Consider the following 115,343-nt stretch of genomic DNA (forward strand, 5'->3'; position numbering starts at 1 on the left):
TTTTCCAACTACTTCTCCTACCAACGCGAAATGCTCCTGGATTGCTCATTCCCATATCGATCATGTGAATCGTGCCGTTAATCAATGCACCGAGATTGTATTTAAAAATGGCAAACGGATTCTTGTCGATACATCCTATGGTTCCGTGATGAATCAAATTCATCGTACGGCACAATTTAGGTATTTGTTGGATAATCGTATTAAGCATTTGCAGCAGCAAAAGATTGGTATTGCTCCAAAGCTTTCAACATAATTTCCTGTACAATTTCCCTTACCTTTTTTCGAATAACTGGGTTAAAGTAGTTTCGCTTTTCTTCTTTTCCTCTACATAAGAATAGATAGGAAGAAAAGGAATCGTTTTTATTGATTAGTATAACCTGAAGCTTTTTCTTTTCCATCGTTGCACGTAATTGTCTGCGTTCTGTTAGTGCGATAGAATTCATCTTCTCCAAAAGGTCGATATAGGTTTCTTTTATTTTAAAGGGACCCTTTTGGAAGATTTCCATATCCTGCCGAATCACAACAATTGCCATTGATAGAAAAAGAAAGCGAGTGGTCGTTGCTAATTCTTCATCTGTAAGATAGCGCATTAGTTACTCCTCCAAGTAAGAACGTTTGTTCTATTATACGTCAAAACGCTGGAAAAATACACAAAAAAAATCTGGAAAAATGAAAGGGTAGAGGCTAATTTTTCCAGACGAAATGGACAAGAGAGTCGAAGCACTTTGCTAAAACTTTTCATAATGTTTGATTTCCATTAAAATGAAATTAATATATAAATGAATTGGGTTTCTATTGGATGGGGAGATTTACTAAATGTACTTATTAAACATCATAACAGAATGGAAAACAGCCGTTGCGAATGACGAACTAGATCAATATATTATGGAATTATTGCAGGACTATGAGAGCTTAGGTCCGTTGCCAGGAATATTGCTCCCGTTTATTGAAGCATTTCTCCCCTTTCTGCCATTAGTTGTATTCGTATTAGGAAATGCTGCAGCATATGGCTTATTAGAAGGGTTTCTGTTATCGTGGGCAGGTTCTAGTTTAGGGGCAGTACTAGTGTTTCTAATTGTAAGAAACCTAGGCGACAAAAAAGTATTTGTTATCATTCGGAAAAATAACCAAGTACGAAAAGTTACTGGCTGGTTAGAACGGCATGGATTTGGGCCATTGTTTTTATTAATGTGCTTTCCATTTTCACCATCGGCCGTCATTAACGTTGTAGCGGGATTGTCCAATATTAATACCTATCAATTTATCTTAGCGGCAATACTTGGGAAATCTGTGATGATTTTTTCGATAGCTTATGTAGGATCAAGTATTGTATCATTCGCACAAAATCCGACTAGAACAATAGTTGTTGGTATTTGTATTGTATTGTTTTGGGCGATTGGTAAATTTGTTGAAAAGAAGCTTCAGCAAAAATCCAAACAGAAAGATGCTTCAGATTCAGAGGAAGTATAAGGAACTGGTTAGACAAGTGAAAACACAAAACTTCTGTCTTGTACAAGCATTGGTCAGAAGTTTTTTTCATTCTATTGTAGTGGAGAATCGCGTTAGGGAGGGGATACATAATGGGACTTCGATTTATCGTAGGAAGAGCAGGAACAGAGAAAAGCAATTATGCTTTTAACGAAATAAAAGAAAGTTCAACAACAAACCCACGAGGTGCCTCAATATTTTATATTGTTCCAGATCAAATGACATTCGAACAAGAATATACGCTTTTCCAGGATGAGGCGTTCCAAGGAAGTATTCGAACACAGGTAACGAGCTTCTCAAGGCTCGCTTGGTTGATTTTACAAGAAACTGGTGGAGCTACGAGACAATTTATTAGCTCTGTTGGTATTCAAATGATGCTGCGGAAAATAATTGAAGAAAAGGAAGACGACTGGCATGTTTTTCAAAAAGCGGTAGAAAAACAGGGCTTTTTAAGTGAGCTTGAAAAAATTATTACGGAGTTTAAACGATATGACGTAACACCTGAAGCATTGTTAATGCAAAAGTATCAGATCAATCAATATGCACATAAAGAGCCTGGCGAAGGAGCTCTAGTAAATAAATTAACAGACCTCCACTATCTATATGAAAAATTAGGTCAATCACTAGCGGATACCTATATTGATAGTGAGGATCAACTAACCCTTTTAGCTGAAAAAATAAAAGAAGCGGATTCCTTGAACGGTGCGGAAATTTATTTTGACGGGTTTCATCGCTTCACCCCGAAGGAATTAATCGTCGTTGAAACGTTGTTAAAGAAATGTGCACGTGTAACGATTACACTTACGCTGGATGAGATGGAAACAGGAGTGCTATCTGATTTGGATTTGTTTTATCAAACCAAGGAGACCTATCAGGTCCTGCGTGCGCTTGCTGAGGAAAATCAGATTTCAATAGAGGACACAGTAGTGCTAGACCCAGAAACGGGTGTATTTAACAATAAACCGTATTTTGCCCATCTTGAACGCTATTTTGATGTTCGACCAGCCCAAGTTTATGAGGGACAAGCACCGATACAGCTAGCAGAAGCGGTTCATCCTCGTGCAGAGATAGAAGGAGTAGCACAGGAAATATTACGTCTCGTTCGGGAAGAAAATTATCGGTATCGTGATATGGCTGTGTTAATTCGACAAACAGAAACATACCAGGATTTAATTTCAACGATATTTGAGGATTATCAAATTCCAGTATTTATTGATGAAAAACGGACGATGCTTAATCATGCCTTAATTGAATTTATCCGTTCGGCATTAGAAGTAGTGGACACAAATTGGCGCTATGATGCAGTATTTCGGATGCTTAAAACTGGATTTGTTCCAGTATCCGATGAAGAATATCCATTAACAAATGATGCGATTGATGAACTTGAAAATTACGTGATTGAATATGGAATTCGTTCGAAAAAGCAATGGATGGCAGAGTCCGATTGGATTTTCCAACGATTTCGGGGATTTGACCAATCTGTGCAAACCGACACGGAGAAGGAAATGCAAATACGTATTAATCATTACCGTAGACAAGTTGTTGCTGCACTTGCTACCTTTGATGAGCAAATTAGAGCGGCTTCGACTATTCAAGCGCTTTGTGAGATTACCTATACCCTACTAGAGCATATTCACGCTCCTGCGCGACTGGAACAGATGCGAGCCATTTTTGATGAAAATGGTCAATTATCAAAAGGGAGAGAGCAGGAACAAGTTTGGAACGGTATCATCAATTTATTTGATGAAATGGTAGAAATAGCTGGTGAGGAGGAAATGATGTTACCAGCATTTCGTGCGACGCTTGATGCTGGACTAGAGACATTGAAATTCTCCCATGTACCACCAAGTATTGATCATGTTATCGTCGGGACCATTGATCGTTCACGTATTAGTGGAATTAAATGCTCCTTTTTAGTTGGGGTAAATGATGGTGTGTGGCCGTTAAAACCGCCAGCAGACGGAATGATTAATGAAACGGAACGAGAGCTGTTAGCAACCCATGGAATGAAGCTTGCTGATACGAGTAAGCGTCAATTGCTAGATGATTGGTTTTATATGTATTTAGCCTTTTCGGCGGCGTCTGATTATATGTGGATTAGTTATCCGTTAAGTGATGAGGAAGGCAAGGCAAAAATGCCGTCACAGCTCATTAAACGAGTTCAAGAAATGTTCCCAGCATGTAAAGAGCGGATGTTGTTACAGGATCCGGATGAATTATATGAAGCAGATCGCTTTATCACATCACCTATTAAAACGAGATCCGCTTTAACGGCACAGCTTGCAAGAAGTAGAAAAGGGTATCCAGTTAAACCAATCTGGTGGAATGTATTGAATTGGTATATGGAAAATCATAAAAAATACGGCACCACCTATACGATATTACAAAGTCTGTTCTATAAAAACACACCTTCTGCTATTGAAGCGGATACGGTAGAAAAGTTATATCCAAAGCAGGTTTTAGCAAGTGTCTCCCGATTGGAAACCTATTATCGCTGTTCCTACCAGCATTTTGCGAAATATAGTCTCGGCTTAGATGAACGAAAAACATATAAGCTAGATGCACCGGATATTGGAAATCTGTTCCATGAAGCATTACGGATTATGACGGAATGGATTCAAGCAGAAGGGAAGGACTTTGCCCACTTAACGAGGCAGGAAACGGATGCTTATGCAGAACGGGCGGTAACAACGCTCGCTCCAATTTTACAACACCAGATTTTGCATAGTTCCAATCGCTATCAATACATTCAGCATAAGCTACAAAAAGTTATTGCTCGTGCGGCTTATGTCCTAAGTGAACAAGCGAGATTAAGTCAGTTTTCACCTGTTGGATTAGAGCTAGGGTTTGGCTCGAAGCGAGACAAGCTTGAGCCGGTGACCTTACAGCTGCCAAATGGGTATGAAATTATGCTTCGCGGTCGAATTGACCGAGTCGATAAAGCAATCAATGAAGAGGATCTCTATTTACGAATAATTGATTATAAATCAAGTGCAAGAGGTCTGGACATGGTAGAGGTCTATTATGGGCTTGCCTTACAAATGCTCACGTATTTGGATGTAGTTCTATCCCAATCAGAGCGCTGGTTAGGAAAAAAAGCAACCCCAGCGGGTGTGTTGTATTTCCATGTCCATAATCCGATGATTTCCGGTACGCAAAATATGACTGATGAACAACTAGAAGAAGAAATTTTTAAAAGCTATAAGATGCAGGGATTATTAATAAATCAAGAGCAAGTCATACAGTTAATGGACACGTCGCTAGAATCTGGAACGAGTCAAATCATCCCTGCAGGAATTAAAAAAGATGGTGACTTTAGTAAAAATTCAAAGATAGCTAGTGAAGAAACCTTCACTAGTCTTCAACAACATATTCACCAGCTTATGATGAATGCTGGGATAGATATGACAGAAGGTGCTGTTCACTTAAATCCATATCAACGAAAGCAACAAGTCGCTTGTACGCACTGTCCATTTCTTTCGGTATGTCAATTTGATACATCACTTGATTCAAATAGTTTTCGTAAATTACCAGAACTGAAAGAGGAAGAAGTGCTTATGAAAATCAGAGAGAAGGGAGGAGATAGCATTGGTTAAATGGACGAGGGAGCAGGAAGCGGCCATCTATACAGAAGGTAGTGATATTTTAGTTGCTGCAGCGGCTGGGTCAGGAAAGACTGCAGTTCTAGTTGAACGAATCATTCAAAAGCTGCTCAAGCAAGAGAATCCAGTTGATATTGACTCACTTCTTGTCGTTACCTTTACAAATGCAGCCGCACAGGAAATGCGTAATCGTGTAGGACAAGCATTGGAGAAAGCATTACAGCAAGATCCGTCTTCCGTGCATTTAAAGAAACAGCTATCGTTATTGCAACGGGCATCGATTTCCACCTTGCACTCCTTTTGCTTAGATGTGGTGAAGCAGTATGCATACTTACTTGATATTGATCCAGGGTTCCGAATCGCCAATGATATGGAAGCCGATTTGATGCAGCAGGATGTATTAGATGAATTATTTGAGGACTGGTATGGTAGAGAAGGAGAGGAACAAGAAAGGTTTTTCCAAGTGGTTGACCGATTTTCAGGTGACAGAAATGATGTCGACGTGGAAAAACTCGTGCTATCTCTTTATACTTTTGCCATGCAAAACCCTTGGCCAAGTGCTTGGCTAGATAAGCTAGCAGAAGTTTACGTAGTACCAGATGATTGGCAAGAGGAAGATTTGTCCTGGTTAGCGATTATTAAACGAGAGGTTCAGGACAATTTCAAAGCCATTGAACAGGAAATTAAGCTTGCCTTAACAGTAACACGTGAGAATGATGGCCCATATGGGTATACAGAAACAATCGAGGCAGATGCGGAAATACTTCGTGGAGCAGGGGCAGTACTTGACGATTGGGAAGAACTCCAACAATATATGAGCAGTCAAACTTTCCCTAGATTGGCTTCTAAAAAGCAAGAGTGTAATGAGGATAAGAAGACGAAAGTAAAGACGCTTCGAGATGGCTATAAAAAACGATGGGAAAAAATGAGAAATAACTGGTTTAACCGAAACCTTTCATCACATGTGGAGGATATGCGGGAAATAGCCCCTATTGTTAAATCTTTGACAGAAATTGTGAAGGATTTCATGCAACGATTTACTGAAGCTAAGCGTGAAAAAGCAGTTGTGGACTTTTCTGATTTAGAGCATTTATGTTTGCAAATTTTAATGGATGAATCGTCTACACTCATAGAACCACAGCCTTCAACAATCGCTAAAAATTTGCGCAAGCAATTTAGTGAATTATTAGTGGATGAGTACCAGGATACGAACCTGGTGCAGGAAACCATTCTTACCCTAATTAGTGATCGAACTGGACCAGGTAATATGTTTATGGTTGGGGATGTAAAGCAAAGCATCTATCGCTTTAGGCATGCTGAGCCTTCCCTATTTATTGAAAAATATAAGCGGTTTGCCAAAGAAGACCATGTGGCAACGCGTATAGACTTAGCAAGTAATTTTCGAAGCAGGGAGCTAGTGTTAATCGGAGCTAATTATATATTTAGGCAAATTTTAGATGAAGCCTTAGGTGATATCGATTATGATCGCGATGCAGAATTACGGTATGCCAATAAAATGTATGATTCATTAGCCTTACAAGAACCAAATCCAGAATTACTACTAATTGATCGAGAACAACCGGAAGCCCAGAAGGAGTCAGAAGAGGATACGGAAGAAAATTATCAGGATCTGGAGAATGCCCAACTTGAAGCAAGGGCATATGCGAAGCGGATAAAGCAGTGGATTGGTCACGGGGAAGCAACACCACTTCAGGTTGTTGATAAAGCAACCGAAACACAGCGTGATGTACAATACCGTGATATTGTCATTTTGCTTCGTTCTATGACCTGGGCACCAACTATTGTGGAGGAATTGAAGAAGCAGGGTATACCGGTATATGCGGAATTATCGACGGGGTATTTTGAAGCGATTGAAGTACAAATTATGTTGAATTTACTGAAGGTCATCGATAACCCGAGACAGGATATTCCGCTAGCCTCGGTATTAAAATCACCAATCGTTGGCTTAAATGAGAATGAGCTGGCAACGGTGCGATTAGCGGACCGCAAGAATACGTACTTTGATGCAGTCCAACAATATATTGCCAGAAACGAAGATACCATAACGCAAAAATTGAACCGATTCATCGAAAAATTAGAGCGTTTTAGGCTATCCTCTAGACAAGGGGCACTGTCAGAGTTAATTTGGCAAATATTTCGTGAGACTGGATATTTTGATTTTGTTGGTGGTATGCCAGGTGGTCGTCAACGGCAGGCAAACCTACGCGCACTATACGACCGTGCTAGGGGGTATGAGACAACTTCTTTCCGTGGTCTATTCCGTTTCTTGCGATTCATTGAACGAATGGAAGAACGTGGGGATGATCTCGGTGCTGCTCGTGCTTTGAGCGAACAAGAGGATGTCGTCCGAATTATGACGATTCATAAAAGTAAAGGGCTTGAATTTCCTGTAGTTATCGTCGGTGCCATGGATAAACAATTTAATATGCAGGACTTACGGCAAAATTACTTACTGCATAAGGATTTGGGTTTTGCTAGTAAATATATTGATCCTGTAAAGCGGATTACTTATTCCACGTTATTTTATCATGCCATCAAGGAAGAAAAGCAACGAGAACTATTGGCAGAAGAGATGCGTGTCTTGTATGTAGCACTTACGCGAGCTAGAGAGAAGCTAGTGATGGTTGGAAATGTTGCATCCTTCCAGAAAAAACAGGAGAAATGGCAATCCATTCTTGATCATTCAGAATGGATTTTACCAGCGCATTTCCGCATTCAATCGAAATCTTACTTAGATTGGGTAGGACCAGCTTTATTGCGTCACCATCAGACAGATGCACTTCGTTCTGAAGTATTACAGGATGTCGTATTAGAGGAGATTCGGATCGACCCATCTAAATGGGATGTAACGATTTTACATGGTAGTGAATTAACGAATATTGATGAAGCTACAGAAAGTGAAGACGTTAATTTACAAGAGACTGTTTCATACTGGCAACCAGTTGAAGGCGTAAATCCGGAGCTGGATGCTTTTGTTGAGGCACGTCTTTCCTATCACTATCCATATGAACAGGCAACACAGTCAAGAGCAAAACAGAGTGTAACGGAGATTAAGAGGCAACGAGAGATGAAGGATGAATACAGTGCAACTCAGCTTGTACAGCCTAACCATGCGCCAATTGTTAAAAAACCTATTTTTATGCAGAAGGAAAAGTCGTTATCAGCAGCAGAGAAGGGAACAGCAATGCACACGGTTATGCAGCATCTACCATTTGATCGACGATTAGACTATCACGAGCTTGTGGAGTTTGTGGAAAGTCTTGTGGAGCGTGAAATATTACGTAGACAAGAAGCGGATTCAATAGATATTGCTTCCATCGAAATATTTTTAGATACTGAGATTGCAGCACACATGATGCATGCCGAAAAACTTTATCGTGAGGTCCCATTTAGTATTACATTACCAGCGAAAGATGTGTATGCGAATTGGGAAAGTGAAACAAATGAACAGGTATTAATCCAAGGGGTTTTTGATGCAGTAATCCCGGCAGATGATGGCTGGATAATTCTAGATTATAAAACAGATCATATAGCCGGTGAGGTTACCGATTATGTTATCGATAAGCTTATTAATCGCTATAAGGTACAGCTATCCTTGTATCGACATGCATTAGAAACCATTTGGCAGGCGCCTGTACAGGAAACGTATCTCTATTTCTTTTCCAAGCAATTGCTAGTTAAGGTTCCAAAACTGTAAAATGACCAGGACAAAAGTGTAGTTAGCAAGTTTACTTTTGTCCTGGCTTTTCTTTATGCATTAGCAGTTTGGTTTTGGTCACTTATATCTGGGTCGTATGGATTGGAAGAACTGATTCCGGTATTGGTGTTGATAAAGTCACCTGTATTTAATGAGCCTGATCCGGCATTGGTTTTGGAGGTGCTTTTTGGAGACAAGTAAAAGGCATCACCAAAATTAACAACGCCGCCTCCAACACTATTAATCTTTATTGGTCCAACAATGGATGGCATGCAAATACACCTACTAGTCTAAAGAATTTACTTTACCATATGATACGAAGAAGGAAATGGTGTTTTTAATTCAAGTCATCATCTTCATCCTGTAGCATTCGAATATGCTTTAGCCTTGATTCAGAGTCAATGGACTCAATTCCTCCAAATTGTACGATTGATGATTCACCAACCCCGATAATCGATACATTTCCAACAACGATATGGGGATTATGATGGATAGTATTAGTGGTTACTGGAAGCTCATGCTCAAGCCAATGGGCAGGAAGCTGGAACAAGGAGAAATCGCTAAACTGTAAATCATGTGCCGTGTTCCAAACATTTCCTTCGCGTTGAATGGCTATCCCATTAGAACGGGGACGACAAATACTTGCATCACCAATTTGGAAGATAGAGCTAAAGGCAATAGAAGTAATTTCGCTTTCTGTTACGTGCACATAACGTTTTGGCATGATGATAACACCTCGATCAAACTGGTGATAGGGGAACAATATTCCCAACTACATACGATTCAGGAGGGGTGTCATAAAAGGAAGAAAGCTTAATTTCCTCCGTATCACCAATTAAGAAAAGGGAGGAAGCAGCAATTGCTTCAATGGAGACATTACCGACCGTTAATCCCCAATTATGCACTTCAAAATACATTAGGATTCTCCTTTTTGACTATCATTACCTTGCATATATTTTTGTAAGGAATGATAGATTTCTTTTTTGATATGATCTGAAATAAAAGCTTCTAATTGCTGTGGGGTTGTTAGTTGGTGTTTTTCTCTTGCTTGATTTTCATAGAAAGCAATTCGCTTTGGTAATTGTTTGATGATGTCCTCAACCATAGCATTTTCAGCATGCTGATCGATTGGTTTACTAGTCGGATTGGAAAAACTGCGTATCATTTCTGGTCCCTGCTCTTTTACAAACGCATTTAACGAGGGTAGTAGCTTCTGATTCAATGTGTTTGTAGGTAGTATTTTATTGGTATTTGGAATCCCTAAATCATCAATATTGGCTAGTTCATTCGGGGACAAACCTATGTGAAGCGTGCCATCTAATCGCTCGATTTTTAGCTGGTCAAAATGATATTCGATTTTATCAATCGAAGGTCCGCTGTTTTCTTGTAACTGCTTTTCGAGTTGGTTTATTTTTTCTTCTAGTTTTTTCATCTGTTCCTGTTGGCGATAGGTGATTTGTTGAAGCTCGGCGATATATTGATTCCACTCATACATATTCATACAGCGCTCCCCTTTTACTAAATCAAAAAAAGTTCCTACCACTGATCACAAAGACTGGCTAGAGTGGTCGTTACTTTTTTTATAGGCAGATACCTATGATTAGCTTATGCGTCTATGAAAAAAATGTGCTACTGAACGGGACTAAACAGTGGGACCAGTGGTAATTCCTCCTGACCAACGGGCTCTGCTTCCTCTGCAAGCTCGGTATGTCCCCCTGTATTGTAAATGTCAGATTGGGCCTGAATACTACCAGCACTACCAATTTGAAGCACAGATGAATTGGCAAGCGAGCCAATTTTTAAAAAATGTATATGAATGGATTGGTGAACGGTTATCCTCATGTGAATCACTCCAGTTCCTGTTAAGCAGTTGGTTGATCAATTTGGTCTTTGTCATAGACATACGTATTAGAATGGTTTAAATTAATTCGTAGTCCATCCCCCGTATTAAAAGACCCACCACCAGCATAGGTTTTGGCGGAGCTAGTAGGGCTCATCGAATAGACATCACCAATATTAAAAATACTAGATGAAGAGATGCTATTTACTTTAACAGCTCCAACTTTTGCTGGCATATGAATCCTCCTTATCAATAGTTTATGTATGGGCTAAAATTTGTTGAAAGCAATAAAAAGCGGTATGCTAATTTTTAGAGAGGGGTGGTCCCATGAATAAAAATAAGTTGAAACAAGAAGGAGAAAAATGGGTTAGGGAAGGAATTATCACAGACGATCAGCTAGGATCTATCTTATCGAGATATTCCAAAAAGGACCCAAATTTTTTATTACTATTGTTTGCGACGATTTTAACAGCACTAGGATTTATAACCTTCATAACATCCGATTGGGCACAAATTCCACATTATTCACGTGTAGTTTTAATTAGTATTGTTTTTATTAGCTTATATTTAGTTGGTCATTATTTGTACCTGAAAAAATCGACCTTACAAGGGATTAGTTTTATCATATTAGGATATATTTTATTTGGGATTGGTATGCTCTTGACTATCAACATATATGACATCATATTGACGAGTGCATGGCCATACATCATATGGAGCTTAGTTGGATTATTACTTTACTTTGTTTACGAGCACCGGTTCATGCTAAGTGTTGGATTGATAATCACAACAATTGGGCAGATAGCTAGTGGAATTGAGTTTGATTCCTTTAATGTTATCTTATTTTTAATCTTTCTTTTTGGTTATTTACACTTCGTATACCACCGGGCAAATTATTTATTCGGCTATATCTATGCCGTGAGTTTTTCCATTCAAATGCTTGTGCTTACATTAGTAAGTGAACAAGAATTTTATTGGCTAGTTATATATTTTCTGCTGCTTTATTTGGCTGGAGAGGTATTTCCGAAAAAACAAATCCATATCAGTTTTAAATATAGTAGTTTAATTAGTGTATTCCTTCTAGGTATGTTTCAAAGCATTGTACTAGAGGATAGTTTTTTTATGGCTGAATTGAGACTGCAGTATATGTTCTTACCCGTCTGGTCTGTACTGCTAATAGCAGGGATTATTATGAAAACGATACGAAGTAAGCCACTGGAAATAATAGATTTTATCTTGTTCTTACCAGTCGCTTTCATTCCTTTTTCAGACATTGTTGGTCTTATCAGTCTATTTGTGTTTTCTGTTTTGTGGCTCATAATTGGGTACCGAAAAGAAGTTCCGGAGCGGATATTGCTGGCGACCATTGCATTCCTGTTAAGTACTTTTACTGCATATATTCAATTTGCTTGGGACGCTCTTAATAAATCCTTGTTCTTTATCATAGGAGGAATTCTCCTGTTTGTCTTAAGCTTTTTACTGGAAAGATCTCGTCGGCAACGATTAGAAGATAAGTAAGGGATTTGAAATAAAATCAGGTAAGTATAAATAAAATAGCACCCTTTTTAAATACTAAGTAAAAAAAGGGTTGATTAGATGTATCAGTTCTCGCTGGTGGATGAAGAGAAAATGAAGGAAGTCGGTGAAATTTACGAGCGGGTTTCCAACGCAAATAAAGATTATTTGAATCTCTGGTTAGAGGACACGTTTCTTCATTGGGATTTTTGGCTATCGGTGGGGTTTACAGTAATTCCTTGGATACTATTTATTTTATTTCGTAAAAAAGATAGCACACATCGACTTCTGTATGCGGGACTTTGCGCAATATTTATTACCTCTTGGTTTGATTTTATTGGGGTGATGTATGGCTTATGGTATTACGTGGGTAAGGTGTTTCCGTCAACCCCATCCTATATGCCGTGGGATTTTTCAATTCTACCGGTAGCGATTATGTTGATTATACAATTTAAGCCTGCTATTAATCCGTTTTGGAAGGCGCTTTTCTTTGCGGCTTTCAGCAGCTTTGTCGGAGAGCCTTTTTTTAAGTGGATTGGTTTTTATGTTTCCATACACTGGAATAAATTTTATTCACTACCGATTTATTTCTTGATTTATTTAGCTTGTCATCGGTTAAGTAAAGTGAATAAGTTTGAACAGATATAAAGGTTTAAGGAAGGAGGATGTCACGTAAGGTATTTCCCTTGTGACATCCTCTTCTTTAATGCTAGTACTATTTTGGCTTAACCTTGTAATACTTCCTTAATATGTCCAATTGCCCAATCTAAATCTTGTTTATCGATGATTAGTGGTGGGGCAAAGCGAATGACATTCTCATGTGTTTCTTTACATAGTAGGCCCTTTTCTTTTAATGCTTCACAATACGGGCGAGCTGATTCGGTCAACTCTACGCCAACAAATAATCCTTTGCCACGTACTTCTTTAATTTTAGGATTATTGATCATTCTAAGTTCTTCCATCATGTAGTTCCCAAGTTCCAGTGAGCGCTCTGCAAGTTTTTCATCTTCCAACACTTCTAATGAAGCAACGGAAACGGCACAAGCTAGTGGGTTTCCACCAAATGTAGAACCATGAGATCCTGGGTTGAATACACCTAGAATGTCTTCATTGGCAACGACACAAGAAATCGGCATAACACCGCCACCTAATGCTTTTCCAAGAATAAGCATATCTGGTTCAACGTTTTCCCAATCACAGGCAAACATTTTTCCAGTACGAGCTAGACCAGCTTGAATTTCATCGGCAATGTATAGAACATTATTTTCTTTACATACGTCATATGCGTCTTTTAAGAATCCTTCTGGTGGGATGACAATACCAGCCTCCCCTTGAATTGGTTCAAACAAGAATCCAGCAGTATTCTCATTAATTGCTGCTTTTAAGGCATCAATATCACCATAAGGAATTAGCTTTATCCCTGGTAGCATTGGTCCGAATCCACGCTTATATTCTTCTTCAGACGATAGTGACACGGCAAGCATCGTACGCCCGTGGAAGTTGCCTTCACATGCAATAATTTCTGCTTTATTCTCTGCGACACCTTTGACCTCATATGCCCATCGGCGTGCTGCCTTAACGGCTGTTTCCACAGCTTCAGCACCGGTATTCATTGGTAATGCCATATCTTTATTTGTAAGCTTGCATATTTTTTCATACCATGGACCTAATTGATCATTATGAAAAGCACGTGAAGTTAACGTTACTTTCCCAGCTTGCTTAACTAATGCATCAATAATCTTTGGATGACGATGCCCTTGGTTAACGGCAGAATATGCACTAAGCATATCCATATAGCGGTTTCCTTCAGGATCTTCTACCCAAACACCCTCGGCCTTTGCCACAACGACTGGTAGTGGATGATAGTTTTTCGCACCATATGCTTCTGTTTGGCTAATAATCGCTTCACTTATCTGTACCATAAAATCCCTCCTATATTAGCAAATGTAACATAACTTATGAAATTATCAAATAGATACTTATGTGTATAAATATACATTTTTATTTATTATAATAGATTTTATTGAGAAAGAGAATAAAGAGGTGGGATATTGTCAAAAATTTTTCATATGTTATTTGTCCATTATACTGGTAAGATAGGTTAGAAATGGTATAGACTGAAGTTAGACTATGGATTTTCAGGAGGGAAACTATGAACACGCATTTACATGTTACGGCATGGGCATTGGCATTTATATTGTTTATCATCGCAGTAATATTACATAAGCAAGGTAAGGAAAAGGCTGCAAAAATTGTGCAAATGATACTACGAGTTGATTATTTGTTAGTTTTATATTCAGGTGGAGACCTGATTATGAATTATCTCAACGGGAATAGTCCTTACCTAGTAGAAGCAATTATTAAAGGGTTAGCTGGTATTTGGGTAATTGCTGCTATGGAAATGACATTAGGAAAAGTAAAGGATAACGATTCAGCAAAGGCTGGTTGGATTCAACTTATTGTTGCATTCGTGATTACATTAACACTTGGATTTTTCCGATTGCCAGGCGGTTTTATGTAAGGTTAGGGGAGCTATTCCATCATGGTGGGATAGCTTTTCAATTTGGTAACGACCCGAACTAATTGAACGAGGACGAATACTGTTTCTGGAGGCAAACGGATGAAGAAAATCGCATTACTTTTTTTAGCAATTTTATTAAGCATATCTACATTTCCGAGCGTAAGTCTTGCTGAAGAGAACCCAATTCAACAAGAAATTATTTATGATATTATGGTTGACCGTTTTAATAATGGTGATCAGGCATTTAGTGAGCAAGTAAGGCTAGAGGATCCATATGCGTATCATGGCGGCGATTTAAAGGGAATAGAAGTAAAACTGGATGAATTAAAAGATTTAGGGTTTACTAGTATATCGCTATCTCCAATTATGGCAAATGCTAGTGATGGCTATCACGGTTACTGGATTGAAGACTTTTATACAGTGGAAGAGCAATTTGGTACGATGGAGGATCTACAACATTTAGTAGAAGAAGCTCATAAACGGGATATGAAGGTGATGCTAGAGCTTGTCACCAATTATGTTGCATCTAGTCATCCAATTGTATCAGATCCAGCAAAAGCAGATTGGATAGTTGAGGATGCTGATGTGGATACAGAACAAGTACAATGGTTAGACAATGTGAAAGTCTTGAATCAGGAGAATCCAGAGGTCCAAGAAATGCTTGTTGATGTAGCACAATTCTGGTTAGAAGAAGCGAATGTGGATGGATTCATCTTGCACGCAGCAGACGAGGCTTCAAGTGATTTTATTGGAACATTAACAAAGGAATTAAAAGCAATCAAACCCAACCTTTATATTATCGCTGATTTATTAGGTGAGGAACCACAAGAAGCACTACTTGCAATACCTGGAATTGATGTGGTGGAAAATCCTGCATTCTCTGAGGCAGTTGCCAATGTATTTTCCCAGATAAACAATCCAGTGTTAGACATTTATAACACGTGGGAAACTTTAGACAACCAGGGTGGATTAATTTATGTTGATAATAAATCAATGGAACGATTTACTCAAAAGGCAGCAGAGAACGGAAGAAGTGCAGTTAATACTTGGCAGCTTGCTTTAACCTATCTATTGACTAGCCCAGGGGTTCCTTCTGTTTTTCAAGGTTCTGATGTTCCGATGTATGGTTCTAAGGTAGAAGAAGTTCAGCGGTTGGTTGACTTTAATAGTGGTGAAGCAGAATTAGAGGAAGTATATTCCAAGGTGCTTGCTCTACGGAAAGAGTTTCCGGTCTTACAATACGGGGACTATAAGCTTGTTGGATCAGATGGAGCAATGAGTGTATTTAAGCGATCGTATCAGGATGAAACGATGTATATTGCAATCAATAATGACAGTGTCACAAAATCAGTATCGCTTACGGATTTAGATGACGGACTTCAATTACATGGTTTACTAGGTGATGATATTGTTCGTCAATTGGATAATGGCGAATACAAAATAGGTCTGGCACGAGAGACTGCGGATGTCTTTATTATAGAAGAAGATTCTGGAATCAACTGGGTGTTTATTTCACCTATCATCATTGTCATGTTGTTATTTATAAGTGGTATTGTGTATTTAACTAGAAAACAGAAGAAACGTGATTCCAATTAATTGGTTCAGGAGCCAGGGAAATAAGTAAAATGAAACGATAAAATTACGAACAGTGCATGAATTCAGCGGAGTATATTCCCGAAGCGGGTATTACGCACAAATTTTATCTTGTCAAAAGTGCTTATGTCCCTGGCTCTTTTCTTGTTGTAACTGTTTTGAAAATTAGCTACAATTAGTGTGGATGGAAGTAAAATGGAAACAGATAGTCAATTACATAAAAGGAGTAACAATATGAATGCAAACATTGGCGTCAGAATCCTATTATTTTTATTAGTGAGTGGAGTTATTGCTATTTTTGCTTTTATTGCTTGTATTATTATAGTGCTGTTTGGAAGTTATAAGTTTTATATTCCTTTTATTATATTCATTACCATTGGAATATTATTTGCTATTTTTAATGGTTTCTTTAAAGTGATGAACAGAAAATTACAACATAAAGTCGTCATTATTTATCTTGTAATTGCCATTCTTTCTATCGTAATCCATGAAGGAATAAATCTTTATGAAAAAGGTTTACCAACTTTAAGTAATACTGAAGTTGACTTGTCGGAATATCAACCTTTTGCAAAGGATTCTAATGCAGTTAAGCTAGATGAAACTGCTAGCTTTAAAATAGAGGGAAATCCTCCTATAATGGATGGGGCAACGGCGTTATACCCAGTGTATGCTGCCTTTGCGCAAGCGACTTATCCAGAAAAGGAATATGATGCCTATGACAGTGAAGTAAAGTCGAGTAAAACACCGTATGCTTATGATAATTTAATAAATGGTAAGGTGGATATGATTTTTGCAGCTGCACCGTCCCCGAACCAACTACAGAAAGCGGAGGACAAAGGGATAGAATTAAAGCTAACACCAATCGGAAAAGAGGCGTTTGTGTTTTTTGTGAATGCGCGAAATCCTATCGAGGAATTGCAACTTGATGAGATCAAAGGAATCTATTCAGGTGAAATTACTAACTGGCGTGAGGTGGGTGGTAAGAATGATTCGATACGAGCATTTCAACGACCTGCTGACAGTGGGAGCCAGACGACCCTGGAACAGTTAATGGGAAATACACCTATTATGGAGGCTCCGCATGAAGATGTTGTCAACTTGATGGAAGGTATCATTGAGGAAACGGCTGCGTACAAAAATTATAAGAACGCAATTGGTTATACGTTCCGATTTTTCTCCAATGAAATGCTCCGAAATAATTTGATTCGCCATTTAGCGATTGATGGAGTCCAACCTACTGTTGAAACAATCAGAAGTGGAGAATATCCGTTAACATCTGAATTCTATGTTGTCACTGCAGGTAGTGATAATCCGAATGTGGAGCCATTTATTGATTGGATACTCTCTGATGAGGGGCAATCTATTATTGAGGATACAGGATATGTACCGATTTCTGAAAGTGGTAGATAAGTAAAGGGGGTAAACAGATGGTCAGTATAGAAGCAGTGTTTCTTGATCGAGATGGAACAATTGGTGGGGATGGTCATTTTAAACATCCGCGGGATTTTGAACTTTACCCTTATAGTGCGGAGGCATTTAGGATTTTGCGTGAGAAAGGGTTGAAGTTATTCTCTTTTACGAATCAACACAGAATTGGTAGAGGGGAAGTATCTATCAATGACTTTAAAAAAGAGTTTAATTCTTATGGATTTGATGATGTGTTTATTTGTCCTCATCGAATGGAAGAAAATTGTGATTGTAGAAAGCCAAAACCTGGGATGTTACGAAATGCTGCTCAAAGTTATGATTTGAAATTGGAAAACTGTATTGTCATTGGTGATGTAGGATCAACAGATATGCTTGCGGCAGAAGCTGTAGGTGCAATAAAAATATTAGTGAGAACCGGATGGGGTAATGGTTCACTACACGAATATCGGCATACATGGAGTGAAGTAGATCCAGATTATATAGCAGAAGATTTGTTAGATGCAGTAAAATGGATAACGGAAAAGCTAATCTAATAAATGGAGAGATACTTATGTACGAATTAAAAACAAAAGAAAATGATCATAGTGTAATAGAGTTTATCGAATCAGTTGAGTCACCAAAGAAAAAAGAAGATGCATACCGCTTACTAGATATTTTTACCGAAACAACAGGCTATCCAGCAAAGATGTGGGGGCCAAGCATTATAGGGTTTGGTTCCTATCATTATAAATATGCATCTGGCCATGAAGGGGACGCTCCATTAGTTGGTTTCTCTCCACGTAAAGCTAAAATAAGCCTTTATTTTGCTACAGGCGATTTAGAGCGAGAAGCACTTCTGAAGAATTTTGGAAAGCATACAACAGGTAAAGCTTGTGTCTATATCAACAAAGTTGCCGATGTTGACGTAGCTGTTTTAGTAGATTTAATTAACCAATCGGTTGAATTTTTGCAAGCGACTTATCCGGATAAAAAGGAATAGGAGAGTAGGTGCATATCATATGGACGGAGGCTATTATGTAGGCTGGGGAACGTTAGCGTTAATCAATGCAGGGTTAGCCCAGGGGAAAAACCGAACTGGTCTAAATTGGTTTTTGCTATCCTTGTTGTTAGGCCCGATTGCAACATTAATCTTGTTATTTGTAGAGAAAAGATAACAGATGCTAGCAATAACACTCTAGCATCTGTTTACTTTATCCATTAATAATCGTTCCACCATTTATATGGATTATTTCTCCTGAGACATAGCTGGAATCTTCACTAGCTAAATAAACATAAGCTGGTGCAAGTTCCTTGGGTTGGCCCATTCGTTTCATCGGGGTATTCGCTCCGAAATTGTCTACTTGTTTCGCATTAAAGGTGGATGGAATTAATGGTGTCCAAATTGGTCCTGGTGCCACAGCATTTACGCGAATTCCTTTTCCGACTAGTGATTCCGATAAGGAGCGCGTAAACGACGTTACAGCGCCTTTGGTTGCACTATAATCGATGAGACTCTTATTACCTTGATAGGCAGTAATGGATGTTGTATTGATGATGGTACCACCTTTTTTAAGATGAGGGAGCACAGCTTGCGTCATATAGAACATACCAAAAACATTGGTCTTAAATGTTCGCTCCAGTTGTTGCTTCGAAATATTTAGCACATCATTTTGTGGATGTTGTTCGGCAGCGTTATTAACTAAACAATCGATTTGACTAAAGCTGTCCATCGATTGTTCTACGGCTTTCTTACAAAATTCAGGGTCTCCGATATCACCAGAGATAAGCAGGCACTTTTGTCCAGCTTCTTCCACCAATCGTTTCGTCTCCTCGGCATCAGTATCTTCATTTAGGTAAACAATCACAACATCTGCCGCTTCTTTGGCAAAGTGAATGCTGATACTTCGTCCAATTCCACTATCGCCACCAGTAATAATGGCGACTTTTCCTTTTAGTTTGTCACTTCCTTTATAGTCTTTTCGAATGTATTCCGGTTCAGGATTCATATTAGATTCTATCCCTGGTTGTTGCTGTTGCTCCTGGGGTGGTGGTGTTTTTGGTTCCTTATTAACGGTCACTTGTTCAACCTCCTTGGTGAGATTACGTTATCCATTTTGCCCATTATTAACAATTCCATGAGATATTTTCCAAAAGAAAAAGCCCTGTAAAAGGACTTATAATAGTTTATCTTTATACATATTCATGTGCAGAGGTTGCTCCTTGTTGGTGCAAAAAGTTGAACACTTCCCGGTAGGATCTGATATCAATTTCGCCAGCAATATATTTTTTTTGGTAATAGTCTAATAAATCGTTTAGTGTTTTTGGTGCTTCCTTACGCTCTGATTCATAATCAGAAATTAATTCGTTTATTAGCATGTTCATCCTCCTTATCCCCAATAAATGCCATGTACAACTGTATAAAAAATATATGTAACAATAACGACAAACATGCAAAAAAGAATTAGTAGCAATAGAGTTGGAATTTTATGTTAAAATATTTAAAAAGATATGACTAATTGCTATATAGTGAGAAGTAGGGATATGTTGATGCTAGATAAACTTTCGGTAATGGAGACGATTTTTGCTGAACGAGATGATGACATCCCCTTAGTAGTTATGATGTGTGGCATAGCTGGATCGGGAAAAACTACGTTCGCACAGCAATTAGAAAAAGAGGGATTTGTACGTCTTTCTATTGACGAAGAGGTGTGGGCTACTAATGGTCGATATGGAATTGATTATCCGGTAGAAAAATATAGGGAGTATTCAGATGAAGCTCATGTCAGATTACGCAAAAGGTTAGTAAAGTTAATTCATGATAAAAAGCAGGTTGTGGTTGACTCTAGTTTTTGGCAAAGGAAAGAAAGAGATGATTTTAAACAGCTTATTGAAAGGGCAGGAGGGAAATGGATGCTACTATATCTAAAAGTACATCCGGATGAATTGCGAAAGCGACTTAACATACGAAGTCAACGTTTTGATGCAAATGCAGCCTTTCCCATAACCGAAGAAATTTTAACTTCCTTTCTTAATAGTTTTGAACCACCAAAAGGTGAGAGAGAAGTTGTGATTGAACATTAGAGATTGTTTAAAGTTGTGAGAGAAAATTTGAACCGAAAAGAGAGGTTGGATTACATGAATAAAAGTAAAGGTCTATTTTTTATATTCTTCATTTTTCTATTATTTATCAGTTCATATATTTACGGTTTAATTTATATTAAGTTCATCCCTTGGAATTATGATTTTACAGATATCATTTATGTTTTACTATATTTCATAGCTGTTATTCCACTAACGGCATTTGTAGCAGAAAAACTAGTGAAATATTCCCTTCGTAAAGGATTGGATAAGGATAAAACCGTAAAAATTTTTATTCCTATAATGATTGCAGTTCCGATTATCCTAATATCAATCTATCTGGTTGATGATTATAGAGAAAAAGGTTTAGAGGATGTTATTAGCTTTAATTCAAGTAACATCGATTACATCCTTGTTAATGATAATTTGCAAACGGATAGTAAAGAACAAGCAGATTCGTTACAAGAGTTTTTGAGTCAATACCAAGTTAAGAAGATGAAAAATGATGAGTGGAATAGCGATGTTTCAAATGAAAAAGGTTTCCGTATTACAATCCATTCAAATGATAAACCAATAGGGGCTTCCATTTATGAAAATCGCTTAGTTTCTTATAATAGCGGGGACTATTATAAGGTTGTCAATGGTCCAATCGATATGGATTGGGTTGAAGAAATGATGGAGGAAATAGATGGAACAATTAGTAACAATCGATAGTAAGAAAGGAATTTTATAATGCAACTACTTTTAAAAAAAGGATTGATTAGGGGCGTAATGCCGTTTGTTATTCTTCTAATAATTTCACTGTTGTACAGGTTGTAAGGGGTGATAGATACTTCAAGTATTTTCTTTTTTTATGGATTAATAGCTTTTTTCTTAGGGTTGACAAGTGTAATCTATCAAATTGAACAATGGAGTTTTTTAAAACAAATTATTGCTCATTATTTGGTAATGCTGAAAATTTTATTTAATTAAAGGGGGAAATCGACATGAGATACCTGATATTGTTAACTCCATCAATAAATTGGAGAGATGGTGTAGTCCTACATAATCAACCGTTTATGCCTGAACATGCTGTGTATGTTCAAACCGAATATAATAATGGAAATATAGTTTTAGCTGGACCATTTGGAGGTTCAACTGGAGGAGCAATAGTTATTGATGCTGCCACGGAAGAGGATGTTATTAAATTCGTTGAAAATGACCCTACTGTTAAAAATGGTATCTTCAGTTATGAAATAAAACAATGGGATTATAAAATGAGCAAAATTGAAAATAAAAATCCAGGATTTGACCAAGGATATATTGATTACAAACATAAGATTCAAAAAGAATTAGGGATTATTTAGGATGTTTCCAGTTCAAGTAACTGGTGCAATACTGAAGTTCTACTAAAGGAGGGATTCGATGGAAAAGGTAATTCAACAGAACAAAGACGAAATCACATTAAAATATATTGTCGTTACTCTTCTCTCAATGTTGACATTCAAAAGGTTAAAAAGAGTGGAGAAACTAAGAAAGGAATTAAAGGAAAAGCAAGAGCAAGAAAATGATATCTATAAAATCTAAGGAATTTTTTACTTCACTAACTGGTACTTTAGTTTAAGAAGATTATAATACGATATAGAACTTCCAGATAATTTAAAGTTCCAATTTTTTTATAATATAAACATTAAACTTTAACACGCCAAAAACGCAGGGAAGATTAGCAGCGCCAATACCAGGCGTTTTTTGGCGTGTTAAATTGGTTGTATTTCTATGGTATCTGAACTAAGTCCTACTATTGGAAACTTAACTCAGGTAATTCAACTTCTCCGACCACTTTTTTACCAGCTAAGTCATAAACCTTCATCTTATCCAATGAAAACGTGTAGAGAGTATCATCCACTGAAACCATTCTTTTAACTTCGGAGGTCCATTCTGGATAGTCCTTCATTTCACCTTGATGTGTTATGGTATCCCGAAGTTCGATTCCATCCTCAGCGGATATCTCGTATAATAATGCCCCTTCAAAGATATACTTGTATTCTTCATAGCTGATATCACCCTTATTCACTAACTTTGTTTCTGATAAAACTGCTGGGAAACCAAATACGTTTTTAGTTGGATGTTTAAACAATGCTTTATGATTATACAATATCTCTGAATACGAACCTCCTTGACCAATGACTTCACTATACTTCTCAACTGGATTAGTTGGATCACTAACATCAAATACGGATATTTTAAGTCCCTCTGTGCGAACTATTGGCTCTTCAATACCTTCTTCTTCAACCAACTTGGTATCCTGGCCAAAGCCAATGACATGGTTCTCATCTAATGGATGTAAGTAATTACTAAATCCCGGTATTTTTAGTTCTCCTAGTACCGTTGGGTTTTCTGGATCTTTTAAGTCAATGACAAATAATGGGTCAACCTGTTCAAATGTAACCATGTACGCCACATTTTCCATAAAACGCACACTAAAGATTCGCTCTCCTTCCGCAAGTCCTTCAACTGAGCCGAGTGGTTTAAGATTTAAATCAAACGTGTATAGATTGTTCGTTGATGCTTGTTCCTCATCTTCCCAATTATCTTTTGTTGTGGCGACGCGGAAGGTGTCACTTCGTTCATCTATCGCAAATTGATTGATAAGCGTTCCGTTTACAACTGTTGACGCATTATAGGTTAACGATCCATTATCTATTTTAAACTGTGTTATCTCGGTATCAACGTTTTGTGGTTGCCAGATCATGATATCTGCTTCTCCGCTAGACCTTGACTCAGATCCATCGAGTTCCTTGTACTTGTTCACCGCTACATATAAGTTATTTTTAGACATGTAAATTTGATCAGATGCGCCGAGATATGTTTCGATGTTTGCTTCTTTTTCCATGTCTGCTAGATCAATAGAAGTCAGTATGAGGAATTGCTCTTCATTGCTTTCCGGAAAGAAGTACATATCCTCGAAATCAACTGGCTTACTAGCATCACTTACTGCCGTATCCTTGATGTATGGTCTGACTTCTGCATCCTCCTGTTCTAAAATTCGAAATGGTGGATGTTCATTTGCAATTAGGTATAGGTAGCCATCTAAAATTCTTGCCGTACTATAATAGCCCTCATGACTGACTTCTCGAATTTGCTTCGGTTCTCTCGGATTTGCTACATCATAAATATATATTGTTGTTTGGCTAGAATACATCGGTTCATAAATTCGGTTTTCTAAATCGGTTGTTTCGCCATTATTCTTTTTAGGTTCTTTTATTTCGCGAATTGGCTCTTGTTTTGTTCCAATCGTAATTAATAAATTATCCTGTAAAAATATTTCGCTTGGATAATAATCTGTTAGCTTAATTTGACTCAATACTTCACTGTTTTCTTTCATGGCAGACGTAATGACGATATCCCCATCACGGACAAAATAGATTGCATCACCATCTGATTTGATGATATCTGCCTCATCGATACCTGCTACTTGAACATTAGTGGTTGATGAATCATTGTTTGAAAAAATCTCATTTGATGTTGCCGTATCTTCTGCGCCAGCATCTGATGATTCTGCTACTTCTGTCCGAATGGCAACTTCATCTCCAGCAGTTTCCATTCGCTCTTTTAGCAATGTTACCAGTTGGTCTTGGTCTTCGATATTTTGTAGCTTTGCCACCGCGGTAAAATTGTGTGAAAGCTCTCGTGATAGGTTTTTTCCAGAAGCAGTTTCGACGGTATTAGAGATGGTTATTGTATAGGCTTCATTGATGGTATAGCCTTCTTCAGGAGCTTTCAATGTTAATACTGTGAATGTACTGTTCCATTCCAATACAGCTGAAACAGGTTCACCCCGAGTGTTCTCTACAACAACATTTTCTGCTGTGAATGTGTCGGGATTCATCGGTTCTGAAAAGTGCACTGTCCAGTCTTTGAATGTAGGGACATAACTTGATGCTGCAGGAATTTCTGCCGTGATACGATTGGTAAACATGAAAAAGACGACTAACCCAATTCCAAGGATGCCAACCAAACTAATTAACCCAATCCTTTTTTTCATTTTTTTCACCCCGTTTACGTTAGGAAAAATATACCTTTGGCAATAAGACGCACAGAATTAATAATATGTTTCAATTTTAAGTGGAAAGGGAGTTTGGTTAATTAAAAATTGAAAAATTACCATTCTTTATGGAAGTGACCTATGATAAACTTAGAAAATGGAATAATTAAAATCTTTTGCAACTAAACTTCTAAAGCAGATGTATTAGGAACGAAAGATAAATGTGGAAGCAAGGGATGGTTATAGATGAATAAAGTACAACAATTTTGGAATGAGTTTTGCGATGCAACTAATTTAGAGGGGAAAGAATATAAAGATGCTTTTCAATTTGGAGTTTCTGCAGATTGGTTGGCCGATTTAGTAGTTGAAGGGAAGAAGACAGCGACATCCTCTGGGTTTGTGTTTTATGAAATTGAAAATGAGGCATTACCACAACCAGAGGAGTATAGTATTGTGTTGAATGGCAAGGACGAGCCTGTAGCAGTCATTCAAATCCAATCTGTTGAGGTCCTTCCAATGAATGAAGTGACCGAGGAATTCGCATTAGCAGAAGGTGAAGGAGATTATAACTATTGGTGGGAAGCCCATGAAGAATTCTTTACTAAATCATTAAAAGAGTATGATCTAGAATTCTCACCAGATATGTTGGTTGTTTGTGAACGGTTTAGAAAGGTATATCCGAGGTAGTTAAAGCTTATATAGAAATAAGGTAGATATTCAATACAGACTATAGTAACAAATGACTGTTTGTAAATCATAGAGCTTGAAAAGGTGAACGGAAAAGCAGGGATAAGATGACAATAGATATCCAACCTTCAGAAGAACAGGTTGACAAGCTAATTGTTCTCAAACAGGAATTTTTTCAGTTATGAGTATTGGAATATATCGAATAAAAAACACATCTGAATAGAAAACAAAAACGCTTGGATTTGAACTGCACCTCCAATTATTAGATGGTGTCTAACAATTGGGGTGCAGTTCAAATATATCCAAGCGTTTTTACGTGTACCGTTATTAAAAAGCTTTATTCAAGAAAAATAATGCCAATGTTCCTGGTCCTGAGTGTGCGCCAATGGCCGACCCGACCATTTCAATAACAACTTCTTTCACACCGAACTTTTCTTTAATCATTTCCGCTAATTTCTCTGCGCGTTCGAGATCATCACCATGGCTAATACCAATGGTTTGATTTTCGAAGTTTCCGCCACGTTCTTCCATAATTTCAAGCATACGACCTAATAGTTTTTTCGTCCCACGCATTTTTTCAAGAGGGATTAGTTTCCCATCTTCAACATGAAGAATCGGCTTAATATTAAGTAGTGTACCGACGAAAGCAGCAGCTTTACTAACACGTCCACCGCGTTGTAAGTATTCTAAATCGTCTACGGTGAAGATATGCTCCATGTTTAGTGCGCGTTTCTCGGCATCAGCAATAATTTCTTCAGCGCTTTTTCCTTCTTTCGCTAGTCTACCAGCCTGTAGAACTACAAGTCCGTAACCAATAGACGCACATTTGGTGTCAATGACATGGATGTCAGCGTCAGGGTATTCTTCCTTCACTTCTTGCTCCATCATTTTGGCTGTTTGATATGTACCGGAAAGCTCTGAAGAAAACGCCAAATATAGTAATGTTTGTTTAGACTCTGCATAGGAGGTAAAAATAGATTTAAATGTTTGTGGTGAAACCTGGGATGTTTTTGGTGCTTTTCCTTGTCTCATTGCATCGAATACGTTCTTTGGTGTGATGGTTTTGCCATCGACATAATCCTTGTCATCCAAATGAACCGTCAAGGATACCATTTCCATGTCATATTCAGTGAAGTAATCTTGTGTTAAGTCACTTGCTGAATCTGCCATAATTTTAATACTCATCTCGAATCACCTATTCCTATTAAAAATATTATATTAAGTTTAGTTTATAGTTATAATGGGATATAGTCAAAATAATTGATAGTTGAAGGAGAATGTTATGTTTTTAGTCGAGGCAAAGCGTATTGCAGTTGTAATCATCGGATCTCTTTTAAATGCAATTGCGTTAAATTTCTTTTTGATTAGTGCCAACGTATATGCTAGTGGATTCACTGGTGCTGCACAATTAATATCAAGTGTATTTAATGATTTTATAGGAATTGGTATATCTACAGGTATTTTGCTATTACTATTAAACATTCCTGTATTTATTTTAGGTTGGTTTAAGGTAGGGAAAGGGTTTACCATCTATAGTATTGTTTCCGTATTATTCTCATCCTTATTTTTAGAAATCTTGCCAGTTGTACAATTATCAGAGGATATTATCTTGAATGCAGTGTTTGGTGGGCTTGTCACTGGTATTGGAGTAGGGTTCACCTTGAAAATCGGTGCCTCTACTGGGGGGATGGATATTGTAGCTATGGTATTGTCCCGTCTCAATGATAAACCTATTGGAATCTATTTCTTGTCCTTAAATGCTGTTATTATTGCATTTGCTGGAATTCTTTATGAGCCTGAAAATGCATTATACACATTAGTGACACTCTATGTAACAACACGAGTAATTGATACCATTCATACCCGCCATGAGAAGCTTACTGCGATGATTGTGACTCGAAAAGCTAAGGAATTACAACAAGCGATTCATGGAAAAATGGTACGGGGAATAACTATCTTGCCTGCGGTTGGTGCATATACGAATGAAGATAAGCACATGCTGTATCTCGTTATCACACGCTACGAATTATATGATTTGGAAAAAATCATTAAAGAAATCGATCCAAATGCCTTTGCAAATATCGTAGAGACAGCTGGTATATACGGTTTCTTTCGAAAAGAGTAATACAACTTATACAAAAAAATGCCGAGGGCTTCCACCCTTGGCATTTTTTTGTATAGTGACCAACGATAATGTGGTCGTTAAAAAGAGACTATGTATCAGTAGCCGTGCTTTTCGAAAACGTCAGTTACTTTTGGTGTAATGTCTTCCCATTGGGCATCAAAGCTTTTATTAACAGTAATAAAGTTTTGATAGCCGAACACATTATCGACGCCATCAAGTTGAAGTAAATCATTCATAATTTCATAATCACTCGTGTCACCAGGCATTACAGAAACACTTTTCGTTCCTTCAAAAATTAGCTTGTCTGTTGTAAATTTTATCGCATTAGGATTTGGTGTTGCTTCAGCTCTAATTCCCATTCCGATTACCTCCCTAATAAACTTCCTTAACTCTATATTAGCAGAAAAGCCGGTAAGAAAAAAGCAAAAATAGTGGAGGGTGCTTCACCCGTAAATGGATGGAACACCCTCCTTGTGCTTACATTTTGTAATCCCATTTAATCCAGAGGAATGAACTGGCAATTACAGTAAGCTTGTTACAAATAGTGTCAGAAGTGGGGGAAATAAACTAACGAACACTATTTATGCGGAGGTTAGCTAAGTTTATGCTGCTCCAGCTGCTGCTGCAATTGTTGTAACTGCTGCTTTTCTTCTGGAGTTGCATCTGTGATAGCGGCTTGGATAGCGTTGTGTGCGGCTTGTTTATCTTGTTCAGATGCCCCGTTCATGTTCGTTAGACGAGACACAGCATCCATTGCTTGCTGAAAAAGATTGTTTTGCATTTAAAACCCTCCTACCGTATGATTATCTGCTTCATCCTGTTTTCGTTCAGCATCGGTAAAACTAGAACGATAAGGAAATTTCTCATCATGCTTTTTAATAGCATCCGCGCTTTGTTGGCTAAATCTCTTTGATTTACTCCCTTTGGCCAAGACGATTCCTCCCAACAAAAAAGTGAACGTTTTGATACGTTCACCTTTAGTATGGAAATAGTTGCTTTATTTTATTGTAGGAAAATTACGGTATCACGATTTAAGGTTTGTTGTCTTTAGTTGTAAGTATTCCTCTAAGAAGACACCAATACCATCTAACTCATTTGTTGCAGTAATATGGTTGGCTAATGATTTTAAAGGATCAATTGCATTTCCCATAGCAACCCCAACTCCAGCATAGTCAATCATTTCAAAGTCATTATCCTCATCGCCAAAGGCAATAATTCTATCTTGTGGAATTTGGTAATAATGGGCAATCTTCTGTAGTCCCACCGCTTTATTAATTCCTTTTTTCACAATTTCAATGATATTCCACGGAGCACCCCATTTTCGATGCTCAATAACCTCAGCATGAAAATCATCGAGATGATTACGTAATGTATCAATGTGATCTTCTTTTGGATGAATTAATAAGGATGTTGGATCTTCCGTAAGCTTACTTTTTAAACTGCCAATTGTAAACGGGGCATCATGTTCAGTTTGATGAAAAATATCAATTATTTTTTGGTCGAATTTATCGAGGTAAACATTATCCTTCACCTCAGCCAAAACATTGTATACATCAACGTTATAGCAAGTTTCAATAATTGCTAATGCTGTTCTTTTTGGCATTGGATTATGCAATACGTCCCATTTCTTGTCCGTTGGATGGTGAATTAAGGCTCCGTTAAAGTTTACCATTGGTGTCACCAACCCTAATTCCTTATAGTATTGAATACTAGCCCGATGTGGTCTCCCAGTTGCAATGACAACGATATGACCGGCTTCCATCGCTGTAGCAATTACTTGCTTATTCTTTTCACTAATTACTTTGTCATCGGAAAGTAGTGTTCCATCAAGATCTAATGCAATTAAATGTTGTTTTGTCATAATTTCACCTCGCATGAGACTAGTTTATTCGTGTTTCATTTAGATGTAAAGGGTTTAGGCAAAAACTTCTGAAAAATAACGGTTAAATTAGTTTCACTATTTTCCAAAAAATACTATTATGGTAGAGAGAAGAAAGTTTTCAGATGGAGGGGGCTGTTTACATGATAGGCATAACCAAACAAGAGATAGGTGGCGTGCCGAGTTTAGTCGTTGTTGATTCACAAAAGGAATCGGATGCTTTACCACTTATTACATATTTTCACGGATTTACAAGTGCAAAGGAACATAACCTACCGTTAGCATTTTTACTGGCGGAAAAAGGGTATCGTGTCGTTCTGCCAGATAGTCAGCATCATGGAGAGCGGGGAGAACATGAAGTTTCACCTGTAAAAAGACAATTAGCTTTCTTCCATATTGTAATGCAAAATATTAAAGAACTCGAACTCATAAAGAACCACTTCCAGGAAGCGGGGCTTATTTTAGACGGGAGAATCGGGTTAGCGGGAACAAGTATGGGTGGTATCACCACAGCAGCTGCCCTAACCCAATACCCATGGATTAAGACAGCGGCAGTATTAATGGGATCGCCAAAGCTCACTAGTTTTGCTAAATTTCTCATCGCTAGCTACCGGGAGAAATTAGGTGACTTGCCAATCACAGAGGAAGAAATTGAACAATTATATGACACGTTAACACGATATGATTTATCCATGCAGGTAGAAAGATTAAACGACAGACCATTATTGTTCTGGCATGGCGATCAAGATCCCACAGTGCCATTTGATGATTCGTACAGCTTTTATCAACAGGCGAAAATGATTTATAACAACGTGGCAAACATTCATTTTTTACGTGAAAAAAATCGTGGTCATAAAGTAAGTCGATATGCCATTGTAGAAACAGCTAAATGGTTTACGTCTCATCTTTAAGTAAAATCTTTTAAAAAACAAAGTAAGTATGGTTAAATGAAGTTATGAATAGAGAAGGAGGGGATACCATGGATGAAGCATTAAAAGAAAATCTCATGGGAGCTCTTGAGAATGTTATCGATCCAGAGCTAGGAATTGACATCGTTAACCTTGGCTTAGTATATGATGTGGAATTAGATGATGATGGTGTGGCGATTGTTACCATGACATTGACAGCAATGGGATGTCCATTATCAGCCCACATTGAAGCAGATGTGCAGCGTGCACTTTATGATTTACCAGAAGTAAAGGAAACAAGAGTAAATATCGTTTGGGATCCACCATGGGGCAAAGAAAGAATGTCACGTTACGCGAAAATCGCGTTAGGAATTCCAGATTAATACAAAAGAAAGCTGATTCGTCCACGTATAATGGTGCGAATCAGCTTTTTTTGATGGTTAATTAGATAATCAGAAATCCAAAGCCATAAATACGCAACTCTCTCTATGCAAGAACTGGGTTATTCTGTCACCACCACTTACATACATGAATAGGCTAACATGTGAGGAGGTCGATACGATGGCTCAAAACAAAAAACATATGTATGATTTATGCAAAAGTCATGTGCATGCCTATGTGCTTGCACAGTTAGAAGATGGCACGAGCTTTGACGGTATTATTACTGGAGTGGATGATGAGTATGTCTATTTTGCCGTGCCGATAGAAGGAGAGTCCTATCAACAGCCAATGCCGTATACACCAGATCAACGTCAATTTGGCTATGGTGGTTGGTATGGGGGGTATCCAGGAGGATATGGCTATCCAGGCTACGGATATTATGGTCCAGGAAATAGATTCAGACGCCTAGTGTTACCATTAGCAGCATTAACAGCGCTTAGTATTTTGCCATGGTACTAGTCTTGCTTCGCTAAAAGTAAAACCCTTGCCACATTACATATCGGCAAGGGTTTTCGTTTCACCTATTATTGCTCGTTTCGTTGACGTAGCAAGCCGTCACCTAATAGGAAGATAACAATTGAAAAAATTGCTGCTACGACTAGTGTTGCAACAAGATCTAATGATTCACCAGCCATACTCGATAGAACATAAGAAAGTACAAAGCTAATTAATACTGCCCAAAAAATTGTAGCGATATAACGCATATGTAACACCTCATTTTTCATAGCTTAATGTGTAACTCTAACGTATTTTATTCCGTCTCTAGTTTACCAAATCGGCGCCTAAATTGAAAGCGTTTCTTCACAGGTAATGATAAAATCTCGTTAACTCATTAACTAACTAGTGCTAATTAACCAGATAAGGAAAATTTTACATAGAAGGGGGAATTAAAAAGTGAAGGTATTAATCACAAACTGTTTTCACTGGATTGGGTATCATTATGTTAATCATTTCCTAGAAAAGGGAATGGAAGTAGGGGGAATAGATACAATTGACACAGAGAAAAAAGAACACCTTTCTTTGTTTTTAGGACGTAATAGTTCTTTCACGTTGCTGGAAAGAGAAGAGAATACTTATGATATTGTTATTCAAATTGATGATGGTAGTTTATGTAGCAACAAAACACCAAAAACATTTATGATTTGCACAAAGCCACCGAAACATGTTAAAAATACTAATTGTGTACTGTTATATTCACCAATGTTATTCGGAGAATGGATGGACATGACAGAGGATGGGGTCATTTGGAATGAAAAACTGATTCCATTTAATTCAAAAGAATTTCAAAAAAAAGCAGTTTACATTGAAGATTTTCTTGATGCTACCTATCCAATCATGACTGGAACAACAATTCTTCGTGATTTAACGCTCATTTCTAAGAAAAATTTCCAAGACCGAGCAGTAAAACTTGAAAATTCGATCTATATTCGTGACAATGTACCTATAGAGGTTAACGTGGAGAATGTAAAGGCGCATTTTCAACGTTTCAAGAATTTATATTAAGTGTCTACTCAATTTGAATGGAGTTGCCTACCTTGAAGAATAAATACTGTATTTTTATTCTAGCTATTATAGGGATAATGTTTATAAGTGGTTGTGCGCAGAATGAAAATCTAGGTGATTTGTATCGAGCTGGCATGCTTATGGAGGGTACGATAAAGGATCAACCATGGAATGAAAAGGGCTATGCTGGGTTGAAGGCAATTGGAGAAGAATACGGTGTTGAGGTAGAGGCGATTGAGAATGTTTCAACAGAAGCAGAAGTTTCCAAAGCAGTCAGCAAACTTGTCGAAGACGGTGCAAACCTTATATTTGGACACAGTAGCACATACGGCGAATATTTTTATCAGCTTTCACAGCATTATCCAGAGGTTCATTTTGTATATTTTAATGGCAATTATTATCGTGAAAATTTAACTAGTATGACATTTAATTCGCATGCGATGGGATTCTTTGCGGGGATGCTAGCTAGTCAGATGTCATCTACTAAACAAGTTGGTATAATTGCTGCATATCAATGGCAACCAGAAATAGAAGGATTTTATGAAGGTGTAAAATATCAAGATTCGAGTACGAATGTACAGATGGAATTTATATATGACTGGAATGACAAAGCAGTAGCTATAGAAGCTTACAACCGGATGAAGGCAAATGGAGTAGACGTGTTTTATCCAGCAGGAGATGTTTTCAGTGAGGAGATCATCACTACTGCTAGCCAGGATAATCTATATGCACTTGGATTTGTTTCAGATCAGTTGGAAATTGAACCAGAAACAGTTTTAACAAGTACTGTACAACATGTTGACGAATTGTATACTCTCGCGGCTGAGGAATTTAATAACGGCAAATTAGATGGTGAAATACTTTCATTTGATTTTAAAGATGATTTTATTACTCTAGGGGAATTCAGCTCAAAGGTTCCAAGATACTATCAAGCAGAAATTAATAAAGCGATTGAAGAATATAAGAAAACAGGCTTACTACCTAATCAATACTAAGTCTTAATGGCGTTTGCTAGTAAGCCGCAAGAAGTTCTGTCTTGCAAGTCTTTCTTTTTTGCATTAAAATTAGTACCAAGTCATAATATTTGATAATAACTCAAAGAATGTAAGGGGATGTAAATATGGGTGTTGGCGTTTTAGGTGTTGGTCATTACGCTCCATCAAAGGTTGTTACGAATAAGGATTTAGAAAAAACGGTCGATACAAGTGATGAATGGATCCGTACACGGACTGGTATAGAAGAAAGAAGAATCGCAGAAGATGATATGGATACTTCTGACATGGCATATCATGCGTCATTAAGTGCCCTGGAAGATGCTAATATAAAGCCTGAGGATATTGATTTAATTCTAGTTGCTACGGTTACACCTGATACACCGTTTCCGTCTGTTTCCTGTATGCTTCAAGAAAAACTAGGAGCTTGGAATGCAGCTGCAATGGATATTAGTGCTGCATGTGCTGGATTTATGTATGGAATGGTTACTGCGAAGCAATTTATTGATTCAAATGTCTACAAGCATATTTTAGTTGTAGGTGCGGAAAAATTATCTAAGATTACTGACTGGTCTGATCGTAATACTTGTGTGCTATTTGGTGATGGTGCAGGCGCAGCGGTAATGGGAGAAGTAGCGGATGGAAAAGGTATTCTATCCTTTGAGCTAGGAGCAAATGGTGCTGGTGGGCCACATCTGTATCAAAAGGATGACGGCTACCTTTATATGAATGGGCGAGAGGTATTTAAGTTTGCAGTAAGACAAATGCCAGACTCATCTGTCAATGTGATTGAAAAAATTGGATTAGGCAAAGAAGATGTGGATTATCTAATCCCACACCAAGCGAATATTCGTATTATGGAAGCGGCAAGAGAGAAGCTAGGGATTTCTGAGGATCGCATGGCGACGACAATTAAGAAATACGGAAATAACTCTTCGGCGTCCATACCTATGGCTTTATCCGAAAGTGTAAAAGATGGTAAAATTAAGGAAAATGATTTAATCGTGTTAGTTGGTTTTGGTGCTGGCTTAACATGGGGAGCAATCGCTTTACGTTGGGGACGTTAACCATTAAACGTATTAGCATTGTAAAAAAACAATAGTAGGAGGAGTACCAATCATGGCGGAAAGAAGAGTAGTTGTGACAGGTCTTGGAGCAGTTACCCCAATTGGTAATGACGTGGAATCAATGTGGGAAAATCTCCTTGCAGGTAACTCTGGTATAGATTTTGTAACTCGAGTCAATAAAGATGAGTTTCCAGCAAAAGTTGCAGCTGAAGTAAAAGATTTTGACCCAACTGTATATATCGATAAAAAAGATGCACGTAAGATGGATCCATTTACGCAATTTGCCGTTGCTGCATCTAAGATGGCATTAAAGGATGCAAATTTGGAAATTACGGATGAGAATGCACATCGTATTGGCGTATGGATTGGTTCTGGTATTGGCGGCATGCAAACCTATGAAGATCAAATTAGAAAGTTTATGGAAAAAGGATATAAGCGAGTTAGTCCATTTTTTGTACCGATGATGATTCCAGATATGGCTGCTGGCCAAGTATCAATTCAAACAGGTGCAAAAGGAATTAACTCTTGTACCGTTACAGCATGTGCATCAGGAGCAAACTCTATTGGAGATGCGTTTAAATCAATTGCGCGCGGTGATGCGGATTACATGATTGCTGGTGGAGCAGAGGCACCGATTACCAATATGTCATTTGCTGGTTTTTCATCGGCAAAAGCATTATCTACAAATGATGATCCGAAAACAGCAAGTCGTCCATTCGATAGTAACCGTGATGGTTTTGTAATGGGTGAGGGATCTGGAATCGTTATCCTAGAAACACTAGAAAGTGCACTAGAGCGTGGGGCTCACATTTATGCAGAGATTGTTGGCTATGGTGCAACTGGAGATGCTTATCATATCACTGCTCCAGCTGAAAATGGAGAAGGGGCAGCAAGAGCGATGCAACATGCATTACGCGATGCAGGTCTGAAGCCAGAGGAAGTCGATTATATTAATGCACATGGAACAAGTACCGATTTAAATGATAAATTTGAAACAGAAGCAATCAAAACTGTATTCGGTGAGCATGCGTATAAACTGGCAGTATCATCAACCAAGTCAATGACTGGTCACTTACTAGGAGCTGCAGGCGGTGTTGAAGCTGTTATCGCTGTAAAATCGATTGTAAATGGCATGATTCCACCAACAACAAATTACGAAACTCCAGATCCAGCATGTGATTTGGATTACGTACCGAACAAAGCAAGAAAACAAGAAGTGAATGTTGTCTTAAGTAATTCATTAGGGTTTGGCGGGCATAATGTATCTCTTATTTTTAAAAAATATCAATAATAAAGTTAAGGGCTGACTGTTGAAGTCGGCCCTTTTTCTATTGGAGAGGAGGAAAACCGAATTTCGTTCGGGTTGTCCTGAGCTTGGGGGAATCCTGAACCTTGCGTGTAACTCCGAACTGAATCCCGAACTAGAGCGAGGGAGTCCCGGAGCTAATACATGAAGTCCCGAACCCTAACACCAATCCCGAACCAAATCAAATAAATGCCGAAGTGCTAGTCAGAAACCCCGAATTTCCACCGAGAAATCCCGAACCTACCGAACCAACCCAATCCCAGTCTCACCCCACCCCAACCCACAAATCCATCCCCCCACAATAATAACAATCACTATCATGTATCCCGCATAACACGCATAAAATGAAATAAAAAAGCTTTTGGACAAGCGTGGGTGGTTGAATATAATGGGGTATGCCATTTTATTTTTAGTAGGATTTGGACTAGCTGTTACGGGTGGGGTCACCATGATTGCTTATATGAATTTTTTGCCTGCTGGTGTGTCGTGGGTGGAGTATTTCCTCTATATTAGCGGCAGAATAGAATGTTATTTTTTCCCGGTTGGTTTTATCATAATGGCTTTTGTTATCTATGCGTATCCGAACAGACCGTGACCCGATAATTTGCGCTCTCTCGAATAATTTTTTAAATGATGGTCATAATGTATTTTAAGCGTATGTTCAAAAAGAACTGGAATAGATGGTAAATTTTTGAACAACCTCAGTAGATACATTCGGGAAGTGAGGGGTGTTGATGTTATATTTACACGATGTTTGGGTGAACTGGTTTGAAGGAGAAGAAAACGGCTATAATGTATGTTATTTTCATGAATGGCGTAAAGATGATGGTATTGAATTATTAGACCAAGTCCCATTAGTATACATAACTGAACGGTTGTATCAATACATTGAAAATGATATGCATGACCTGCCGCAAATGCTCCTTGATGCCATTTATAAACGTGCCTATACGCGTAAAGGACAGGATCGCTCAGTGGTTGAATATGCCTGTGTGGTAACGGATGGTAATGATATTATGGCGTTTGATACGATCGGCTATCGGATTCCTATTCGGAAAAGTCGTCTGATTCCAAGACAAGAACAGCTTGTGTATGAAATGATCGAAAAGTCAAAGCCTCAGAGCTTTGGATTTGATGACGAGCATTATCAGAAGGAGTATCATATGTTATCCATGTCTCCAGATTTAGTATTTGGATTGACAAGGCGAGAACGCCAGTTGAAGCAATTATTAATGATGGGATTAGATCAACTAAGAACCTCCAATAATTTAGAAGAACTACGTTACTGGTTAACCGAATGGAATCCAAAAAAATATCCTTTCATTCGATTTATGGATGAAGATGAAGTATGGCAGGCGCTGTATGATGGGGTGAAATTTGGTTGGAGTGATGCTCATGAGGAGCTTTGTGAGAAGCTTATAAAGGGTCAACCATTTCTGGAAAAAATGTGGGAGATGGAAAGCCAGTACGGTGAAGGTACATCCAAACAAAAATCAAAAAATCAGTAATAATAGAACTGCCCCTAAAGGTTTGTTTTTTGAGCACAATCCTTCAGGGGCAATTTCTTGTTTTCATTTGTTTACTTTTTCACACGCCCAAGACCCATTGCTTTTTTGGCCTTTGCTAGTGTTTTATTTGCGATTAGGGAAGCTTTCTCGGCACCCTCATCCAGAATTTCGTCTAATAAATCGGATTCGAGAATTTCATAATAGCGATCTTGAATCGGTTTTAAAACGCTGATAACCGCATCGGCAACGCCTTGTTTGAAGTCTCCATAACCTTTTCCTTCATATTTACTTACTAGGTCTTCAATGGTTTCACCAGAAAATACCGAATGGATGTCTAATAGGTTTGATACGCCAGGCTTATTTTCCCTATCATACTTCACAACACCTTCTGAATCAGTAACGGCACTTTTTATCTTCTTCTCAATTTTCTTCGGATCATCCAACATGAAGATGGAAGCTTTCACATTCTCGTCGGATTTACTCATTTTCTTGGTCGGTTCTTGCAGTGACATAATACGTGCACCAACCTTTGGAATGCTGATTTCTGGAATGGTAAATACTTCTAAAAATCGATTGTTGAAGCGTTGTGCTAAATCTCTCGTTAATTCTAAGTGTTGTTTTTGGTCATCCCCAACAGGAACTAAATCAGCATTGTATAATAGAATATCAGCTGCCATCAAGGATGGGTAAGTAAATAGGGCAGACGATACGGCATCTTTTCCTTCTGATTTATCCTTGAATTGGGTCATGCGTTCTAATTCTCCCATGTAACTAATCGACTGCATCATCCAGCCTAGCTGTGTATGTGCTGGTACTTCCGATTGGATAAATAATGTAGATTTATTGGGATCAATTCCACATGCAAGATAAATTGCTGCTAATGAACGAATGTTTTCTTTAAGTTTCAGCCGATCTTGAGGAACAGTAATTGCATGCTCATCAACAATACAGAAGAAGCAATGATGATCATGTTGAAGCTCTGTGAATTGACGAATTGCGCCAACATAATTTCCGATGGTTAATGTTCCGCTTGGTTGGATTCCTGAAAAAATGGTACTCATGTCTTTCTCTCCTTTTCATATTTTATTTATTTTAGGGAACAAAAAAAGCCCATTCATTCCCTTAAAACAAGGGACGAATGAACCCCCGTGTGCCACCGTACCACTAAACTTTGGGTATGCCCATTCCTCATTCGTCCCGTTAAATTCCTCTAAAGCCTCAATTATAAACTTTATTATACTAGCCTCATCTTTCCCAATTTTATTAGGATCTTTATCCCACAAGGTAGATAATAGGCTAAATAGGACTATTTGATTTTGTTCTTTTACTTTCTTTTTACTTACTCTGCCTTTTTCAGTTTTGAGTTCTTCTTTTAATTGATTAAATTTTTCGGTAGGTACGGTGGTGATGCTCATTGCCTTTTTAGCAAACTTTAAATTAATTACCATTTCCTTATTTGGCTTATACTCAATTGATTCTATCACATGTTTTAAATAATTTCTTACTTGCTTAGTTGTTTGATTTTTATAAAATGTTTCAGGCTGAAGTAATAACCCTACAACTTCCTGCAATTCAACTTTTTTCATACTTTGTTCTTCTTGTTCTTCGTTTAATTGGTTTTTTTGCTTTCTTAATGTCCTAATCTCTTTAGTTAATTCCTCACCTTGTTTTATTAAATCCATTTTAAACTCCGGATCAGTTACTTGACCAATACTAGAGATAATTCCTTGCTTAGACTCTTCAGCTTTTTTAATTTTATTATCTAAGCCATTTATCTTCTCAAGGTAGGCAGTATTATTTTCTAAAGCATCCTTTTGATAACTATATAAAGTTTTCAGTACATTGAGCAATACAGTTGCATTACCAAATATGTCAAGAACTATATTATCAACCTTTTCACAACGCACCAATTTCTTATTACGACAGTTTTGACCTTTACTTTTTATTGCTACATCACATTTGTAATAATAAAATTTAGAACGTGTCCCATCTTTTTTTACTTTTCCCAATGTATATGTGCCATTCATAGCTCTACCACATTCATTACATTTCAACATACTAGAAAGTAAATAGGGACTATTTTCTCTTTGAGGGTCATAGTGCTCTTGTTTAGGCTTTCTTTCCTGTAGTTTTTGTTGAACTTTCTCCCATGTTTCAAACGGAACAATTGGAGTGAAATCAGGTTCTTTCCCTTCCCTGAAGTTTTTACTCCAATACCATTCCTCAACGGGGTTATCTGATCTTCTTTTCTTAGTAATTCTTTTTCTTCTATTCTTAACCATATAACCAGTATAAGATGGATTTCTAAGAATTCTCCAGATTTTTTTGCTGTTGAAGTAGATCCCTTTGTAATTTTCTTCTGTTCCTTTTTTACGGTATTTTTTTAACTCATTTTCATTTAAAATATCAGTATACTCTTCGTCTGCCAAGCGTACAATTTCACTCTGGCTTTTATCATCTTCTAAATACCATTTAAAGATATTTTTAACCAATTGAATTTCTTTTCTATCACCTAAACAGTATTTTTTCCTTTTCTTCCCACCAATTTCAACATCTTCTACTGAGAGCCCTATTGGAATCGTACCACCAACATAGCAACCCATATCAACGAGTTCATTCATGTTTGCAGATACTTTCTTTCTAACGTCTTCACGCATATTCTGATCAAATATAGACTGGATTAAATCCATCATTGTATTACTGTTCCAATCAAGAAGGTTTACTTCCTTACCACTATTCGCAAAGAATATACTAACACCCTTTTCCTGCAAGCTAGTAGTCATATTTATAAAGTCCTTAACTACCCGTGTGTATCTGCTGCTGTCATAGCAAATTAAATATGTAATATTGTAAGTGTCAATATCCTTTAGTAATTGTTGAAAAGCAGGACGGTCTTCAAAATTCTCGCTAGAAACATCTTCATCATAATAACCTTCATTGACAAGAGTAATGGAGTTATTGTCAGCAAAACTTTTAATAGCATTATACTGCTGTTGTGGACTAATTTTGTTTCCTGTTTTATCTACACTTGTTCTTATATAAGCAGCACCTAATTTCAACAAATCTCCTCCTTTTCCACCAAGAATTAGGGCTAATATCCTTCTGTAATCAGAGTTATCACCTTAAGTATATAATCACCTATGTATAAAAATAAGTAGGATTACAGGTATATCTTTGCTTCTTTTATAATACTTTGTCCTTGTCTTTTGCGCAAAAGTTTAGCATAAAGGGGACAACACTTCAGATAAAACAATTATACTACTACATTGCTAATTAGATAAATAAAGAATTAGAAGTAATCACGATTATGAAAATAATTGAAGTTTTGAATTAAAACTTTTGATTGCTGGTACTTATCCGTCTATTTTAGGTCAGTTAATCAACTCAAAATGCAAGGCCTTTACCTCTATTATGTTATTGCGGAGAAATTAAAGAAAGCGCGTTAGAATAGTTTTAAATTAAATGGAGGTGAATGACCGTGGGGAAAGTGATTGATTCACTGTGGCACAAATTGGCTTTGTTGGCTATAATGATTTACTATTCAGGAATTTTTACAACCATATGCTTACCGATGATGTGGTTGCATTACAGAATACCAGCCATAAATTATTATATTTTTTCTCTAGGGATATTGTTTTTGGGTGGGGTGATTTTCAATTTAGTTTTAAATATATATCCTATCAAAGAAAAGGAATTAAAGGAGGAAATCCCAAAGTATTTTGTTATCAGCACTTTTACTGGTAAATTCATTACCTACAGTTTACTTAGTCTTACGATTTTTATTTTAACAGATAATTTTATTGTTAGTATATATTACCTATTGTTTCTAATGAGTGGGGGATTTTTTTGGTTCTGTATTCTTAGAGGATATATTTTGGCTAAAAGAAATTATAAGGAAAGTGAAATTAAAAAAGGTATTCCTTGGCAAGGAAAGGTATTGGTGTTTAGTATCCCAATTTCTTTAATACTAGGATATTTTATGTTTTATTAAAATAATTTGTTTGCTATATTTACAGCTGTAGGGTGAATGTGCTGATTATAAAATATCAGCTCATCATTTAACCTACAGCTATTTTAATATAAAAACAAATGTGGATTTTTAAAATGGTAGATCTTCGCTTGTAATCACAATATCTCCCTCATATAAGTAGTTGACAAGTCGTGCAAATTCAGGATTACTCTTGTCTTGTTCAGATACTTTGATTATGAAACTCTCTACTTCGTTTAATGTACATTCTTTAATAGATTCTTCTTTATTTCTAACCTCATCATGAATGAAAAAGATAAACTCAATAATGCCATTGAAATATTCATATGAACCATTTTCTAAATGCTTTAGTCTATAACAATTTTCTTGATAGTTCCACTCTATGATGTAGTTAGAATTAAAATTGAATTTATACTTATGGGTATATTTACATTTAATCTTCCTAATTGAAAATGGCTCCTTAATTTCACCATTTATTACGGATTCAACCACATCATAAACATCAGAAATTGCTATTTGTTCGTACCAATCATAGTATGGATTTAGGTGGAAAATATCTATATATTTTTCTAAATCGTTTTGTTTAAGGTGAGCACTATCTTTTCCAAAATGGTTAAAAATATCTTTGATTTTAACAGGTGAGTCCATTTCGGCCCATACTGTTTTTCTATTAAAATGGACTTCTTTGCCTATCAGTGCAAGTTCATGAAAAGAAGTATAGAGACGACTATGATATTTTGATTTTGTTTTTTTGTAGAAATACTTTTGTAGGTTTCTTATTTCCTCACAAAAATTAAAGAAAACCCTTTTGTCTTTTATATTTATTGATTCCTCTTCTATTAGGTATTTCATTAGCCCGTCATAATCTGTATATCCTAATATCGAATTGTTATAAAGAATTTTAAAATCGAATGAACTATTCCATGAAATATAGTAGTTGAATGAATAGTCCTCCTCAACTAATTTAAAATGGTAGGTCTCTTTTAAAGTCTCAAGTTTATTTTCGTTAAGGATGTTCAGTATTTTTGTTTCCAACTGTTTATGAACAAACTCTAAAAATTCCCCATAAGAACGTAGATAACCTTCACAGTAGATGTCGTAAAGATGAAATATTCTAAGGATATTAAAAATAACATTATCCACATTAATATTACCAATAGATTTTAAACACTCAGAATCCAGATGGAATATAGGAACTTCCTCACTATCTTTAGTATGTATATCATAATTTTCTTTTGTGAAAAACCATTCGCCACTAGGCAAAAAGTAAACACTTCCACTATCACAATTTCTTAGTAACTCTTTTAATAATTCTTCTTGCTTTAGGGTTTTTACCCAAAAACTTTCTTCGAAAATGGACTTTTCCATGATATCAACCTCCTTAAGATTTACGTGGTAGGCTGATTGTTATTTGTACTCTGAGGTAATGCTTTAATTGTTTTTGTGTTATCCTACAACTTATTTATAAAACAAATCCAAGCACGAATCAAATTTATAGAGTCTTATTTAATATTATTTTTCCGTCATAATCGATTTGTGAATCATCACTTATCCGCGTATAATTACGACAATAATAAGAGGTGAATGAAGGGCGGAATGTTAATGAATTGTGAAATATCAAAAATAAAAATAGGAAATCAACTACAGCATCTGTTGGAAGTTAATGGCTTTAATATCTCTGACAATGTATTATTTGAGAACTTAGGTCTTAACCAGTTAAACTTACAAAGATATTTAAACAATGAACAAACTCCAACGTTAGAAGATACCATTCGACAAGCAAATTTCTTTAATACTTCAGTAGATTTTATCACAGGAAATTCGAAGTACGTTTTGGATACATGGGACTATAATTTCTTAGAAGAATTTTTTCTATACTCATCTGAAAAAATAAAAGATCATTTTGATAATCGACATAATATGGACATAGCTAGTGAGGATAGTATAGAAACAATACTGATTGGACTTTTAACTTATATGACACTATCAAGAACTGGAAAATCATTTGAAGACCTGACTGAAGAAGAAATTGCGAATAAGAAAGATGCATTTAGAGAAATAATTTCACTATTTCATAGTTGTATAACGATGAGTAATCAAGATTGTTTTGATATAAAAGAGTTGAGGGCATTAAATAGAAGTATTGTAGATTATTTGTTTGGGGATTATAGTTTTGCCAATGAGAGAATCTTTAATGGATTAGAGGATAACACTGTGGAATCACAAAATGACAGAGTTCAATTACTAAAGGCGTGTATTAATCAAAATATCGACCGCAGCCATAGGGTAGTAAAAATGTTAAATGAATTAACTGAGTAGTATGTCGTCGTGAATTAGATTTGTTAAAAATTTTTATTACCTGTAGGAAAAACACAGGGGTTTCTCCACAAGCAAAGGGCTGTAAAGTAATACAGCCCTTTGTAATAAAAATTATTCGGCAAGGGAAAATTCATCTTCTGTAACCCATTTGTGATTCGTTACTTATTCTCCACCAGTTGTAAGAACGGAATCAACCATATAAACTGTTGTTCCTGTGCTGAATCTATAACCGCAGTAGCACCTTCCATTCCCTGCATGCCTCGACTGTAATTTCGACCCCTGGCTCCAAAGATGATAAATTCCTCTTCTGTACTTGCCATAAATAACATTGTTAATAAATCGTAATCATTCCTATTTACAAACCGTAATCATTACGATATGATAAAAAAGTTAAATAGCATTTAAAAGAATAGGAGGCATTGAGAAATGAAAACTTTTAAGGGAGTTGTAATAGCTTTAATACTTATAATCATTACAATTGGTTGTTCGCCATCCAATCAAGCAACTACAGAAGAAAGTTCGGATTTTACTATCTATACGACGATCTATCCAATTGAATATGCTATTGAAAGGATTGCCAGAGACACAGTTTCAGTTGAAACAGTTTACCCACCTGGGGTAGATGCTCATTCGTATGAACCTACATCAAAAGATATGATTACAATAGCAAAAGGTGATGCATTTATTTATTTAGGTGCTGGATTAGAGGCAATTGCAGAAACAGCTGCAGATTCACTTTCCTCTCAAAGTGTTAAATTAATTGAGATTGGACAGCATGATGAATTATTCATGGCGGACGTGGATGAACTTGCGGATGATTCACATGAGAATGAAGAAGAATCTGATGAGGGTCATAATCATGGTACACAAGATCCTCATATTTGGTTAGATCCACTCAGAATGATTGAACTATCAAAACTAATAAAGGATGAACTTATTACATTAAACCCAGATGAAGAAGCTACTTACAATGAAAATTTTGAAGCATTAGAAGCAGAGTTAATTACATTAGATGAAAGATTTACGGAAGTGTTAGAAGCAAAAGAAAATAAACATATTCTTGTAGCACATGCCGCTTTTGGATATTGGGAAGAACGCTATGGTATAGAACAAATACCTATTAGTGGGTTATCATCAAGTAATGAACCGTCACAAAAAGAGTTAACCAAAATAATTGATCAGGCCGAAGAATTCAATTTAAATCATATTCTTTATGAACAAAACAGTACAAATCGTGTTTCAGAAATAATCCAAGAGAAAATTGGCGCAGAGGCTTTAACCATTCACAACTTGTCTGTTTTAACTGGGGAAGATATTGAAAATAACGAGGATTATATTTCCCTAATGAATTACAATTTGGATATTCTTGATATAGCCACCAAATAATATTAAAAGCAACTACCTATTGTATGTCAGGTATAGACATACAATAGGTAGTTGCTATTTTCATTTAACACTCTGATACATTTATAAAAATGGGAAGCATTGCTTTCATTAACCTTGCCCGTAGAGTGAAGAACCGCTTCAATAGTTATTATTTAATATTATCCCTACAGTTCTTTTTCACATTTTCCTTTTAAAAATATAGCAAGTAAAATAGTGCTTTTGTTATAGTTACAGGATAGATTATGCTTATTTTGAATTAAGGCATTATACTAATTCCATTGGGAATCTCTCCAACTTCAATAGTATTAATAACTTCATTTAACTCTGTGTCAATTACATTTACTGTATTGTCATACATATTTGTTACATATGCGAGTTTACTATCAGGGCTTGTAACAACCCCGTGGGAACCATTACCTACTTCAATTGTTGAAACCACTTCTTTTGTTGTAATGTCGACTTTGGATACTGAATGAGAAGGAGCATCTTCTGTACCTTGATTCGCTACATATGCAAATTTGTCATTATGATCAATATAAACTTGTGCTGGCCCTTGCCCAACGGATACTTTTTCAACTGTATCTGTTTCCAAATCAATAATGGAAAGTGCATTTTCCGTATTCAATGTAGCAACTAATGTTTTACCATCTGAAGTTATACCAACGGTTACAGGAGCTGCTCCTACTTTAATTCTCTTTTCTTCTTTCATAGTCTCTAAATTTATAACACTTACACTATCTTCACCCATGTTTGCAATATAAGCTAATCTACTATCTTTGGATATACGGAACCCATGTGGTCCTTTACCGGTATCAATTGTTTGCACCACAGAGTAATTTGAAGTATCAATGATGGAGACATTATTGTCTTCATTATTTGCAACAAGTACAAACTCTCCATTATTAGTGAATACAACATGTGCAGGATGATTACCAACTTCCACTTTACTTATTAACTCATCTGATTCCGTATTATAAAAGAGAACTGACCCTTTCATAGACATCGTTCCATGATCCCCATGGTTCATTTGAGGAACTAGTGTTGCGGCAAGAACTTTACCATCTGGTGAAACTTGAACATTGTGTACGGAACCTTCTAGTTTGATGGATGATACAACTTGATCTGTTTCTGCATTTATTTTAGTAATACTACCACCTTCGTCAGCTGTAAATATAAAATTCCCTAATGTGTCATCCGCTGTTGCTTGTTCATTTGTATCGGAAACCTCTTTTTCTGTAGTAGTAGTCTCCTTTGAAACAGATTCGGTCGGTGTAGTTTCCCCACAACCCGCTAGTATTAATACAAAAGCTAATAAAGTTAATATGCTAATTGATATTTTTCGCATATAAAATTTCCTCCTTTTTATAAATCTATAGTCATAATAAGGAGATTAGGTGACCCTAAATGTGATAAATATCACTCGTTAAAAAAAAGTGACCAAAATGGTTACAACTTATTGAAATTCATAGTTTCTGCAAAATTAGTGTTTATACTTTAATATTTTTAGTTATTTGTCGATATATCAAATCTCCTCTCCGATTATTTGATGGGAAAATCATGATTTACTAATTACTAATTGGGCATAGTTTATTAACCCTATGAAATGTCTAATTTAGTGCTTTTAATAAACAAAAAAGAGCCGTTAGTTTAACAGCCCTTAGTGATATAAATCTATTCAACTGGTGATAATTCACTCTCTGTAACCCATTTGTGATTCGTTACTTTTTCTCCACCTGTTGTAGGAACGAAATCAACCATATAAACTGTAGTTTCTTCTGCGGAATCTATCATCGCAGTAGAACTTTCCATTCCCTCCATATGAGTTGCCTCGATAGTAACTTCGGTCCCTGGCTCCAATGGTTCTTGACCAGCATCCTGAATTTCTTCATGAATGACCCATTTGTGATTTTCTACCCGCTCTCCACCGTTTGATGGGGTATATGAGATAGAATAGACTGTTGTATTGTATGCACCAACAATAGTTGCTTCGGCGCCTTTCATACCATTCATATGGTCTGATTCAATAATAGCATTACTCCCAACCTCATATGTAGGGTTTTCCGCTACTTGAAGATTTTCGGGTACTTTTCCAGAACCTGAGTGTTCCATATTAGCATGCGGATCTGTTTCTGTTTCGTTTTCTCCGGTTGTACCAGAATCCATATCCATTTCCGCTCCTTTATCTTGATTTGTTTCGTTATTACTGTCTGCACATGCGGTTAATACGAATATGCAGGCTAGTGTGAAAATACCTATTAATATTTTGTTAATCATATGATAGTTACTCCTTTCATTTTAAGGTTCTTTATTACGATTCCCTAAAAATATGCAAAATATATGCAGATAATGTTACAACTACATTAAAATCATACCTTTCAAAATAAATTATTATCATGTTTTGCATATTTTCTTGATAATTTAATTGTATACTTATTGAAGATACCTAATATAAGAAGGTGGAAATAATGAATTTTATGCATGGATCTAATTTGCCCATGTTAGTTATGATGACCTTTTGGATAGTTTTAATTATTATTGGTTTTTACCTCATATCAAATTATCTTAAAGGAGGAGAAAAAAGAGATTCGATTGATATTTTAAAAGAAAGATTAGCAAAAGGAGAAATAGATGAAGCTGAATATCAACGGTTAAAATCAATTGTAGAAAATAAAATGTAGAATTATATATTTGTCTTTAAATTTTCCTTTGTATAAAATATTAATGATTTATGTAAGTCTAGTAAATGTAATATGAAAGTGGAGGACATTGATAAAGTGATAAGAAAAGCAACGATTATACTAACCATAATAATAGGATTACTAATAGCCGGTTGTACTAATAGCGATAATAAGGAATTTGAAGCTTCCTTTAAAGGTACTGTAGATCATGTACATGGTATGGGATATGCCGGTGATGACAATGGATTATATTTTGCTACTCATACTGGTTTAAAAATATACCGTGATGGTGCTTGGTTTGAAACTACGAAAAATTTTAATGATTACATGGGATTTAATGCTGTTGATAAAGGTTTTTATACATCAGGACATCCAGGTAAAGATTCCGATTTACCTAATCCAATTGGAATACAGAGAAGTTTTAATGGTGGAAGAACACTAGAGAGCTTAAAGTTTGAGGGTGAAACGGATTTCCATGCAATGGCGGTTGGATATAAGAGTCATGATATTTTCCTAATGAATCCATCTAAAAACTCTGAGTTGGAAGTTGGACTTTATCTAAGCACAGATGATACAAAATCATGGGAGAGTGTAGAAGCTTCTGGTCTTGAAGGAGATATCCTTTCATTGGCGATTCATCCTACTGATTCAACCTATGCTGCAGCAGCGACTTCAGCTGGTGTTTATATCTCAAAAGACGCTGGAACAAGTTTTGAAGTAATAACAGATTCTGCCCAAGGTACAGCAGTATTTTTTAACGAAGAAAACTTATATTATGCAAGTTATGGCACTGTTCCATCATTGGTCAAACACAATCTAGCAAATGGGGAAGAAGAAAAAATTAATTTGCCAGATTTAACGGAGGATGGTCCTGTGTATATTGCTCAAAACCCTCAAAGTGCCGAAGAAATTGCCATTTATACAGTAAAGGGGCAAGCGTATCTATCAAATGATGGTGGAGAAACTTGGAATCAACTATTAGAAAATGGAAAAGTAAAGTAAGAGAGTTGAAGCGCAATGTTTGATCTATTTAATCAAATTAGTGGCATGTTAAGTGGACCGATTCATGGGCTTGCGTATGGTTTTGAGCATATTCCAATATTATTTGCCTTTTTTCTGGGGGTTGTAGGAGCTGTTGCACCATGCCAGTTAACGAGTAATGTGAGTGCTATTACTATTTATGGAAATAAATCTTTAATAGATAAGGTTCCTTGGTTACATGTGTTTTTATTTATTCTGGGTAAGATTCTAGTTTTTTCTGCACTCGGAATTATGATTTGGTTACTAGGGAAAGAAGCAAATAGTTCATTAACACAATTATTTCCTGTTGTTAGAAAAGCTATGGGGCCTTTACTTATCCTTATTGGATTATTTATGATTGGTTTATTTCGATTTAAAAGAGGAATAGGGGTAATTAAGTTACCAAAGGGGTTAAAAGATAGCTATTTGGGGAGTTTTTTAATGGGTGTAAGTTTTACCTTAGCATTTTGTCCAACAATGTTTATTCTGTTTATTTTAACACTAATGCCAGTTGTCCTGACTACATCATATGGAGTCATATTACCATCTATTTTTGCGATAGGTACATCATTACCTCTGATACTAGTAATATTTCTGATTTGGTATTTTGGGGCAAGTGGTGTAATTCTCAAAAAAAGCAGGAAAATAGGTGCTGTAACTCAAAAGGTTGCTGGTGTAATACTACTGGTTATAGGTATTTTTGATACTTTAACCTATTGGGTATAAATATAGCAAGTAAAATAAATCGAGACAAATGTTTGTTAGAAATATCTATTTTACAATTGGTACTACAAAGAAAACCTACTGAAAAGTCTTCAGTAGGTTTTTCTAGTTAGATTCATCCATAATATTACTTAATTTTATATTAATTATCTAAATAATTCACCCTGGCTAACAAGTTTTATTACATGTAAGTAACAATAATTAAATAAATATTTCACACCGTCTTTTTCACATTTTCTGCACAAATAAGTTATAAAATTACAAAGAATACTTGGCCTAAAGAATTAAAATACTACAACAATCGGGTGATAACATGAAAAAGATGGGTTTTATTTTAACAAATTTAATTGTATTGAACTTACTTTTACCAATAGTGACTTTTGGGCATTCTAATACATCTCCTCCAAGCCTAAACAGTGAAGCAGCAATTATAATTGAAGCAAAATCTGGTGCAGTTATATATGAGGAAAATTCGAACGCAAAAATGTATCCTGCAAGTTTAACTAAAATTGCAACAGCTATTTATGCCATAGAAAATGGCAACCTAGATGAAGTTGTAACTGTTAGTGAAAACGCCAGAGGTACAGTTGGATCTAGTGTTTATTTGGAAGAGGGGGAAAAAATAACCTTATTACAGCTTGTACAGGGGTTATTAGTTAATTCGGGGAATGATGCAGGTGTAGCGATAGCAGAACATCTGAGTGGTAGTACTGAGCGATTTTCCCATGATATTAATGAATATTTAGAAAACAAGATTGGGGTTCAAAATACAAACTTTGTAAATCCGCATGGATTATTTAATACAGATCATTTAACAACTGCAGAAGATTTGGCTAAAATCACACAGTACGCCATTGAAAATGAAACATTTAAAGAAATTTTTGCGTTAAAAGAAGTAAATTGGGATGGCGAGACATGGGATACCACCCTTTATACGCATCACAAGCTAATGAGGGAAATACCATATGAGGGTATCACAGGGGGGAAGACAGGTTTTGTAGAAGAATCAGGTTATACATTAGCTACAACTGCCGAAAGAGATAATCTTAGCTTAATCATCATTACCTTGAATAGTGAACACGAAATGGAGGCATATACAGACACAACAAATCTATTAAACTATGCATTTGAAAACTATAAAACTTCGAAAGTCTCCGCTGGGACTACATTTAAAGTTGAAAATAAAGAATATCAATTGTCAAAGGATTACTATTATACTCATTTGATTAATGAGCAGGTAAAATTTGAGGCAAATAATAGCGGTGTGTTAAATATTATTACTGAGGAAAATGAAATTTTGGCCTCGACACAGTTAAGCAGTACTCAAGTAGAAGAATTAGCAAATAATACAACTCAGGGAAAAAATGATATTGTTAAGGGTAACAATAAAGAAAGTAGTATATTTTTATTTAGTAAATATATGAATGAGTTGATTTATATTGTATTAATGTTATCTTTTGGGATATTGGGCCTAGTGTATTATCAAAATCGAAAAGTATTATAATAATAACTCTCTCAAATAAAATGCATTTAAGTATCCAGATAGATACATATTTTTTTAAGTAAAAATGAAAAATCTACTGCCACAAAATTGGAATAATTATCATTTATTATGGGTTTATTTGGTGAAGAAACATCCAAATTACAACTCTTATTACACTAGCCCGTCATTATACTGTAAAAGAGGTCTTTTATGTTTAACAAACTATCGCTTAAAATTGGTATGTTGTTTTTTGTTTTTATACTAATCATCGAGATTCTTGTTTATTTTATTCTCTATACAACTATCGCAAACGAACGAATAGAAGAGGTAATGGACAGTTTATTAGCAAGGGCAAACACCCATAGTGCTATTTTAGAGAATAACTTTAATAGTTCTACAATGGAACATGTAGCTATCATGGAGTCAGAATCTGAATATGCAGTAATTATTACAGACGAGGATGGTAATGTCTTAATAAACTCAGATCCTATAGAAAAAGAAATGTTAGATATTATTGAACATACCGATTACGAAGAAATACCTAGTGGTGGAAAAGTTTTAGAGCAACGATGGACGGAAAGACAATATATTGCTGCAGATAGTCCAATTAATATTAATGGAGAACACCATGGCCATGTAATTATGTTCGCCAATACTAATATAGTTAAAAACATGGTTAATCATTTAAGTGATCAATTTGTCTGGATAGGAATAACTACAGTAATTCTTACAATTATTACGGTATTCTTCCTGTCTCGATTTATTACAATACCGTTAATGAAAATGAAACAAGCGACGGAGCAGCTAAGCAAGGGGAAAACTAAAGTATCGTTACATACAGACCGAAAAGATGAGTTAGGTGAACTAGCTAGTACCATAATGAAGTTATCCAATGATTTAGAACGATTAAAAAAGGATAGAAACGAATTTTTAGCAAGTGTCTCTCATGAACTAAGAACCCCGCTAACTTATATTAAAGGGTATGCAGACATCATTAATAAACAGGATATATCTATTCATGAAAGAAAGGAATATCTTGATATTATACGCGAAGAGACGAATCAATTGACAGTTTTAATAAGAAATTTGTTTGAATTAGCTAAAATGGACGAAAATAGATTCATTATAAATAGAAGAAAGGTAGAACTTAGAAAACTAATCCAAACTGTTGAAGAACTAATCAGACCTGGCTTAGAAGAAAGAAATATTAGGTTTTCAGTTATTTGTCCCGAAAATATAATTGCTAATATTGACCCGGAAAGAATACAGCAGGTCTTATTAAATATTCTAGATAACGCAATTAAACATACGAGTCCGGGGAAAACCATCTCAATTAGGGTTATACAAAATGAAATGGAAATAAAAATAACTATTGAGGATGAAGGGGAAGGGATTCCAAAGGAGGACCTACCTTATTTATTTGACCGTTTATATCGTGTTGAAAAGTCTCGCTCTAGAGAAAGTGGAGGTACAGGGTTAGGTTTGGCAATAGCAAAGGAAATTATAGAATCCCATGAAGGAAGAATTGAAATTCAAAGTAAGATTGGAAAAGGAACCAGTGTTAATATATTTCTTAAGAGGTGATTGGGTTGGTGAAAGTATTATTAGTTGACGATGAAAAGCGAATGTTAGATTTGCTAGAATTATATTTAAGAGCACATAAGTATAAATCAAAAAAAGCTTTAAGTGCCAAAGAAGCATTATCGTACTTAGAAGAAGAGACTTTTGACATTGTATTAATTGATATTATGATGCCTGAGATGAATGGTTGGGATTTATGCCGTACAATTAGAAAAAATTCCGACGTTCCAATTATTATGGTTACCGCCCGTGAACAGAAAGAGGATATCGTTAAAGGGCTGAAATTAGGTGCGGATGATTATATTACCAAACCATTTGATGAAGAGGAATTATTGGCCAGAATAGAAGCTTTATTACGTAGAAGTAGCACAGCAAACAAAATAGAGGTAAATGGATTATTATGGAATGAGGATGAGTTCGAGTTATCTTATAATAATAAACTGATTAAATTAACACCTAAAGAATTTACCATGTTGGGGTATTTGATGAAAAAACCAAATCAAGTATACACAAGAGAGCAATTAATCGAGTTAATTTGGGGATATGAATCACAGACCGATGGAAGAACGGTTGATTCTCATGTCCGTAATATTCGCGATAAAATTCGCCAGGTGGGTTTTCCAATTGAAGATTATTTCCTAACTGTTTGGGGACTTGGATATAAGTGGGTTAATAAAATTTAGTAATTGAAATTAGTCACTGGAACAAAGTCTATGTTCATGATTTTATCACAAATCCACACAAAAGTAGTAACAAACAATCAATTTTATTGTATACCATACAGGGGTATGGTAATATGTGAATAGGGATAGAAAATAAAGTAGATGTTAACAGTAGAATATCTTAAAAAGGAGAGTGGTAATAATGGATAAGCACCATCATGAAAATCATAACCACCACAAACATAGTGGACATGATCACCATAATCATAAAGAACATATGGGACATGAACATCACAATGGTAGTGAAAATCATGAGCATCACGAACACCATAATCAACATGAACACATGGAACATGGACATCACAATCATGAACAACACGAGCACCATAGAGACCATAACCAACAACATAACGGTCATGAACATCATAATCATAGCCATGCTCACCATGGACATGGAGGACATGGAGGACACCACGAGCATATGGTAGAAGACTTTAAGAAGCGTTTTTGGATTTCATTAGTCCTAGCAATACCAGTTTCTTATTTGTCACCTATGATTCAAATGCTTATTGGCTATGAAGTGAACTTTACGGGGGATACCCTTGTACTTTTCATACTTTCTACTATTGTATTTTTCTATGGTGGAAAGCCGTTCTTGCTTGGTGCATGGGATGAACTTAAAGGTAAATCTCCTGGCATGATGATGTTAATTACACTAGCTATAGTGGCTGCTTATGTATACAGTACCTTAACAGCATTTTTTATCGAGGGTAGTGATTTCTTCTTTGAACTAGCTACACTTATTGTCATTATGCTACTAGGACATTGGATAGAAATGAAATCCCTTATGGGTGCTTCCAAGGCATTGGAGGAGTTAATTAAATTAATGCCCAAAGAAGCTCACAAATTAGATGAGTCAGGCAATATTATTGAAGTAACAGTAGAGGATTTACAGCCAGGGGACCGAATCTTAGTTAAGTCGGGTGAAAAGATTCCTATTGATGGTGAAATATACGAAGGTGAGTCTACAGTGGACGAGTCCATGCTTACTGGTGAATCGGTACCGGTCGAAAAGGGTCCTGGAATGGAAGCGATTGGTGGAGCTGTCAATGGTGACGGTGTTTTAAAGATAAAGGTAAGTAAAACAGGAAATGATACGTACCTATCTCAAGTAATAAAATTAGTGAGTGACGCTGAAAAGACCAAATCAAAAGCTCAAGGATTTGCCGACATTGCAGCCAAATGGTTATTCTATGTTGCTGTTGTTGTAGGGATTATAACTTTCGCCGTCTGGTGGACTACTGGGGATGTAGATTTTGCCCTAGAACGAATGGTTACCGTTTTAATTATTGCTTGTCCACACGCACTTGGTTTAGCAACACCTCTAGTAACATCTAGATCTACTGCCATTGCAGCTAAAAATGGTTTGTTAATTCGAAATAGAATAGCGTTTGAAAGTGCATTTAAATTGGATCGAGTGGTGTTTGATAAAACAGGTACCCTTACGGAAGGTAATTTTGGTGTTACGGATGTTCATCCAATTGAGGGTATTAGTGAAGAAGAGTTATTAAAACTAGCTTATTCTGTTGAAACACAATCAGACCATCCCATAGCTAAAGGAATTGTCAAAGAAGGAAAAGAACGTAATTTACAACCCTATGATGTTAGGGATTATCAAAATCTAACTGGTAAGGGATTAGTAGCAAAAATAGGAGAAGATGAAATAGCTGTTATAAGTCCCGGCGCTATGAGAGCCAATAAAATTTCTTTCGATGAAAAAACCTATGATCAATTAGCTTTACAAGGAAAAACAGTTGTATTTGTCCTTAAAAATAATATTTTGCAAGGAATGATAGCACTCGCTGATATTATCCGTGAATCTTCTTACAAGGTTATAAAAGAGTTGAGTGATCTCGGAATTGAGACTGTTATGATGACTGGGGACAATAGCCGTGTTGCAAATTATGTGGGTGAAAAACTAGGAATTTCTAAAGTTATTGCCGAAGTGCTTCCCCATGAGAAATCAAACAATGTAAAGTATTTAAAACAAGACGGGAAAAAGGTTGCTATGATCGGTGATGGAATTAACGATGCACCTGCTTTAGCGGAAGCCGATTTGGGAATTGCTATTGGGGCAGGTACAGACGTTGCAATTGAGACCGCTGATGTTGTATTAGTTAACAGCAATCCGGTAGACATTTTAAGTATCCTTAAACTGTCGAAAGCAAGTCGTAGAAAAATGGTTCAAAACTTGGGCTGGGCTGCTGGATATAATATCCTTGCGATTCCACTAGCTGCTGGTGTACTTTATAGTATCGGGATTGTGATAACACCTGCTGTTGGCGCAGCAATAATGTCACTTAGTACTATAATATGTGCCATCAATGCTCAATTATTAAAGATTGACTAACCGAATAATATATCGTGGCTAAGCAAGAATATCTTGTTTAGCCATTTTTTTTATTCTGGCAATTGCTTATGTCATAAAGATTTCATTAAATCTTGACAGTTTATGCATATATTTTTCCTACACTTAAACGGATTGTACTTATGAATACTTTTCAATTAAAAGCGCTTAGGAGTTGACGTATATGAGCTTAGAGGAAGCTAAGAGGAAAAAGAAAGATAAAAAAAGAAATCGCTTTATTTTCAGAACATCTATTTTGGTGCTATTGGCAGGGGCCATAATATTTGCATTAGTTTCTAATTTGCAAGGAGATACAACTATTTATCGGGTTGGGGATACAGCCCCGGATTTCCAATTAAATCAGATTAATAATTATAACGAATTAGAAACAGTGCGCTTAAGCGATTATAGTGGAAAAGGAGTTATGTTAAATTTTTGGGGAACTTGGTGTAAACCATGTGAGGAAGAAATGCCATATATGCAAGCACTCTACCCTGAATATCAAGAAAAGGGTGTAGAGATTATTGCGATAAATCTTGATGCAACAGAATTCGTAGTTGATAAATTTATCGATAAATATGACTTAACTTTCCCTGTACCACACGATACAAGAGATCAAGTTCGTGACTTGTATAAAGTAGGTCCTCTTCCAAGTACCTTTTTTATAAGTCCTGAGGGAGAAATAGTTGAAGTTGTAGAAGGTGGACTTTCACTTGAACGATTAGAAGGATACCTTAAACAAATTCAACCTACGGAATCATAAGCCAGAGAGGGATGTAAATGAAGCATATAAAATGTGAATGTGGTCATGTCAATCCAGAGGGTACTGTCCTTTGTGAAGCATGTGGTAAACCAATAGAAGGAAATCAGCATATTGATGGAAACGATAAAAAGAAACTATTAAATATGCGCTATGAAGGAAGTGCGAGAAGGTCTACTACATTTAACAAATCAATAGTTGACAAAGTATGGAGTTTTTTCTCCTCGGTTAAGGTTGGTGTATGGTTAATTGTTATTGCATTAATTGCATCCGGAATTGGTACTATATTACCACTTGAACAATACATTCCAGCAAATGCAATATCACGAGATCCAGCAATATTTTATCCGGAAACTTACGGATTATTTGGGAAAGTATATTATCAATTGGGTTTTCACAACTTATATAGTTCCTGGTGGTATCTCATTATATTAGCATCCATTGGGGTATCCTTAGTAATTTGTAGTATTGATCGATTCGTCCCACTATATCGAGCATTAAAGCGTCAAAAGGCTAAGCGACATGAATCCTTTATTAATAGACAGCGTTTTTATAGTCAAACTGAAGTAGTTTCTCAGAAAGAATTTAATACAGTCAAGGAACGTCTGCAAAGGCAACGCTATCGAATTAAAGAAGAAAATGGACATATAGTCGCGGAGAAAGGCAGATTTTCTAGATGGGGTCCTTATGTCAATCATATTGGTCTTATTATCATTCTCATTGCAGCATTATTGAGAACAACTTCCTTTTTCTATTTAAGTGAGTATGTTTGGGTAAGAGACGGGGAACTTACAGTCATTCCCGGCACAGACAGCGAGTATTATATCGAGAATAAGAAATTCATATTAGATACATATGATATAAATGATAAACGTTTTAAAGATGCTCTTGCAAAAGAGGGGAGAATAATTCCTAGTAATTTCCAGACAAATGTTACGATTTTTAAGGCTGAGGAACCCGGAGTAATCGGTGTGGAAGGGGATCTAGTAAAGATTAATGATTTTGAAATAAGAATGAATGAACCAGCAAAATTTGGTGGTTATACTCTATATCAACAAGGCTATCAAATAAATGAATTCTCGAAGATGACTTTTAAAATCTATCAATTGAATGATCCAGAGGCTGAAGCATTAGGGGAATTTACAGTTGATTTATTTGACCCCAAAACAGAGTACGAGATTGATAGTGAATTCAGAGTAGAAGTGGTTGAATACTATCCAGATTATACATTAACCGAAGATCAGGTAAGGTCTAAGACAAAAGATTCCAATAATCCTGCATTCGTGTTTAACTTATTTCCTCCTGGTAGTGAAGATGCTGAGATTAGTTTTGTAGGTGACGTTATCGGTTCTGCAGAGGATTTAGGGATAGACACTTCCGCTGTTGACCTACAGCCTATGGGTAATGTTATCGGGGCATTCGCACCTTCAATTGACCCTACTGGTGAAAATCAATATCGTATTTTAATTGATTCCATAGAATTTGACCGTAAGAGTGGCTTAAGTATTAAAAGGGATTATACTATTCCATTTTTTGTAATAGGCACACTAATCTTTATGATAGGTGTCATCCAAGGTATGTATTGGCAACATAGAAGAATTTGGATACATCCAAAAAATGAAGGTATTCTTTTAGCAGCTCATACCAATAAGAACTGGTTTGGACTTAAAAAGGATATTGAAAAAGTAATAGACGGGACTTCCATTCAAATGGTGGAAGAACAAAAAGAGGATGATTAGGGAGGACAATCATGGAGGGCTTATTAAATACGAGTAGTACAATGCTTTTTACTGCGTTCATATTGTACTTAATCGCAACATTATTTTTCGGTGCAACTATTAAAGAGAAAAATGGTGAACAAAAAAAATCTGGTTTTGCCGGAAGACTAGCAATAACACTAACCATACTTGGGTTGGTTGCGCAGCTAATCTACTTTATTACAAGATGGATGGCCTCAGGACATGCTCCAGTTAGTAACATGTTCGAATTCGTGACTTTCCTTGGTATGTGTTTAGTGTTAGCGTTTGTCATTATTTATTTTATTTATAAATTAAACATTTTAGGTTTATTTGCATTACCGATTGCTATGATTTTCATTGCATATGCGAGTGTGTTTCCAACAGAAATTGCACCACTAGTTCCATCATTAAAAAGTTACTGGTTATATATTCATGTAACTACCGTTGCTTTAGGATCAGGCATTTTATTTATCAGCTTTGTTGCAGGATTAATGTACTTAATTCGCCAAGTTGATCAACGTAAACGTGATGCTCGAGTTGTTTCGTTAGAAGTAGTTTTATATTTCATATTCCTATTATTAGGTTTCATCCTTATTTCTTCCGTATTTAGTGCTATGAATTATAGTGCAATATTTGAATACGATTTAAATGGTAAGAGGGTAATGACAGAATATGAGTTACCAGCGATTGCTGCACCAAATGAAAGCACTCTAGTAACTGAAGGTGTAATGAAACCGTGGTTTGAAACCCCTTCATGGATGCAGGGTTCTCATGCCGGAAGAAAATTTAACAGTGTTATTTGGTCAATGGTTGTAGGGTCAGCTCTCTATGGATTGACTCGGTTGCTGTTACGGAAGCGTGTAGGTGCGGCAATTAGTCCGCTACTTAAAAAAGTAAACCCCGAGTTATTGGATGAGATCAATTATCGTGCAGTAGCAATTGGGTTTCCAATCTTCACATTGGGCGGGTTAATTTTTGCCTCTATTTGGGCTCAAGAAGCATGGGGACGCTTTTGGGGGTGGGATCCAAAAGAAGTTTGGGCGCTTATTACCTGGTTCTTCTATGCTGCATACTTGCATTTAAGACTTTCACGCGGTTGGCATGGAGAAAAGTCAGCGTGGCTAGCTATAATAGGTTTTGGGATAATTTTATTTAACCTAATTGTTGTAAATTTAGTGATAGCAGGGCTTCACTCTTATGCATAATGCAATTAATTGATGTTACTTTAAACTGTTTTAAATATAACCCTAATATAAGCATTTTTAAAACTATCACCGGGAAAATGGTGATAGTTTTTTAATAGAAGTTGAATATACAATGATATAACTTCTATTTTAGCCCGACAAATCATAGATTAAATAGAGGTGATATTTTGATGAATGCTAATAATAGGGTAAGAATATTTTCAATAATATTAATCAGTTTATTTGTTCCAATGACAATTATTATAACTATGGTAATAAATAATTCAAATATGAAAAACAATATGCTTGCACAACTTATTAACTCAGATGAATTTTCGAAGGTTTTTTTATCTATAATGGGAGAAGAAATTCCCAATTTTAAAGAGTATATAGACAATGAATATAATACTCCTTCCATTGGTAACTTGTTATTAGAATCAATAACCGGAATTAATACTGATAACCTCAATATGTTACTAATCAGTGAAATTCCAGGATTCAGTCATAATAATGTGATTTATGTGGCTGGCCAGGGTTCAGATTATTCAAATCTCCCTCAAGAGTCTCCACCGCCAGACTTTGATGAACTACTCAAGACAGAAGGTCCTGATAATGATAATCATCATGTTCCAAATCTAACTACAGATAAACCAAATAATCCAACAGTTTTTATCTATCAATCTCATAGTTGGGAAGGATATCTACCTTTAATGGCAGAGCATGAGAGGACTAGTGACTCTTCAAGTATTAATAATAATGAAAATGTAGTTCTAGTTGGTTCCATGCTAACAAAAAAATTGAAAGAATATGGTGTTTATGCGGTACAGGACGAAACTAACATTGCTAAGGCCTTAAAGGATAGGGGATGGAATTATAGCCATTCTTATCAACTGTCTCGTGAACTTATCGAAACTACAGTTTCTAAAAATGAAGATATAACGTATTTAATTGATATACATCGAGATTCAGCGACGAGAGATATAACAACTATCACCATTAATGGAAAAAGTTATGCAAGGCTATATTTTGTAGTTGGGAAAGAATATGCTAATTATGAGGAGAATTTATTATTCGCTAAAGAGCTTCATGAGAAACTTGAAGAGAAGTATCCTGGACTTAGTAGAGGTGTTTATTTAAAAACAAGTTCTGAGGGAAATGGTGTCTATAATCAGGATATATCAAATAGATCTCTATTAATAGAAATGGGTGGGATTGAAAACAATAAAAAAGAACTATCCAATACAATTGACGCATTTTCCGATGTTTTTATGGAAAAGTATGAGGGAGTTATTGAGGTTATTGCTCCAAATCAAGGTTAAAGATTCCAAATTCAACTAAGAATCAGGGCGGGTTTGATATTAACTTTAAAAGGTATGCAAGGAACTTATCCTTGCATACCTTAATATTTTAAATTTACTTATTCAGGCTGATTATCTACTTTACCTGTATCTGTATAAAATGGTTCAAAATTATTGTATTCAACTGTTGTAACCATTCCACTAGATGCGTGATGTAAATCATGGCAGTGGAATAACCAGTTACCAGGATTATCCGCAACGAATGCTACTTCATAAGTTTCCCCATACTTAACGTTCAATGTATCTTTGATAATAGGGGAACCTTGAAGTTCCTCTCCATTTTTACTTAGAATTTGGAAGAAGTGACCATGAAGATGCATAGGATGATCAGCTTTATCCATACTGTTATTGGTAAGTGTAACTTTCACTTTGTCTCCTTTATCTACCTCAATAGGAGGTACGTCTGGATAGGTTGCTCCATTTATAGTCCATACCATGCCCATTTCTTCTTCAGAACTCATTGCAGTATTAAGCTCCATCTCGTACTCTACATCAAAATTATCATTTAAATTAAATTGAGATTCTGTTTTCTCTCCAAGCTTCGTGATATCTACTGTATCCGGTGTTAGAAAATGTTCAGCCTTTTGGCCATTTCCATCTTCATATACGATATCCATTTTCATGTCCTGAGCAGCTTCCATTTCTCCATGACAATCGATGGTAAAGTCACCACTGCCATCCGCAACAAATTCAACGTCAACACGTTCCCCAGGTGCAACTTCAATAACTGAGCCAGCTATTATTTGTGGATTATTCACTTTTTGTCCATCAACATGTGTCACTTTATAATCAACCGGAATATGAATCTGATGTGCCATATAGCCTGCATTTACAAATCGTAACTTTACAGTTTCGCCTTCCTTTACGAACAACGGCTCATTATTTTCGTAAGTCTTTCCATTCATGGTGAAAATATCATAAGATGACATATCATGAGCCATCATATCGCTCATGTCCGATGATTCCATATCCATACCGCCATGATCCATGCCTTCCATATCATCCATGTCACCCATATCACCATGGTCCATACCATCCATATTCATATCATTTTCCTCATGACTACCTGATTCCCATTCATCTAGAACTAAAGTATAGTCTCTATCGACGTCAGCATCATCCTCAGATTCAACAATAATCGTTCCATATAACCCCTTATCTAATTGCTCAACACCATTTTGATGGGAATGATACCAATATGTTCCTGGATCATTTGCTAGAAATTCATAGGTGTATGTTTCCCCTGGAAGGACAGCATCCTGTGTAACACCCGGAATCCCGTCTTGAGTATTAGGAACAGGAATACCATGCCAATGAATGGATACAGGTTCTTCTAATTCATTGGTTAGGTTAACCTTTACTACTTCACCTTGTTTTACACGTATTTGTTCACCCGGAACAGTACCATTGTAGGTCCAAGCAGTTATAGTTTTTTCTGAACTTAATTCCCATTCTGTTTCTTGGGCAGTGAGATTAAATTCATTAATTTTCTTGCCATCTAAATTTTCTGCTTTAACTTGTACTACCTCAGAAACAGTTTCCTCTGAATTGGATGTATCATCTTTCTCATTATTAGATCCATTAGATTGGTCCGTACATGCCGCTAAAATCGCAATAATAGTAATTAAGAGAGATGTTATTATAAATTTTTTCATGTCTTGTTTCCTCCTTTTCCAAATTGAGTGTACTAAAGAAATGTGAAGAAAATATGCATTTTTAATAACTGAAATGTGACAAAACTGATTTACCATCTAATTTTCTTGGTTTATTATATTGTAATTGTTATTGCTAAGGGTTAAAATGTTTCCATAAGGAAACTTTTTGTTACGTGGGCATATCATGATAGAAATCCTACTAGAAGGAGAGGAAAGTATGATTGATGTTTTTATAGGATTTCCCCCAGTAATTCAAGCAATGATAGCAACACTTTTCACTTGGGGAATGACGGCACTAGGAGCCGCTTTGGTATTCACTACAAAATCATTTAACCAAAGATTATTAGACAGTATGTTGGGGTTTGCCGGTGGAGTAATGATTGCAGCCAGTTTTTGGTCATTATTATCTCCTGCTCTAGATATGGCAGAGGGAGGTAGAGTACCTGTTTGGATTCCTGCTGCAGTTGGTTTTATGTTAGGTGGAGGAGTCTTATGGGCGGTAGATAAAATAATTCCGCATCTTCATCCTAATTCTTCAATAGGTCAGGCAGAGGGGCTGCATTCCAAAAAAGTTAAGAGAAGTACACTATTGGTGCTTGCTATAACCTTACACAATATTCCAGAAGGTTTAGCGATAGGCGTTGCTTTTGGAGCGCTAGCTACGGATTCTGCATCTGCTTCAATAGCTGGAGCAATTGCTTTAGCCATTGGTATTGGAATTCAGAACTTTCCTGAAGGGGTAGCTGTATCTATGCCGTTACGAAGGGATGGAATGTCTAGAAGAAAGAGTTTTTATTATGGTCAATTCTCTGGTATGGTTGAACCTATTTCAGCTGTTGTAGGTGTATTAGCAGTGTCGATGGTTGAGCCACTTTTACCATACGCTCTAAGTTTTGCTGCAGGAGCAATGATATTTGTTGTGGCAGAAGAAGTAATCCCGGGTTCTCAAGAGAAGGGGAATAAGGATCTTGCCTCTATGAGTTTAATGATTGGATTTACCGTGATGATGATTTTAGATGTTGCTCTTGGTTAGAGTTCAAGGGATTCAATTTGAAGTTAACAGATGAATTGCAATTTCCAAAGAACAGTTTGAAATCAATACGGTTAATGATAGTTCAAATGAATTTTATTTGATTGTAAACTCAAAAAAAGTTAAAGTAAATAAAATGCCTTCCATACTCAAATGGGAGGCATTTTATTTCAAAATAGTTAGTTTAGAGTACGAACAATATATAATGCTAAATTAAAATCCTTCACTAATGTGAAATTAACATTTTATTAAACTATAAATCTTAAAAGGATGATTATTCAATAAGGGCTTTTCTTATAAATAGATCGTTAACGTATAAAACTGTATCAGTATCAAAATAAGTAGGTAATTTAAAACTTTGCTTGTACTGCTCATGACCCTTACCAGTAATAACAATCCAGTCACCTTTTTGACTATGTTCAATAGCCCATTTTATAGCCATTGTTCGATCTCCGATAATCATACCTTTTTCATTTCCATATGAATGGTTTAAATAACTGAGAGTTCTTATCATCTCATTCTTGGAAACAGAATTTAAATCATCTAATGTCAAAATATATCGGGTACTTAGTTCGGAGGTAACAGATAACATTCCTTGCCTTTTACTCAAATCCCTACCACCACGAAAGCCAAATACATGTGTTATTCTTTTTGCACCTTTCAGGTTTGCGGTTCTTAAACAATGAAAAATTGCATCAGCAGTATGAGCATAGTCGACAACAGCTGTTGCTCCATTGGACAGTTTATAAATTTCAAATCTCCCTCTGACACCCTTAAAATTAATAATTGTTTCAAGAATGGATTCACTCTCTAATCCCATTATCCTTGAAGTTCCATATGCCATAACACTATTGTACATATTATGAATTCCTTCCATAGGAGAAAAAATATCACTTTCGATTTTATTATCCATAATCGTTACGATAGAGTTCTTTGAGTTGAAATTTATTATATTAAACTTACACTTAGGTTTTTGTCCAATTGAGTAAACAATTTTTCCTTGGCCATCTAATATCTTTGCTAATTCGTCACCCCAATAATTATCTATGTTAATAATTGCTTGTCCATCTTCTTTTAGATAGTCAAACAATAACATTTTGGTTCTAAAGTATTCTTCCATCGTTTTGTGGTAGTCCAAGTGTTCATGTTCTAGATTTGTAAACAAGCATAAATCAAAAGCTAAACCTTCAACCCGATGTTGGGTTAAGCCATGGGAAGAGATTTCAATAATAATCACCTCATCCTTGCTCTCAGCTATAAGTTTGTGTAAATCTAATGAGCTTGGTGTGGTGTTTGTACTGTTTTTTATCTCACCATTGATTATGTTTTGTATGGTGCCAATTAAAGAACAAGTTTTACCGTTACTTTCTAAAATGTGTTTTAAAAGGTGACTGGTTGTTGTTTTTCCGTTCGTCCCAGTAATTCCAATCATAATTTTATTTTTCGAGGGATCGCGATAAAAGTTTCTCGATAGGATCCCCAATGTTTTTCTACTATCGTCAACCTGTACATATGGTATGGGTAAATCATCAATTTCTTTTTCACCTACTACAAGACATGCACCATTATTAATAGCATCTTTTATGTAATCATGACCATCGGCGTTATGCCCCTTAATGGCTACAAAAACATAATTGATATTTATGTCAGATGAACTGTAAGCAATACCATCAATAATTAGTTCTTCCGTTTCTTGCTTTATATTATTTAGAATTTCAATTCCATCCAATAATTGTTCGATTTTCATATATAAAATAGACTCCTTAGATAGAAATAAGATTAACTACTTAATTTTAAATTTAAAATATGGAGTTATTGTGCAGATTTATAACTGTAATAATCACTTAATGTTTTTAACAATATTTGTAAATGAAATGTGTTCTATTAGCAAAATAGAAATAATATAACTTCACCTAATCTTCATGATGTACAGATATAGGGTAGTATGCAGTATAGAAATAAACTATATGCTGAAAATAATAAATGAAAATACCAAGAAAGGATGGTGACCGGGACCAATTATGACCACTCACAGTGAAGATGATAAAATTAAATTAGCTGATACAGATATGAAAAAGATTAAAGTAATCTTATTGTTAGCATTTCCGGCTATAATAGAGAACCTTTTCCAGACGATTTTAGGATTTGTTGATACATATTTTGTGTCAAAGCTCGGATTAGTAGAGGTTTCCGCTGTTGGTGTTACGAATGCGGTATTAGCTATTTACTTCGCACTATTTATGGCCATAGGTGTAGCAGCAAATGTATATATTGCTAACTTCTTAGGTGCAAATAAAGTAGAAAAGGCAAGACATATAGCACAACAATCCCTTATTTTAGCCTCAGTATTTGGTGTTATAACCGGTATTATTACGCTACTTTTTGCGGAGGAACTTTTGCAATTAATGGGCATTGAGGCCAATGTGTTAGCGGCAGGTACTATGTACTTTAAAATAGTAGCCATACCCTCGATTTTTATGTCTCTTATGTTTGTAGCAAGCGCAATCTTGCGTGGGGCAGGGGATACGAAATCTCCAATGAAAATAAGTATTATCGTAAATATCATTAATGCTGTACTAGATTATATTTTTATCTTTGGATTCTGGGTTATTCCTGGTATGGGGATTGTAGGGGCTGCAATTGCTACCGTGATAGCTCGTGTAATTGGTGCTATAGGATTACTACTATATATTCAACGGTCAGAATTAATAAAATTTAAAAAGGAATACTGGAAGTTAGACAAAACACATATGAAAGAATTAATGGTTCTTGGTAGTCCAGCAGCTGGGGAAAGGTTAATTATGAGAGCTGGGCAAGTTGTATACTTTAGCTTTGTGGTGGCACTAGGAACCAATGTATTTGCGGCTCATCAAATAGCAGGAAATATAGAAGTTTTTTCCTATATGATTGGGTATGGTTTTGCTACTGCAGTGACTATTTTGGTAGGGCAGCAATTGGGTGCAGGAAATCAACAAGAAGCTACAAAATACGCTAAACTATCCGCTTTTTTAGCCGTAGGATTTATGACTATTTTTGGTGCATTGCTGTTTTTCTTTGGAGAATGGGCTGGTGGATTCTTCTCACAGGATCCACAGGTTAAAGAAGACATAGGGACCGCCTTAAAAGTTTCGGGAGTTTTTCAACCTTTTCTAGCAGTTGTACTGACATTAACTGGTGCCTTTCAAGGCGCAAATAATACGAAATTTCCAATGTATTTAACTGGAGTTGGAATGTGGGCAGTGCGTACACTATTTGTATATGTGTTAGGCATTAAACTTGGATGGGGGTTGTTAGGGGTTTGGATAGCTATTGGCTTAGATACTGGACTAAGAGCCTTAGTGCTTATCATACAATTTAAACGCAACAGATGGATTGTTGAAAAGACTGATCAAAGAGAAGATCCAGAGTCTCATTGTCATCCTCAAACAACAAAAGAGAATATGTCTTCGTGTGTTAACAACTACTAGGTCGAAAAAATATATTTAAGCATGTTAGACATGAAAAGAAAGGTAAATAAAGAGTTGTCCACCATGAACAACTCTTTATTACTTGATTATTTAACTATTAATGTTGATTTCATTTCACTATGACCTTCGCCACACGGAATGCTACAATAGATTATGTATTCCCCAGGTTGATCAGGTGTAAATGATGCTTTACCATCACCCTCAATATTTACATCAAATTCATCAATTGCAATCCCATGCATACCCTCATTATTTGTTAGGGAGATAGAGACTTCCTCACCAGCATTTACGCTGTATTCAGCTTGGTCAAACTCCCAATTGGTTGCTTTGATCTCAACCACATTGTTCGAGGTAGCTTCCCCAGTATGTGAAGAATTACTGTTATCCGTGTCACTACTATTAGTTTGCCCACATGCTGCTAATACCAAAACTAGCCCTATTGTAATCAATGCCAATAATCCTTTATTCATAGAAATTCCTCCTTAACAATTTTGATATTCTTACTAATGATAACTCTAGAATACAATTGTCTACTTTCTGTGCAGAAAGAAGGACTTCTTTGTGAACAAATTATAAATTAGCTATTGGGTATGAAAGTATTACTTGAGAATTGAAAAGAGCATTGATTCAACAAAAAATCTGTTTTTATTATTATATTCTGTAATTCTCACGAAACCTCCATTGTTCCTATCATTCCCGACTCTTTATGACCAGGTATTGTGCAAACAAACTTATATACCCCAGGTTCAGTAGGAGTAAAAGAAATGGATTGTTCTTCTCCAGGGGCAGCATGGAGATGAATAGTATTTGCGGTATTCTCATGATGATGGTTAGAGTTTTGCTGCACATTCGATGGAGTAAAACCGATAATTTCAAGATCATGTTCTATCTTACCAGTATTCATTATGGATAAAGTTATCGTTTCACCGGCCTTGACGTTAACATTATTAGGTAGAAAATCATATTCGTTTGCTTTGATTATCAAGCTATTTTTGCTATCTTTATGTTCAGAGTGATTATGCTCTGCTGAACCTGTTTCTATAAAGACGGGGCCAGTTTGATTGAAAACAAAAAATAAAAAGCCAAATAGGAACACAGGTATTAACGGATTGTATAAAAGAGATAATTCTTTTCCGATATTCTCTTTTTGCATCATATAAACTAGAATCAGCATGGTTGCGAGGAATAAAAAAAACATAATTTTAACAATGGCTTCATGATATTCCATTGCAATCATCGCTCCTAGCATAGCACCCATCATTCCACCCATCAAACCTGATAACAGACCATCTAGAACGGCCATGACACTGACGGGGATTCCCGCTAAAAATCCGACAGTCATCCCTGCAGCCATTCCTAATAAGGTAGCTATAAAAAAGTTTTCTAATAATAGTATTCCAAAGATAATACCGAGAAGTAATCCAACACTCATTCCTAGTGTCATTGCAATCATCATACCAGTCATACAGGGTACTTTTCTTCTATTGTAAAATGTTTTTCCAATAATAATAGTTGATAATAGAAAAGTGATTAAAAATATCAAATACAAAGTTGTTCCCATTTTGTTCAAACCCCTCTCTTTACTTGTCCAATTTTGAAGTTAATTAATTATATGTCTGTCCATACTAAAAATATTCTTTTTATGAGAAAAGGCAGGGAGGAGGAGTCATCATTTGAATTAGAGTATTCATAAGAGGACGCAGATAAATGATCCTAACTATTTTCAAAATGATAACATTGATTAATTAGTGGCTAATTGTGGCAATTTTGTGAGGTTTAGTAAACCTGCACAATTTCTGCATTATTTGAGTCTATATTTGGAAGTAATGTTTAAATTTATGATTGGAATTGCTTAATTGTAAATTTACATGATAAAAGTGAAATGTAGTTTTATATAATTTGAACTATATAATTGTCAAAAGGAGTTTCTAGAGATTCTATTATGACAATCAGAGGGGGGATTGAATTGGACGAAATTAATATTTTTCTTGCTTTTGGTGCGGGCTTTCTATCTTTTATTTCACCATGTTGCTTACCGCTTTATCCTGCTTTTATATCATATATTACTGGAATGAGCGTTAGTGAAGTAAAAGAAGAGAATAAAAAAATGAATAAACGAGCGATTTTACATACCATTTTCTTTTTAATTGGTTTTTCCAGCATTTTTATCATGATAGGATTTACGACATCCTTTATCTCTGAATTCTTATTAATATATCAAGATATCATTAGACAAATTGGTGCTATATTAATTATTTTCTTTGGATTAGTTATTGTAGGAGTTCTTAATTTTAAGTTTCTTATGAAGGATAGGAGAATATCGTTTAAAAACCGTCCAGGTGGATTTTTTGGATCATTTTTAATTGGGATGGCATTCTCATTAGGGTGGACACCTTGTACAGGACCAATATTAGCCATTGTATTGTCGCTGGCTGCTACCAATCCAGATGTTGGCATGGTGATGATGATAGCTTATGTATTAGGATTTTCAATTCCATTCTTTGTACTATCCTTCTTTGTAGGACGAATAAAATGGATTAAAAAACATAGTGTCAAAATTATAAAAGTTGGCGGATATATTATGATTCTCATGGGAGTTGCGCTATTCTTCGATTGGCTAACTAAACTGACTTCCTTTTTAGCAGGTTGGTTTGGATTTTATGGATTCTAGTTATTATAGTTAATGTTGGAAAATGACGATGCAGCTAATTTGACTGCAAATATGAGTAGAAACATAGGAAAATAGAGAAAAACCACTGTTTAAATTGAGTGGTTTTTCTTGCTTAATAAATATATTGAGCTATTATTCTATACTGATTTATGATTGTGATTTACATTCTAGTACCACAAACTGGTTATCAATAGATTTATATACTTGAAACATGTCCCCCTTTTCTAAACACAGATTCTTTTTTAATTCTACTGGAATCCGGATAGCCCCTTTTCTAGTAATAATCATTATGTTTTCTAATGTTTCATTGGTTAACTTCTGAATAATCAATCCTCTTGAAGTGCTTGTCATACTGACTGTTACTTCATCTCCAGCAAGTAATGCTAGTGCTTTTCTTACAGTTTTTGGAATTGTGATACTTTGATGTTTATTAAGGATACAATACAATCCTGTATCAATAAGTTGAATTTGTATATCTTGAAAAATAACTATGTTAAACATAAATAAACACCCTCAAAATTTATTTGTTAAATTATAGCTATAAAGTATCAAAAATGTATGCAGAAAATATAGAAAATGCATTTGAAAATATAACTACTACTATCCAAAATAAACTTATATACATTAGAACGATACGAAAGAACTAATATTATTATTATTATTTATATGAAAGGAATTAAAACGTTCATTAACTAGACACTTAGATGGTGGAGATATGTTCAAACCCACTATGTAATTTACTATCTACTAAAAAATTCATTGTAGAAATGTCCATATCTGCCCAATATTACTATTACTAGGTATTGAACCATACGAGGACCTAGTATCTATCATATAGTAAATGTGTAAAAGGTAAGGGGGTGTTGTCATGAGTGAAGCTGTTGCAGGAGTAGGTTATGGTGGAGGTTTTGCCTTACTAGTTGTTTTGTTTATATTATTAATCATTGTTGGAGCTGCCTATGTTGGTTATTAATAATTATATGAAAGGAGTATTTTTATGGGCTTTGGTGTAAGACCTTATGGTGGTTATGGTTTTGGTGGTGGCCTAGGCTATGGTTATGGTTCCGGATTTGGCGGAGGATACGGTGCAGGCGGTGGCTTTGCACTTATCGTTGTGTTGTTTATCCTTCTAATCATAGTAGGTGCTGCTTGGTTATAGATTCGGCTTAAATATTGGAACGATACAATAGGCTTTCAGGCTTACTGATAGCCTATTTTTGTTCTAAATTAAGGAAAACGCCTAATCCCTAGGACAAATATCCCTACATACAATGACATGGAAAATAACCGAGAAATCTAAAGGAGGAAAAATTTATGCATTATACCCACGATGTATCCCATCACCACTATTCTTACACTAATATAACTCCCCATCATTTATTGAAAACAATACAACATTGTGAGGAAACTTGTGAAGGCATGGTTAGTATGTTAGTTAATAAGGTAGATAGGTCCCACTCCAGGGAAAAACAAATACAATTATTACGTGATTGTGCGGATATTTGTACATTAATGGCTAAATATTTGGCTAGAAATTCACAACTATCTAAATCACTTGCTCAATATTGTGCTTATGTCTGTGAGGTATGTGGGAATACATGTTTACAATTTCCTGATCACGAATCACAACAATGTGGGCAAATATGTTTAAATTGCGCACAAGAATGTAAATCATATTCTGTGTGATTGTGATATTTTATTTTTGATAATTTAGAACTATGGGGCAACCTAAACGGAATAGAAAAAGTGGACGTATTTAGGTAAGTAGTTCGATTGAAAAGTAGAAAAAGTAATTTCACAAGGTAAATAACGGGTAAATCACATGCTATTAACTTCTATATCGCATAGAAAATCGTAGAGGTTTTAACACTAACAGGTTCTGTTTTGGAGTATAAAATATTGATCATTTAAGCAGTCCAATTAACATAAAAATTGGATTGCTTAATTTATTTATTTATTTAATAATATTTTTACACGGAATGATAGCGAATATACACCTTAGTAATCACTTGGTTTAGCAAGTTAACATAAACTCTTGTCAACTGCATATTTTGGTTACTAAAACGCCCTCCATTTTCTGTACTAATTTTCAATACAATATAAAAGCCATTGGATTTTTATGTTAAAATAATATGAATGTGAATAAATGTACTTAAAGCTATAGGGGCAAGATAGTGGAAGAAGTGATGAAAAAATCTAGGTAAAGAATATGAAGAAAATAAAAGCTAATGATTTACAGTCAAGACCAATACAGCTGAATAGGGATTTACATATTGCCCTTCTATGGTACCAAGATGAAGAAGTCTTATACTATTCAGAGGGTGAAGGGACTTCTCCTTACAATATAACAATAATCGAAAGAATGTATAATTTACTAACAAAAATTGGTGAAGTTTATATTATTGAAGTAAATATTGATGATAAATGGATTTCAATTGGTGATGTCACGTTATCCAAGGATATGATTCCAATTGTAATAGGTGATTTAGACGATTTAGAGGGAGAGGTATAGGAAAACAAGTTATACAACTTTTAATCGAAAGAGCTAATGAACTAAAATGGGAGCAAATGAATGTTAATAAGATTTATTCTTATAATATTACTTCAAGAAAAATGTTTGAGGGCTTAGTCTTTAAAGAGATAGGGACTAAATTTGATGCTAAAGGGAGAGAATACAGCAGCTATAAACTTATATTAAATTGATTCTGTGTATTAGTGTACTTAATGAAACTGGTGCAATAATTGAATAAGACAATGAAAAGAAATACTCAGATCAAACTACTGAGTGTTTTTCCTATGCTTGACCTTTCCACTGAGAAAGGAACAACAACCATTAAAACCGGAAGTGGTTCTCATGGCATCGTTTCAAGCCCGGATAATAAATATGTGTATGTAACCAACATGTTTGAAGATACTGTGAGTGTAATTGATGTGGAACAAGAAAGAGTACTTAAAACTATCAAAGTGCCAAGTGTACCTAATGGAATTAGTATAACAGGATAATAAAATTGGGAAAACTATAATTAATTCTATAGACAGACTGTCGAGAAGGTTTCGACAGACTGTCTTTCACTTAGACAACGTTTTTCTCCTTCGTGTGACTTTATGAAGCCATTTGTCTACATGCATTTGCACACGCACGGCATATATCCGCACATTCCTTGCAATGTGCATCTTGGAATTTATCACATTCCGTAGCACAGCCTTCACACATTGAAGCACAAAGTTCACAAAAGCTTTTAGCCATATGACTGTTTCGAGCCATTAGAGCCGCAGCCTGTAAACAAATTTCAGCACAGTCATTTAGATGCTGAATACATGTAATTCTTGCTTGAATGTCTGGTTCTTGTAAACATGCTGTATGACATTCCTCACAGGCACGTGCACACTTTAAACATTCCTCAATACAATGATCCATGTTAGTTGGTGAATTGGTTAGTACTCCCATCTATAAACACTCCTTTTTAATAAAATTTGACACCTTTAGCATTCTCTGAGAATTTAAATTTATACCCAAGGCTAGTGTAAGGTTTCCATCACTTCAAAAACATATGGAAAGGTAATAATTTCTTGTCCAATTTTAAATTCAGCCCAGAGTTTATACTTTCCTGCTGTATCAAAATGCGTTTCAAAAATTGTTTTATTATTTGATACTGGATGTACATGAATAAACCTTTCCGCTAGTTCATCAAGAATGACAACGTGACCCAATGCCCCTAAATATGGATCGGGTTTTGCATTTTTTAAATTGAATTTTAATTCAACCTTTTCATTGGTGGTAAAATGCCCATGTTCCAATATAATTTGATATCCTTTTATTTCTTTTTCATTTTCGGACTCAGGCTCTAATCGCATTATTGATTCATTTGCGTGATTGCTACCTATTGAAATAGGTTCTATAACATAATCTTTTCCTTCAACAATAATATCTACAAAACCCTTATAGCTTCCTCTATCACTTAATTTAACTTTTGCTTCAAAATGGTTATCTTTTATTTTTTTTGGATGTAGATGATAGTATTCCTCCAGATCGTTACTAACTATAATCAGATGCATATATTTTTCATGATTTTCAACTAATTCAATTGGATTATTGATATCATCATTATTTTCCAAATGAATTTCTACGATATTATCCCTATATGTTAAGGAAACGTTAATTTCATTAAGGACATTTTGGTTTGGTATAGTGCTTTCATGATGCTGTTGATGTTGTTCCATATTATCTCACCTCGTATTATTGAACTAACAAGAAATTAGGTTAGGATTGACATCTAAGTAAAAATGTCCCAAAAAAAGGGACATTTACTATCAGGAGGGTATTATATCATTTTACCATTAATGGTGTAACTGGTTTGGTTGGTTAGTGTTAACGTTTTGGTTTTGATAAATTGGCATATGGTTATGATTATTATTCGCTTGTAATGGATTTTGGGCCTCAACTTGCTCTGTTGTAGATGCGTTAGGGTGGCTCATCCATCCATTCTGTTGTGCTAACATACCAATTTGTTCAGCTATCTGTGACTGTTGTAAAGCCATTTCAACATGTATTTTTTTAACCTGTGGGTTTTTCATATTAAGTGCTGAAGTGAAATTATTGTTTGCCATTGCCATTGCTGTAATTTGAGCATCTGTCGCAATATCTTTATCCTCTAAACCAAGTGAAGAATAAGTATTGTGGTTATGACTTGTAACGTGTGGAATTGGTGGTAAAGACACCTGGTTCAAGTTGTCTGGATTTAATAAGTTATTCATTACAATTACATGATTTTTCATTAAGCCTACATGTTGTTCCAACAACATTATTAACTGCTGATTTTTAGTACCAGAAGCATATAGCTCCAACTTTTTGATAAGTGCACTATGGACTGACAGGTGATTTGCCATAAGCCCTACATCTATAGTTTTTAACATTTAAAACGCTCCCTTTATAGGTTTAATACCTAGTGATTAATATTATTATTATTAACAGTCTCATTCGAACTATTCATCCCTTAAAACTCTTACGGTATATTTTTAATTTATTTATCATTCGATAAATGTTCTGCCACTAAGCCTATGTCAGCAGCTGGTAAACCTTCCATGTAATCACCTTCCGTAATAACAAATTCACTATATGGAATTTAATGAAATGTGTTAATGCCTATTAAAATTGAGTTAATATTAAGTAATTGCAAGAAACTGTTAACTACACTTAACTTAAGTGATAGGTATTAAATTAACTTCACAAAGATGCATAAAATACTGTATACTATACAGGGGTATACTATGATAAATTAGGAATCGAAAAGGGGATTGACATATAATGTTTGTAAAAAAAGGGTATATACAGTTAGCAGTTAATGGTGGGATTGGATTTGGAGCAAAACTTAATCCGAGACAGTTAGTTGTATTAGGTGAGTATTTAGTGGAAGATTCCGAGATTGAGTTGACTACTTTACAACAGCTGATTGTTCAAATTCCTGAAGAAGAGGTAGAGAGTGTAAAAAGAAAATTTGAGGAAGTTGGATTAGCCTGTTATAAGGTAGGAAACTATGTAAAAAGTTTACGCACTTGTAACTTTTGTAAAGGGGAAGAAGCAGAGGGGATGCCTGTTGCAAAAGAATTAAATCGTCGAATAGCTGGTCAGGAAGTACCCTTTACATTGAAGCCTGCATATACTGGTTGTCCAATCGGTTGTGGAGAACCCTTGATAAATGATATAGGTGTAATGAAGGATCAAGATACGTATGAGCTATATATTGGAGGATATTCAAAAGGAAGAGATATAAAATCGGGAAAATTGATTAAGGCGAATCTAGAACCAGACGAATTATATGATCTTGCTGATAAAATTCTAGTTATCTATCGAGAAAACGGAAAAAAGAGAGAAAAGTTTTATAGATTTGTTGATCGATTTGGGATTGAACAAATTAAGGAAGAACTTAATTTAGTTTAAAAGAATAGATGAACGTGGAGAAAATAGAAAAAGTAATCTATATACAATTATATAAATGAACCGGGAAAAGTCGTGTATTCTTACTAAGTGTGCACGACTTTTTTAGTGGATTTCTGAAGACAAAATATTATTTTTGCAAACTTTCTTGATAAAGATTCGTTATATTGATTGGTAAGCGGTAATCAAACCCATATTGTATATCATCAGGCGATGCATCAATTTCTTTATTAATTAGAGTTGTTTAAAAATGTTATTTTTGTTTATTTCATTAATTGATGGTTTCAGGGGTGGAGACGATGAATGGAAAAAAAGTAGTAAAAAAGTTGATATTAAGGAACTCAACTATCATTTTTTTACTATCTTCTCTAATTATTTTAATAAGCACACATGGTAATAAACTTTACGATACAATTTATGAATTACTTGATAAAGATCAAGGTAAATTAAAGATTTTTAGCGTGGATGCAAAAAAGGGATTCCCGATTAAAGACACTGAATTTAGAATAATAGATTTAGAAACAGGTAATATTGTCGAAGTCTTAAATACAGACTCTAGTGGTATGGCGATATCCAATTTACTATATTTTGATAAAACATATAAAATAACCCAAACTAATGTAATGGAGCCCTATGTATTAAATAAGGAACAATATGTAGTGGAATTTAGTGAGAAAAATGATCGGGTAACAATAAATAATGATGTCCCAACCTATATTAAAGATTATGAACGAACAGAAGATAAAGAAATAATCATTACTAATCTTCAATTGTCTTTAGATACGATATTGCAGTATCCAGAATTACCTAATGGGTGTGAAGTTACAGCTTTAGCTTCTGTACTTGATTATTATGGCTATAAGACAACTAAAATGGAGCTTGCAGAAAAATATTTACCTAAAGTCCCTTTTTCACAAAAAAAAAATAAATTGTTTGGTGTAAATCCATACGATGCATATGCTGGTGACCCGAGTAGTAAAAGTGGATTCTTTAGTTATGCACCTCCGATTGTTCGAACTGCAAATGAATTCATCCAGAGCAACGATGGAAAAAACAATTCAAAAGATATTAGTGGAAGCACACGCAATGAGATTTTGAAGTATCTTAAAGAAGGCACGCCAGTAATAGTATGGACGACAAGAGACTTATCGGAACCAAATAAAAATTTTTCTTGGTATATAAAAGGAACCAATGAAATACTTCAAGTGCCTACTAATTCACACACAGTTGTTCTAACTGGATTCAGTGAGGAGATTGTCTATGCAATGGATCCATTAAGAGGACAAGTAGTATATGATTCAGATCAATTTTTTGAAATTTATGGGAAGGCAGGTAGCCATGCAATGGTAATACTTTAATAAACTCTAAAATTCACTTATCTACAAAATGCCTACATATTAATTTAACTTTGATCAAAACCATAAAAAATATTACGCTTTTCATTTGACAACTATACGATAGGGGGGTATAGTATAACTATAAAATATAAGGAAGTGATTCATTTGGATAAATTCTTACATGAACATCCTACAACACCAAGAACGAAAATTGAAAAGCAAGCTGTCATCAATCGTTTGAAGCGAATTGAAGGGCAAGTTCGCGGGATACAAAAAATGGTGGAGGAAGATCGTTATTGTGTAGATATATTAGTACAAATTAGTGCTATTCAATCTGCTTTGAAAAATGTGGGGTTTGCTGTCACAGAACGCCATATCAATCATTGTGTCAGTGATGCGGTTAGACAAGGTGAAGGTAAGGAAACTATTGAGGAATTAATGGAAGTTTTAAAACAATTTTCCAAGTAAGGAGGGAACTACTGTGAGCGAGAAAAATCATGCAACACTTGGAATAACAGGTATGACTTGTGCTGCTTGTTCCAATCGTATTGAAAAAACATTAAATAAAATAGATGGCGTGGAAGCACAAGTTAATTTAACTACAGAAAAGGCATCTGTTAATTACAATTCAGAAAAAACTTCTCTTAATGATATTACAAAGAAAATTGAGAATATCGGTTATGGAGTTTTAAAGGAGAAAGTTGATCTAGATGTGTTTGGAATGACCTGTGCAGCTTGTTCTACTCGTATAGAAAAGGTTCTGAACAAACAAGAAGGCGTTTCGAAGGCATCCGTAAATTTAACAACTGAAAGTGCAGCGATTGAATATAATCCTGGATTAGTCGATGTAGAAGCCTTGATTAAGAAAATCAAAAATATTGGCTATGATGCAAAGCCGAAAGCAGAAAACAAAGAAAAGCAGTCACATAAGGAAAAGGAGTTAAAACGGCAAAAAAATAAGCTAATTATTTCTGCCATCCTTTCTTTCCCATTATTATTAACCATGTTTGTTCATTTCTTCGGTTGGGGTTTACCCGACATATTCATGAATCCATGGTTCCAATTTGCTTTAGCAACACCCGTTCAATTTATTATTGGATGGCAATTTTATGTAGGAGCCTATAAGAATCTACGTAATGGTGGAGCGAACATGGATGTGCTTGTTGCATTAGGTACAAGCGCTGCTTATTTCTATAGTCTATATGAAGCATTTAAGACCATAGGCAATACAGAATATATGCCACATTTATATTTTGAAACAAGTGCTGTATTAATCACGCTGATTGTATTTGGTAAATATTTAGAAATGAGAGCAAAAAGCCAGACGACGAATGCATTATCCTCTTTACTTAATTTACAGGCAAAAGAAGCTCGTGTAATTAGAAATGACGAAGAAATTATGATTCCTGCCAGCGAAGTTGTCGTTGGTGATCGATTAGTTGTAAAACCGGGAGAGAAGATACCTGTAGACGGTATCGTTGTAAAGGGAAGAACATCTGTCGATGAATCGATGATTACTGGTGAATCTATTCCAATTGAAAAGGAAGTAAACGCTAGCCTAATCGGCTCTACAATCAACAAAAATGGTTCTATTGAAATGGAAGCAACAAAAGTAGGGAAAGATACCGCCCTAGCATCGATTGTTAAAGTTGTGGAAGAAGCACAAGGATCGAAAGCACCAATCCAACGTTTGGCTGATATTATTTCTGGCTATTTCGTACCGATTGTAGTAGTGATTGCTATTCTAACATTTATTGTATGGATAGCGTTTGTCCAACCCGGCCAAATTGAACCTGCCTTAGTTTCAGCAATTGCTGTGCTTGTTATTGCATGTCCTTGTGCGTTAGGACTCGCAACACCAACATCGATTATGGTTGGGACAGGTAAAGCCGCAGAGAGCGGAATACTTTTTAAAGGTGGAGAACATCTAGAGAGAACGCATCAGTTAGAGGCAATTGTTCTTGATAAAACAGGAACCATCACTAAAGGTAAACCAGAGGTAACGGATTTTACTGGTGATGATGAAACATTACAATTATTAGCTAGTGCTGAAAAAGGCTCTGAACATCCACTTGCAGGAGCAATTGTTGCACACGCAACAGAAAAAGATATTGATTTTGTTGAAGTGGATGAATTTGATGCAATACCTGGGCATGGTATTGAAGCTAGACTCGCTGGAAAACAAGTTCTTGTTGGGAATCGAAAGTTAATGCAAGATCACCAAGTCGATGTTGGTGGTGCTGAACTAGAACTGGTCAATTACGAAGTCGAAGGAAAAACAGCGATGTTAATTGCTATTGATGGAAAATATCGCGGAATTGTTGCGGTAGCAGATACTATCAAGGAGACTGCACCTGAAGCAATTAGGCAGCTAAAGGAACAGGGCTTAGAAGTTATCATGTTAACAGGGGATAACGAAAGAACGGCTCAAGCAATAGCAAAACAAGTAGGAATCGACAAAGTAATTGCCGGGGTGTTACCTGAAGAAAAAGCTGATAAAATCAAAGAAATTCAAAGTAATGGTAAAAAGGTAGCAATGGTTGGTGATGGTGTAAACGATGCACCAGCATTAGTAACTGCAGATATAGGAATTGCCATTGGAACTGGTACAGAAGTGGCAATTGAAGCTGCTGACCTTACGATTCTTGGTGGAGAGCTGTTGCTCATACCGAAAGCAATCAAAATCAGCCATGCAACGATTAAAAATATCCGACAAAACCTTTTCTGGGCTTTCGGATACAATACGGCAGGAATTCCAGTTGCAGCAGTAGGTTTACTAGCACCATGGGTTGCTGGAGCTGCAATGGCATTGAGTTCAGTAAGTGTAGTTTCTAACTCGCTTCGATTAAAGAGAGTTAAGTTGTAATCAAAAACTTAAAAGGAGGTGAAAAACATGCAAACATTGACGTTAGATGTAAGAGGTATGACATGCGGGCATTGCAAAATGTCTGTAGAAGGTGCCCTTAATGAAGTAGAAGGAGTATCTAATGTTGAGGTAGATTTAACTACTGGTAATGTTACAGTATCTTATGATGAATCTAAAGTGACATTAGAATCCTTGCGGAATGCAATTGAGGATCAAGGCTATGATGTTGTAGCCTAACATGAAGAGATTAAAGCTGATTTCCTCTTGTGAAATCAGCTTTTTTTATAAAGTTATTGTATACATAAAAAATTTTAAAGTTTAACTAGTTAAGAGGTATTTTCTGAACTTCTAACAAATAAGATTGTCCAAGAAAAGGGACAGGAATAGGAGTGAGTATATGAATTATGATGCATCTACACTTGATCGTGTCTTTCTACAAGTTGGGACATTTACAATCTATTGGTATGGGGTAATTATTGCAATCGGGGCGTTCCTAGGTCTCTATATTGCCATGAAAGAATCTGACCGATTAGGACTTAAAAAGGATATATTTGTTGATTTAGTAGTTTTCGCAATTCCAATTTCGATTTTATTTGCGAGGATTTATTATGTAACCTTTGAATGGGATCGTTACGCAGGTGGACCATGGTGGAAAGTGTTTGCTGTTTGGGAAGGTGGCATTGCCATCCATGGGGCACTTATTGGAGCTGTATTAACAGCAGTTGTATTTGCCCGTGTGAAAAAGATTCCATTCTGGAAATTAGCCGATGTTGCTGCTCCAAGTTTGATACTTGGGCAAGCAATTGGTCGCTGGGGTAACTTCATGAACCAAGAGGCACATGGTGGTCCAATAATGGATCAAGGCATACTTGAGATGCATTATGCCGTTCTACCTGATTTTATAATGGATCAAATGTGGATTGATGGAACTGTATATTTTCCAACATTTCTATATGAATCAATTTGGAATATCCTCGTCCTTATACTATTACTATGGTTACGTCGAAAAAATCCAATTCGTGGTACAGTATTTTTAACATACCTAGCCACATATTCTGTCGGACGATTCTTCATAGAAGGTATGCGTACAGATAGCTTATATATTGTTGGTAACCTTCGTACCGCACAGTTATTTCTATATTACTTATTGTGGGTTCCATTATTCTTATTATCTATCGCTATAAAACTATTTCAAAGCGATATGAGGATGTAGAAACGAAGAAGAAAAATAATGGAAAGAACAAGAATACAAAAAGAAAAAAGTAGCAGATAAATTGTGGCTTTAAAGGAAGGTAAGCAATTGTTGTCCGAAAACACATTCTTTTCAGTTCAAATAGTTGAAACGGATTAATCGTATATTATACTTGACCGTGTACCTTAGTACGCGGTTTATTCTTATTATGGGGTGAATAAATTGAGTTATAAAATTAGCGAATTTGCAGAAAAGTGCGGTGTTAATAAAGAAACTATTAGATATTATGAGGGAAAGAACTTATTACAGGAACCATCTAGAACGAGTGCTGGTTATCGGATATATTCAAGTGATGATGTTAAAAGGGTGAGGTTCATTAAGCGTACACAAGAGCTTGGATTCTCTTTAGGTGAAATATATAAATTGCTAGGGGTTATAGATCAAGATAATATTCGCTGCCAAGGTATGTATGATTTTGTTTCTAAAAAAGAAGAGGAAATTCAAAAACTAATAGAGGATCTAAAAAGAGTTGAAACTATGTTAAAAGATTTAAAACAACGATGTCCAGATGTAAAGCAATTACATGAGTGTCCAATAATTGAAATGTTAATTGTGGATTAAAGAAAGGAGAATTATAATGAGGAAATTCAAACTAGAGATTCAGGGAATGACTTGTACGGGTTGTGAAAAACATGTTATATCATCACTTGAAAATATAGGTGCTAAAAACATTGAAGCCAGTTTTCGTAAAGGTGAAGTAATATTTGAATTACCCCTTAATATCGGAGTTAATAGTGCTAAAAATGCAATTAAGGAAGCTAATTATCTGCCTGGAGAAGTCGAAGAAGTATTGATACAGGAAAAGGTAGTTTTAGATATTGACAGGGACTACGATTTACTTATTATTGGTTCCGGTAGCGCTGCTTTTTCTGCCGCAATTAAAGCCGTGGAATACGGTGCAAAGGTTGGAATGATTGAACGTGGAATTATTGGGGGAACGTGTGTAAATATTGGCTGTATTCCATCCAAAACCCTTCTAAGAGCTGGGGATATTAATCAGTTTGCAAAGACAAATCCTTTTGCTGGTTTAAATACTAATGCCGGAGAAGTAGAATTGGCAACTTTAGTGGAGCAAAAGGATGAGTTAGTTAATGAACTACGCAAACAGAAATACTTAGATTTAATTGATGAATATGGATTTGATTTAATAAAGGGGGAGGCAAAGTTTATAGATGAAAATACAGTTGAAGTAAATGGAGAGATACTTACTGCAAAACGCTTTTTAATTGCAACTGGTGCGGCTCCATCTATACCGTCAATTTCGGGACTTAAAGAAATTGATTATTTAACAAGTACGACAATTCTTGAATTAAAGAAAGTGCCCAAACACTTAACTGTAATAGGCTCGGGGTATATTGGATTGGAATTAGGCCAACTTTTTCATAATTTAGGCTCTGAAGTTACTATATTACAAAGAAGTGAGCGCCTCTTAAAAGATTATGACCCAGAGATTTCAGAAGTAGTGGAAAAAGCGTTACTTGAACAGGGCATAAACCTTGAAAAAGGGGTAACTTTTGAGCGTGTTGAACAAGTTGAAGAAATCAAAAAGGTACATGTAACGGTAAACGGAAAGAAAAAAGTTGTTGAATCTGATCAGTTATTAGTTGCAACAGGAAGAAAACCAAATACAGATTCTTTAAATTTAAGTGCAGCAGGGGTTGAAGTCGGAAAACGAAAAGAAATCCTTATAAATGATTATGCGATGACAAGTAACGAAAAGATTTATGCCGCAGGTGACATAACACTAGGACCGCAGTTTGTATATGTTGCAGCATACGAAGGTGGAATTGTCGCTGATAATGCTATTGGAAGGTTAAACAAAAAAGTTGATTTATCAGTTGTACCTGGTGTAACGTTTACTAATCCTTCGATTGCAACAGTTGGTTTAACAGAAGAACAAGCAAAGGAAAAGGGATATGATGTTAAAACGTCTATCTTACCTTTGGATGCCGTTCCAAGGGCTATTGTTAATCAGGAAACCACTGGTGTGTTCAAATTGGTTATAGATGCAAATACATTAAAGGTATTAGGGGCTCACATTGTGGCTGAAAGTGCAGGGGATGTGATCTATGCAGCAACATTAGCAGTCAAGTTCGGATTGACTGCTGAGGATTTGAAAGACAGCCTAGCACCATACTTAACTATGGCAGAAGGAATAAAATTAGCTGCCCTTACATTTGATAAAGATGTGTCAAAATTATCTTGTTGTGCAGGATAAAAGCTCCTTACTTGAAAAGAGTTTAATTATGGTGAATAGGTTATAATTTGTTATGTAATAGCTGTTTTCAAGGAAGTGGTCTATATTATTTATGCAATCGTATTATTTATAATTGCAGGACTCGCCGAGATTGGTGGAGGTTATTTAATTTGGTTATGGTTAAGAGAAGGGAAACCATTTTATTGGGGGATAGGTGGTGGAGTAGCATTAGCCCTATATGGTGTAATTGCTACATTTCAAACCTTTCCATCATTCGGTAGAGTTTATGCTGCATACGGTGGAGTTTTTGTAGTTCTATCTGTTTTATGGGGATGGGGAATTGATAAGAAAACACCTGATTTGTATGATTGGGTAGGTGCTGGTATCTGCCTAATTGGTGTATCCGTTATATTGTTTGCACCACGCCATTAAATACCTATCTAAAAAAACGGGTACTGTAGCTGAATAAGGATTGCCCAAAATGGATTGTATTATTTATCGTAAAACACGAATTAGCAAGTTGTGTTTAATCAAACTTTGTTTCTAAGACACAAAAAGGGAAGAAAAGTAAATGAAAAGAGGTGCAATTCACTTTTAAATGGAATTGCACCTTTTATATTATTAGTTTTTCTCTGATCTTTTGATAGATAGCATGAATACAATAATTAGTGTAAAAGCAACTAATGTTAGAAATGGTATGGTAATAAACCCAAGCCAATTAATATATTCAGCACTACATGGAAAACTATTTGCAAACGGCTTAATTGCTGCAAAACTTGGAACCTTCTGCTCTAAATAGTGATAGAGGGAAATAGACCAACCAATGATTGCCATAGGTAAAACATATTTTCTTATAGACAATTCATTTTGAAATGTTGCTATTCCGAGCAGTAACGATAATGGATACATTAGAATACGTTGATACCAACAAAGTTCGAAAGGAATAAAACCTCTTATCTCACTAAAGTAAAGACTACCTAGGGTTGCAATTACGGATACTAACCAAGCAAGATATAGGAAAAGTTGTTTACTATCTAACTTACCCATATTCTAATTATCCTCTAATTCGTTATCTATTTCTTGTTTGATTCTCTGTTAATCATGCATTGTTCAAATAATATTCATAAACAAGTGCTGCAAATTCTATCTATCATTAAAACACATTCAAAAACATACTAAAAGTCTCATTTTCGTACATAATCATAATACCCAAAGCAACAAAAACTATGGGCACGATTATTCTTTCGTACTTTTCCACTGTTACTGATACTGCCTTAAAGGTTGATAAACGGTAACAAATATATAGTAAAACGGCAGATAATACGTAAAATATAATGATTGTAGCAGCTAGTTCAAAGGTATTTAAGGTTGTGAAGTAAGGAATGTATACACCTAAGTTATCTCCTCCGGCTGCTAAAGAAATTACTGTTACACTAAGAAATAATTTACTGAATTTGGTAGTTGATTCTAAGATTTCTTTCCCATCTTCATCCTCTTCGTCTTCAGATTTGAATAATTCCTTGAAACCTATATAAATAGGTAGTAATCCTAATAAACCAATCCACTTTTGTGGGAAGAAAGCAAGTCCAGTTGCAGCTAAAAGACTAATTGCGATTAAAATAGTTAGTCCCAGATATTGTCCTAACCCAATATTCTTAACACCATTTTTTTGCTTTTTTAATTGTGAGAACAATACTACTAATATTATTATGTAATCTATACTTGTTGCTACAAATACGGCAATAGCTGAGATAATCGTTGTACCCATTGATCAACATCTCCTAAATTAAATCCAGTATTAACTTCTAGGGAAATAGAAGAGGGCTTTCCGGAAAAACAGGAAAAGCCCTTTTCAATTATTCTTTCACTTTCATAAGTCGCAAACTATTTAATGCTACTAGAATGGTAGCACCCATATCTGAAAGGATGGCAATCCAAAGCGTTAACCAACCCGGGATAACCAATAATAGGGCTATAAATTTAATAGCAATTGCAAAAGTAATGTTAGCTTTGATGATATTTAGAGTTTTCCTACTAAGTATTACAGTAAATGGAAGTCTCCTCAAATCATCTGCCATTAATGCTACATCTGCGGTTTCAAGTGCTGTATCTGTACCAGCCCCACCCATTGCAATTCCAACTGTAGAGGCAGCTAGGGCAGGGGCATCATTTATACCATCCCCAACCATGGCTACTTTTCCGAACTCTGACCTTAATTGTTTTATATAGTCTAATTTGTCCTGAGGCATCAGTTCAGCTTGAATGTCTGATACGCCGACATGCTGACCGATTGCATTCGCTGTGCCTTTGTTATCACCTGTAAGCATGATCGTTTTTTTGATTCCAAGTTGATGCAATTTTTTAATAACTTCCTTGCTTGAATCACGGACTTCATCAGCTACTGCAACAACGGCAAGCATTTCTTTTTCAGTTCCAATAATCATTGCAGTTTTACCCTGATTTTGAAGGGTTGTAATCATTTCCCCTAGTTCCTTATTAAAACCAACGGTTAACAGTTCCTTAAAGAGATTTGGACTTCCAATATAATACGTTATTCCGTTTATTGTACCCTTAATACCTTTACCAGTTATAGAGGTGAAGTCATCTACTACAACGTTAGTATAAGAAACGTTCTCTTCTTCTGCTTTTTTCATAACCGCAGAAGCAAGTGGGTGTTGGGAATGATATTCCAATGCAGTTATAATAGATAATAGTTCGTGCTGATTAGTCATATTGTTTAACAATTTATAATCAGTTACAACTGGCACTCCTTTCGTTAGAGTACCTGTCTTATCAAATGCAATGGCTTTTAGTGAACCAATTTCTTCTAAATAAATACCGCCTTTTACGAGAACACCTTTTTTAGCAGCATTTCCTATAGCTGACACAATAGAAATTGGAGTAGAAATAACTAACGCACAAGGGCAACCTACTACTAGAACAGCCAATCCTTGATAAACCCACGTTTCCCAACTTCCATCGAAAAATAAAGGAGGTACAACAGCTACTAGTGCCGCTATCAGCATAATAATCGGTGTATAATATTTAGCAAATTTATCGACAAAAGCTTGAGCTGGAGCACGTTCACCTTGTGCTTCCTCTACAAGATGGATAATTTTTGATATAGTTGTATCTTCTGCCAATTTTGTTATTTTTACCTCAAGCAAACCTTCTTCATTCAGTGTACCTGCAAAAACCTCGTCCTCAACTGTTTTTCCAACTGGTACCGATTCACCAGTAATTGCTGCTTGATTGACTGCAGAGTTACCACGAACAACTACGCCATCCATAGCAATCTTCTGACTCGGTTTAACAATCATAATGTCTCCAATAGCTATGTCATTAACATGGATCATCATTTCCTGCCCATTTCGTCTAACAAGCGCCTCTTTTGGTGCAATGTCCATTAATGAACGAATGGATTGCCTTGCCCTATCCATTGAGAACCTTTCTAAGGATTCACTTATTGCAAAGAGAATAACAACTATGGCACCTTCCGCCCATTCACCAATAATAGCCGCACCAATAATGGCAACTGTCATAAGCGTTTTCATGTCGAAATCAAGACGAATTAGATTTTGAAAACCAACTTTAAAGAGGGAGTACCCACCAATAACAATGGACGTCGCAAATAATAAAGAGGTGATGAGGTTTTCTTCTCCATTAATAATCTGAGATACATATCCAAAAACAATTAATAAGGAAGCAAATAGTAGTGTGCTATGCCTTTTATAGAATGGTTCGTTTTTTTCTTTTTTGACTTCGTTTATTGCTTCTCTACTTGTTCTTTCACGGGCTACCTTAAGATTTTCAAAAGCACCTGCTTTTTCTAATTCTTCAATAGTAGTTTTACCATAAACTGCAATTTTGGATGCTCCAAAATTAACTTTTGCATCCTGAACTCCTGGAAGTTGCTTGACATTATTTTCAAACTTTCCTGCACAGTTTGCACATGAAAATCCTTCAACAAGGAATGTGTTCTTATACGCTGTAATCTCTTGTTTGATCTCTCTTATAGGTTTTTCAGGGGATACTTTAAGGTTTTCAAAAGCACCTGCTTTTTCTAACTCTTCAATTGATGTTTCCCCATAAACAGAAATTTTAGATGCTCCAAAGTTAACTTTCGCATCTTGGACTCCAGGAAGATTCTTAACATTTTTTTCGAACTTACCTGCACAATTCGCACATGAAAAACCTTCAACGCGATATACACTTTTATCCTCTAATGTTTTTATTGCATCACTCAACGGTAACACTCTCCTTTTGAAGCGTCAGGGCTACTTCTACTAGCTTCCTTACATGGTCATCTTCTAGTGAATAAAAAACTAATTTTCCTTCTTTACGATATTTAGCCAATCCCATACTACGCAACAATCGTAAATGGTGAGATGCAGTGGCTGTAGTTGAACCTATAATGTTAGCGACATCACATACACACAATTCATCCTCTAATGTTAGTGCATAAGCTATTTTTACCCGGGTTGCATCAGCTAAGGCTTTGAAGGTCATTTCAACTCCGTTAACTTGTTCAATTTGTGGTTGAATTCTATTTACTTTTTCTTGATCAAAACAAAACGTCTCGCATGTATCTTTGGAAGTATTTGAAACCTTTTTTTGACTCATTTGATCACCTCATTCTAATGATTGTTTGATTATTTGTTTAAAGTTTATTCCCATTAATAATATTTGTCAATTATTATATTCAAATGATTATTTTAATGTGTTAAAATTACCCTATATATTATGTATTTGGAAGTGATAAAAATTGTATGAAACTATAGTAATCGGGGCAGGTCAAGCAGGACTAGCAATGGGTTATTACTTAAAACAACATGACCATTCTTTCTTAATCTTAGAGAAGAATAGTGAGGTAGGGGAGATGTGGGGAAATCGGTATGATTCGCTTGTTTTATTTACACCAAGATTATATAGTTCATTACCGGGATTAGAGCTTAAAGGTAATGCACATGAATATCTACAAAAAATGAAATAGAAAATTATCTAAAAGCATACGTAGAAACATTTAACTTACCGATTCAATATGATACCGAGGTAACAATGGTTAAGAAAAAAGGGAACTTATTTCATATAACATCGGATCGAACAGAGTATCAAGCTAAGAATGTCTTAATAGCAACAGGACCATTTCAAAAACCTAGAATTCCAGCATTTGCAAATGATCTATCGAAAGATGTTTTACAGTTGCATTCATCTGATTACCGAAATCCATCCCAATTAATAGAGGGTAAAGTATTAGTCGTCGGTGGTGGAAATAGTGGCGCACAGATTACAGAAGAAATTGCTCGAGAAAGGGAAGTTTATTTATCAACTAGCTGTAGGTTTAGTTTTATGCCGTTATCGATGGGCAATCGTATTATTTTCTGGTGTTTTGATAAATTAGGCATATTAAAGGCTTCATCAACGTCATACATAGGAAGGAAGATTCAAAAGAGAGGAGACCCAATATTTGGGTTTGAATTAAAGAAAGCGATTCAAGAAGGAAAGGTAATTATTAAAGGAAGAACTTTAAATTGTAATGGAAATATAGTTACTTTCAATGATGACTCTTTACATAATGTACATAACGTAATATGGGCTACCGGCTTTACGTCAGACTATAGTTGGTTGGATGTTACAGGGATACTTGGTGAAAATGGGAAACCAATTCATAATAGAGGAGTAACTAATGTACCGGGTTTATACTTTTTGGGACTTCCATGGCAATATAGACGAGGATCGGCCCTTTTACAGGGTGTGGGAAATGATGCGAATTATCTTATGGAACAACTAAAGAAGTAGGTCTACTTAGGGAAAATACCAAGAATATGGTATCTAATTAAGTGTGCTGGGTAAATTTCTTAAATATTGGGATTGGAAAACAGACGTACAAGTACCTAGCTGAAAGAAGTTTTCATTAATGATAATTGTTAAATCATATTCTTCATATCAAGAATTACTGACAATTAAGAAATCACATAAGACCAAGTTTGTTTTATAATTCGTATAAACTTTTAAGTAATTCAATGAGGAGGAAAATGTTTTATGGAATTAAATAAGTTTGAGTTTTATTTGATGAACAATCCGATGAGACGTTGGTTACAAAAACATGTTGAATTTAAAACTTTTAAAGGTTTTTTAGATAAGCATAATCTCTCTTTGGAAGGAAAAATTGTACTAGATGCTGGTTGTGGTTCGGGATACAGCACCAAGTTAATCCATCAGTTCTCACCAGCTAATCTTATAGGGTTTGATTTAATGCCATCGCAGATTGCAAAGGCAAAACAAAAATATCCGGAATTGAATTTTTTTGTTAGGGACGTGTTAGATACACAATTAGATACCGATAAGTTTGATGCTGCTTTTGTTTTTGGGATTTTGCACCATATTCCGGGATGGAAGGATGCTATAAAAGAAGTTTATAGAACATTAAAACCTGGAGGGGTACTTTTAATTGAAGATTTGAATAAGGACGCCTCCCGGTTCTTTGCAACTTATATTAGATTTGATCATCCACAGGAGGCGTATTTTACTTGGGAAGAGTTTTCCTATCATCTTGAGGAAACAGGATTCACTATTTTAGAACAAACAAGGATTTTTTCAAAAGGAGTTGGGTCCTTTCTTTGTTTAAAAAATTAATATTCAAAATTGCTTCATTGAAAGAATAATATTTTGATTAATAAAAAGGGTACTAGTTTGAAAGAACGTAAAAATTCTTCATAAGTAAAATAGGGCATAGTTAAATAAGTCTACGGAGTGGGCAGAGAATTGGGAACAATATAAATGTTTCTAAATTATCGTGTTTTGCTGGCTAAATCAAACGTATTATGCAATAAGTATTTCAGGGTTATATGTTTGACCACTTTTGTATCAAAAATCACAGAGAATGAAGAATTCCGTTAATGGTATACGCGTAAAATGTTTGAAATGGACTATCATTTTCGTGGAAATAACCCACAATTAAAACTGCCCTATTGCAAAGGGCAGTTTTAATGCTTGCTAGATCTAATTCTAAAATCATTAAAAAGGTAAATCATCTATGAATTCAGGGTCTTTATTATTGATTAGATATTCCAGGTTAACTTCTTCCATTGAAGACCTTTCAATGCTTTTAATTAAGCATATACACTCTGAAATAAGTTCATCCCTATCAATTACTTGCTCTTCATCGAAAGTTGCTAGTATGTAACTGATTAGTGAATTAGGCGATTGAAAGTATAAGTAATTTTTATCTTCCTTTTCAATTCTATAACATTCCATTTCAAAATTCCATTCTACTAAGAAATTGATTTGATTAAATCCATTATTAACTTTAAATTTATAGTTACTTTCATAGTCACAACTGTGTTTTCTGATGGAGAATGGTTCCGATATTTTACCTTCAATAGTATCAATAACGATACATTCCACATCAGGAACAGTAATATTACCTAAAGGTTCATAATACCCGAACAAGTCATATAGGTAATATGTATCTATATGCTTATTTAATAACTTTTCATCTTTCACCACTACATCTAATTCAAAATAGTTAATAATATCTTCAATTTTGACGGCTGTATTTAGTGTATCAGAGTCTTTCTTTGCTTTAAACTTGTTCAATCTATTCTCCGGGTTTAGTAACTCTACTTCAGTATTTGAAGTGTACAGTTCTCCATAAGAGTTTGAAGTAGTACTATAATAGTGACGTTGGAAGTTCCTAATTTCCTTACAGAATTGAGAGTATGTTTCATAGTTTTTAAATTTAAATGACTCTTCCAATAGAAAGTTTGTAAGTGAATAAAAGCCAGTATAGCCACACTTTGAGTTGTTAATAATAAAGCGAATATTTTCCCCACTATCATTCCATTCAAAAACATAAGAAGATCCAATATTAATATTATAGGAGTGGCACAAAATATCGTTAAATCTATCATTTAGAATCATAATCATACCTCCTTTTATTTATGCGGTAGGCTGATTATAAATGGTGTTGTGATGGATTGTTTTAATGGTTGTGGTGGTGCCCTACAAAACATAAAAGTAATAAAATCTATAAAACTGATATTTATATTAATTATTAGCAACTGTCACACATGCTGCAAAATCGGTTACTAGAATGGTAAGTCAGGGTCATTCAGTAGGCTATTCATCCATCGTTTTGTATCTTCGTAGGTTGTAATCTTATCCAATAAATAGTTGTATTCATCATTATCATCCAAGTTTTCACAGATTACATAAGCCAATTGTGCAATTTTCTTATTATAAACATCCTTAATATCATTATCTAAATCTGAAACGATTGAAAGAAGATAATCAATTAATGACCCAGCAGAGTCAAAGTATTTATAACTATCATCTGCTTTTCTTATCCTGAAGCATTCTTCAAGGAAGTTCCATTCTATTGGGTACTGTTTGTCTAATGAAATCTTGTAACTATTAGTGTAAATGCATTTTTCTTTTCTAATATCAAAGGGTTCTAGAGTATTGTACTCTATAAACCCATAAAGATAGTCTTCAATGGCTCCAACATCCATATAACCGTAGAGGTCATGATAATGGTCAAATAAATGGTTGAAATCAACATACTTTTCTTGATCGGTTCTCTTGGCAATAGAGATGTCCAATTGAAAATGGTTTATCAGTTCCCCTACTTTAATATAATTGCCAGAAACCGCCAATCCACTTTGCATCATAAGCACCTCTGTGGGTGTTGTAGTTTGATACATAGACTCATTCAATGAATTGTAATAAAACGCTTCGAACTTCCTAATCTCCTCACAAAATAATGTAAAAGCCTGACATTCATCACTTATCTCATCTGAGAGATCGAATAGATAGTTTATGATATACCTTATACCGTCAGCAATTCCAATTGTTCCATCATCCAGTATAATTCTCAAAGAACGACTAGAAATTCCCCACTCAATAACGCAGTTGAAATCAAGATTACCGTATGAAAATGCAAAATTGTAGGAGTGAGAACTTTGCCCGAACAAATCTTTTTGTAGGAAACTTTTAGTATCAGTGCTTTTTCTTTCTAATAGATATTCTTGAATATCTAGATCACATAAAGGGTGCTCCATACCAAAAATCAAATGATAAATACTATAGAGTGTATTATCAACCGTATCTTGGTTTATAAATCGAATCTTATCCTTTGTAAGTATAAACAAAGGGTCTTCATTATCATTCCGAAATTCATTTTGTTTCCTACTTGCCCATGTACCATCCGACCAAAATTTAACCTCTTCGGTAGTTTTTGATAGTAAGGCCTTTTTTAGTTCCTCTACCTGCTTCAGTGTACAAATCCAATTATTACTGTACCTTTCTTTAAAACTTCTCTTTTCTTTTTTCATATGAATCAACCTCCTTAAAATTTGTAGTAGGCTGACTATAAATTGTATTATGATTGGTTGTTCTGATTGTTATGTTAATGTCCTACAATCTATTTATAAAACAAATAAAATATTGAATCAAATCTATAGAGCACTTTATTTAAATAAATTTAAAGCTAATTAAATTTAATTAGTAATAAAGCCTGTTTGTGATAGACCATATATTCCTTTAAGTTAGTTCATAACATTGATTTAAGAGGGAGTTTACCAGTGATTTTTGGTGCGTTTAAACAGGTTTATCTGTTCCTATATGGAATATCATCATGATGAAAATTCTATACGAAAGAAGGAAAAGAAATGGACAAAAGAAAGGAAGCTACAATAGTGCATTCTGATAAAAATATGGTTTTGGCTAAAAGTGGTGAATATTATGTCTCAGTTGTAAAAGTAAACAATTCTTTGAGTGAAGGTAATTATGTAGTAATTGTTAATGAGGAAAATATACAAGGTGAGTTAAGGGATGTTCTTTTAAAAAGTTTTTTCAATACTGGCCATCTTGCTAGATTTCTATTGGCTGTTGTTCCAGAATACTTAGTGGAGAAAAAAATAATTAAAGAAACTTACCAAGCCATTCAGAAAATAATTACTACAAAAGATTGAAATCCGCTTCTGAAAAACAAGGGATTCAGGCTGATAAATATAAGTTAACAGTGTAGACATTTACTCAAGAAAGGGAGATATTAATGCAAAAGTATAAGGATCGGGTATTGCAAGAAGACAATTTGGTTTACTCATTTTTCGGTGATTACAACATTGTTATTTCAAAGGAAACTGGTTATGGATGGATGGGGAAAAATTCATCTGAACCACTGTTTTATGTATTGATAGAAAAGGATAAGGGGTCTGAACAACAACAGGTGTTGCATTTGAGAGTTTTTACTACTATTGGTCAGACAATCAAATACCTTTCCGCAATATTACCGGAATATGTTTTTGATGAAAAACTTATAGAAAGTATAGTTTATACTACAAATCGTTTAGCATTTGAAAAAATAAGTTAGGGTTAATTCCCCTGCTTATTTTTTTGAGCTATAAGTGTACCAAAGCTATAGTAAACTAGGCCTAATTTTTTCCTGAATGCATGAAATCATAGTAAAACCATGTAGATATTTTATAAGACTTTTAATTATTGAAAAGGAATAGTTTATCATGTGTCTAATTGTTATATATAGAGAGGGGGAATCAACATGAATAATGAATTTTTATGGCAAGAAGATGTAGATTTTTGTGGCATTGTGATACGTTTTGCAATTGTGAAATTTGATGGGACCAATAAATATGGTGCTTGTGTAGCGCAAATGTTTGATGATGAGTTTGTTATGGTGGATGCAGCGATTTGTAACAATTTTAATGGGGCAAAGAGTTTCCTTTTGAAAAATGCTATTGAGGGTAATTTAGAAAAGTTAAAGATAATAGGAAATAATTTAGAAACGATCTGAATGGAAATAACATAAAAGAGTTAAAAGTATGGTCTGGTTTGTACTAGTCCATTCTTTTTATTTAAAACTGATGATTTAAATCACATAGGAAATCCAAGAGGGAATTTATTGATGATATCAATTGAACGCCTACTAAATTTACTATGAGCTACAGACGAGATTGAAAGAGGTGGGACAAATCCACCTCTTTTAATCTGATAACCACAATTTTGACACCGCTTCTTCTTTATCCTCCTCATTTGGAGCAGAATACCTGATTACCATATCCGCGTTAGCATGGCCAGATAAAGATTGTATCAAACTGAAGTCTTCACCATTTCGGACAAGTTTTGTAATAAAGGTATGCCTTAATGAATGTACATTTATTCCATGTTTTTCAAAAATATGCTGAACTGTCCGTTCGGATATTCTTTTATTTCTATTGGAAAGGAACATAGCCTCGACCGAATCATCTCTTGTGTCTAAGTACTTCGTAATTGCCCTCCTAGTTTCTGATGACAGTGGTAATTGTCTTTCTTTGTTTCCTTTTCCAAAACGTATTTTTAAGGTTCCTTTTCTTTCGCTAATCTCAAGATCTGCACGATCCAAATTGACAAGTTCATTAAGTCTAATGCCTGTATTAATTAATGTGTGTGTAATGGCAAAGTTTCTATCATTACCAGAACGATCAATTTCTCTAATTAGTTTGTTTACTTCATTTCTAGAAAGTGCTTTTGGCGCTTGATTTAGAATGTTCGGCGGGGTAATGACTGAGATGTCTTCAATGGCATCTAATTTATTCAGCCAACGACTAAAATGTTTTACCGCACTCCAATTTTTGTTAATTGTTGTTGCAGAATATCGTTTGCTTACAAGGTAATCAATATATTGTTGAACATCTGAACGGGAGTATTCATCTAAATCTGTGCCAGCTCCATCTAGCCATTCCTCAAATTTTGATAAACAGAATATATAAGTTTTCCTAGTTTGTTTTGATTTTCCTCTAAGTCCATTTTCCTGATATGTGTCCAGCATAAAATCACCTCTTTTTAGAGTTTAATAATTCCACGACAAAATTTTCTTGAGTTAATGGGCGCTTTTTGGCCTGAATCAAATGTAAATAAAGTCTATAATGTCGTAGAATACTAGTTCCACGACATTTTTCTGCGACAAATCCCTCCCTTTCTTTTGTAGCTTTTTCATCATCATGATTCAACATTAAGCACAAAAATCCTTTAAAATAAAAAATGCCACCTATACTCTTAAAAGATAACAGAGTAAGGTGGCACCTAAGTGTATTATTCAGACAGAAGAATCTTCAAATAGCAGTAATTCTATTACTTCATCTATAGATATAAAGCCCATAAAGTCATAGAAGTCATCATTATCAAATAATGTTAAGGAGAAATATTTATTAGAAATGTCTTTGTTGCTAGGGATTGGCCTATTGAAATATGATAGAACATCAGTTACTTTTATTAAATTATCCTGATTCTCAAATTTCCTAAGAATTAATTTTAAGTATCCATTCTCAAAACAGGGTGCCATATTAAAAATTTCAACCTCTGCTTTAGTGATTTCATCCATAGCAATTAGATAATGATTAATATCTATGAATTTGCTTGCGTATTTCCAGTCGACTTCGTTTCGCCATTCTATCCACGAATTTTTTCTTCTTTTATGGCTTTGGGCTTTTAATCGTATGTATTGACGAACAAAAGGTTCATCAAAGTTTTTTCGTTCTTCATAAAGTTTTTCAAAGAATTTATTAATTTCTTTCAATTTAATAAGATTGGAAACGGCTATAAGATTAATGTCATAGGGTGAGATTATAGTATCAATGCTCCAACAGGGTTTGCATGGTAATTCTAAATAATCATAAATCTGTGCAACAGTAGTATGTTTTGATTGGTTTAACATTCTTAGCAATTCATCTTTTTCAAGAATAATATTGTCTTCTATATTTGATTGGGTAAGTCTTTCATTTGGTATAGAAGTTTTAAATATTTTGCTATGGAGTGTTCTAATATTTTTACATTGGCGATAGTATAAGTCATCATCTTTAATTGATGAGATATGGTGATATAAATAAGAAATTAACAAATCAAAACTTGTAAAACTAATAAAAGATGAGTCGCTATTGAATAACCGAAATAATTTGAGCCCATGATTCCATTCCAAGCCAGAGAAGTCTACTGACCACGTGATCTTTTGTTTTATAGTGGGTAATGGATTGTAGAGATAGTTCTCTAAGGGCACAGTTTCACTTTCAATCATATCGTCATAAGTATAAAAGAAATGATCTTCTTTGTATTTATTGGTAATACAAACGATATGGTCTAACCACTCGATAATGTTTGATAGTTCTAGTTGATTATATCCAGAATTACATTTTAATGAATAAATCTGTTCATTCTCTTTTTCCTTTCTAAAATCTCCTTCTTCTAATCTCCAATTGCCATTTTTATAAATGGTGACAATTGAATGATTCGAACTGACAATAGCCTTTTTTAATTCTTCTTTCCTCTTTAATTTTAAAATAGATGTTCTTTCCATGATATCAACCTCCTTTGTTGTGGTAGGTTGAGGTATTAATAATGCTGTAAAGTAGTATTCTAAATGATTTTATAAATTCTCCTACTATTCTTTTATAAATCAATTATGGAGGGAAATCAAATCTATAGGGTATCTATTTTTAAAAAATAGATTATAAAACTATAATCTATTAGGTGATCTTTAATTGAAGTTAGTAAAAACAACATATCGTTTGCTCAACAATAATAAAAAAATCTATGCAGCTGGAGATGTACATTGGGGCCGTAATTTGTTTATGTTGCAGCACATGAAGGTGGAATTGTAGTTTGGTGGATTAAATAAGGAATTAGAGATATCTTTGTAATACAAAAAAGTAAACTTATATCGTAAAATACCTACGCTAAAAATTTGATTTGATATTTTAAGTGCCATATTATGTAGCTGTAACCATTGAAATATTTAAGAGGAGTTGATTAAGAAAATAAATTAGAGAAATTCATCAGACTATGTATTATAATACCATACTCCTCCTTATTGAGAGGAGGGATACGATGGTTAAAGAGATAAATGTTTTAGAAGAAAAAATTACTGTTTGTTTGGATCATGAAGGTTTCGAAAATAAACCAAATAAGGAAGAAGTCGCGAAGATTTCAGGAAGAATAGCAGGGAAGGCTGTTTCCTTATCCATTCAGGAATTGATGGAAACTATAACTTTGCCAAATGCTAGATCTTTTACACCGGCTATATTTAGCAATGGACAAAGGTCAAATAAAAGTTGGATGAGTCAGCAGGTGTTTGCACTCGACATTGATTCAGGATTACGGTTTGAAGAGGCAATCCAACTTGCTACCGTATGGAAAGTGACACCAACCTTTATTTATTCAACTTTTAGCCATACAGAAGAGAACCATAAATTCAGAATGGTCTTTGTATTGGACGAGGAGATTACAGATCTACGAGTTAGGAATGTTATTCAAACAGCACTAGCAACATTGTTTCCATCGTCTGATAAAAATGCCAATGATGCTGCGAGAATTCTCTTTGGTGGGAAAAAAATTGAATTTGTTAACCAAGGAGTTTTGAGTGTCCCAAAGATTTTGGATGGAGTGGTACAAAAGGTAAGGTCTGGATCAAATGCAACTAGGGAGATGAAAAAATTCTGTAAACTCTCTGGATTGGCGTATTATAAGGGGTACCCTCACTATAAGAAGGTTGAAGAGAAAGACCTACCTGATGATGAAGACAACACCTTGTTTATATCTAAGACTAAAAACCGCACCAACACTATTAATTACTATAGTACGCGTGCGAAAAATAGTCATTTTTCATATTACTTGGTTTTCTCAAAGGAGTCTTTTCAGGAGGATGAAAGTTATTCACCTAAACTAAGTCCTTTTGACGAGCCAGAATTGAAGCAGGTTAGGAACTTTCCTTTTGATAATTTGCAAAAAAGATGCAAACTTTATAGGGAGTCAATTTCAGGAGAATACTGGCTTTACCATAACGAAATGTTTGGCTTGATGACCAACCTGATAAATGTTGAGGGAGGCAAATCTAAGATAGTTGATATCATTAATTCCCGGAAGGAATATCTGACCAAAAATGAAGAATGGTCATTAATGATGAACCAAATTAAGAAAATGAATTATGTGCCAACAAGGTGTGATACATACTGTCCATTTGCTAACGAGTGTATTCATGCCTCCAATATGATTGAGCAAGGAAAGTTACCAAGAGGTAGCGTGCAAGTATTACAAGAACCACATTTTCAAGAGGTTGATGAAGTTTATAAAAGTTTAGAAAAGGTTTTTGGTGACATTCTAAAGAGTGATGAACAGGGTGTATATGTAGTAAAAGCCCCAACTGGAATTGGTAAAACAGAAGCCATTGTGAACTTTGCAGAAGAGTATAATTTTAGTATTGCTTTTCCTACACATAAATTGAAAGAAGAGGTTTCCAAGCGCTTAAAAGACAAAAATATTAAGCATATAAAAGTTCCAGAATTACCTTTACTTGAGGAACCATTTTCGGAAAAAATTGAACATCTTTACAATATTGGTGCATACAGGACAGTAAATAAATATTTAAGACAGATTTCCAATGAAAATGAGGATGTATCTGATTTTCTACAAGACTTGGAAAAAGTGAAATGCTCCAAAAATGAATTGCTGCTTACCACACATCAACGAGCGATTTTTACAAATGATGATTCAAATTCAATTATTATATTCGATGAGGATCCAATTCCCAATCTTTTTCCAATATCTCAAATGAAGGTATCCGATTTAGTATTTGCATTTACAAAATTGCAAGATAACGAAGTGAACAAAGATGTTATTACAACTTTGCAAAACATGATAATGAGTGCCCCGTTGGATATTGTTCAAGAAAGGTCATCTTTTTTGCTACCATCTGTAAAAGACTTAGAACAGACAATTGTGGAGGAAACCACCATAAGTTCAAATGTATTAGGCTTTTTAAATTGTGATTATTTTCTTAGGAAAAGAATTCACAATGTTGACTACATATATTTTATTCAAAGGAATCAACTACCACAGAGTAAAAAGACTATCATTCTGAGCGCCACTATAAATGAAAGTATATCTAAATTGGTATTCGGTAATAAAGTAACATTTATTGATTTAGGCCTTGTCAAGCCAGCAGGGAGTATCCTGCAGGTAACATCTAAGAGTTTTAGTAGATTTACAATTAAAGAAAATCAACTAGAAATGAAGTGTCTAGCAGAAAACCTTATGAAACTTTATAACCCTGATAGTGAAATTATTACATATAAAGATTTCTACCATAATGGAAAAAAGGAAGAAATATATTTTGGTAACACAGAGGGAATTGATGACTTAAAAGGGGAGAATATTACTGTGATTGGAACTCCTCATCTTAATCCGATTGCATATCTATTAATAAGTGTGGCTCTGGGGTACCGCATGGGTCTAGAGGAAAGTAGAATGGAATATATCCCAATAGAAAGGAATGGGCTGCGGTATTACTTTACTACATACAGTAATGATTCTCTGTTAAAGGAAGTACAATTCTATTTAGTTGAAAGTCAGTTATTGCAGGCGATTGGAAGAGCAAGGGTCAATAGGTTCCCAGCCAAAGTACTTATTCTTAGTAATTTACCAGTTGTAGGAGCCGAGTACATATCATTTTCGCAAAAGGAATTAATGGAACTAATGAAATAAGGAAAGTAAATGAAGTCAGCTTATCATAGGCTGGCTATTTTAATGATTATAAAAGGTTTATTTTCATTATAACTATTAGTGATTTTTATAATCATTAAAACAGTTAGTAACCCTTATAACTATTTAAATCCATTATAATGATATTAACTGTTAGTAATGTTTAAAATGGTTATTAACGGTTACTAATCGTTCATTTATTTCATTTTTTTCAGGTTCAATCATTTTTTTCACTTAATTTCGTATCATGGAAATAGTTTTTACTATCATCTCAGATATTAAAAAAAAGAAGAAATTACAAGATACCCGAAAAAAATCAACATTTATTTTTAAATGGCTCAAACAGTCCCAAAACAGGAAATATGGCATATTTTGAGCCTTTTAGAGAAGAGCCTGTTGATGACAATTTATTGATGGTTAAAGGTGCTACTTCTACAGTATGATGTCGCAGATTAAACGATATAAACACCATAAAATAAAAGAAATTATGATTAATAGTTAGCAGGACGAAAAACAAATAAGGAAACAGTGTTGAACTATGTAATTTTCAATCATTTTTAATATATTATTCTTCGATTTATTGGTTAAATAGAGTTATAGTTTTAGTTAAGATGACGAGGAGGGTTACCATGAAAACACCATACGATTTCTACAAAAATCTATATCCTGAGCAATTTTCTGATTCAAAGAGCATAACCAAAATTGATTTGAATAAGGAAATGTTTGATTACTATTTGGAAACTTTGACAAGTAGAAGTCAAGAAAAGGAATTTGAAAACTTTTGTAGAAAAATAGCGGAAAAAGAGATTTGTCCAAATCTAATCATTCAAACAGGTCCTACTGGTGGAGGAGACAGTAAAGTAGATACTGAAACCTATCCGGTTTCGGATGACATTGCCTTATCTTGGTACAGCGGGGTTGGACGAGAGGCCTCTAAAGAAAGATGGGCTTTTGCCATTAGTGCAAAGAAAGATTGGAGAAGTAAGGTAAAATCTGATGTTAAGAAAATTGTAGAAACAGGAAGGGGTTATAGTGTTATTTACTTTATGAGTAACCAGTTTATTTCTGATAAAAAAAGAGCAGTTACTGAGGATGAGTTAAGGGAAAAATATGAAGTTAATATCAGAATACTTGATAAAATGTGGTTACTCGAAAAAGTATTTAGTGGTAAGTACGAAAAAATTGCAGTTGAGAGTTTTAATATCTCAGATAGATTTAGAGAAACTGATGAAGTAGGGAGTAGGGATTATGCGAAAAGAAGGAGACTAGATGAAGTTGAAGAACAGATAAAAGAAGATATTGAAAATGGAAATTATCACATACTTTCAGAAAAGGCTCTGGAGGCTGCGATAATTAGCAGAGAATTGGAACTTCCAAATATAGAAACATCTGGGCGATTTGAAAGAGCACAGAATATAACTAATAAGTATGGTACACATGTACAGAAAAAAGAATGTTTTTATCAATGGGCGTGGACTATGTATTGGTGGTACATGGACTTTGATGATTTTTACTTGAGATATTGTAATTTTGAATCTCTAGTTGTTGGAGGTTCTAATGTTTTTGACCTAGAAAGATTAACCAATCTTTGGATGAATTTATTCTCAATTGCGAAAGATGGGAAATATAATTTTAATTTTGAAGAACATACTACAGTCCTACAGAAAGAATATCAAAGAATTATATCAGATGTTACTAGACCCAATGCAGCAATACAAGCAAAGGCAAATTACATAAATGTTAAATTATTTATGGGTGGAGATATAGATCAAATAGTAGATGAATTTATTGAAGTTCTAGAAAGAGGGAAAGAATCATTAGATTTCAATTTCCTAACTATAAAGAGAATAGTTACGGAACTCCCTATATATCAAGAAGCGAAAAATTATGATACACTTTTTGAACATCTAGTTTCAATAAGTGTCAAAAGAAAATCAGAAATTGAAGCAGCAAGGTTGTTAATAATCCGAAGTGAACAACTAATGAAAGATAAACCATACACTGCTATTCGTTATTTGGGAAGAGCGATAGTGAAAATAGTTAAGGACGAAAGCAAAAAAGAATTAACACGGGCTTTATTATTAATGGGACAATTGTTTGAGAGTGTAGATTTAAATTGGGCAGCGCGTGGTTATTATTTAAATGCATTTCACCTTTCTATTAATGAGTATTTTAACTTGGGTCAAGTGAATCCGGCACTAATTGGAAGTCTAAATAGCATTAAGTTTATAGAGTTGAAATTAGGAAGATTAATTCACTCAACTGAGTTTTACAAGTTAGAACAAATTGCAATTAACCTGTACTTATCAAATAATCCAGAAAGTGAATTAAAAGACATTGTAGAACAAGAATACAATTATGATTTTATTTTGGGTATACAAATATTTAGGACAGATTTTAATGATTTAAATAAACTTTCATATTTTCCGAATTATTTAGAGGAGTGGGGATTAGAATTTTCATCTATAGCTATAAAATATTGTCTAGGGCATGTAGATGAAGAATTTAGTAATTCTTTCGATAATAATACGGAAGCGATGGAAGATTTTATAACTAAGTGGTACAATCAACCGGCCAGATTACAATTGGTGGGACAACCTTGGTATGGTACCCAAAATAGTTATTGGTTAAGCAGTAAGATAATCGGCTGTAAAATAAATATTATCTCTGATATTCAATTTCCGTGTATTGAAGTTGGTGAGAGTTTACTAGGATCTATAGAAGGTTTTCTCTCCACAGGAACAGTGGATAAAATACATTCATTTATTCCAGAAATCAAAATAAACATTAAGTTTATCGAACAGGATGAGTTTACATTAGAAATAAATAAGGATAAAGATAGTATTAAGCCAGAATTTTTCATAACTTGTTCAAGTTATCCGGAAGTAAATACGCCTGAAGTTCAGGTGAAAGTAAAAGAATTTATTAAGGATGTAACAATTCAATTAATGGTTGAATTGGTTAATCTTAATTCATTTGATAATGCAGTTAAGGAAATGCTTGAGCAAGATAGTGCCTTAGACAGAGCAATCAATTTTACAGGTAGTTCATCAATAGTATTTGAATATTTTAGTAAAAAAACACCTACGGTCACTAGTGTAGTTGAAAAGAATGACTCGGAATTTGCATTAGAAAGAAAGCAACCTATATATATAGTAGATACTCTTATAAATGAAGAAAAAGAAGAGAATAACGATTCAATGGATGTTAAATATGAGAAACCATCTGAAGAAGAATTTAACATAGAAAATACTAAACAGTCCGATATAGAAACTTTAGATATTATCAATATACCTTTATGGGATAAGTCCAAATGGAAGGGTGTTTACTTTACTGGAGAATCTACGCCTTTACCGGTGTTTTCACCAATGTTTTCTTATGGTAAAGCTGGTAAAGAAATATTTAGAGAATGGATTGAGAAAGTAGGAAATATTGATACAGAGAACAATATTAGGGTTGGCATAGTAAAAGGGGTGAATAGAAATAAGCCTTATGATTATAGGGTTGTATTTACCGCTAATGAAAATATAATAAGAAAGAATAATATTACGTCTAATAATTTAATAATGAGTCCAGCACGTATTATAACAATGGAACCTAGTAATCATGTCAATCTAAATATGTTTATTGAAGCATATAAAAAAGTTGGGAAGTATATCATGTTTCCTAGTTCGATTAATGAAAATAAAACTTTATCTATGAATAAGGAATTAAATATTTTAAAGAACGAAATTGAAATAAAAAATGCGTGGGAGATAGATGAGGAAAGTTATCTTTCTCTAGCAATATTACCTACCGATGAACCTGTAATTCCAGCGGTTGTAAAAGATGCACCAGTATTAAAGGTTATTGACAGAATAAAAGGGTTTCAAAGGTAATCTTAATGATTTATGTCTGAATAATATGAAAAGGGTAGTTGCTTGAAATTTATTTACGTTTAATAATTTGTTTGAATACTAGCAAGTACCTTCAAAATCTTTTGTTACTATGGTTATGGTTTATAACAAAACGTTAAATGAAAAAATGCATGCCATAATATTCAATAATTAGAACATGGAGGGTTTATCATGCAAGGAGCTTCTTTAACGGATGAAATTGCTATATCACTTTCACAATTAATTGACGATTCGCAAGCAACAAATAGAAGAGACCCAAGTCATTCAGATCTGGATTTCATAGTACAAAAGGCAGAACTTTGGGATGTAGATCCTAAGAATCAAGGTCGGAATGTTGGAAAAGCTAAAAGGATTAGAGCCATTCTTTATTGGTCATTAGAGAACGATATAAAAAAAGGAGAGAAACTTGTAAAAAGTGTTATCTCAGTAGTGAAGGCTTCGGGAGGATTTAGAGAAAATTCCATAAATTATACTGGACGTGAGCAGATAGAAAATTTGATGCAGGCTTTTAAATCTACTGGTTACATTTTGACGATAGATGGAGAGATTCAACCAGTAATTTTGGACAACCTTTCTGAAAAAGAAATGAGTGAGGCCCTGCATACCTATATTCGTCGTGCTAAACAAGGTATTGAAGATGCAGCCTTAGTAGCTGGAACAGGGAAAGACTTAATGGAAGCAGTAGCCGCCTATATAATCCTCAAAAAGATGGGAAGTTACCCGACGCAAGCCAACTTTCCTACCTTGCTTGGACAAGCGTTTATGATGGTTGGGTCGGCTACCCCACATGACAAAATAGACAGTAATTTACCTGAACCAGCCATAAAAAGATTTGAAAGAGCCTTATATGAACTTGCATGTTCAATAAATAAATTGAGAAACAAAGAAGGAACAGGACATGGTAGGCCATTCTTATCAATCCTAACTAAGGAAGAGGCACTTTCTGCTATAGAAAGTATTGGTTTGGTAGCGGAATATCTTTTAAATAAATTGGAGTTAAATAGTTAAATAGTTTTTAGGTATAACCAGTTGTTATCAACTTGCAGAGAGATGGTATTATGTTTCGCACGCAGCGGCAACTCTAATCAACTTAGTCATAATAAAAAGCGGGTATAATCACCCGCTTCTAGTTGTAAATTCTATAACAATATGGTCTAAATTATCTTCTTTAATTAAAAAATTTTGTGGTTTTATGACACATGCCCCGCGGTGCCACCCTAATTATCCTGCTTTAACAGGATCACTTTATTCTTAACTAATTAGCTCCAAAGTCCAATTCCTATCTACCATGATGCTTGTTTTCACCAACCACAAGCTCTCTAAAATCAGTGGGCAAACAGTACTACGCCTTTTTCATTGCTTCATATTGAGTTTTTATTATTATATATAGTACTTTTGGGAAATGCAAGTAGAAAAATTTAAAAACACTCTATAGAATCTACTCGTTATTATTGCTGTTTCCTTCCATTTTAATAATGCCTCATCTGAATTTATATAATAACCGAAACACATACTATAAGAAATTCACAAGAAGGGAAGAAATACATATGTTTGAAAATCCGATTATTATCGATGCGATTATAAATGGGGAGAAATATAAGACGGAGAAACAAGAACCACGTGAAAATCCAACACATCCTGATGAGATAGTTGGTTATGCACCAGTAAATACTCTTGAAGATACAGTTAAGGCAATTGATGTAGCATACGATACCTTTACTACTTGGAGAACATCACCAATGGATGAAAGGATAGAAAGGATGAGAAAGGCAATCCAAAAAATAAAGGAACAAACATCTGAAATTGCTGCAATATTATCGCGAGAACATGGTAAAGCGCTCTATGATTCGGAAGGAGAAATTGCCGTTTCCTTAATGTGGATGGAATATGCTTGTGATCATGTAAAGGAAGTTTTAAAGAATGATGTCCAAGAACATGATAATGGGAAAACGATTATTGCAAAAGATGCTATAGGTGTGGTATCCGCTATCTCACCTTGGAATTATCCGATCTCACTTTCAACTATTAAGGTTGCACCAGCAATATTAGCTGGGAATACCATGGTTTTAAAACCGAGTCCTCTTGCTCCGCTAGCTGTCAGTAAAGTAACCGAAATTATTGCAAATGAATTTCCACCGGGAGTGTTAAATCTTGTTCATGGGGAAGCTGATGTTGGAGTAGAATTAACTTCCAATCCAAAAGTTGCAAAAATAGCCTTTACAGGTGGGACTGAAACCGCAAAACATATTATGAAAGCAGCAGCAGATACTATCAAACATATGACATTAGAATTAGGTGGAAATGATGCTGCTATTGTGTTGAATGATTTTGATGTAAATGATGAAAGGGCAATGAGACGATTAGTGATTTCTAATTTCCTAACAGCCGGGCAAATTTGTATGATAGCAAAAAGAATATACGTAGATAAATCGATCTATGAACGGTTTGTGGAAAAATATATTGAGGCAGCTAATAAGTGGATAAGAGTTGGTGACCCATTTGATAAGAACGTTACGATTGGTCCGGTAAATAATCAAAAGCAATTAACGTTTGTTCAAAGTCTAATTGATGATGCAGAAAGTAAGGGAGCAAAGGTTATTAAATTAGGCAAAATTCTAGATCAGAATCTGTATGAGGAAGGCTACTTTATGCAACCAACTGTTGTCTTAGGAGCAAATCAGGATGACCCAATTGTAGTGGAAGAACAATTTGGCCCAACGGTTCCTATTTTACCTTTTGATGATGACGAACATGCCATTCATCTTGCTAATGATAGTATCTATGGGTTAACAAGTTCAGTATGGGGAAAAGAAGACCATGCCTTAAAAGTCGCTAGACGGATACAGGCAGGTACAACGATGATTAATACTGCTGCCATTCAGGGACTTGATGTACGGTTCCCGTTTGGTGGTGTGAAACAGTCAGGCATGGGACGTGAGTATGGCAAGGAAGGACTTCTTGCTTACACAGATACACATGTTATAAACTTACCGAAAGAGTTGGATTTACCGTATATACCTGAGTAAATATAACGTTGATTTAGAAAAAGTTGATATCATTAACAGCGATCATATCTCCTTCAACAACAGAAAAGATGGTAAAATAATATCAATTCAAGTTGTTTGGAAGGAGCGTAGGAGCATGAAACTATTAATCCTAGGCGCTGGCGCAATGGGGAGTTTGTTTGCGGGTAAATTAAAGCAAAACGGTGTGGACGTGACGATATATAATCGGTCAAATAATCATGTGGAAAAAATCCAGAGTGACGGTTTAAAGATAATTGATAAAGAGGGAGTTGGTTCGACAGTTCAACTTCCTGTCCTAACGGATCCTGTGCAGGTAGTGGATACATATGACCTGATTCTCGTATTCGTTAAAACGTTTGCGACAGAGAACGTTTTAGATAAAGTATTACCATATATAACGAAAGAAACGCCGATTTTAACCTTGCAAAATGGGATTGGAAATATGGAGAAGATTAGCAAGCTGGCACCAGAGCATGAAGTGTTGGTGGGTGGAACATGGGCTGGAGCAAGTGTGGCTGAACCAGGGACGATATTGCATCGTGCATGGGGGAGCACATTTATTGGTGCACCATTAGCCAATGAGCGTAAGAATGATCTGCTCATGAAGATAGCATCGACCTTCACGAAAAGTGGACTAGAAACGGAAGTAGCTGCAAATGTTCAATCTATCATCTGGAGTAAACTGCTTGTCAATATTGCCTTCAACGGTTTAACAGCAATAACTAGATTAAAGAATGGCGATGCGATCCGTACGCAAGAAGGTAAAATGATAGTGGAGAAACTAGTGGACGAGACTGTTGAGATTGCTGCTAAAAAAGCAATACCATTGTTGTTTGAAAATCCCTACGCAGAATGTATTCGACTCGGTGAAACAGACATAGCTATGAATACCTCCTCGATGTTAGCTGATATTCTTCATAAACGAAAAACAGAAATCGAAGCGATTAATGGGGCTATTGTGGAAGAAGGAAGGAAGTATGGCATCAATACCCCGTATAATGAAATGATTGTTAATGTAATTAAAGTCATCGAGGAAAGTTATAGGAATATGGTAGAATGATCAAAAAAAGTCTGACCCGCATTGGGATCAGACTTTTGCTTTTATAATTCAACGACAGTCAATGGTGGCTCTTGTTCAAGTAGTTCGGTTACTTCATTTTTTTCATTCATAAGAGCTACGATTGGTTTATAAGATTCAAGCTCAGCTTCTGCTACTAACGCATAGGACACGATGATAACAATATCGTCCTTTTGCACAAGTCTTGCAGCAGCTCCATTTAAACAAATTACACCTGAACCTCTTTCACCCGGAATCACGTATGTCTCCAGCCGAGCACCATTGTTGTTATTAACAATTTGCACCTTTTCATGGGCAAGAATATTGACTTGATCTAGGATGTCTTGATCAATCGTGATACTGCCAACATAATTAAGGTTTGCTTCTGTCACACGTGCACGATGAATTTTACTTTTCATCATTGTACGGAACATGGTAGTTTCCTCCTAATTGTAACGGGTAATCAAGCTCCCGTTTTCATCTAGTAGTAGATTGTCAATCAGTCTAGCATGTTCAAAGAAAACTGCTGTTGCTAGTATGATTGGTTGATCCACACTGGTTACTTGTTCGAGTGATGGGTAGCTTAATAATTCTACATAATCAATTCTACCAGAAATATTTAGTTCAATCGTTTTCGTCACTTCATCGATAATTCGCTGTGGGTCGCGTTCACCACTTAAGAGAAGTTGCTTTCCTGCTTGTAAGCCTTTGGATAACGAGACAGCTTCTTTCCTTTCTGTCTCAGATAAATAGACATTACGGCTACTTTTCGCTAATCCGTCCGCTTCTCTAACCGTTGGTAATCCAACTAACGCAATAGGAAAATTAAGATCTTGTATAAGAGCATCAATCACGGCTACCTGTTGTGCATCCTTCAAACCAAAATAAGCTTTAGTTGGCTGAATCAGATGGAATAGCTTTGTAACCACGGTAAGGACACCATCAAAATGACCAGGACGAGAACGACCACATAGCACATCAACTCTTCTTGTTATTCCCATTTGGATAATCATAGGTTGAGGATACATTTCTTCAGCCGTTGGCATAAATAATACATCAATACCGACTTCCTCGGCAAGCTGTGTATCTTTTTGCTCATTTCTAGGGTATTTTTCAAAGTCCTCATTTGGTCCGAACTGCAAGGGGTTGACGAAAATGCTAGCAACAACGATATCGTTTTCTTGTTTTGCTGCTCGCATTAATTGTAGATGTCCGTCATGTAGAAAGCCCATGGTAGCAACGAATCCTATTTGTTTATTTTGTGCCTTATAATCTTGGATAACTTTTTTAATCGCATCTATTGTACGAATAACCTTCATTTATTTCTCCGCCTTATTCTGATTTTGGTAGTATACCTATATTTTTCAAGAAAAAAGTGTGTGCTGCTTGCGGAAAACGGTTTTGTTTTACGTCCGTCATATAACTTTGTAGGGCTTCTTTTCCTATTGCATTAAAATCAGCATAGGATTGCACAAATTTCGGTAAGCGGTCGACCCCATATTGCATGATATCATGATAAACGAGCACTTGCCCATCACATTCTGCACCTGCCCCAATACCTATAGTGGGAATTGGAATTGATTTCGTGATCAACTCCGCAAGCTCAGTTGGAACACATTCTAGCACGAGTGCAGCAGCACCATGGTCAGCGACCTTTTTGGCATCATCAAGTAGTTTTTTGGCTGTTGCCTCATCTTTGCCTTGGACTTTATAACCACCTAGCACATTGACAGATTGTGGTGTTAGACCTAGATGTGCAACAACTGGTATCCCAGCATCAGTTAATCTTGTAATGAGTTGTAGTATTTCCTCCGTTGCGCCTTCGATTTTCAAGCTTTGTGCATTTGTTTCCTGGAAAATCTTAGCGGCAGTCCGTAACGAATCTTCTAAGGAAATATGATAGGACATAAAAGGCATATCCACTACGGTGAATGTATTCGGAGCCCCGCGCTTTACTGCTTTTCCATGATGAATCATATCTTCTGATGTTACCTGAACAGTTGAATCATAGCCTAGAACAACCATTCCTAATGAATCCCCAACAAGAATCATATCGACTCCTGCTTGCTCTGCTTGTTTTGCAGATGGGTAGTCATAGGCTGTAACCATGGAAATCTTGTCACTATTTACTTTCATTTTCTTTAAATCTAGAACACTTATCAAAACGATTCGCCTCCCCAGTAAAGATAGTTGTATTGTATCAACATTAGTTAACCGATAACATTATAAAACATTTAATTGAACTATATTATACAGGAAAATAGAGGAATAGATAAGCTGGAGGTGGGTAATTATTATGCAGGGGTAACGGTTCGACTAAATGGAAAGAAGGTTTCGTTTTACCATATTATCTACCAATGTTCTTTGGTATAATTTATCTAAAATAATTGGATACATAAACAGTAGCATTATCCAAATTAAAAAAGGAGGAACTTGTATTGAAGGTATTCAACGAATTTTTAGCAAAAATAGATAATCCTGATCAACGGTATCGGATGGAAGAGGTATTAAGCTGGGTAAATAATAATTTCCAAGGTTTAGAGCCGGTAATGAAATGGAATCAGCCAATGTTTACGGATCATGGCACATACATCATCGGCTTCAGTGCTGCAAAAAATCATTTTAGTGTCGCGCCAGAGAGGGTAACGATGGAACGTTATTTAGATGATATTGTAAATGCGGGCTATGACCATACAAAGGAATTAATACGAATCAAGTGGAGCGAACCAATAGATTATTCCCTATTAGGGAAGATAATAGAGTTTAACAGAATGGATAAGGCTGAATACACGAATTTCTGGCGGAAATAAGAAAAAAGTATTCTATTCGAAAAAAATTTCCATCTACCCTATTGCTATACAGTCTGGCAGGAGTTAACTTGTGATTGGATTTTCATGTATATTTCTTCGCTGAATGCCAAGACTTAATACGGTAGTAAAAATAAATGAGGCGAGAGGGTATGTATTTTTTTCGAGGAGATGTCCATAAATTATTCCTTAGTGTGAAAGATGCAAAGAATAGTCGGTCAATTAAGCAATTGAAGGAAGTGGAAGAGATTAAATCCTTCTATGAATCTCTTGATAGAACTACACTTCAATTATTATATTATCGGATGATTAAAGAACAAAATGGGATGGGTGCTATTCCGATTTTTGTAACAGCAATCCCATGGTTATTATTTTTATTTTCTAGTAAGATACAGGATGTTTTGTTTCGTAATGGCAATTTAATTTGGGCGATTTTCGTGACATTGTATCTTATATTATTAACTGTTAGTGTAGTCTTTCATTTTCGAGAAAGGGCATGGGCAGCGTTTCATATTGAGGTAATCAATGATATTCTTCATGACCGAGTAAAATCAGAATAAGCGAGATTAGAAGTTCCAATGCAGAGTGGGCTTCTTTTTTTATGGGTAAATACTATGAAAATGATGAATATCTATGAAAATTTTGGAAAGAATGAAGCTATATTAGGAAATGGAGGTAGCCTATGAGAAAAATAGAACTAACTTTTTTGTTACTGCTTACAGCATTTATGATTACAGCATGCGGTGATGCGGATGATTCAACTGCAAATCTCCCAACCGATACCGATTCAGAAAGTCAACCTGCCATGAATGCTGACGATCTGGTAGAAAGAATGCAAGAGTTGGACTATACAGTGATAGATTTTGATGTGTTGTATGCCGATTCAGAGTTCGAAGGAGAGATTGCAAGTGATGGTGGATTAATTGAAGCCGAGCTGTATGACCCGACGAATGACATGAATGCACGTGGTCGTGCGGCTTTTGATGCTATGTTTCCATTTGCAAAGAGCTTAGAAGTGCATTATGACATGACAGACACAGAAGCAATCGCGGCATCACTTGAAACGTTTAACCTACCAGATAATTACTTGAAAGCAGTTCTTGAAGTCGAGTTCAAGGATGGAATGACAAAAACGTTTGAAGTGAAAAATCATGAAATGTAACCATGTTAGTGGAAATCAAAAAGATGAGGTGAAAGTAATTGAAAAAATATGGCTTTATTGCACTGATAGGTGTGCTGTTGTTAGTGAGTGTTTACTTCCTATTTGCTTCTAATCAAGATAGGGCAGATCAGGATGAGCAATCGAGTAATGTAGAAAATCCAGATGCAGTAGAAGTGTTAGAGGAATCGATTGAAGTAGTTTCGTCAGATGATGGGAATATTAATGCGAATAAATTATCTATTCCTTGGACGATAAATAAAAATGGTAGTACTTTTTATTTGAGTCAGCGTGATGGAACGGTTGTAGAGATTGATAGCGACTTTGGCTTAGTGGAAGTCCAAGATGTACAAGTATCAGAAAAGATATTGCATGAGGGAGAAGGCGGGTTCTTAGGGTTTACGTTAGCACCTGATTTTGCAACAACAAATAGAGCATTTGCATTTCATACCTATGATGAAGAAGGAACAACACTGAATCGAATCGTTTCGTTAGTATTGGAAGGTTCTACATGGCAAGAAGAGGCTGTGTTAGTGGATAACATTCCAGGTGGTGAAATTAATAATGGCGGGAGAATCCAAATTGGTCCAGATGACAAGCTATATGCCACAACCGGGGATACTGGTAATGGGGAGTTAGCACAGGATTTGGATAGTTTAGCCGGTAAAATTTTGCGTTTAGAACTTAATGGAGAGGTTCCAGAGGATAATCCATTTGAAGATTCTTATGTATTCTCGTATGGTCATCGAAATTCGCAAGGCTTGACCTGGGATGAAAATGGGAATTTGTATAGTTCTGAGCACGGAGAAAATGGGCATGATGAGGTAAACTTAATTGAAGCTGGTAAGAACTATGGATGGCCAGTAATTCAAGGTGATGAAGAAGCACCTGATATGGAAACGCCTGTCTATCATTCTGGTGACGATACATGGGCACCTTCGGGAATGGCCTTTAAAGATGGAAGATTGTTTATTGCATCGCTTGCAGGGCAGAAGATATTTACCTATGATTTAGCCAACGGTGAAATTCAAGACTTCTACGATGAAGCGGGTAGATTGCGTGATGTCTTTATTGGTGAAGGAGATGCGCTATTTACAATCACGAATAATCATGATGAACGCGGTGAGCCGACTGAAAAAGACGATCGATTAATTTCCATTCCATTAACTGAAAAATCATCAACCAACTAAGAGAGAAGGTAATTGCCTAAAGCTGTGCTGGCAATTACCTTTTTGTTGTTAGTCTTTTTGACTCATCAGTGTTTTTAGATATTCCACTAAGGCATCGATTTCTTCTTCGGATAACGTGCCTTCAAATGGTGGCATGTTTCCGCTACCTTTTTTAATTTGTTCCTCGAGTTGTTCATCAGTGAGTGTTGCATTTTCAAGGTTTGGTCCATTGTGTCCGCCAACACCTTCTGCACCGTGACATGCTAGACAGTTGTTTTCGTATATCTTCAGTCCTTCTTCTGCAACAGCTCCACCTTCACTTTCGGTAACACCCTCACTGTTTTGGTTATCCGTATCCTTGTGAACAGGTGATGTGTTAATCGCATCTTCAGGAATATCATCTAATGACGCATACTCACCCTCTAAGGAGAAGGTATAGATTTTATCACCGTGTTGTGTTCCAGCTAATGTATTACCTGCTGCATAGATGGAAATGTACTGTTTCCCATCTACCTCATACGTGATTGGTGGTGCGTTGGCACCTGCATCTGTCATGAATTCCCAAAGTTGATCACCATTCGTTGCATCATACGCAATGATACGCCCATCATTGTGTCCTGTGAATACAAGATCACCCTTTGTGGTCAGAATTCCACTGTAAGCAATGCTATCCCAATTGTTTTGCCAAACAATTTTGTTCGTTTTAATGTCAATTGCAGTCACCGTACCGCGACTAGGGGCATTCTCAACCGGTTGCCAAATACTACCGATAAATTCTTTCCCCTCCGTAAATTTATTTGCCTCATCTTCTGCATGATGTGCATAGGCGAAATAGTTGTCATTTCCTAGGACATAAAACAATTCTGTATTCGGATTATAGGCAGATGGCGGCCAGTTTGCTCCACCTTGTGGAGACGGTTTTAACGTTACTGGTTCATCCCAGAACGGTGTGAAAATTTCTCCTACCTTGCCTTCAAAATTCTCTGGAAGATCATTTTTTATATCTTCTTCTGTAATAGCTTGTGGTACGAAATTATCCCCAATTGGGAATGGTTGGGTAGGTGATGTTTTCTGTCTTTCATCCTGTGGTACTGGTTTTTCTTCAATACCAATTAAAGGCTCACCATTAGTTCTATCTAACAGATAGACCCATCCTGTTTTCCCAGCTTGAGCAATCCCTTTTCGCATTTGCCCGTCCATTTCAACATCGAAAAGCACTACTGGATTGGCAGGATCCATATCCCAAATATCATGATGTACTTCTTGGAAATGCCATTGATATTCACCAGTATTAGCATCTAATGCTAGTACAGAATCGGAATATAAATTATCGCCTTCACGATTACTACCATCCAAGTCAGGTGATGTATTTCCGGTTGAAAAATAAATCATCCCAAGCTCAGGGTCAACAGCTGGAGTCTGCCAAATTGGTGCACCACCAGTAATGATAGTATTACTATCCTCTGGCCATGTTTCAGAACCTTCATCACCCGGAGTAGGTAACGTGTAGGTTCGCCATAATTCACGTCCCATTTCGGCATCATAAGCAGCTAAAAATCCTCTAATTCCATATTCGCCACCAGCGATTCCGGTATATACCTTTCCATCATAGAACAGTGGAGCGCTAGTGATGGTATATCCTTTATCCCATTCGGCTACTTGGGTTTCCCATACTAATTCACCAGTTTTTTGATCCAGTGCGATAAGTCTTGCATCTAAAAGTCCAACAAATACTAAGCCATTTCCGATAGCCACACCTCGGCTTGTCCATCCACAACATACCGTGTCCAACCCATCAGCGAGTTGCGGTGTATACTCCCAAATAATTTCACCTGAGGTCGCATCGAGTGCTTGTACAACATTTGCGCCAGTAATATTAAACATGACGCCATCATAGACAAGTGGAGTTGCTTCGCCTGAATATTTAAATTCCGACCCAGAACCTAAGCTTGTCACCCATTCAACTTTAAGCTTACCAACATTTGATTTATCAATTTTTTCTAAAGGAGAATATCTACCATTATAAATATTCCCACCATTGGTAACCCAATTTCCAGAAGGAGGTGCAGTTAGTTCGTCGGAATTAAAGTTAGGTGCAGTCTCTCCTTTGTAATCCATATGTTGAACTGAACTATGGGCATCTTTTTGTCCAGTTCCGTTTTCGGTTTCTTCTGTTTGGGTATCGTCTTGCTTGCCAGTATCCTTCTTGTCGTCTTGATCACGACACCCAACCAATAAGAGAAAAATAATACTGGCGACAATTAACCAAATTCGCTTATTCACACTATTTAAAGCTCCTTTCATAAAAAAGTTGATAATGCTTCTTTTGTAATTTGCCCGTAACTTTTCAAATTAATCTTTTAAGTAATAATCTGAATGAAATGTTGTGAAGATAGGTAACAAGAGGATTACGTTTCGATTAACTAATTTTTTAAAAATCAACTATTCCAAAAATCATTCGACAATTCCGGTCAAAAATTCGACAGAAATCTAGTATTTGCCATTCAAATTCTATTACATCTGTTTTATAATAGAATTAAAGTGTTGCAAACGATGAGTTGTGTAGCAACTTTCCGGTGGCAGGCTTAATTTTTGGTTAGGAGATTGATAGAATGAAAAATTTACAACTTAAGAGACTCATGATTGCAATTGTTCTCCTACTCGTAATTATACTTCCGTTTGCAATACCAGAAATTAGTAGTGGAGATGAAGAACTAATTGCATCTGATCACCAAGAAAGAAACACGAATATTCAATTAATGGATGAAGAGGTAAAGGCAAAACGGTTTACTTTTGATTCTG

General features: G+C 35.5%; 113 protein-coding genes, 3 pseudogenes and 1 other annotated feature (2 of these 117 cut by a window edge). Of the genes and pseudogenes, 73 read left to right on the forward strand and 43 right to left on the reverse strand.

The window, feature by feature from the left end:
- Positions 1-253, forward strand: the 3' portion of a protein-coding gene (locus JF53_RS07825; RefSeq protein ID WP_053072023.1) for a competence protein ComK. Its footprint begins 269 nt before the window's first position; the window shows 253 of its 522 coding nt (coding positions 270-522); the start codon falls outside the window, past its left edge; the stop codon is at positions 251-253.
- Here the strand turns inward: JF53_RS07825 and JF53_RS07830 are convergent.
- Positions 201-590 (reverse strand): hypothetical protein, encoded by a 390-nt coding sequence (locus JF53_RS07830; protein WP_047982481.1) that lies wholly within the window; start codon positions 588-590, stop codon positions 201-203. The genes JF53_RS07825 and JF53_RS07830 overlap by 53 nt on opposite strands.
- A 226-nt stretch (positions 591-816) precedes the next feature.
- Here JF53_RS07830 and JF53_RS07835 point away from each other — a divergent pair, with 226 nt between their 5' ends.
- The 3 genes from JF53_RS07835 (at position 817) to addA (ending at position 8,808) form a co-directional block, all read left to right on the forward strand.
- Entirely contained in the window at positions 817-1,470 is a 654-nt protein-coding gene (locus tag JF53_RS07835; protein ID WP_047982480.1) for a TVP38/TMEM64 family protein, read from the forward strand.
- 110 nt (positions 1,471-1,580) lie between these two features.
- Complete coding sequence (gene addB / locus JF53_RS07840; RefSeq protein ID WP_047982479.1) at positions 1,581-5,084, forward strand: helicase-exonuclease AddAB subunit AddB; 3,504 nt, start codon at positions 1,581-1,583, stop codon at positions 5,082-5,084.
- Entirely contained in the window at positions 5,077-8,808 is a 3,732-nt protein-coding gene (gene addA / locus JF53_RS07845; protein WP_047982478.1) for a helicase-exonuclease AddAB subunit AddA, read from the forward strand. The genes addB and addA overlap by 8 nt, the downstream gene beginning before the upstream one ends.
- A gap of 53 nt (positions 8,809-8,861) precedes the next feature.
- Here addA and JF53_RS07850 read toward each other — a convergent pair whose 3' ends face one another.
- The 6 genes from JF53_RS07850 to JF53_RS07875 all read right to left on the reverse strand — a co-directional run bounded on the left by JF53_RS07850 (position 8,862) and on the right by JF53_RS07875 (position 10,883).
- The gene (locus JF53_RS07850) at positions 8,862-9,080 is read right to left on the reverse strand and encodes a spore germination protein (protein WP_047982477.1); all 219 of its coding nucleotides are present in this window, start codon (positions 9,078-9,080) and stop codon (positions 8,862-8,864) included.
- A gap of 65 nt (positions 9,081-9,145) precedes the next feature.
- Positions 9,146-9,532: a spore germination protein GerPE gene (locus JF53_RS07855; RefSeq protein ID WP_047982476.1), complete on the reverse strand. Its 387-nt coding sequence runs from the start codon at positions 9,530-9,532 to the stop codon at positions 9,146-9,148.
- Positions 9,533-9,548: 16 nt separating this feature from the next.
- Positions 9,549-9,725, reverse strand: a complete 177-nt coding sequence (locus tag JF53_RS07860) for a hypothetical protein (protein WP_047982475.1) — start codon at positions 9,723-9,725, stop codon at positions 9,549-9,551.
- Entirely contained in the window at positions 9,725-10,309 is a 585-nt protein-coding gene (gene gerPC, locus JF53_RS07865; RefSeq protein WP_047982474.1) for a spore germination protein GerPC, read from the reverse strand. The genes JF53_RS07860 and gerPC overlap by 1 nt, the downstream gene beginning before the upstream one ends.
- Positions 10,310-10,437: 128 nt before the next feature.
- Positions 10,438-10,650 (reverse strand): spore germination protein GerPB, encoded by a 213-nt coding sequence (locus JF53_RS07870; protein ID WP_047982473.1) that lies wholly within the window; start codon positions 10,648-10,650, stop codon positions 10,438-10,440.
- 20 nt (positions 10,651-10,670) lie between these two features.
- A complete protein-coding gene (locus JF53_RS07875; RefSeq protein ID WP_047982472.1) occupies positions 10,671-10,883 on the reverse strand; it encodes a spore germination protein in 213 nt (70 codons plus the stop codon).
- Positions 10,884-10,975: 92 nt separating this feature from the next.
- On the opposite strand from JF53_RS07875, the gene JF53_RS07880 reads away from it, so the two are divergent.
- Entirely contained in the window at positions 10,976-12,166 is a 1,191-nt protein-coding gene (locus tag JF53_RS07880; RefSeq protein ID WP_047982471.1) for a DUF2157 domain-containing protein, read from the forward strand.
- A 78-nt stretch (positions 12,167-12,244) separates the two neighbouring features.
- Entirely contained in the window at positions 12,245-12,811 is a 567-nt protein-coding gene (locus tag JF53_RS07885) for a CBO0543 family protein (protein ID WP_053072021.1), read from the forward strand.
- 77 nt (positions 12,812-12,888) lie between these two features.
- Here the strand turns inward: JF53_RS07885 and JF53_RS07890 are convergent, their stop codons facing one another.
- Positions 12,889-14,085: an ornithine--oxo-acid transaminase gene (locus JF53_RS07890; RefSeq protein ID WP_047982470.1), complete on the reverse strand. Its 1,197-nt coding sequence runs from the start codon at positions 14,083-14,085 to the stop codon at positions 12,889-12,891.
- A gap of 230 nt (positions 14,086-14,315) precedes the next feature.
- On the opposite strand from JF53_RS07890, the gene JF53_RS07895 reads away from it, so the two are divergent.
- From JF53_RS07895 to JF53_RS17685, 6 genes are all read left to right on the forward strand, one after another.
- Positions 14,316-14,684 (forward strand): YisL family protein, encoded by a 369-nt coding sequence (locus JF53_RS07895; protein WP_047982469.1) that lies wholly within the window; start codon positions 14,316-14,318, stop codon positions 14,682-14,684.
- 99 nt (positions 14,685-14,783) lie between these two features.
- Positions 14,784-16,280, forward strand: a complete 1,497-nt coding sequence (locus JF53_RS07900) for an alpha-amylase family glycosyl hydrolase (protein WP_047982468.1) — start codon at positions 14,784-14,786, stop codon at positions 16,278-16,280.
- Between the two features lie 231 nt (positions 16,281-16,511).
- Positions 16,512-17,687 carry a PstS family phosphate ABC transporter substrate-binding protein gene (locus JF53_RS07905; RefSeq protein ID WP_047982467.1) on the forward strand — a complete coding sequence of 392 codons (1,176 nt, stop codon included), beginning with the start codon at positions 16,512-16,514 and terminating at the stop codon, positions 17,685-17,687.
- A gap of 17 nt (positions 17,688-17,704) precedes the next feature.
- Positions 17,705-18,238 (forward strand): HAD-IIIA family hydrolase, encoded by a 534-nt coding sequence (locus JF53_RS07910; RefSeq protein ID WP_047982466.1) that lies wholly within the window; start codon positions 17,705-17,707, stop codon positions 18,236-18,238.
- A 17-nt stretch (positions 18,239-18,255) separates the two neighbouring features.
- Positions 18,256-18,684 carry a DUF1801 domain-containing protein gene (locus JF53_RS07915; protein WP_047982465.1) on the forward strand — a complete coding sequence of 143 codons (429 nt, stop codon included), beginning with the start codon at positions 18,256-18,258 and terminating at the stop codon, positions 18,682-18,684.
- A 19-nt stretch (positions 18,685-18,703) separates the two neighbouring features.
- On the forward strand, positions 18,704-18,859 hold the full coding sequence (locus JF53_RS17685; protein WP_169750783.1) for a hypothetical protein: 156 nt from the start codon (positions 18,704-18,706) through the stop codon (positions 18,857-18,859).
- 36 nt (positions 18,860-18,895) lie between these two features.
- On the opposite strand, the gene JF53_RS07920 is transcribed toward JF53_RS17685, so the two are convergent.
- Positions 18,896-19,762 (reverse strand): SDR family oxidoreductase, encoded by an 867-nt coding sequence (locus JF53_RS07920; RefSeq protein WP_047982464.1) that lies wholly within the window; start codon positions 19,760-19,762, stop codon positions 18,896-18,898.
- A gap of 112 nt (positions 19,763-19,874) precedes the next feature.
- Entirely contained in the window at positions 19,875-20,060 is a 186-nt protein-coding gene (gene yppF / locus JF53_RS07925; protein ID WP_047982463.1) for a YppF family protein, read from the reverse strand.
- Positions 20,061-20,231: 171 nt separating this feature from the next.
- Here yppF and JF53_RS07930 point away from each other — a divergent pair, with 171 nt between their 5' ends.
- From JF53_RS07930 to JF53_RS17445, 5 genes are all read left to right on the forward strand, one after another.
- Complete coding sequence (locus JF53_RS07930) at positions 20,232-20,765, forward strand: AAA family ATPase (protein WP_047982570.1); 534 nt, start codon at positions 20,232-20,234, stop codon at positions 20,763-20,765.
- 54 nt (positions 20,766-20,819) lie between these two features.
- Positions 20,820-21,476, forward strand: coding sequence for a hypothetical protein (locus tag JF53_RS07935; protein WP_047982462.1), 657 nt, complete (start codon positions 20,820-20,822; stop codon positions 21,474-21,476).
- 108 nt (positions 21,477-21,584) lie between these two features.
- Positions 21,585-21,734 (forward strand): DUF3021 family protein, encoded by a 150-nt coding sequence (locus JF53_RS18050; RefSeq protein ID WP_083443573.1) that lies wholly within the window; start codon positions 21,585-21,587, stop codon positions 21,732-21,734.
- Positions 21,735-21,748: 14 nt separating this feature from the next.
- Positions 21,749-22,108 carry a YciI family protein gene (locus tag JF53_RS07940; RefSeq protein ID WP_047982461.1) on the forward strand — a complete coding sequence of 120 codons (360 nt, stop codon included), beginning with the start codon at positions 21,749-21,751 and terminating at the stop codon, positions 22,106-22,108.
- Between the two features lie 58 nt (positions 22,109-22,166).
- Positions 22,167-22,328: a hypothetical protein gene (locus JF53_RS17445; protein WP_157052479.1), complete on the forward strand. Its 162-nt coding sequence runs from the start codon at positions 22,167-22,169 to the stop codon at positions 22,326-22,328.
- A 211-nt stretch (positions 22,329-22,539) separates the two neighbouring features.
- On the opposite strand, the gene JF53_RS07945 is transcribed toward JF53_RS17445, so the two are convergent.
- The gene (locus JF53_RS07945; RefSeq protein WP_047982460.1) at positions 22,540-24,786 is read right to left on the reverse strand and encodes a beta-propeller domain-containing protein; all 2,247 of its coding nucleotides are present in this window, start codon (positions 24,784-24,786) and stop codon (positions 22,540-22,542) included.
- Between the two features lie 246 nt (positions 24,787-25,032).
- Here JF53_RS07945 and JF53_RS07950 point away from each other — a divergent pair, with 246 nt between their 5' ends.
- Positions 25,033-25,473 (forward strand): ASCH domain-containing protein, encoded by a 441-nt coding sequence (locus JF53_RS07950; protein ID WP_047982459.1) that lies wholly within the window; start codon positions 25,033-25,035, stop codon positions 25,471-25,473.
- 327 nt (positions 25,474-25,800) lie between these two features.
- On the opposite strand, the gene JF53_RS07955 is transcribed toward JF53_RS07950, so the two are convergent.
- Entirely contained in the window at positions 25,801-26,658 is an 858-nt protein-coding gene (locus tag JF53_RS07955; protein WP_047982458.1) for a DegV family protein, read from the reverse strand.
- 97 nt (positions 26,659-26,755) lie between these two features.
- Here JF53_RS07955 and JF53_RS07960 point away from each other — a divergent pair, with 97 nt between their 5' ends.
- Complete coding sequence (locus tag JF53_RS07960) at positions 26,756-27,598, forward strand: YitT family protein (protein ID WP_047982457.1); 843 nt, start codon at positions 26,756-26,758, stop codon at positions 27,596-27,598.
- Between the two features lie 95 nt (positions 27,599-27,693).
- Here the strand turns inward: JF53_RS07960 and JF53_RS07965 are convergent, their stop codons facing one another.
- The 4 genes from JF53_RS07965 to JF53_RS07975 all read right to left on the reverse strand — a co-directional run bounded on the left by JF53_RS07965 (position 27,694) and on the right by JF53_RS07975 (position 29,459).
- Positions 27,694-27,957 (reverse strand): NifU N-terminal domain-containing protein, encoded by a 264-nt coding sequence (locus JF53_RS07965; RefSeq protein WP_047982456.1) that lies wholly within the window; start codon positions 27,955-27,957, stop codon positions 27,694-27,696.
- Positions 27,958-28,190: 233 nt separating this feature from the next.
- Positions 28,191-28,379 (reverse strand): DUF3813 family protein, encoded by a 189-nt coding sequence (locus tag JF53_RS07970; protein ID WP_047982455.1) that lies wholly within the window; start codon positions 28,377-28,379, stop codon positions 28,191-28,193.
- Positions 28,380-28,529 (reverse strand): hypothetical protein, encoded by a 150-nt coding sequence (locus tag JF53_RS17690; RefSeq protein WP_169750784.1) that lies wholly within the window; start codon positions 28,527-28,529, stop codon positions 28,380-28,382.
- Positions 28,530-28,622: 93 nt separating this feature from the next.
- Positions 28,623-29,459 (reverse strand): Cof-type HAD-IIB family hydrolase, encoded by an 837-nt coding sequence (locus tag JF53_RS07975; protein WP_047982454.1) that lies wholly within the window; start codon positions 29,457-29,459, stop codon positions 28,623-28,625.
- A gap of 161 nt (positions 29,460-29,620) precedes the next feature.
- Between JF53_RS07975 and JF53_RS07980 the strand changes: the two genes are divergently transcribed.
- From JF53_RS07980 to JF53_RS07990, 3 genes are all read left to right on the forward strand, one after another.
- Positions 29,621-30,388: a prolyl oligopeptidase family serine peptidase gene (locus tag JF53_RS07980; RefSeq protein WP_047982453.1), complete on the forward strand. Its 768-nt coding sequence runs from the start codon at positions 29,621-29,623 to the stop codon at positions 30,386-30,388.
- Positions 30,389-30,456: 68 nt separating this feature from the next.
- A complete protein-coding gene (locus JF53_RS07985) occupies positions 30,457-30,768 on the forward strand; it encodes a metal-sulfur cluster assembly factor (protein ID WP_047982452.1) in 312 nt (103 codons plus the stop codon).
- Positions 30,769-30,946: 178 nt separating this feature from the next.
- On the forward strand, positions 30,947-31,285 hold the full coding sequence (locus tag JF53_RS07990) for a hypothetical protein (protein WP_083443574.1): 339 nt from the start codon (positions 30,947-30,949) through the stop codon (positions 31,283-31,285).
- Between the two features lie 65 nt (positions 31,286-31,350).
- Here the strand turns inward: JF53_RS07990 and JF53_RS07995 are convergent, their stop codons facing one another.
- Positions 31,351-31,530 carry a YjzD family protein gene (locus tag JF53_RS07995; protein WP_047982451.1) on the reverse strand — a complete coding sequence of 60 codons (180 nt, stop codon included), beginning with the start codon at positions 31,528-31,530 and terminating at the stop codon, positions 31,351-31,353.
- Positions 31,531-31,720: 190 nt separating this feature from the next.
- Here JF53_RS07995 and JF53_RS08000 point away from each other — a divergent pair, with 190 nt between their 5' ends.
- The 6 genes from JF53_RS08000 (at position 31,721) to JF53_RS08025 (ending at position 37,202) form a co-directional block, all read left to right on the forward strand.
- On the forward strand, positions 31,721-32,329 hold the full coding sequence (locus JF53_RS08000; RefSeq protein ID WP_047982450.1) for a hypothetical protein: 609 nt from the start codon (positions 31,721-31,723) through the stop codon (positions 32,327-32,329).
- A gap of 32 nt (positions 32,330-32,361) precedes the next feature.
- The gene (locus JF53_RS08005) at positions 32,362-33,324 is read left to right on the forward strand and encodes a BMP family ABC transporter substrate-binding protein (protein WP_083443575.1); all 963 of its coding nucleotides are present in this window, start codon (positions 32,362-32,364) and stop codon (positions 33,322-33,324) included.
- 125 nt (positions 33,325-33,449) lie between these two features.
- Positions 33,450-34,388, forward strand: coding sequence for a beta-ketoacyl-ACP synthase III (locus JF53_RS08010; protein ID WP_047982448.1), 939 nt, complete (start codon positions 33,450-33,452; stop codon positions 34,386-34,388).
- 52 nt (positions 34,389-34,440) lie between these two features.
- On the forward strand, positions 34,441-35,679 hold the full coding sequence (gene fabF, locus JF53_RS08015) for a beta-ketoacyl-ACP synthase II (RefSeq protein WP_047982447.1): 1,239 nt from the start codon (positions 34,441-34,443) through the stop codon (positions 35,677-35,679).
- Positions 35,680-36,082: 403 nt separating this feature from the next.
- Positions 36,083-36,289 carry a hypothetical protein gene (locus JF53_RS08020; protein WP_047982446.1) on the forward strand — a complete coding sequence of 69 codons (207 nt, stop codon included), beginning with the start codon at positions 36,083-36,085 and terminating at the stop codon, positions 36,287-36,289.
- Positions 36,290-36,428: 139 nt separating this feature from the next.
- Positions 36,429-37,202, forward strand: a complete 774-nt coding sequence (locus JF53_RS08025; RefSeq protein WP_047982445.1) for a YjbA family protein — start codon at positions 36,429-36,431, stop codon at positions 37,200-37,202.
- A 71-nt stretch (positions 37,203-37,273) separates the two neighbouring features.
- On the opposite strand, the gene trpS is transcribed toward JF53_RS08025, so the two are convergent.
- Positions 37,274-38,263 carry a tryptophan--tRNA ligase gene (trpS, locus tag JF53_RS08030; protein WP_047982444.1) on the reverse strand — a complete coding sequence of 330 codons (990 nt, stop codon included), beginning with the start codon at positions 38,261-38,263 and terminating at the stop codon, positions 37,274-37,276.
- A 15-nt stretch (positions 38,264-38,278) separates the two neighbouring features.
- Entirely contained in the window at positions 38,279-40,261 is a 1,983-nt protein-coding gene (locus JF53_RS08035; protein ID WP_047982443.1) for a recombinase family protein, read from the reverse strand.
- 419 nt (positions 40,262-40,680) lie between these two features.
- Here JF53_RS08035 and JF53_RS08040 point away from each other — a divergent pair, with 419 nt between their 5' ends.
- On the forward strand, positions 40,681-41,193 hold the full coding sequence (locus tag JF53_RS08040; protein WP_047982442.1) for a hypothetical protein: 513 nt from the start codon (positions 40,681-40,683) through the stop codon (positions 41,191-41,193).
- Positions 41,194-41,301: 108 nt separating this feature from the next.
- Here the strand turns inward: JF53_RS08040 and JF53_RS08045 are convergent, their stop codons facing one another.
- Positions 41,302-42,558, reverse strand: coding sequence for a hypothetical protein (locus JF53_RS08045; RefSeq protein WP_047982441.1), 1,257 nt, complete (start codon positions 42,556-42,558; stop codon positions 41,302-41,304).
- 234 nt (positions 42,559-42,792) lie between these two features.
- On the opposite strand from JF53_RS08045, the gene JF53_RS08050 reads away from it, so the two are divergent.
- Complete coding sequence (locus tag JF53_RS08050; RefSeq protein ID WP_157052480.1) at positions 42,793-43,509, forward strand: hypothetical protein; 717 nt, start codon at positions 42,793-42,795, stop codon at positions 43,507-43,509.
- A gap of 158 nt (positions 43,510-43,667) precedes the next feature.
- Here the strand turns inward: JF53_RS08050 and JF53_RS17450 are convergent, their stop codons facing one another.
- Entirely contained in the window at positions 43,668-43,829 is a 162-nt protein-coding gene (locus tag JF53_RS17450; RefSeq protein WP_157052481.1) for a hypothetical protein, read from the reverse strand.
- A gap of 106 nt (positions 43,830-43,935) precedes the next feature.
- Between JF53_RS17450 and JF53_RS08055 the strand changes: the two genes are divergently transcribed.
- A complete protein-coding gene (locus JF53_RS08055; RefSeq protein ID WP_047982439.1) occupies positions 43,936-44,895 on the forward strand; it encodes a metal ABC transporter solute-binding protein, Zn/Mn family in 960 nt (319 codons plus the stop codon).
- Positions 44,896-45,151: 256 nt separating this feature from the next.
- Here JF53_RS08055 and JF53_RS08060 read toward each other — a convergent pair whose 3' ends face one another.
- Positions 45,152-46,240, reverse strand: a complete 1,089-nt coding sequence (locus JF53_RS08060; RefSeq protein ID WP_047982438.1) for a YncE family protein — start codon at positions 46,238-46,240, stop codon at positions 45,152-45,154.
- Between the two features lie 326 nt (positions 46,241-46,566).
- Positions 46,567-47,169, reverse strand: a complete 603-nt coding sequence (locus tag JF53_RS08065) for a YdhK family protein (RefSeq protein WP_047982437.1) — start codon at positions 47,167-47,169, stop codon at positions 46,567-46,569.
- A 191-nt stretch (positions 47,170-47,360) separates the two neighbouring features.
- Between JF53_RS08065 and JF53_RS08070 the strand changes: the two genes are divergently transcribed.
- From JF53_RS08070 to spoIIP, 11 genes are all read left to right on the forward strand, one after another.
- Positions 47,361-47,573 carry an SHOCT domain-containing protein gene (locus JF53_RS08070; protein WP_047982436.1) on the forward strand — a complete coding sequence of 71 codons (213 nt, stop codon included), beginning with the start codon at positions 47,361-47,363 and terminating at the stop codon, positions 47,571-47,573.
- Between the two features lie 96 nt (positions 47,574-47,669).
- Positions 47,670-48,575, forward strand: coding sequence for a F510_1955 family glycosylhydrolase (locus JF53_RS08075; protein ID WP_083443577.1), 906 nt, complete (start codon positions 47,670-47,672; stop codon positions 48,573-48,575).
- Positions 48,576-48,590: 15 nt separating this feature from the next.
- Positions 48,591-49,319, forward strand: a complete 729-nt coding sequence (locus JF53_RS08080) for a cytochrome c biogenesis CcdA family protein (protein ID WP_047982434.1) — start codon at positions 48,591-48,593, stop codon at positions 49,317-49,319.
- A gap of 310 nt (positions 49,320-49,629) precedes the next feature.
- On the forward strand, positions 49,630-50,820 hold the full coding sequence (locus JF53_RS08085) for a D-alanyl-D-alanine carboxypeptidase family protein (protein ID WP_053072019.1): 1,191 nt from the start codon (positions 49,630-49,632) through the stop codon (positions 50,818-50,820).
- 189 nt (positions 50,821-51,009) lie between these two features.
- Entirely contained in the window at positions 51,010-52,383 is a 1,374-nt protein-coding gene (locus tag JF53_RS08090; RefSeq protein WP_047982433.1) for a sensor histidine kinase, read from the forward strand.
- A gap of 5 nt (positions 52,384-52,388) precedes the next feature.
- The gene (locus tag JF53_RS08095; protein ID WP_047982432.1) at positions 52,389-53,063 is read left to right on the forward strand and encodes a response regulator transcription factor; all 675 of its coding nucleotides are present in this window, start codon (positions 52,389-52,391) and stop codon (positions 53,061-53,063) included.
- A 181-nt stretch (positions 53,064-53,244) separates the two neighbouring features.
- On the forward strand, positions 53,245-55,452 hold the full coding sequence (locus JF53_RS08100) for a copper-translocating P-type ATPase (RefSeq protein ID WP_083443578.1): 2,208 nt from the start codon (positions 53,245-53,247) through the stop codon (positions 55,450-55,452).
- Between the two features lie 181 nt (positions 55,453-55,633).
- A complete protein-coding gene (gene resA / locus JF53_RS08105; protein ID WP_047982431.1) occupies positions 55,634-56,212 on the forward strand; it encodes a thiol-disulfide oxidoreductase ResA in 579 nt (192 codons plus the stop codon).
- Between the two features lie 17 nt (positions 56,213-56,229).
- Entirely contained in the window at positions 56,230-57,948 is a 1,719-nt protein-coding gene (gene resB, locus JF53_RS08110; protein ID WP_047982430.1) for a cytochrome c biogenesis protein ResB, read from the forward strand.
- A gap of 11 nt (positions 57,949-57,959) precedes the next feature.
- A complete protein-coding gene (gene ccsB / locus JF53_RS08115) occupies positions 57,960-59,153 on the forward strand; it encodes a c-type cytochrome biogenesis protein CcsB (RefSeq protein WP_047982429.1) in 1,194 nt (397 codons plus the stop codon).
- Between the two features lie 170 nt (positions 59,154-59,323).
- Positions 59,324-60,451, forward strand: coding sequence for a stage II sporulation protein P (spoIIP, locus tag JF53_RS08120; protein ID WP_047982428.1), 1,128 nt, complete (start codon positions 59,324-59,326; stop codon positions 60,449-60,451).
- 98 nt (positions 60,452-60,549) lie between these two features.
- On the opposite strand, the gene JF53_RS08125 is transcribed toward spoIIP, so the two are convergent.
- Positions 60,550-62,145 (reverse strand): multicopper oxidase family protein, encoded by a 1,596-nt coding sequence (locus tag JF53_RS08125; RefSeq protein ID WP_047982427.1) that lies wholly within the window; start codon positions 62,143-62,145, stop codon positions 60,550-60,552.
- Between the two features lie 217 nt (positions 62,146-62,362).
- Here JF53_RS08125 and JF53_RS08130 point away from each other — a divergent pair, with 217 nt between their 5' ends.
- Positions 62,363-63,178 (forward strand): ZIP family metal transporter, encoded by an 816-nt coding sequence (locus JF53_RS08130; protein WP_047982426.1) that lies wholly within the window; start codon positions 62,363-62,365, stop codon positions 63,176-63,178.
- Positions 63,179-63,449: 271 nt separating this feature from the next.
- Here the strand turns inward: JF53_RS08130 and JF53_RS08135 are convergent, their stop codons facing one another.
- Positions 63,450-64,922 (reverse strand): UDP-N-acetylmuramoyl-L-alanyl-D-glutamate--2,6-diaminopimelate ligase, encoded by a 1,473-nt coding sequence (locus tag JF53_RS08135; RefSeq protein WP_047982425.1) that lies wholly within the window; start codon positions 64,920-64,922, stop codon positions 63,450-63,452.
- A 274-nt stretch (positions 64,923-65,196) separates the two neighbouring features.
- On the opposite strand from JF53_RS08135, the gene JF53_RS08140 reads away from it, so the two are divergent.
- Positions 65,197-66,642, forward strand: coding sequence for an MATE family efflux transporter (locus tag JF53_RS08140; protein ID WP_047982424.1), 1,446 nt, complete (start codon positions 65,197-65,199; stop codon positions 66,640-66,642).
- Positions 66,643-66,728: 86 nt separating this feature from the next.
- Here JF53_RS08140 and JF53_RS08145 read toward each other — a convergent pair whose 3' ends face one another.
- Positions 66,729-67,112: a cupredoxin domain-containing protein gene (locus JF53_RS08145; RefSeq protein ID WP_047982423.1), complete on the reverse strand. Its 384-nt coding sequence runs from the start codon at positions 67,110-67,112 to the stop codon at positions 66,729-66,731.
- A gap of 197 nt (positions 67,113-67,309) precedes the next feature.
- Positions 67,310-68,203, reverse strand: coding sequence for a cupredoxin domain-containing protein (locus tag JF53_RS08150; RefSeq protein ID WP_053072017.1), 894 nt, complete (start codon positions 68,201-68,203; stop codon positions 67,310-67,312).
- 405 nt (positions 68,204-68,608) lie between these two features.
- Between JF53_RS08150 and JF53_RS08155 the strand changes: the two genes are divergently transcribed.
- Positions 68,609-69,313 carry a cytochrome c biogenesis CcdA family protein gene (locus JF53_RS08155; protein ID WP_047982422.1) on the forward strand — a complete coding sequence of 235 codons (705 nt, stop codon included), beginning with the start codon at positions 68,609-68,611 and terminating at the stop codon, positions 69,311-69,313.
- A 147-nt stretch (positions 69,314-69,460) separates the two neighbouring features.
- Here the strand turns inward: JF53_RS08155 and JF53_RS08160 are convergent, their stop codons facing one another.
- Complete coding sequence (locus JF53_RS08160) at positions 69,461-69,814, reverse strand: AbrB/MazE/SpoVT family DNA-binding domain-containing protein (RefSeq protein WP_047982421.1); 354 nt, start codon at positions 69,812-69,814, stop codon at positions 69,461-69,463.
- Between the two features lie 367 nt (positions 69,815-70,181).
- On the opposite strand from JF53_RS08160, the gene JF53_RS17230 reads away from it, so the two are divergent.
- From JF53_RS17230 to JF53_RS08180, 4 genes and pseudogenes are all read left to right on the forward strand, one after another.
- Positions 70,182-70,286 (forward strand): YjcZ family sporulation protein, encoded by a 105-nt coding sequence (locus JF53_RS17230; RefSeq protein WP_083443579.1) that lies wholly within the window; start codon positions 70,182-70,184, stop codon positions 70,284-70,286.
- A 102-nt stretch (positions 70,287-70,388) separates the two neighbouring features.
- Positions 70,389-70,472: pseudogene (locus tag JF53_RS18055) on the forward strand (YjcZ family sporulation protein); the annotation flags it as partial.
- A 1,050-nt stretch (positions 70,473-71,522) separates the two neighbouring features.
- The gene (locus tag JF53_RS17235) at positions 71,523-71,825 is read left to right on the forward strand and encodes a hypothetical protein (protein ID WP_053072015.1); all 303 of its coding nucleotides are present in this window, start codon (positions 71,523-71,525) and stop codon (positions 71,823-71,825) included.
- Between the two features lie 230 nt (positions 71,826-72,055).
- Complete coding sequence (locus tag JF53_RS08180) at positions 72,056-72,316, forward strand: YncE family protein (protein ID WP_236686926.1); 261 nt, start codon at positions 72,056-72,058, stop codon at positions 72,314-72,316.
- A 100-nt stretch (positions 72,317-72,416) separates the two neighbouring features.
- Here the strand turns inward: JF53_RS08180 and JF53_RS08185 are convergent, their stop codons facing one another.
- From JF53_RS08185 to JF53_RS08195, 3 genes are all read right to left on the reverse strand, one after another.
- Positions 72,417-72,761 (reverse strand): four-helix bundle copper-binding protein, encoded by a 345-nt coding sequence (locus tag JF53_RS08185; protein ID WP_047982417.1) that lies wholly within the window; start codon positions 72,759-72,761, stop codon positions 72,417-72,419.
- Positions 72,762-72,832: 71 nt separating this feature from the next.
- Positions 72,833-73,534 carry a hypothetical protein gene (locus JF53_RS08190; protein ID WP_047982416.1) on the reverse strand — a complete coding sequence of 234 codons (702 nt, stop codon included), beginning with the start codon at positions 73,532-73,534 and terminating at the stop codon, positions 72,833-72,835.
- Between the two features lie 117 nt (positions 73,535-73,651).
- On the reverse strand, positions 73,652-74,227 hold the full coding sequence (locus JF53_RS08195; RefSeq protein ID WP_053072013.1) for a spore coat protein: 576 nt from the start codon (positions 74,225-74,227) through the stop codon (positions 73,652-73,654).
- 391 nt (positions 74,228-74,618) lie between these two features.
- Between JF53_RS08195 and JF53_RS08200 the strand changes: the two genes are divergently transcribed.
- The 9 genes and pseudogenes from JF53_RS08200 (at position 74,619) to JF53_RS08240 (ending at position 83,332) form a co-directional block, all read left to right on the forward strand.
- The gene (locus JF53_RS08200) at positions 74,619-75,251 is read left to right on the forward strand and encodes a nitrite/sulfite reductase domain-containing protein (RefSeq protein WP_047982415.1); all 633 of its coding nucleotides are present in this window, start codon (positions 74,619-74,621) and stop codon (positions 75,249-75,251) included.
- 296 nt (positions 75,252-75,547) lie between these two features.
- Positions 75,548-76,606, forward strand: coding sequence for a C39 family peptidase (locus JF53_RS08205; RefSeq protein ID WP_047982414.1), 1,059 nt, complete (start codon positions 75,548-75,550; stop codon positions 76,604-76,606).
- 144 nt (positions 76,607-76,750) lie between these two features.
- Positions 76,751-77,053, forward strand: a complete 303-nt coding sequence (locus JF53_RS08210) for a metal-sensing transcriptional repressor (protein WP_047982413.1) — start codon at positions 76,751-76,753, stop codon at positions 77,051-77,053.
- Positions 77,054-77,066: 13 nt separating this feature from the next.
- Positions 77,067-79,451 carry a heavy metal translocating P-type ATPase gene (locus tag JF53_RS08215; protein WP_047982412.1) on the forward strand — a complete coding sequence of 795 codons (2,385 nt, stop codon included), beginning with the start codon at positions 77,067-77,069 and terminating at the stop codon, positions 79,449-79,451.
- A gap of 27 nt (positions 79,452-79,478) precedes the next feature.
- Entirely contained in the window at positions 79,479-79,688 is a 210-nt protein-coding gene (gene copZ, locus JF53_RS08220) for a copper chaperone CopZ (RefSeq protein ID WP_047982411.1), read from the forward strand.
- Positions 79,689-79,848: 160 nt separating this feature from the next.
- A pseudogene (lgt, locus tag JF53_RS08225) lies at positions 79,849-80,717 on the forward strand (prolipoprotein diacylglyceryl transferase).
- A 148-nt stretch (positions 80,718-80,865) separates the two neighbouring features.
- Entirely contained in the window at positions 80,866-81,264 is a 399-nt protein-coding gene (merR, locus tag JF53_RS08230) for an Hg(II)-responsive transcriptional regulator (protein WP_047982410.1), read from the forward strand.
- Between the two features lie 16 nt (positions 81,265-81,280).
- Positions 81,281-82,921: a mercury(II) reductase gene (gene merA / locus JF53_RS08235; RefSeq protein WP_047982409.1), complete on the forward strand. Its 1,641-nt coding sequence runs from the start codon at positions 81,281-81,283 to the stop codon at positions 82,919-82,921.
- Between the two features lie 84 nt (positions 82,922-83,005).
- Complete coding sequence (locus tag JF53_RS08240; protein WP_047982564.1) at positions 83,006-83,332, forward strand: YnfA family protein; 327 nt, start codon at positions 83,006-83,008, stop codon at positions 83,330-83,332.
- A 189-nt stretch (positions 83,333-83,521) separates the two neighbouring features.
- Here the strand turns inward: JF53_RS08240 and JF53_RS08245 are convergent, their stop codons facing one another.
- From JF53_RS08245 to JF53_RS08260, 4 genes are all read right to left on the reverse strand, one after another.
- Positions 83,522-83,947, reverse strand: coding sequence for a disulfide oxidoreductase (locus JF53_RS08245; protein ID WP_047982408.1), 426 nt, complete (start codon positions 83,945-83,947; stop codon positions 83,522-83,524).
- Between the two features lie 106 nt (positions 83,948-84,053).
- Positions 84,054-84,668, reverse strand: a complete 615-nt coding sequence (locus JF53_RS08250) for a CadD family cadmium resistance transporter (RefSeq protein ID WP_047982407.1) — start codon at positions 84,666-84,668, stop codon at positions 84,054-84,056.
- An 88-nt stretch (positions 84,669-84,756) separates the two neighbouring features.
- A complete protein-coding gene (locus JF53_RS08255; protein ID WP_047982406.1) occupies positions 84,757-87,147 on the reverse strand; it encodes a heavy metal translocating P-type ATPase in 2,391 nt (796 codons plus the stop codon).
- Positions 87,140-87,523, reverse strand: a complete 384-nt coding sequence (locus JF53_RS08260; protein WP_047982405.1) for an ArsR/SmtB family transcription factor — start codon at positions 87,521-87,523, stop codon at positions 87,140-87,142. Before JF53_RS08260 ends, JF53_RS08255 begins: the two co-directional genes overlap by 8 nt.
- A gap of 142 nt (positions 87,524-87,665) precedes the next feature.
- Here JF53_RS08260 and JF53_RS08265 point away from each other — a divergent pair.
- Together JF53_RS08265 and JF53_RS08270 are read left to right on the forward strand one after the other, a co-directional pair.
- A pseudogene (locus tag JF53_RS08265) lies at positions 87,666-88,699 on the forward strand (flavin-containing monooxygenase).
- Positions 88,700-88,942: 243 nt separating this feature from the next.
- The gene (locus JF53_RS08270; RefSeq protein WP_047982404.1) at positions 88,943-89,536 is read left to right on the forward strand and encodes a class I SAM-dependent methyltransferase; all 594 of its coding nucleotides are present in this window, start codon (positions 88,943-88,945) and stop codon (positions 89,534-89,536) included.
- A 381-nt stretch (positions 89,537-89,917) separates the two neighbouring features.
- On the opposite strand, the gene JF53_RS08275 is transcribed toward JF53_RS08270, so the two are convergent.
- A complete protein-coding gene (locus JF53_RS08275; RefSeq protein WP_047982403.1) occupies positions 89,918-90,823 on the reverse strand; it encodes a hypothetical protein in 906 nt (301 codons plus the stop codon).
- 167 nt (positions 90,824-90,990) lie between these two features.
- Positions 90,991-92,235, reverse strand: a complete 1,245-nt coding sequence (locus JF53_RS08280) for a hypothetical protein (RefSeq protein ID WP_047982402.1) — start codon at positions 92,233-92,235, stop codon at positions 90,991-90,993.
- Between the two features lie 336 nt (positions 92,236-92,571).
- Between JF53_RS08280 and JF53_RS08285 the strand changes: the two genes are divergently transcribed.
- The 3 genes from JF53_RS08285 (at position 92,572) to JF53_RS08295 (ending at position 93,713) form a co-directional block, all read left to right on the forward strand.
- Positions 92,572-92,874, forward strand: coding sequence for a hypothetical protein (locus tag JF53_RS08285; protein ID WP_047982401.1), 303 nt, complete (start codon positions 92,572-92,574; stop codon positions 92,872-92,874).
- 83 nt (positions 92,875-92,957) lie between these two features.
- A complete protein-coding gene (locus tag JF53_RS08290) occupies positions 92,958-93,275 on the forward strand; it encodes a hypothetical protein (protein WP_047982400.1) in 318 nt (105 codons plus the stop codon).
- Positions 93,276-93,461: 186 nt separating this feature from the next.
- Complete coding sequence (locus JF53_RS08295; RefSeq protein ID WP_047982399.1) at positions 93,462-93,713, forward strand: hypothetical protein; 252 nt, start codon at positions 93,462-93,464, stop codon at positions 93,711-93,713.
- 189 nt (positions 93,714-93,902) lie between these two features.
- Here the strand turns inward: JF53_RS08295 and JF53_RS08300 are convergent, their stop codons facing one another.
- Both JF53_RS08300 and JF53_RS08310 read right to left on the reverse strand, forming a co-directional pair.
- Positions 93,903-94,727, reverse strand: a complete 825-nt coding sequence (locus JF53_RS08300; RefSeq protein WP_047982398.1) for a tyrosine-type recombinase/integrase — start codon at positions 94,725-94,727, stop codon at positions 93,903-93,905.
- A gap of 267 nt (positions 94,728-94,994) precedes the next feature.
- On the reverse strand, positions 94,995-96,248 hold the full coding sequence (locus tag JF53_RS08310) for a hypothetical protein (RefSeq protein ID WP_047982396.1): 1,254 nt from the start codon (positions 96,246-96,248) through the stop codon (positions 94,995-94,997).
- A 530-nt stretch (positions 96,249-96,778) separates the two neighbouring features.
- On the opposite strand from JF53_RS08310, the gene JF53_RS08315 reads away from it, so the two are divergent.
- The 5 genes from JF53_RS08315 (at position 96,779) to JF53_RS08335 (ending at position 107,409) form a co-directional block, all read left to right on the forward strand.
- Positions 96,779-99,430, forward strand: a complete 2,652-nt coding sequence (locus JF53_RS08315) for a hypothetical protein (protein WP_047982395.1) — start codon at positions 96,779-96,781, stop codon at positions 99,428-99,430.
- Positions 99,431-100,056: 626 nt separating this feature from the next.
- The gene (locus tag JF53_RS08320; protein ID WP_047982394.1) at positions 100,057-103,305 is read left to right on the forward strand and encodes a hypothetical protein; all 3,249 of its coding nucleotides are present in this window, start codon (positions 100,057-100,059) and stop codon (positions 103,303-103,305) included.
- A 189-nt stretch (positions 103,306-103,494) separates the two neighbouring features.
- On the forward strand, positions 103,495-104,331 hold the full coding sequence (locus JF53_RS08325) for an abortive infection family protein (protein WP_047982393.1): 837 nt from the start codon (positions 103,495-103,497) through the stop codon (positions 104,329-104,331).
- 180 nt (positions 104,332-104,511) lie between these two features.
- Positions 104,512-104,689: a binding site (T-box leader), on the reverse strand.
- A 181-nt stretch (positions 104,690-104,870) separates the two neighbouring features.
- Positions 104,871-106,349 carry an aldehyde dehydrogenase family protein gene (locus tag JF53_RS08330; RefSeq protein WP_047982392.1) on the forward strand — a complete coding sequence of 493 codons (1,479 nt, stop codon included), beginning with the start codon at positions 104,871-104,873 and terminating at the stop codon, positions 106,347-106,349.
- A gap of 115 nt (positions 106,350-106,464) precedes the next feature.
- Positions 106,465-107,409, forward strand: a complete 945-nt coding sequence (locus JF53_RS08335) for a ketopantoate reductase family protein (protein WP_047982391.1) — start codon at positions 106,465-106,467, stop codon at positions 107,407-107,409.
- Between the two features lie 41 nt (positions 107,410-107,450).
- Here JF53_RS08335 and panD read toward each other — a convergent pair whose 3' ends face one another.
- Genes panD through panB form a run of 3 tightly spaced genes read right to left on the reverse strand, consistent with a single transcriptional unit; the run spans position 107,451 to position 109,569 of the window.
- Complete coding sequence (gene panD, locus JF53_RS08340) at positions 107,451-107,840, reverse strand: aspartate 1-decarboxylase (protein WP_047982390.1); 390 nt, start codon at positions 107,838-107,840, stop codon at positions 107,451-107,453.
- 12 nt (positions 107,841-107,852) lie between these two features.
- On the reverse strand, positions 107,853-108,725 hold the full coding sequence (panC, locus tag JF53_RS08345) for a pantoate--beta-alanine ligase (protein ID WP_047982389.1): 873 nt from the start codon (positions 108,723-108,725) through the stop codon (positions 107,853-107,855).
- Between the two features lie 13 nt (positions 108,726-108,738).
- The gene (panB, locus tag JF53_RS08350; protein ID WP_083443581.1) at positions 108,739-109,569 is read right to left on the reverse strand and encodes a 3-methyl-2-oxobutanoate hydroxymethyltransferase; all 831 of its coding nucleotides are present in this window, start codon (positions 109,567-109,569) and stop codon (positions 108,739-108,741) included.
- A 275-nt stretch (positions 109,570-109,844) separates the two neighbouring features.
- Here panB and JF53_RS08355 point away from each other — a divergent pair, with 275 nt between their 5' ends.
- The 4 genes from JF53_RS08355 (at position 109,845) to JF53_RS08370 (ending at position 112,562) form a co-directional block, all read left to right on the forward strand.
- Positions 109,845-110,216 carry an iron chaperone gene (locus tag JF53_RS08355; RefSeq protein WP_047982388.1) on the forward strand — a complete coding sequence of 124 codons (372 nt, stop codon included), beginning with the start codon at positions 109,845-109,847 and terminating at the stop codon, positions 110,214-110,216.
- Positions 110,217-110,365: 149 nt separating this feature from the next.
- The gene (locus tag JF53_RS08360; protein ID WP_047982387.1) at positions 110,366-110,773 is read left to right on the forward strand and encodes a hypothetical protein; all 408 of its coding nucleotides are present in this window, start codon (positions 110,366-110,368) and stop codon (positions 110,771-110,773) included.
- 122 nt (positions 110,774-110,895) lie between these two features.
- Entirely contained in the window at positions 110,896-111,375 is a 480-nt protein-coding gene (locus tag JF53_RS08365; RefSeq protein WP_047982386.1) for a YusW family protein, read from the forward strand.
- Positions 111,376-111,413: 38 nt separating this feature from the next.
- Positions 111,414-112,562: a PQQ-dependent sugar dehydrogenase gene (locus JF53_RS08370; protein WP_047982385.1), complete on the forward strand. Its 1,149-nt coding sequence runs from the start codon at positions 111,414-111,416 to the stop codon at positions 112,560-112,562.
- Positions 112,563-112,610: 48 nt separating this feature from the next.
- Here JF53_RS08370 and JF53_RS08375 read toward each other — a convergent pair whose 3' ends face one another.
- Entirely contained in the window at positions 112,611-114,824 is a 2,214-nt protein-coding gene (locus JF53_RS08375; RefSeq protein WP_047982384.1) for an outer membrane protein assembly factor BamB family protein, read from the reverse strand.
- Positions 114,825-115,153: 329 nt separating this feature from the next.
- On the opposite strand from JF53_RS08375, the gene JF53_RS08380 reads away from it, so the two are divergent.
- On the forward strand, positions 115,154-115,343 hold the 5' end (the start) of the coding sequence (locus JF53_RS08380) for a putative glycoside hydrolase (protein ID WP_047982383.1). Its footprint extends 1,037 nt past the window's final position; only the first 190 of its 1,227 coding nucleotides appear in the window; the start codon lies at positions 115,154-115,156; the stop codon falls past the right edge of the window.

Origin of the sequence: Ornithinibacillus contaminans (assembly GCF_001038425.2) — a bacterium.
Lineage (GTDB): Bacteria > Bacillota > Bacilli > Bacillales > Amphibacillaceae > Ornithinibacillus > Ornithinibacillus contaminans.

Excerpts from the sequence above, each read along its gene's own strand:
- JF53_RS07915 (WP_047982465.1), top strand. The coding sequence starts at position 18,256 with ATGTACGAATTAAAAACAAAAGAAAATGATCATAGTGTAATAGAGTTT.
- JF53_RS08275 (WP_047982403.1), bottom strand. The coding sequence starts at position 90,823 with ATGATTCTAAATGATAGATTTAACGATATTTTGTGCCACTCCTATAAT.
- JF53_RS08260 (WP_047982405.1), bottom strand. The coding sequence starts at position 87,523 with ATGAGTCAAAAAAAGGTTTCAAATACTTCCAAAGATACATGCGAGACG.
- JF53_RS07935 (WP_047982462.1), top strand. The coding sequence starts at position 20,820 with ATGAATAAAAGTAAAGGTCTATTTTTTATATTCTTCATTTTTCTATTA.
- JF53_RS07835 (WP_047982480.1), top strand. The coding sequence starts at position 817 with ATGTACTTATTAAACATCATAACAGAATGGAAAACAGCCGTTGCGAAT.
- spoIIP (WP_047982428.1), top strand. The coding sequence starts at position 59,324 with ATGAATGCTAATAATAGGGTAAGAATATTTTCAATAATATTAATCAGT.
- JF53_RS07995 (WP_047982451.1), bottom strand. The coding sequence starts at position 31,530 with ATGCGTTATATCGCTACAATTTTTTGGGCAGTATTAATTAGCTTTGTA.
- JF53_RS08285 (WP_047982401.1), top strand. The coding sequence starts at position 92,572 with ATGGACAAAAGAAAGGAAGCTACAATAGTGCATTCTGATAAAAATATG.
- JF53_RS08080 (WP_047982434.1), top strand. The coding sequence starts at position 48,591 with ATGTTTGATCTATTTAATCAAATTAGTGGCATGTTAAGTGGACCGATT.
- JF53_RS08145 (WP_047982423.1), bottom strand. The coding sequence starts at position 67,112 with ATGAATAAAGGATTATTGGCATTGATTACAATAGGGCTAGTTTTGGTA.
- JF53_RS07855 (WP_047982476.1), bottom strand. The coding sequence starts at position 9,532 with ATGCCAAAACGTTATGTGCACGTAACAGAAAGCGAAATTACTTCTATT.
- JF53_RS17230 (WP_083443579.1), top strand. The coding sequence starts at position 70,182 with ATGAGTGAAGCTGTTGCAGGAGTAGGTTATGGTGGAGGTTTTGCCTTA.
- JF53_RS08205 (WP_047982414.1), top strand. The coding sequence starts at position 75,548 with ATGAATGGAAAAAAAGTAGTAAAAAAGTTGATATTAAGGAACTCAACT.
- JF53_RS07850 (WP_047982477.1), bottom strand. The coding sequence starts at position 9,080 with ATGCCATCCATTGTTGGACCAATAAAGATTAATAGTGTTGGAGGCGGC.
- JF53_RS07905 (WP_047982467.1), top strand. The coding sequence starts at position 16,512 with ATGAATGCAAACATTGGCGTCAGAATCCTATTATTTTTATTAGTGAGT.
- JF53_RS07870 (WP_047982473.1), bottom strand. The coding sequence starts at position 10,650 with ATGAGGATAACCGTTCACCAATCCATTCATATACATTTTTTAAAAATT.
- JF53_RS08160 (WP_047982421.1), bottom strand. The coding sequence starts at position 69,814 with ATGTTTAACATAGTTATTTTTCAAGATATACAAATTCAACTTATTGAT.
- panD (WP_047982390.1), bottom strand. The coding sequence starts at position 107,840 with ATGTTCCGTACAATGATGAAAAGTAAAATTCATCGTGCACGTGTGACA.
- JF53_RS08195 (WP_053072013.1), bottom strand. The coding sequence starts at position 74,227 with ATGTTAAAAACTATAGATGTAGGGCTTATGGCAAATCACCTGTCAGTC.
- JF53_RS07975 (WP_047982454.1), bottom strand. The coding sequence starts at position 29,459 with ATGACAAAACAACATTTAATTGCATTAGATCTTGATGGAACACTACTT.
- JF53_RS08150 (WP_053072017.1), bottom strand. The coding sequence starts at position 68,203 with ATGGGAACAACTTTGTATTTGATATTTTTAATCACTTTTCTATTATCA.
- JF53_RS08090 (WP_047982433.1), top strand. The coding sequence starts at position 51,010 with ATGTTTAACAAACTATCGCTTAAAATTGGTATGTTGTTTTTTGTTTTT.
- JF53_RS08190 (WP_047982416.1), bottom strand. The coding sequence starts at position 73,534 with ATGGAACAACATCAACAGCATCATGAAAGCACTATACCAAACCAAAAT.
- JF53_RS08025 (WP_047982445.1), top strand. The coding sequence starts at position 36,429 with ATGTTATATTTACACGATGTTTGGGTGAACTGGTTTGAAGGAGAAGAA.
- JF53_RS08020 (WP_047982446.1), top strand. The coding sequence starts at position 36,083 with ATGGGGTATGCCATTTTATTTTTAGTAGGATTTGGACTAGCTGTTACG.
- JF53_RS17445 (WP_157052479.1), top strand. The coding sequence starts at position 22,167 with ATGGAAAAGGTAATTCAACAGAACAAAGACGAAATCACATTAAAATAT.
- JF53_RS07960 (WP_047982457.1), top strand. The coding sequence starts at position 26,756 with ATGTTTTTAGTCGAGGCAAAGCGTATTGCAGTTGTAATCATCGGATCT.
- JF53_RS07895 (WP_047982469.1), top strand. The coding sequence starts at position 14,316 with ATGAACACGCATTTACATGTTACGGCATGGGCATTGGCATTTATATTG.
- JF53_RS07860 (WP_047982475.1), bottom strand. The coding sequence starts at position 9,725 with ATGTATTTTGAAGTGCATAATTGGGGATTAACGGTCGGTAATGTCTCC.
- ccsB (WP_047982429.1), top strand. The coding sequence starts at position 57,960 with ATGGAGGGCTTATTAAATACGAGTAGTACAATGCTTTTTACTGCGTTC.
- JF53_RS08335 (WP_047982391.1), top strand. The coding sequence starts at position 106,465 with ATGAAACTATTAATCCTAGGCGCTGGCGCAATGGGGAGTTTGTTTGCG.
- JF53_RS07980 (WP_047982453.1), top strand. The coding sequence starts at position 29,621 with ATGATAGGCATAACCAAACAAGAGATAGGTGGCGTGCCGAGTTTAGTC.
- resA (WP_047982431.1), top strand. The coding sequence starts at position 55,634 with ATGAGCTTAGAGGAAGCTAAGAGGAAAAAGAAAGATAAAAAAAGAAAT.
- JF53_RS07955 (WP_047982458.1), bottom strand. The coding sequence starts at position 26,658 with ATGAGTATTAAAATTATGGCAGATTCAGCAAGTGACTTAACACAAGAT.
- JF53_RS08245 (WP_047982408.1), bottom strand. The coding sequence starts at position 83,947 with ATGGGTAAGTTAGATAGTAAACAACTTTTCCTATATCTTGCTTGGTTA.
- JF53_RS07880 (WP_047982471.1), top strand. The coding sequence starts at position 10,976 with ATGAATAAAAATAAGTTGAAACAAGAAGGAGAAAAATGGGTTAGGGAA.
- JF53_RS08360 (WP_047982387.1), top strand. The coding sequence starts at position 110,366 with ATGTATTTTTTTCGAGGAGATGTCCATAAATTATTCCTTAGTGTGAAA.
- JF53_RS07910 (WP_047982466.1), top strand. The coding sequence starts at position 17,705 with ATGGTCAGTATAGAAGCAGTGTTTCTTGATCGAGATGGAACAATTGGT.
- JF53_RS08325 (WP_047982393.1), top strand. The coding sequence starts at position 103,495 with ATGCAAGGAGCTTCTTTAACGGATGAAATTGCTATATCACTTTCACAA.
- JF53_RS07940 (WP_047982461.1), top strand. The coding sequence starts at position 21,749 with ATGAGATACCTGATATTGTTAACTCCATCAATAAATTGGAGAGATGGT.
- JF53_RS07945 (WP_047982460.1), bottom strand. The coding sequence starts at position 24,786 with ATGAAAAAAAGGATTGGGTTAATTAGTTTGGTTGGCATCCTTGGAATT.
- JF53_RS07965 (WP_047982456.1), bottom strand. The coding sequence starts at position 27,957 with ATGGGAATTAGAGCTGAAGCAACACCAAATCCTAATGCGATAAAATTT.
- JF53_RS08250 (WP_047982407.1), bottom strand. The coding sequence starts at position 84,668 with ATGGGTACAACGATTATCTCAGCTATTGCCGTATTTGTAGCAACAAGT.
- yppF (WP_047982463.1), bottom strand. The coding sequence starts at position 20,060 with ATGCTAATAAACGAATTAATTTCTGATTATGAATCAGAGCGTAAGGAA.
- addB (WP_047982479.1), top strand. The coding sequence starts at position 1,581 with ATGGGACTTCGATTTATCGTAGGAAGAGCAGGAACAGAGAAAAGCAAT.
- JF53_RS08310 (WP_047982396.1), bottom strand. The coding sequence starts at position 96,248 with ATGGAAAGAACATCTATTTTAAAATTAAAGAGGAAAGAAGAATTAAAA.
- JF53_RS08065 (WP_047982437.1), bottom strand. The coding sequence starts at position 47,169 with ATGATTAACAAAATATTAATAGGTATTTTCACACTAGCCTGCATATTC.
- JF53_RS08070 (WP_047982436.1), top strand. The coding sequence starts at position 47,361 with ATGAATTTTATGCATGGATCTAATTTGCCCATGTTAGTTATGATGACC.
- JF53_RS17450 (WP_157052481.1), bottom strand. The coding sequence starts at position 43,829 with ATGGCAAGTACAGAAGAGGAATTTATCATCTTTGGAGCCAGGGGTCGA.
- JF53_RS07885 (WP_053072021.1), top strand. The coding sequence starts at position 12,245 with ATGTATCAGTTCTCGCTGGTGGATGAAGAGAAAATGAAGGAAGTCGGT.
- JF53_RS08060 (WP_047982438.1), bottom strand. The coding sequence starts at position 46,240 with ATGCGAAAAATATCAATTAGCATATTAACTTTATTAGCTTTTGTATTA.
- JF53_RS07900 (WP_047982468.1), top strand. The coding sequence starts at position 14,784 with ATGAAGAAAATCGCATTACTTTTTTTAGCAATTTTATTAAGCATATCT.
- JF53_RS08125 (WP_047982427.1), bottom strand. The coding sequence starts at position 62,145 with ATGAAAAAATTTATAATAACATCTCTCTTAATTACTATTATTGCGATT.
- JF53_RS07830 (WP_047982481.1), bottom strand. The coding sequence starts at position 590 with ATGCGCTATCTTACAGATGAAGAATTAGCAACGACCACTCGCTTTCTT.
- JF53_RS17235 (WP_053072015.1), top strand. The coding sequence starts at position 71,523 with ATGAAGAAAATAAAAGCTAATGATTTACAGTCAAGACCAATACAGCTG.
- JF53_RS07875 (WP_047982472.1), bottom strand. The coding sequence starts at position 10,883 with ATGCCAGCAAAAGTTGGAGCTGTTAAAGTAAATAGCATCTCTTCATCT.
- JF53_RS08100 (WP_083443578.1), top strand. The coding sequence starts at position 53,245 with ATGGATAAGCACCATCATGAAAATCATAACCACCACAAACATAGTGGA.
- JF53_RS08295 (WP_047982399.1), top strand. The coding sequence starts at position 93,462 with ATGAATAATGAATTTTTATGGCAAGAAGATGTAGATTTTTGTGGCATT.
- JF53_RS08050 (WP_157052480.1), top strand. The coding sequence starts at position 42,793 with ATGAATTGTGAAATATCAAAAATAAAAATAGGAAATCAACTACAGCAT.
- JF53_RS08315 (WP_047982395.1), top strand. The coding sequence starts at position 96,779 with ATGGTTAAAGAGATAAATGTTTTAGAAGAAAAAATTACTGTTTGTTTG.
- resB (WP_047982430.1), top strand. The coding sequence starts at position 56,230 with ATGAAGCATATAAAATGTGAATGTGGTCATGTCAATCCAGAGGGTACT.
- JF53_RS08045 (WP_047982441.1), bottom strand. The coding sequence starts at position 42,558 with ATGGAAAAGTCCATTTTCGAAGAAAGTTTTTGGGTAAAAACCCTAAAG.
- JF53_RS07985 (WP_047982452.1), top strand. The coding sequence starts at position 30,457 with ATGGATGAAGCATTAAAAGAAAATCTCATGGGAGCTCTTGAGAATGTT.
- JF53_RS08135 (WP_047982425.1), bottom strand. The coding sequence starts at position 64,922 with ATGAAAATCGAACAATTATTGGATGGAATTGAAATTCTAAATAATATA.
- JF53_RS08330 (WP_047982392.1), top strand. The coding sequence starts at position 104,871 with ATGTTTGAAAATCCGATTATTATCGATGCGATTATAAATGGGGAGAAA.
- JF53_RS08200 (WP_047982415.1), top strand. The coding sequence starts at position 74,619 with ATGTTTGTAAAAAAAGGGTATATACAGTTAGCAGTTAATGGTGGGATT.
- trpS (WP_047982444.1), bottom strand. The coding sequence starts at position 38,263 with ATGAGTACCATTTTTTCAGGAATCCAACCAAGCGGAACATTAACCATC.
- JF53_RS07950 (WP_047982459.1), top strand. The coding sequence starts at position 25,033 with ATGAATAAAGTACAACAATTTTGGAATGAGTTTTGCGATGCAACTAAT.
- JF53_RS07970 (WP_047982455.1), bottom strand. The coding sequence starts at position 28,379 with ATGCAAAACAATCTTTTTCAGCAAGCAATGGATGCTGTGTCTCGTCTA.
- JF53_RS08280 (WP_047982402.1), bottom strand. The coding sequence starts at position 92,235 with ATGAAAAAAGAAAAGAGAAGTTTTAAAGAAAGGTACAGTAATAATTGG.
- JF53_RS08130 (WP_047982426.1), top strand. The coding sequence starts at position 62,363 with ATGATTGATGTTTTTATAGGATTTCCCCCAGTAATTCAAGCAATGATA.
- fabF (WP_047982447.1), top strand. The coding sequence starts at position 34,441 with ATGGCGGAAAGAAGAGTAGTTGTGACAGGTCTTGGAGCAGTTACCCCA.
- JF53_RS08010 (WP_047982448.1), top strand. The coding sequence starts at position 33,450 with ATGGGTGTTGGCGTTTTAGGTGTTGGTCATTACGCTCCATCAAAGGTT.
- panC (WP_047982389.1), bottom strand. The coding sequence starts at position 108,725 with ATGAAGGTTATTCGTACAATAGATGCGATTAAAAAAGTTATCCAAGAT.
- JF53_RS08185 (WP_047982417.1), bottom strand. The coding sequence starts at position 72,761 with ATGGGAGTACTAACCAATTCACCAACTAACATGGATCATTGTATTGAG.
- merA (WP_047982409.1), top strand. The coding sequence starts at position 81,281 with ATGAGGAAATTCAAACTAGAGATTCAGGGAATGACTTGTACGGGTTGT.
- JF53_RS08270 (WP_047982404.1), top strand. The coding sequence starts at position 88,943 with ATGGAATTAAATAAGTTTGAGTTTTATTTGATGAACAATCCGATGAGA.
- JF53_RS07930 (WP_047982570.1), top strand. The coding sequence starts at position 20,232 with ATGCTAGATAAACTTTCGGTAATGGAGACGATTTTTGCTGAACGAGAT.
- JF53_RS17685 (WP_169750783.1), top strand. The coding sequence starts at position 18,704 with ATGGACGGAGGCTATTATGTAGGCTGGGGAACGTTAGCGTTAATCAAT.
- JF53_RS08055 (WP_047982439.1), top strand. The coding sequence starts at position 43,936 with ATGAAAACTTTTAAGGGAGTTGTAATAGCTTTAATACTTATAATCATT.
- JF53_RS08365 (WP_047982386.1), top strand. The coding sequence starts at position 110,896 with ATGAGAAAAATAGAACTAACTTTTTTGTTACTGCTTACAGCATTTATG.
- JF53_RS08320 (WP_047982394.1), top strand. The coding sequence starts at position 100,057 with ATGAAAACACCATACGATTTCTACAAAAATCTATATCCTGAGCAATTT.
- JF53_RS07890 (WP_047982470.1), bottom strand. The coding sequence starts at position 14,085 with ATGGTACAGATAAGTGAAGCGATTATTAGCCAAACAGAAGCATATGGT.
- JF53_RS08300 (WP_047982398.1), bottom strand. The coding sequence starts at position 94,727 with ATGCTGGACACATATCAGGAAAATGGACTTAGAGGAAAATCAAAACAA.
- JF53_RS08290 (WP_047982400.1), top strand. The coding sequence starts at position 92,958 with ATGCAAAAGTATAAGGATCGGGTATTGCAAGAAGACAATTTGGTTTAC.
- JF53_RS08085 (WP_053072019.1), top strand. The coding sequence starts at position 49,630 with ATGAAAAAGATGGGTTTTATTTTAACAAATTTAATTGTATTGAACTTA.
- gerPC (WP_047982474.1), bottom strand. The coding sequence starts at position 10,309 with ATGAATATGTATGAGTGGAATCAATATATCGCCGAGCTTCAACAAATC.
- JF53_RS07990 (WP_083443574.1), top strand. The coding sequence starts at position 30,947 with ATGGCTCAAAACAAAAAACATATGTATGATTTATGCAAAAGTCATGTG.
- JF53_RS08140 (WP_047982424.1), top strand. The coding sequence starts at position 65,197 with ATGACCACTCACAGTGAAGATGATAAAATTAAATTAGCTGATACAGAT.
- copZ (WP_047982411.1), top strand. The coding sequence starts at position 79,479 with ATGCAAACATTGACGTTAGATGTAAGAGGTATGACATGCGGGCATTGC.